This window comes from Nocardia sp. NPDC003269, from assembly GCF_042888005.1.
Lineage (GTDB): Bacteria > Actinomycetota > Actinomycetes > Mycobacteriales > Mycobacteriaceae > Nocardia.
Genome location: NZ_JBIAPA010000004.1, coordinates 278,248 through 390,649 on the forward strand (window position 1 = coordinate 278,248; position 112,402 = coordinate 390,649).

Genomic DNA, 112,402 nt, shown 5'->3' on the forward strand with positions numbered 1-112,402 from the left:
CGGATCGCCCTGATGTTCTCGCGCGCGATGATCTTCGAGCCGATCGCGGCCTGGATCGGCACCTCGAACTGCTGACGCGGGATGAGTTCGCGCAGCTTGGTGGTCATCTTGTTGCCGTAGGCCTGGGCGGCGTCCTTGTGCACGATGGCACTGAACGCGTCGACCGCCTCGCCCTGGAGCAGGATGTCGACCTTCACCAGCGCGGACGACTGCTCGCCCGCCTCTTCGTAATCGAGCGACGCGTACCCGCGGGTGCGCGACTTGAGCGAGTCGAAGAAGTCGAAGATGATCTCGGCCATCGGCAGCGTGTAGCGCATCTCCACGCGCGTCTCCGACAGGTAGTCCATGCCGAGCAGCTCGCCGCGGCGGCTCTGGCACAGCTCCATGATGGTGCCGACGAACTCGCTCGGCGCGATCACGGTGCACTTGGTCACCGGCTCGAAGGTCTGGCGCACCTTGCCCTCGGGCCAGTACGAGGGGTTGGTGACGATGTGCTCGGTGCCGTCTTCCATGACGACCCGGTAGATCACGTTGGGCGCGGTGGAGATCAGGTCGAGGCCGAACTCGCGCTGCAGCCGCTCGCGGGTGATCTCCATGTGCAGCAGACCGAGGAAGCCGCAGCGGAAGCCGAAGCCCAGCGCCACCGAGGTCTCCGGCACGTAGGTCAGCGCCGCGTCGTTGAGCTGCAGCTTGTCCAGCGCGTCACGCAGATCCGGGTAATCGGAGCCGTCGACCGGGTACAGGCCCGAGTAGACCATCGGGCGCGGTTCCTGGTAGCCCGCGAGCGCCGAGGTGGCGCCGTCGCGCGCGGAGGTGACGGTGTCACCGACCTTGGACTGGCGCACGTCCTTCACGCCGGTGATCAGGTATCCCACCTCACCGACGCCGAGGCCCTGGGTGGGCTTCGGTTCGGGCGAGACGATGCCGATCTCGAGCAGCTCGTGCTGCGCGCCGGTGGACATCATCTTGATCTTCTGGCGCGGGGTCAGCTTGCCGTCGACCACACGCACGTAGGTGACCACGCCGCGGTAGGTGTCGTAGACCGAGTCGAAGATCAGCGCGCGGGCCGGGGCGTCGGCGTCGCCGACCGGCGGCGGGACCTCGGCGATCACCTTGTTCAGCAGCGCGTCGACGCCGACACCGGTCTTGCCCGAGACGCGCAGCACCTCGTCGGGCTCACAGCCCACGATGTGCGCGATCTCGGCGGCGTAGCGGTCCGGGTCGGCGGCGGGCAGGTCGATCTTGTTGAGCACCGGGATGATCACCAGATCGCGTTCCATCGCCAGGTACAGGTTCGCCAGCGTCTGCGCCTCGATCCCCTGTGCCGCGTCGACCAACAGGATCGCGCCCTCACAGGCCTCGAGCGCGCGCGACACCTCGTAGGTGAAGTCGACGTGGCCCGGGGTGTCGATCATGTGCAGGACGTAGTCCTCGCCGTCGACATTCCACGGCAGCCGGACGTTCTGCGCCTTGATCGTGATGCCGCGCTCGCGCTCGATGTCCATCCGGTCCAGGTACTGAGCGCGCATGGCCCGCTCTTCGACCACACCGGTCAGCTGCAGCATCCGATCGGCCAGGGTCGACTTGCCGTGGTCGATGTGCGCGATGATGCAGAAGTTCCGGATCCGGGACGGATCGGTGAACGTCGTATCGGCAAAACTGGAAGCCACTCCACTCCTCGAGGGGTATCGGCGAACTGCGTCTATCGTCCCATGCGACGAATCGCCCCCTTGTCACCGGTGCGCTCCAAGCGCGAGCGACCGTTATATTTCAGGGATGGCCAGCAGTTGGAACACTCTCGGTAAGCAACTCGGCGTCATCGCCAAGGAGCAGGGACCGAAGATCGTGCGCAAGCAGGGTCCACGGCTGCTCGAGAAGCTGGTGGGGGCGCTGGCGGCCAAGCCGGAGCCCGCCGTCGCGGTGCGCCCGACCGCGTCGACGCCGGTGCCCACCGCGCACCGCGCCCGGCAGATCGTCTACTGCCCGCAGCTCGACGGGCGCGCCGACCCGGGCGAGATCGTGTGGACCTGGGTGCCCTACGAGGAGGACCCCACCAACGGCAAGGACCGGCCGGTGCTGGTCGTCGGGCGCGATCGCAAGACCCTGCTCGGGCTGATGCTGTCGTCCAAAGCCGAACGCGCGCACGACCGCAACTGGGTCGGCATCGGCTCCGGCCCGTGGGACCACGACGGGCGACCCAGCTGGGTGCGGCTGGACCGGGTGCTCGACGTGCCCGAGGACGGCATCCGGCGCGAGGGCGCGATCGTCGAGCGCAAGACCTTCGACCTGGTCGCGCACCGGCTCGTCGCCGAGTACAGCTGGAGCTGACCGACCTAGGTCAGCACGTCCCTGGACCGGCCGAAGATCAGGCCGTACACCAGCGCGCCCAGCGCGCCACCGGCCAGCGGGAACAGCACGAACACCCACACCTGCGCCATCGCACCGTCCTGATACGGCGCCACGCCCAGGCTGCGGGCCGGATTCACCGAGGTGTTGTCGATCGGCAGCGAGACCAGGTAGATCACCGTCAGCGTGACACCGATCGACAGCCCCGCCAGCGGCACATCGGAGATCTGGTCCGTCGAGGCCAGCACCACGAACACCAGCAGCGCGGTCAGCATCACCTCGATGATGATGGTCGCGGCCAGGCCGTACCCGTTCTGGACGACGACCTCACCCAGCGGTCCGCGGATCGCCGACGGACTGTGCGCGCCCCAGCCGTTGGCGCCGAGCCCGTCGACCGCGCGGTCGTAGGACGGCAGGTTCTTGGCCAGCGCGAACAGCACGAGCCCGGCCAGGAAGGCACCGACGAGCTGCGCGATCACATAGCCCGCCGCGCCGACCGCCGAGATCCGGCCGAGCAGCAGCTGGCCGAGGGTGACCGCCGGATTGACGTGGCAGCCCGAGATCGGCCCGATCGCGTAGACGAGGAACATCAGCGTCAGACCGAAGGCGAAGGCCACCCCGAGCGACCCGACCCGGTCACCCGCCAGCACCAGCGTGCCGACGCCACAGATCACCAGGATGAAAGTGCCGAGCCCTTCGGCGGCCCATTTCTTCGGCTCGGGTACGACCTCGGACTCGACGAGTTCCTGTGCAGTGGGCATCGGCCACCACCTCTCCGGGAGGATTCATCCCCGCGGCGAGCGGGGTCCGCACGAGCGAGGTGGACATTACGCCAGGCGGGTGACCTCCACAACGACCTCGAGGTCGGTCGAGCCGCCGCCGGAGAAAACACCTTTCAGCGGTGGCACATCCGCGTAGTCGCGGCCGACGCCGACCGAGACGTGCTGCTCGTTGACGGCCAGATTGTTGGTCGGGTCGTAGCCCCACCACTGCCCCGTCCAGGCCTCCACCCAGGCATGCGACTGGCCCGCCACGGTCTCACCGATCTCGGCGCTCGGCTTCGGATGCAGATACCCGGAGACGTACCGGCTGGGAATTCCCATGCTGCGCAACAACACCAGGGTCAGGTGGGCGTAGTCCTGGCACACCCCGCGCCGCTCGGCGAACGCCTGCAACGCCGAGGTGTGCACCGAGGTCGTGCCCGCGATGTAGTCCATCTCCTTGTGCACCCACTCGGCCGCGCGCACCACCGCCTTGGCCGGCTCCTCGCCCCGGGACAGCTGCCTGGCCACCGTCGCCAGCTTGCGATCGCGCGGCACATAGGCCGTGGGACTGAGCATTTCGTCGAACCGGTCGACGATCCGGCCGCCGCGCAGGTCGTCCCAGCTCAGCTCCTCGGTCGGCTCCGCGAACGGCTCGGTCTCCACCACCGAGGACCCGGTCACCTCGAGTTCGGTGTGCGGCGCGTGCAGATCGAAGGCGGTGACCGCGGTGCCCCAGTAGTCGGTGTAGCGATACGACCTGGTGGCGGGCACGGTCTCGACGCGATTGAGGATCACGTTCTGCCTGCTGTCGGCGCGCGGCGTCAGCCTGGCCTCGTTGAACGACCGCGTCACGGGCGCGTCGTAGACATATCCGGTGGTGTGCACCACCCTGATCCGCCAGCTCACAATTCTCCTTCCACCTGCACGCGGCCGTCGGAACTGCTGCGCACATCGGTCCACGCCACCCAGGGGGCGGCGTGGAAGTACTGACGTGACACGGCCTCACTGACCTCCCGGCACGACTTCTGCAGCGCGAGCAGCCTGCTCTGCAAGTCCTCCAGCAGCACACCGGGCGGCAGGAATTCGAGCTCGCTGCGCGCGCGGCCCAGCACCCGCTGGGCCTCGTGCCGCGCGCCGACGCGGCTGCCCGGCCGCTGGTCGAGCTCGGTCAGGCAGGCCTCGGCGACGCGCAGCGTGTGGAACACCGAGCGTGGGAACAGCCGGTCGATCAGGATGAACTCCGCGACCCTGGCCGCGTCGAGCGCGCCGCGGTGGGTGCGCAGGTAGGTGTCGTGGGCGCCCGCCGAGCGCAGCACCGTCACCCAGGCGGGCGAGGACGTGCGGTCGCCCGCGCGCGAGAGCAGCAGGCGCACCATCATGTCCACGCGTTCGATGGAGCGGCCGAGCAGCAGGAACCGGTAGCCGTCGTCGCGCGAGAGGGTCGAGTCGGTCAGCCCGGTGAACATCGCCGCGCGGTCCTTGATGTAGGAGAAGAACTCGTGCGGGCCGAGGCCGCGCGCCGCCTTCTCCGCCGTCGCCAGCCCGTTGTAGGTGGCGTTGAGGCACTCCCACATCTCGCTGGAGGTGACTTCGCGTGCGCCACGGGCGTTCTCGCGGGCCTTGCCGATGGAGTCGCTGATCGAGACGCCGTGGTCGTGGCTGAACGCGACGAGGTCGGTCACCGACCACACGTCCAGGTGCAGTCCCTCCGGCGGTTCGATCCCCAGCACCTTGAGCAGGACCCGGGAGGTGCGGTCGGCGTCGACGGTGGCGTCCTCGAGCAGCTGGTGCACGGCGACGTCGAGAATGCGCGCGGTGTCGTCGGCGCGCTCGACGTATCGGCCGATCCAGTAGAGGGATTCGGCGTTGCGAGCAAGCATGTGTGTCAGTCCCCGATCAGCCGCTGCGTCTGTTGTTGTTGCTGCTGTTGCTGATTGGCCTGCGGCGCGCTGAGCTCGCGGCCGATCTCGAACGAATCGGCCTGCGGCGGATCGCTCACCAGTTCCGGACCGGCCAGTTCCCGGTCGACCGGACCGGAGCGCCCGGCCAGCACCCAGGTGTCCTTGCTGCCGCCGCCCTGGCTGGAGTTCACCACCAGCGAGCCCTCCGGCAGCGCGACCCGGGTCAGCCCGCCGGGCAGCACCCAGATGTCCTCGCCGTCGTTGACCGCGAACGGGCGCAGGTCGACGTGCCGGGGCGCGAGATCGTTGCCGATCTTGGTCGGCACGGTCGACAGCTGCACCACCGGCTGGGCGATCCAGCCGCGCGGATCGGCCTTGACCTTGCGCCGGATCGCTTCCAGCTCGCGCGGTGTCGCGTCCGGCCCGATGACGATCCCGTAGCCGCCGGACCCCTCGACCGGCTTCACCACCAGTTCGCCCACCCGGTCGAGCACCTGCTCGCGTTCGTCGTCGAGCCAGCAGCGGAAGGTGTCGACATTGGGCAGGATCGGCTTCTCGCCGAGGTAGTACTCGATGATCGTCGGCACGTAGGTGTAGATGAGTTTGTCGTCGCCGACGCCGTTGCCGACCGCGCTGGAGATCACCACATTGCCCGCGCGGGCCGCGTTGAGGACGCCGGCGACGCCCAGCACGGAGTCCGGGCGGAAGTGCATGGGGTCGAGGAAGGTGTCGTCGATGCGCCGGTAGATGACGTCGACCTGGCGCTCGCCCGCCGTGGTGCGCATGTAGACGACATTGTCGCGGCAGAACAGGTCACGCCCCTCGACCAGCTCGACGCCCATCTGCCTGGCCAGCAGCGAATGCTCGAAGTAGGCGGAGTTGTGCACCCCCGGGGTGAGCACAACCACGGTCGGGTCGGCCTCGTTGGGCGCCGCGGAGGCCCGCAGCGCCCGGAGTAGGTGGGCGGGATAGTCGCCGACCGCCCGCACCCGGTGCGAGGAGAACAGGTCGGGGAAGACCCGGGCCATGGTGCGCCGGTTCTCCATCACATAGGAGACGCCCGACGGCGAGCGCAGGTTGTCCTCGAGCACCCGGAAGTCGCCGCGTTCGTCGCGCACCAGATCGATGCCGGAGACGTGGATGCGCACCCCGTTGGGCGGCACCAGCCCGGCGGCCTCGCGGTGGAAGTGCTCGCACGAGGTGACCAGGCGCTTGGGGATCACCTGATCGCGCAGGATGTTCTGCTCGCCGTAGACGTCGGCCAGGAACAGCTCCAGCGCGGTGACCCGCTGCTTGATGCCGCGTTCGAGCTTGGCCCATTCCGCGGCCGCGATCACCCGCGGCACCAGATCCAGCGGGAACGGGCGTTCCTGGCCCGACAGCGAGAAGGTGATGCCCTGGTCGATGAACGCCCGGTCCAGCGCGTCGGAGCGTTTGGCCAGGTCGTCGACGTCGTTGGCGGCCATCGCGGCGTGGATACCCTTGTACGGCGCCCGGACTCGTCCCGCCGCGTCGAACATCTCGTCGAAGGCGTCGGCGAAGCGGCCGGGGCCGTACCCCTCGAACAAACCGGCGTGCGTGTTCACCGGATGCCCGTTCGTTCTCACCAACGCCGGTGATGCAGATCGAGCCGTACTCGGCGCTGTGGTGGAGGTCATGAGAAAAACTGTGCATCACCCGGCAGCGGGGTCGTGTGAGACACAGGTAAATTTCTTGCATCACCTGAAACGGGTGAAAATCGGCGGGGCCCGTGGCGGGCGTTCGGAGCCCGATTTCGCCGGGCGGTGCCGAGCTGGTAACCTCGATCTTCGGCGCGGTGTTACCCGTAGTTCAGCACCATCTGCTGCATCGTGGGCGCGCGCCCGACGAGCTTTCGAGACATACCACCCAGCGACAGGAAACCAGAGGATACAGGCGTGGCCAACATCAAGTCCCAGATGAAGCGGATCCGTACCAACGAGGCGGCGCGCAAGCGCAACCAGTCGGTCAAGTCCGCGCTGCGCACCGCGATCCGCAACTTCCGCGAAGCTGCCGCGACCGGTGACAAGGAAAAGGCTGCCGAGCAGCTGCAGTTCGCGAGCCGCAAGCTCGACAAGGCCGCGTCCAAGGGCGTCATCCACGCCAACCAGGCGGCCAACAAGAAGTCCGCGCTCGCGCTGGCTCTGAACAAGATCTGATCGGAGCGGGGGCTCCCCGCTCAGCAATACTTCGCAAGACGCAGCCGCCGTGGCCTCGATGACCACGGCGGCTTTTGTCGTCGGCTACCATTCCGCGCATGCTGACGGTGTACGCGAATCAGACGGTGGTACGAGGCGACGACCTGGCCGAGGTGATCCGCGCCGCGGAGATCCTTGGGCTCGGTCTCAAGATCGAGAATGTGATGGTCCCGGACGAGGACGGCGGCTTCGCGGCCGCGTGGATCGTCACCAGGGAGGACGAGGTCCCGCTGTACGAGGAGTGGGACGGTCGCTACGAGGATCTCGAGGACGACGAGGAACTCGCCGTCGTCGGCGACTGATCAGTTCACACAGGGGATCTGCCCCGAGGTGATGTCGCTGCGGACCGGTGTTCCCGCGTCGGGGGTCTCCGACACCGAGGTGGTCGTGCTGGTCCGCCAGGCGCCCGTCGTCGTCTCGTACGGCCACGCGGCGGGTGGTTCGGTCCGCGCCGTGGTGCGCCGGGTGGTCGTGGTGGCGGGGACCGGCATCCCGAACGCGGCCGCGATCTCGCGGCGGATCGCCGAGCGGTCCACGATGTTCACGTCCTGCCCGTTGATCACGTCATAGCGCAGGATCGGCAGGGTCCGGAATTCGACCTGCGGGTCCTTCGCGGAGCCGAGCGTGCGCACGAATTCGGTCATGTTCCAGCCGTCCGACAGGACGATATTGCGGTGCGCCACCTCCATCAGCGCCGACAGTTTGCCGGGGTCGGTCAGGGTGCCCGCGCTGCGCAGCTGCCTGGCCACCGAGGTGAGGAAGGCCTGCTGCCGGTGCGTGCGGTCCAGATCGCCGTTCTCCAGTCCGTGCCGCTGCCGCACGAAGGCCAGCGCCTGGGCCGGGTCGAGATGCTGGCGGCCCGCCGGGAAGTCCGCGCCGGAGAACTCGAGGTCCTGCACCGGATGGTTCAGGCACACCTCCACCCCGCCCAGCGTGGCCGCGAGATCGTAGAAGCCGGCGAGGGTGATCTCGGCGAACCGGTCGATCGGCACCCCGGTCAGATCGCGGACCGCCCGGACGATCGAGGCGCGCCCCGCCTCCCGGCCCGCCTGCTCGAGCTTGCGCTGATCGGTGACCCCGCGCGCGATCAGCTGATCCTGCACCGCGGCCTTCTTCAGCCCGTACGCCTCCTTGATCTTGGCGTGGGTGTAGCCGGGAATACCACTGACCGGCACGTAGTCGTCGCGCGGAATAGAGACCGCGACGATCTTGTCCATCGCGGCCGGAATATGCACCAGGATCAGCGTATTGGCGTTGTAGCCGCCCTCGTCGCCGTCCCCCGCGTGCAACTGGTCCAGGATTTCCGGCGGCAGCTCGTTCCCGTTCTGATCGCGGCGCGTGTCGAGCCCGATCAGCAGGATGTTCAGATCCCCGCCGAGCGAATGCGGCGCATCGTCCTCGATGGCGTGCGAGCGCAGGAACCCGGCGTCGAAACTGCCCGCCGTCGACCACCCGTACGCGGTGACGGCGACCACCAGGGCCGACATCCCGGCGGCGAACCCCTTCCCGAATGCCCTGGCCAACCGGCCCGCCGAGGCACGAGCGCGGCCCCTGCTCCCGCGCTCCCCGGTCCGGCTGACGGTCGGGTCGTCCATGTCATGATCAACTGTGCCAGCCGCACGACCGCACCGACATCGCGATTCGGTCCCGATTCCAGCGTGTCCCGGCGTGTCCGCTCAGCGAGTGGACCGGGGCGGTGTGGCCCTCAGCCCGCGGCGCGGAGATCGAGGATGCGGGAGAGGGCGTGTTCCACGGCGTAGGTGGCGTCGGCGGCGCCACCCTTCACGTCGGCGTTGAGGGCGGCGACCACGTGGAGCGCGGTGCCGATGGTGGCCGGGGTCCAGCCACGGGCCTGGGCCTGGGCCTTCTTGACCTTCCAGGGCGGCATGCCGAGCTGCTGGGCGAGTTTGAACGGGTCACCCCGGCCCGCGGAGCCGACGCGGGCGATGGTGTGCACGGAGTCGGCGAGGGCGTCGGCCAGCAGGACGTGCGGGACGCCCCGGTCGGTGGCCCAGCGCAGAGCTTCCATCGCGGCCGGGCGGTCGCCCGCGACGGCGAGATCGGCCACGTCGAAGCCGCTGACCTCGGCCCGGCCCGAGTAGTAGCGGCGGACCGCGTTCACGTCGACCTTGCCGCCGGTGTCGGCGACCAGCTGCGAACACGCGGCGGCCAGCTCCCGCAGTTCCGAGCCGACGGACTCGATCAGCACTCCGACCACGTCGGGCGCCACCCGGACGCCGAGGGTCCGGAACTCCGCCCGCACGAACTCCGCCCGCTCGGTGGCCTTGGTGAGCTTGGCGCACTCGTGCACCACCGCGCCCTGCTTCTGCAGGGCGGGAGCCAGCGCCTTGGCCCGGCCACCGCCCGAATGCAGCACCATCAGCACGACACCCGCCGGCGGGTCGGCGGCCGCGTCGGTGATCACCGCCACCGCGTCCTTGCCCGCCTCCGCGGCCGATTCGAGCACGATCACCCGGTCCTCGGCGAACAGCGACGGGCTCAGCAGCTCGGCCAGTTCGGCGGTACTCGCGTCACCGGCGCGCAGCCGGTCGACGGGCACCGAGTCCGGGTCCGGCGCGCAGGCCCGCACCTGGCCGGTCACCTGCGCCACCGCGCGTTCGACCAGCAGCTCCTCGTCACCGAGAACCAGATGTACCGCGGCAGGGCGTTCGCTCACCAGGCGATCCTACGTTCGGGCACCGACAGCGAACTGGCCGCGGTCCTTCGTCGGTGCGCCGCTCCCCACGGGCCGGCGGTGGGCGAGCCCGACCCGGCCTGCCGGCACCGAAGCACCGGTGTGCGCGGTGTCGTCGACCGGCGCCCGAGGCCAGGTCACCGCGCAGGCATCGTGGACCGTGGCGGTCGGTGCGGGCGCGAGCCCGTCGGCGGGACGTGGCGATTCTCGGGTCCGCGGCGGTACCCGACACAATCACGTCGCCGTGACGGTCGGTGCGGGCGACGGTCACGGCGAGCGTGTCCAGCGCGGCGATAATCGTGGCGTGCGGGTGGCCGAAGGAGTTGTCCGTCCCGGCACTGATCAAGGCCAGGCGCGGGTGGACCGCGCGCAGGAATTCCGTTGTGGTGGTGCGGGATCCGTGATGGGGAACCTTGAGGATGTCGGCCCTGATGTCGTGGTCGCGCGACACCCGGGACTGCGCGGTGGCTTCGATATCGCCGGTGAACAGGATCGTGCCGACAGCGGTGCGCGCCCTCAGCACCAGAGAACGATCGTTGGCGTCGTCCAGATCCAGTGACGAAGGTGCTTCCTGATCCGGTGCCAACACCGTCAATTCGACTGTCCCGAACGTGAGTACATGACCCCGATGCAGCTCCATCACCGGGATCCGTGCGGACTCCGCGAGTTCGACGACTCGCTCGACGCCACCGGATTCGGTGCTGTGAGCAGTCAAAGGTCGCTGCGCCACAATGCCCTGTTCAGCGGTGAGAGGTGATGTAGTCGAGTGTTCGCCGTTCGGGTGGCGGCCGTCGGTGACGGGGCTCCCGTCGTTGGTGGAGGAGCCACGGGTGGACGGCTCGTCGCTGGTGGACGGCCCGTCACCACCGGAGCGCCCGCCACCGGCGGAAGATCCACTGGCAGAGGAGCCATCACTGGTGCGGTGCCCGTGGCTGGTCGGGTGGAGTTCGCCTGGTGCGGTGGCTATCGCGGCGATGGTGCGGCCGCGGAGCACGCCGGCCAGACCGTCGATGTGGTCGGCGTGGGGATGGGTGAGGATCAGGAGTGGGACATGGGTGATGTGCAGGCGGTCCAGGCAGCGGCGGATCGGGCGGGGGTCCGGTCCGGTATCGATCACGATCGCGGCGCCGGGCGCGACGGAGAGGGCGAGTCCGTCGCCTTGGCCTACATCGCACATCGCCAGCACCCAGCCCGCGGGTGGCCACCCTGGCTGCCAGAGGCGCACTGGGACAAGCACTACCGCGATGCCCAGGGTGCCGACGGCGAGCAGTCGGCGGGCCTTCGACCACCGCAGGGCGGCCACCAGGACGACAACGATCGCCGCCGTGACCAGTCCCCCGCTCATGCCGGAGGGCACCGAGACCGTGGCACCGGGGACCGCGGCGACCCGGTCGGCCACCGTGAGCAGCCACCACATCGGCGGGCGCGCGCACCACAGCACCCACACCGCGGCATCACCCCACAGGCAGGCGAGGCCCGCGCCGACCGCACCGATCACGGTGATCGCCCCGACCACCGGCGCGACCAACGCGTTCGCGACGATCGCGACCACACTCACCCGCCCCGACAGCGCCACCATGAGTGGAAGGGTGACGACGAACGCACCCGCCGACACCGCGACGATCTCCGCGGGTGCGCGCCACCACCCCCGCGCCCGCAACCAGTCCGCCCACGACGGCGCGAGCAGGATCAGACCGGCGGTGGCGAGCACCGACAGCGCGAACCCCGCGCTCACCGCCAACTGCGGTGCCACACCGAGCAATCCGATCACCGCGGCACCCAGCGCGGGCAACGCCTGCTTGCGCCGCCCGGTGAGCAACGCGAGCACCGTCACCGAACCCATGGCAGCCGCCCGCAGCACGCTCGGATCAGGCCGCGCGAGGACGACGAACATCACCACCGTCACTGCAGCGGCCACGGCACTCGTCTGCGGACCCGCGGTCAGCAATCTCGTCAACGCGAGCAGAGCGGTGAGCAGGATCGTGAAGTTCGCACCGCTGACCACACAAAGGTGTTGCAGACCTGCGATCTCGAAGGCATCCCTGACCTCCTCGGACAGCCCGGCGGTATCGCCGACGACGAGCGCCGGTAGCAGTCCCGCCGCAGCAGGTGGCATCGCCCGCGCCGAAGCCGCCGCCAGATCCGCCCGCACGCCCGCTGCCATCCGCTGCCACCACGGAGGTATCCCGACCCGCTCCACCACGCCGACGGGGTGCAACGCCGCCACCGTCAGGTTGGACCGATTCGGCTCGGCGACCTTCGCCCGAAACCGAATGACCTGCCCGGGCGACAGTTCAGCCCACTCCTCCCCCGGCGCGAGGATCACCAGCGCCCCACCGCCCCGGGTGAGTGTCGACCCGACCAACCCGCCGAGCCGGTTTGTCATCGCGCTCGCCGTCGGCCCGCCCACCGGCAGCCCACCCGCTGACGGCACATCTGCCGTCGGCACCTCCATCGGCAGCACGCCCACCGACGACACACTCACCGGCGTCACCTCCACCGACGGCACACTCGCCAGCGACCTGCTGATCGTCGGCACACCCGCCGACGACACCCTTGCCAGCGGCACCTCCACCGGCAGCACGTCCACCATCGGCACACCGGCCGACGGCACGCCCGCCGACAGCACATCCACCGACGGCACGCCGGCCGACGGCACATTCACCGGCGTCACCTCCACCGACGGCACACTCGCCAGCGGCCTGCTGATCGTCGGCGGCGCGTCGACAGGCGGCACACTCGCCGGCGTAATGCCGATCGCCGGCTCGTTCAACGGTGGCATGTTCACCGGCGGCACACTCGCCGACGGCACACTCGCCGACGGCACGCTCATCGCCGATGTGCTCGTGCCTCTGCTGAACTCGCGTAGTTCCGCGTGGACGATCCACCGCCGCTGTCCGCCGAATCCGCCTGCCCGCATCGGTTTCGGGTCGTCGGTGACCACAGCCAGCACTGTCACCGTGCGCCCGAACGACTCCCGCAGCGGGTGTGTCTGCACGTGGTGCGCGCGCCAGGCTCCCGCTGCCCCGAACCCGGCGGTCGCCAGCATCGTCGCCAATCCGGCGACTGCAACGACCCGCCATCGCTCACGCTTGTGCGCGATCGCCCACAGCAGCACTACCCATGCGCCGATCGCCACCACCACTGCACCGACCGCCAGTACCAGCCCCGCGAACCATCCGAGGGACACCGCCACGATCGTCGCGGCCCAGCAGCCCAGTGCCGCCGGGACCAGGCGCATGTCCAGGACCTGGCGTTCGGTCTCCTCCGCTATCTCCTCCTGAGCCGCGGCACTCATTCCGAGTCCGGGTTCGACATCGGCGCGTCATGGCAGACCGCACTCCGCCCGAGCACCGACGACACCCCGAAGCACCCGAATTCCATACTGCTGTAGGAGTGTTCGACGCAATCCGCGAAGCAGGTAGAGAACCCGCTCGCCGGTAGCGGGTCCGCTTCCGGCGTCGATACGTCCGCGCTGTCGCCGTCTGGGTCGATCGACTCGGTCACGTCGTCACCAGGTCGCGGAGGCGGGCCAGGCGGGCGGGGCCGATGCCGTCGACTTCGCCGAGCTGGGCGACGTCGGTGAATCGGCCGTTGGTGGTGCGCCACGCGAGAATGGCTTTGGCGGTGACCGGGCCGACTCCGGGGAGGGCGTCGAGTTCGGCTTCCGTCGCTGTGTTCAGGTTGACGCGCGTCTTCGAGTTCGGGGTATCGGTGTTCGGGGGCGGTCCGCTCGTGGCGTGTTGCCCCGTGGCGGGTGCGCGGTCGGCAGCGCCGATCATGACGCTGCCGAGACGTGGCGGTCCCGTTTGGGGGCCGGTCGTGCCGACGACGACCTGGTCGCCGTCGGTGAGGCGCTGGGCCAGGTTCAGTCCCGCGAGGTCGGCGCCGTCGGTGGCACCGCCCGCTCGCTCGATGGCGTCGGCGACGCGCGCGCCTCCCGGCAGATGATGCAGCCCCGGCCGTTCGACCAGACCCACCACGCTGACAACGACTTCCGCGGTCGGGCTCGGCATGGCGCCGGCCACCGCGGCCAGGCCCGCGCTCGGTTCCGAGTGGGTGCCCGAGGTCTCCGCGCGGACGACGGGCACCGGCGGCAACGACTGCGGCGTCGGCTGATCGCGGAGAACCAGCACACCGGTGCAGACGACGGCCGCCACCCCCACCAGGCCGAGAACCAGCGCACCGCGGCGGCCGGGGTCGACTCGCGCCTGGCGGAACCGGTCCGGAACGAGTCGGCGCAGTCTCCCGGAGTCGGCACCCTCGTCGAGCCAGCCCGGCGACCGCACCTCCCCGGTCGGGGGGAGTTCCTCCTCGTCCCACCGACCTTCGGTGCTGCGGCGTGGACGGGCCGTGCCCGGCTCCCCGCGCAGCGAGCCGGACCCGGGTTTGTCGCGCAACGCCAACCCACCCAGCCGTTGCCGTACCCGCTCGTGTTCGTCGTGTCGTGACATGCCGGCGACGCTACGAGGCGGCGACCGCGGGAACCCGGCGCCGACCTGGGCTTCGAGCGAACCTGTGGACAACCGTGAGCCTGTGGACAACTCCCGGTCACGCGGTCGTCGGGACCGGTCTCCGCGCTGCCCGAGCGAATACGGTGCGCCCATGGCCGAGACCACGTACGGATGGACCCATGGACCTCGCACAACGATTCCGCGACTTCGCCCACCGCGAGGCGAACGGCAATTCCCCGCTGTACCACCGGCGCGCGCTCGAGATCGCCGAGGACCCGGCGGTGCTGGCGCTGATCGCCGCGCTGCCGACCGGCAAACAGCAGCCCAACCTGGTGCTGGCGGCCGCGCGGGTACACGGCGCGATCGCGGTGCCCTATCGCGATTTCCGCGAGCAGCTGATCGCGCACTGGCCGTCGATCGCGGCGACCGCGCTCGCCCGGCGCACCCAGACCAACGAGGCGGGCCGCGCGGCCACCCTGCTGCCGGTCCTCGCCCGCCTGCCCGGACCGCTGGCGCTGATCGAGGTCGGCGCGTCGGCGGGGCTCTGTCTCTACCCGGACCGCTACAGCTATCGCTACGGCGCGCTCGCCCTGGATCCGGCGGACGGTTCGTCCTCGGTGGTGTTGCGGTGCACGACAACCGGCGCCGTGCCGATTCCGCAGCGGCTACCCGAGGTCGTCCATCGCGCCGGAGTCGACCTGAACCCGCTCGACGCGGCGGACATTCGCGACCGGGAGTGGCTGGAAGCACTCGTCTGGCCGGGACAGGACGACCGACTGTCCAGGCTGCGCAACGCGTGTGCGATCGCCGCCGCGAACCCACCGGCACTGGTGACGGGCGACCTGAACGAGCGAGTCGCCGAACTGGTCGACGCGGCACCCGGCGACAGCACCGTGGTCGTGTTCCACAGCGCGGTGCTCACCTATCTGCCGGCCGCGGCACGCGAGGGATTCATCGCCACGGTCCGCGCGCTGCCCTGCCACTGGGTGTCCCAGGAGGGCACCGGGGTGATCGCCGAGTTCACCGACCGTGTGCCCGTGCGGAATTCGGGACGGGCTCGGATGGTGCTCGCGATCGACGGCGAGCCGGTCGCGTACGCCGGGCCGCACGGTCAGTCACTCGACTGGTTCGGCCCGGCATAGCGGGAACACCCTCAGACGCGGCGCATCACCGAGACCACGCGGCCCAGGATCACGGCTTCGTCGCCATCGATGACCGAGTAGGCGGGGTTGCGGGGTTCGAGCAGGACGTGACCGTTGCGCCGGCGATAGACCTTGACGGTGGCCTCCTCGCCGATCATGGCGGCAACGATGTCACCGTTGGTCGCCTCGCGCTGGCTGCGCACCACGACCAGATCGCCGTCGCAGATGGCGGCGTCGATCATCGAGTCGCCGCGCACTCGCAGCCCGAAAACCTCACCGCGACCGACCAGTTCACGCGGCAGCGTCAGCAGGTCGTCGGCGTGCTGCTCGGCCAGGATCGGCGTGCCCGCGGCGATGTCGCCGACCACCGGCACGGTCACCGAGTCACTGGAACCGGCGGCGGGGGTGTCGCGCAGGAACAGACGCACATCGATCTGGCGGGCCATCCCGGTGCCGCGCCGCAGGAAACCGTCCTCCTCCAACGCTTTCAGATGCTGGGAGACCGTGGAGGTGGACCGCAGGCCGACCGCGTCGGCGATCTCCCGCGCACTCGGCGCGTAGCCGTGCGCGAGCACCGAATCCCGGATCACGGCGAGGATGTGTTGCCTGCGGGGCGGCAGGTGCGCGGTGTCGGGGAAGTCGAAGTCGTCGTATCCGGTCACCGGGGCATCGTAGAGGCCCAGCGGTCCGGACCGTCGGCGCAGGCTCCCGGTGTGCCACTCAGCGCCGGAAATCGGCGCCGGTCAGGAACACCCACCGGGCACGACCAGCACACCCAGCGCGCCGACACCGAGATGGACACCCAGGGTGGGACCGAACTCGCCGACGTACAGCTCCTCGACCTCCGGCACCTGTTCCCGCAGCTGGGCCGCGATGCTCTCCGCGGCATCGGCGGCGCCCAGGTGCTGGACCGCCAGGGCCGCACCGTCGCGCCCGGCCGCCTCCACCGCGGCCGCGACCAGCTTGGCGTAGGCACGCGACCGCGTACGCACCTTCTCGCGCAGTTCCAGCTTGCCCTCGACCAGCTGCAGCAGCGGCTTCGTCACCAGCTCGCTGCCGAAGAACGCGGCGGCACTGCTCAGCCTGCCGCCCTTGCGCAGCTGCTCGGTGCGGTTGACCAGGATGAACGTGCGGGCACGGGCGGCGGCCGTCACCGCGCGTTCGTAGACCGCGTCCAGCGCCTCACCCGCCCGCGCGCGGCGGGCGGCCGCGAGCACCGGCAGGCCGGTCGCCAAGCCGGCCCCCAGCGAATCCACCAGGCGCACCTTGTCTTCGGCGCCCATGTCACGGACGGCCTGCCTGCCCGACTCCCAGGTCGCCGACAGCGTGCGCGACAGGTGCACGGCGACGACACCGTCGCCGTCACTGCGGCTCAGCGCCCGCTCGTAGACTTCGCGCAGCTCGCCCGGCGACGCGGCCGAGGTGGTGACCGAGTCCGTCGAGTAATCGATCTCGACGGGGTCGACACCCTCCCGGATCTCCCGGTCGCCGACGAGCACATGCAACGGGACCACTTCGATACCGAGCTCGCCGACGACGTCGGGCGACAGCCCGGCCGCCGAATCGGTGACCACCACAACGGTCACGGACTACCGGACCTCCTGCAGCGCCTTGGTCATCGCCGTCGCCACCGCCGCGTGCCCGGCCCAGCCCCAGTGGATGCCGTCCGGGTTCGCCGCGCCCGACTCGATGTCGTCGCGCACGGCCTCGCCGAGGTCGACCAGCGGCACCGCGGTACGGCCGGACCACGCCTGCAGCGCCTTGACCGCGCGCGCCCGGCCTCGGTGCACCCGCCCGTAGGCATCGCACTTGTGCACCGACGGCAGCACCGCGACCACGGGCAGCTCGGGACGCAGATGATTGAGCGCCTCGCGCGACTGCTCGAGGTAGTCGACACTCACCTTCGGCGGAAGCGCCACGGGCCGACCGAGTTTCGACAGCTTCGGCTGCAGCCAGTTGTAGGAGGCGCGCACGCCGCGACGCAGCTTGGGCGGACGGATGTAGCGGATCAGCTCGCGCAGCGCGGTCGGCAGCGGCGAGGGCAGCGTGTCCATGCCGCCCACGGCGAACACGACGGCACCCGCCCGCGGCACGGCGGCCCACACCCGGGGGTCACCGATCAGCGCCCAGTAGGCGTCGCGGCAGGTCCACCCGATCCGGGCGATCAGCTCGACATCCCAATCCAGTTCGGCGGCCACCATATTCGGCCAGATCCGGGGATCGTCAGCGGGCAGGCCGCCTTTGGGTCCGTAGTAGGCGAGCGAGTCGGCGATCACCAGCAGCACGGGCCGCGGCGAGGCGGACTCCACCGGCCGGGGCGCGGTGGACTCCTCGACGAGGACGACCTCCGCGGCCGCCGCACCGAGCGATTCACCCTGTGCGACAGCGGTCTCCGCGACCGGAGCCGCCACCTCGGTGACCGCAGCGGCCACCGTGACGGAATCGACGGATGCCGCGACGGCTTCGTCCGTCTCCGTCGCGACCACGTCCGGCACCTCGTCCGCCGCGGTGTCCGCGTCAGCGGAACCATCGGCCGCACTTGCCGACTGGAGATCCAGCGCCGCAGCGGGTTCGGCCGCCGATTCGGCGGGTGCCGCATCGACGGGAGTCACGACGGGAGTCGCACCATCGACTACCTCGGTGTCGGCGGTCTCGGTGTTATCCGGCTGCGCGACAGTCGATTCAGCGTCCGGCTGCGCGGCGGAATCCGCTTCGACGGCTTCGGCGACAGCGGCGCCCGCTGTGGCGGGCTCGCCGTCGACATCGCCGTCCGCGTCGTCCGACGAACCGGCCACCGCCGATTCACCGGCAGCGGCCTCGGCCTGCTCGGGCTCGGCGTCTACCGGCGCGGGCGGCGGACCGAACAGCGCGTCGGGTAGCGAGCGCTCACTGCGCGCGGTGACCTGCTTGAAGAGTTCGTCCGGTACCGAACGGATGGGCTCCTCACGCTCGGGGCGTGCGGGCTTAGCGGGTGGCGGGCCGAACAGCGCGTCCGGCAATTGCCGTCCGGCCTTGGCCGTCACCTGCTGGAACAGTTCGTCCGGTACCGATCGGACGGGCTCTTCAGAGGACATCGGGAGCTACCTTCGCCGCTGCGTTCCAAACATCGAGGCGCCAGCCGGGTCGGTCGATGTCGGGCCCGTGGCTGGACAGCTGCACCCAGCTCGTGTTGGCCAGCCCGCCGAGGGCGGGCCAGTTCTCCGGAGGCAGTTCCAGCAACGCGGCCGTGAGGGCAGCGATCAGCCCGCCGTGCGCAACCAGGATGATAGTCCGGCCGGGCCAATCCTGTCGCTCGTTGTACAGTTCGCGCACCACCGGAAGCGCACGCGCGCCCACCTCGAGTTTGCTCTCGCCGCCGGGCGGTGTGTAGGTGGCGTCGAGCCGCCACTGCACGCGCGCGCCGGGATAGTCGGCGTCGACCTCGAGATGGGTCAGCCCCTCCCAGTCACCCAGGTGGGTCTCCCGCAGTCGCTGATCGGTGACGACCGGCAGATTGCTGATGTCGCCGAGCGCCTGCGCGGTTTCCTTGGCACGGCGCAGATCGGAGGCGTGGACCGCGATCGCGTTGCGGGACACCAGTTCCCGCGCCGCCTCTTTGGCCTGCTGCCTGCCGAGGTCGGTGAGATCGGTATCGATCTGGCCCTGCATCCGGTCGGCGGCGTTCCACTCGGTCTGCCCGTGCCGCAGCAGGATCAGCGTGCGCACATGGGCGTACTTGCTCACTCGGTGTCGCCCTCTACCTGTGCGTCGTCGGCGGCGGGTGTCGCCGGGGTGGCGATGCCCTCGACGGCCACGGTCGGGCAGTCACGCCACAACCGCTCCAGCGCATAGAAATTGCGCTCGTCGTTGTGCTGGATGTGCACGACGATGTCGACGTAGTCGAGCAGCGCCCAGCGACCCTCGCGGGTGCCCTCGCGGCGGACCGGCTTGTGCCCGGCTTCGCGCAGCTTCTCCTCGACATTGTCGACGATCGCGTTGACCTGACGCTCGTTGGGCGCCGAGGCGATCACGAAGCAGTCGGTGATCACCAGCTGCTCGGAGACGTCGAGGACGACGACGTCGGTGGCGAGCTTGTCGTCGGCCGCGAGTGCGGCGACCTTGGCCATTTCGACCGCTTCGGCAGTGGCAGTCACGACTGCACCTCGCTCGTGTGGCTCAACGTCAGCTACCTTCCGTTCCTGCGGGCACATACAGGTGCCGCTTCGATATGTACTGCACCACGCCGTCGGGGACGAGGTACCAGACCGGCCGACCCTCCGCCGCGCGGCGGCGGCACTCGCTCGACGAGATGGCCAGCGCGGGGATCTCGATCATCGTGACGGCATCGGCGGGCAGGTCCCGCAGATGCTCCTCGAGATGGTCGGTGTTCAGCTCGTACCCCGGACGGCTCACCCCGACGAACTTCGCCAGTTCGAACAGTTCGGTCCAATCCTGCCATGTCAGGATGTTGGCCAACGCGTCCGCACCGGTGATGAAGTACAGCTCCGCGTCGGGATGGGCATTCTGCATCTCGCGCAGGGTGTCGACCGTGTAGGTGACCTTGTTGCGTTCGATATCGGCCCGGCTGACCGAGAACCTCGGGTTGGACGCGGTGGCGATGACGGTCATCAGGTAGCGGTCCTCGGCGGGGCTGACCTGCTTGTTCACCTTCTGCCACGGCTGTCCGGTCGGAACGAAGATGACCTCGTCGAGCTCGAACCGGTTCGCGACCTCGCTGGCCGCGACCAGGTGACCGTGGTGAACGGGGTCGAACGTCCCGCCCATGACGCCGAGCTTGCGGCGCGGCCGAGCTGTCTCGTGCATGAGGTCCGAGCTTAACGGGGTTGCCACCACTCGACCGGACCGGACCGCCCCCGAGCGGCCGGGCGGTCGTTCGGGCCCGACGCCTGCGCGCACATCTGGGCGAACTGGGCGCGGGTGCGGTCGAGCTCGTCGGCGATGTGCGCGGCGGGCTCGGCGGCGAGCCGCTGATTCAGCTCGGCCATCAAGACGTCGATCGTGACCCACCACGGACCGCGGATCCGGCCCTGGGGTCCGCGCAGCTGTAACCACGCCGCCGCGCGCAGGCAGCGGGCCCGCGGCACGATCTTGTCCAGCTCACCCCACAGTCCCGCGGCGCGCAGATAGCCGCCCAGCGCCGCGGACTCCTGGCCGCAGCACTCGCGGGCGACGGCGGCCGACCACACCAGGTCCGCGTGCCTGCGCCGCTGAGCGGGCGAGCTCGCGAGCAGCCGGGCCGCCTCGGTGAACTGCCAGGCCGCCTGCCGGTAGCGGCCGAGCCGCAGCAGCGACTCGGCGAACTCGGCGCGGACCAGCGCGAGCTCACCGGGCGGATAGGCGACGGCGCCGGTGAGCAGTGGCCGGTCGAAGGCGGTGACCGCCTCGGCGTGCCTGCCCGCCCGCGCCCAGGCCCGGCCGGCGACCACCCACAGGTGGGCCGCGTCGGCAGGCGAGATCGGGTGCCAGCACGCCGCGGCGGCGGCCGCCGCCCTGGCCAGGTCGCGATCCCGGCGCGGTTGGGCGGCGATCGCGGTGACCAGGCGGGTGCGCAACTCGGCGAGTTCGCGTCCGTCGAGTTCGCCGCAGCCGACGACCAGGGCCCGGCGCAACTGTTCCTCCGCGGCGGCGGGCGCGTCGGCCAGCCGGGTCGCCGCGACATCGGCCAGCCGCCGCGCGGCCCGCGCGCCCGCGCCGGGACGCAGGTGCTCGGGGCGCACGATCTCGCCGGACGGCACCGTGCTGTGGGGTGCGCACGGCGACGGGACGGCCCCGGCGCCGTCGTTCGCGAGCGGATCGGTCACCGGGTCGACCGCGCCCGCCGTGCCACCACTCGTACCACCGTGTCGGACGACGCCCGTCGACCGAACCGCTCGTCGTCGCGCGACGCCCCTGCCAGCATGGCGGTGATCTTGGTGGAGGGCGCCTGTAAGCGGCTTAACGTCCGCTGAAACGATCAGCCGGTGGGGCGCTTGGACTTCGGCAGTTTGGCCACGACCGCGTCGTAGGAGGCGTCGATCAGCTCGCGCAGTTCGTCGGGTGGGACGGCGCCGCCGACGGTGACGCTGTTCCAGCCGTAGCGGCCGATGTAGGCCGAGGCGGTGACGTCGCCGGGATAGACGTGCACCAGTTCGTCGGCCTCGGCACGGTCCCGGCCGCATTTGAGACCGATCGCGCCGCCGTCACCGAGGAAGGCGAAGATCTTGTCGCCGACCTTGGCGACGATGTCGCCCTCCCACGGTTCGTCCTGCCAGGCACCGGGTTTGGCCAGGCAGTAGGTCAGCAGATCCTCGCTCATCACCAGCTCCTTCAGACGGGCAACAACCGGGAGACCACATCGGTCAGCTGCCGGGCCGACCGGCATTCGTGCATCTCGATCACCTCGCCGTAGTCGCGCGCCGCCGAATCGCCGGTGCCCCACAGGTTCCGCGGCTCCGGGTTCAGCCAGTGCGCGTGCCGGGCGGTGTCGACGAGCTGACGCAGGATGTCCAGCTTCGGATTGCGGTAGTTGGTGCGACCGTCGCCGAGGACCAGCAGCGAGCTGCGGCTGGTGACGGCGTCACCGAAGTTGTCGGCGAAGGTGGTCAGGGCCTGGCCGTAGTCGGAGTGCCCGTCGGCGTCGATGATCCGTGACTCGGTGAAGATCCTGGTGAGTACGTTGTCGAGGCCGACATACGGGTCGAAGAAGCCGGTGACCTCGTCGGTGCGGTCGACGAAGGCGAAGATCCTGACCCGGGAGAACTGCTCACGCAACGCGCTCACGAGCAGCATGGTGAAGTTGCTGAAGCCGGCCACCGAACCCGAGATGTCGCACAGCAGCACCAGTTCCGGGCGGCCGGGCCGCGGCTTGCGATTCACCAGATCGATCGGGACGCCACCGGTCGACATCGACGCCCGCAGGGTCTTGCGCAGGTCGATCTCGCCGCGACGGGCCTTCTTGCGCCGCACCGCCAGGCGGGACGCCAGGATGCGGGCCAGCCGCTGGCTGCCGCGACGCAGTTCGACGAGTTCGCGTTCGGAGGCGCGCAGGAAGTCGGCGTCCTCGGCCTGGCGGGCGACGCCGTAGGTGGCGACACGGTCGCGCCCGATCTGTTCGGCCACGCGACGGTTGGTCTCGGCTTCCACACTCGCCCGGAATCCGGCGATCCGTTCCCTGGCGATGCGCCGGGCCACCTCGGTGTCGCGGTCGCTCGCGTCCGGCGCCAGCGCGAGTCCCGCCAGCACCCGGGACAGCAGGGTCTGCGGCGCGAGGTCTTTCATCGCCTGATAGGCGGAGAACGACGGCCCGCGCGCGGACTGGTACTGGCCGAGCTGTTCGACGACCTGCCCGGCCAGCAGCTGCAACTGCTGACCACCGTCCTCGGCCGCGAGCAGTTCGGCGAGCTGCTCGCGCAGGGCGGGCAGGTCGATCTGGCCATCGGGTGTGCGCGGCAGCTCGCGCGTCTCGGCGGAGCGCTCCCCCACCGCGACCGGGAACCACAGGTCGAACAGCCCGTCGAAGGTGGCGCGGTGGGTGGGGCGGCGCAGCAGCGCGCACGCCAGCCCCTCCCGCACGGACTCGCGATCGAGCAGATCGAGCACGGTCAGCACCCGGCCCGCGTCGACGGTCTCCGACGGCCCGACCGACACACCACGGGCCCGCAGGGCCGCGACGAACCCCGCGACATGCCCGCCGAGGCCGTGCGGGGCAGGCGCTGTCATCTCAGGCCAGCTTCAGCTCGGCCAGCGCGCGCTGGTGGTCGCTGCGGTGCTTGAGCACCACGCCGAGGGTCGCGCGCACGGTGGCGTCGTCGAGGTCGCCTGCGCCGAGGGCGAGCAGCGTCTGGCCCCAGTCGATCGACTCGGCCACCGACGGCAGCTTCTTGAGCTGCATCCCGCGCAGCACGTGCACGATCCGCACCAGCTGCTCGGCGACCGACTCCGACAGCTCGGGTACCCGGCTGGCCAGGATGCGACGCTCCAGGTCTTCGTCCGGGAAGTCCAGGTGCAGGTAGAGGCAGCGGCGCTTGAGCGCTTCCGACAGCTCCCTGGTGGCGTTCGAGGTGAGTACCACGAACGGCTTGCGAGTGGCGGTGATGGTGCCCAGCTCCGGCACGGTGACCGCGAAATCGCTGAGCACCTCCAGCAGCAGGCCCTCGATCTCGACGTCGGCCTTGTCGGTCTCGTCGATCAGCAGCACCGTCGGCTCGCTGCGCCGGATCGCGGTGAGCAGCGGGCGCGAGAGCAGGAATTCCTCGGTGAAGACGTCGGCTTTGGTCTCGGCCCAGTCGTTCTCGCTCGACGCCTGGATCCGCAGGATCTGCTTGGCGTGATTCCACTCGTAGAGCGCGCGGGCCTCGTCGACACCCTCGTAGCACTGCAGCCGGACCAGTTCGGCGTCGGCGACCTGGGCCACCGCACGCGACAGCTCGGTCTTGCCGACACCGGCCGGACCCTCGATGAGCAGTGGCTTGCCCAGCCGGTCGGCCAGGAAGACCGAGGTGGCGGTGGCCTTGTCGGCCAGGTAGCCGGTCTCGGCCAGGCGGGTGATGACGTCGTCGACCGAGGTGAAGATCGGTTCCTGTACCAGTGTCACGATCACACCGGCCGAGTCTGGCCGTCGCCCCACACGATCCACTTCGTGGAGGTGAGTTCGGGCAGTGCCATCGGGCCGCGGGCGTGCAGCTTCTGGGTGGAGATGCCGATCTCGGCGCCGAATCCGAACTGCTCGCCGTCGGTGAACGCGGTGGACGCGTTCACCATCACCGCGGCGGCGTCGACGCGGGTGGTGAACTCGCGCGCGGCGGCCAGGTCGGCGGTGACGATGGCCTCGGTGTGACCGGTGCCCCAGGTGTTGATGTGCTCGACCGCGGCGTCGAGGTCGTCGACGACCTTCAGCGCGATATCGAGGGTGAGGTACTCCTCGCCCCAGTCGGTGTCGGTGGCCGGCACCTGGCCGGGCAGATCACCGTGGATGGTGACGCCTGCGCCTTCGAGTGCCTTGCTCAGCCGCGGCAGCGCCGACTCGGCCACCGCCGCGTCGATGAGCACCGTCTCGGCCGCGTTGCAGACGCTCGGGCGACGGGTCTTGGCGTTGAGCAGGATGGCCTCGGCCATGTCCAGGTCGGCGGCGGAGTGCACGTAGACGTGGCAGTTGCCGGTACCGGTCTCGATGGTCGGCACCTGCGCGTCGCGCACGACCGCGTTGATCAGGCCGGCGCCGCCGCGCGGGATCACCACGTCGACCAGGCCGCGGGCCTGGATCAGGTGGGTGACGCTGGAGCGGTCGTGGCTGGGCAGCAGCTGGACCGCGTCGGCCGGGACGCCCTGGGCGACAAGGGCTTCGCGCAGCACCTCGACGAGGGCGGCGTTGGAGTTCGCGGCCGAGGACGAGCCGCGCAGCAGGGCCGCGTTACCCGACTTGAGCGCGAGACCGAACGCGTCGACGGTGACGTTGGGGCGCGCCTCGTAGACCATGCCGACCACGCCGAGGGGCACCCTGGTCTGGCGGATCTCGAGGCCGTTCGGCAGCGTGGAACCGCGCACGACGACGCCCACCGGATCGGGCAGACCGGCCACCTGGCGCAGGCCGGAGGCGATGCCGTCGATGCGGGCCTTGGTCAGCCGCAGGCGGTCGAGCAGGTTCTCCTCGGTGCCCGCGGCCTGCGCGGCCGTGATGTCGGCGGCGTTGGCCGCCAGCACGCGGTCGGCGGCGGCGAGCAGGGCATCGGCCGCCGCGTGCAGGGCATCGTTCTTCTGCGCCGTGGTGAGCTGAGCCAGCACGCGGGACGCGACGCGAGCCCTGCGGGCGGCGTCGTGCACCGCTGCGCGGATGTCGAGCTCGGGGGTCACTTCTACCGTCATGGGTATCAGCGTACGCAGGCCGCCGGTCCGCCTCGACGCCGCCTGGACCCCGGAATACGGCTCCGACCGGCGGCGGGACCGAGTTGTCCACAGGTTTCGGGGCACCGCGGGACTTGTCCACAGGTCATCGGGTGATCCGGCCGGGAACCCGCGCCCGCGGTGGGGTCACCGCTAGATTTGCCGCATGGACCGCAGCGCCGCACCCACCGTCGTCGTGCTCGGCAGCGTCAACATGGATCTGGTCACCACCACGGCGCGGCGGCCCGCACCGGGCGAGACGGTGCTCGGGTCCGGCTTCGCGACCGTGCCGGGCGGCAAGGGCGCGAACCAGGCCGTCGCGGCGGCGCGGTCGGGCGCGCGGGTGCGCTTCCTCGGCGCGACCGGCGACGACGCGTTCGGGACTACGCTGCGCGCGACGCTGTCCGGCGCCGGTGTCGACATCTCCCTGCTGCGGACCGTCGACGGATCGAGCGGGGTGGCCACGATCGTCGTGGACGAGTCCGGGGAGAACAGCATCATCGTCGTCGCGGGCGCGAACGGGCGGGTGACCGACCTGACCGCCGACGAGCTCGCGGCGATCGCCGCCGCCGACATCCTGCTGTGCCAGCTGGAGATTCCGCTCGCCACCGTGGCCGCGGCGGCCCGGCACGCGCGCGCCGCGCACACGATCGTCGCGCTCAATCCCTCACCGGTGCGGCCGCTGCCCGCCGCGCTGTGGGCCGATGTCGACCTCGCCATCGTGAATGCGCTGGAGTCCGAACACTATTCGTCCGACCTCGACCGGATTCCGCACGTCGTGCGCACGCTCGGCGGCGACGGCGCCCGGTATCGATCAGCCGAGGGCACCGAGTTCGCCGTCCCCGGACGCACGGTCGACGTCGTCGACACCACCGGCGCGGGCGACGCCTTCACCGGCGCCCTGGTCGCCACCTGGCCCACCGGCCCACACCCGGCGCTGACCTGGGCCAACGCCGCAGGCGCCCTGGCCACCACCCGACTAGGCGCCAGCTCCTCGATCCCGGATCGCACCCGGATCGAACACGCGCTCACGGCGGACTGAGCGCCGTGCTCCGCCGATCGGTCCGGCTCGCGCCCGGCGATATTCGGATGCGCTGCCGTGGCCTCGGTCCTACCGTTGGTAGTACACCGAGGAAAGGACCGAACCATGTTTCCCGTCGAGCTGCGCGGTACCAGGGCGCAGACGCTCATGTGGGCAGACGAGCACGAGATCGAGCAGTCCGCGCTGCGCCAGCTCCGCAATATCGCCGAGCTGGAGTGGGTGTACGGACTGCGCGTGATGCCGGATGTACACCTGGGCAAAGGCGCGACGGTGGGGTCGGTCATCGCGATGCGCGACGCGGTCGCGCCGGCCGCGGTCGGAGTCGATATCGGCTGCGGGATGGAGAGCGTCAAGACCGGGCTGACCGCCGCGGACCTGCCCGACGACCTTCGTTCCCTGCGGTCGCGGATCGAGCGCGCGGTACCGGTCGGGTTCAACGCGCACAAGGAGGCGGTGAATGTCACCGCGCTGCATGCCGGTTCGCACGGCCAGTCGGCGCGGACGAAGGGCTGGGACCGGTTCTGGCGTGGGTTCGGCGAGCTGCACCCCGGGGTGTCATCGCTGGAGTCCAAGGCGCACAAGCAGATCGGCTCGCTCGGATCCGGGAATCACTTCATCGAAGTCTGCCTCGACCAGGACGACGCGGTGTGGATTCTGTTGCATTCCGGGTCGCGCAATATCGGGAAGGAGCTGGCCGAGCGGCATATGGCGGTGGCGCGGGCGTTGCCGCACAATCAGGCGCTGCCGGATCGGGATCTGGCGGTCTTTCTCGGGGGGACGCCCGAGATGGCGGCGTATCGGCGGGATCTGACCTGGGCGCAGGAGTACGCGGCGCGCAATCGGGCGGTGATGCTGTCGCTGGTGTGCCGGGCGGTGCGGGACGAGTTCGGCGAGCGGGACGTGCGTTTCGACGAGCCGATCTCGTGTCACCACAACTATGTGGCGGAGGAGATCATCGACTATGTGGCGGAGGAGATCATCGACGGGATGCCGATGCTGGTGACCCGCAAGGGCGCGGTGCGGGCGGGGGCCGGTGATCTCGCGCTGATTCCCGGGTCGATGGGGACGCGGTCGTATGTGGTGCGGGGCAAGGGGAATCCGGCCTCATTCCAGTCGGCCTCGCACGGCGCGGGACGGCGGTTGAGCCGGACCGCGGCCAAGAAGCAGTACACCGTCGCCGATCTGGTCGCGCAGACCGAGGGCGTGGAATCGCGGAAGGACGCGGGCGTGGTCGACGAGATCCCGGCCGCGTACAAGGACATCGACGAGGTGATCGCGGCGCAGGCCGACCTGGTCGACGTGGTGGCGACGCTGCGTCAGGTCCTCTGCGTGAAGGGCTGAGTCATCGTCGGCGCAGGGTGCCCGCCACACCCGCGCCGACGAGCAGCAGTCCGAGGACGAAGGTGAAGCCGCTGGTGATCCACGCGTTGAGCGCGATGTGCAGCTCGTCGGTCATCAGCGGCAGATCCCCCACCATCCGCCAGGTGCTCTCCGGCGAGACGAAGTAGACCAGCCCCGGCAGCACACCCCACACCAGTCCAGCCAGGATGGTCGCGATCGGCGTGAACCCGGCCAGCGCGCTGACCAGCAACAACAGCACCGCGCCCACGATGATCTGCAGGGTCGAGCCGAGGCGGTCGGCGGCGTCGCCGAGAATCACCCACCGGCTGGTGTCGAGCGCACCGTGCGCCGCCAGCGCCATCCCGAGCGGCGTCACGATCAGCGCGAGAAACGCACCGGCCACCGTCCGCGAAACCCCCGAATTCGTCCGGAACTGCGCCCCGGGCGGCGTCCATCCAGCAGGCGGGTCGAATCGGTTCGCCATGGAGCCCCTCCGGCAAGTCCGGTAACCCGCCCTATTGTCCTCCCCCATCCCACATTTCGCCGAGGGAACGGGGTACCCGACCCCGACCCCCTATAGACAGATCTCGCACGAACATGGGTAACTCGCCGGGTACGGGCTCACCTGGCCACCCACTCTCCGTCGGCCGCCGGACCGAAGCCCCCCGCACCTGACTCCGGCCAAAAATCCCGGAGAGGCGGAACTGTACCGGGGGTCGTCTCTGTCGGTGGGGTCGGGCAGCATGGTCGGCATGACCTCAGCGACCGGCCACGACGTGCTCGATCTGACGGCTCCCGACCTGCGCGAACGCGCCGAGGAGTTGTTGCGCGAGCTCGCCGGGCCGCAGGCGCGGTTGCGCGAGGACCAGTGGGTCGCGATCGAGGCGCTGGTGGTGCAGCGGCGCCGGGCCCTGGTGGTGCAGCGGACCGGCTGGGGCAAGTCGGCGGTCTACTTCATCGCGGCGAAGCTGCTGCGGCGGGCGGGGCGGGGGCCGACGGTGATCGTGTCGCCGTTGCTGGCGTTGATGCGCAATCAGGTGGCCGCCGCCGAACGGGCCGGGGTGGTGGCCGACACGATCAACTCGGGCAATGTCACCGAGTGGGACGAGATCCACGAGCGGGTGGCCGCCGGCGCGGTCGATGTGCTGCTGGTGAGCCCGGAACGGTTGAACAATCCGGACTTTCGCGATCAGGTGCTGCCCCGGCTGGCCGCCGACGCGGGGCTGGTCGTGATCGACGAGGCGCACTGTGTCTCGGACTGGGGGCACGATTTCCGGCCCGACTACCGCCGCATCCGGACGCTGATCGCCGATCTCGGGTCGGATGTGCCGGTGCTGGCGACCACGGCGACGGCCAATGATCGGGTGGTCACCGATGTGGCCGGGCAGATCGGCACCGACACGCTGGTGTTGCGCGGCACGCTCGATCGCGAGTCGCTGCATCTGTCGGTGGTGCGCTTCGACGACGCGGTCCAGCGGACGGCGTGGCTGGGTGCCCAGCTGGACCGGCTGCCCGGGTCGGGCATCATCTACTGCCTCACGGTGGCCGCCGCGCACGATCTGGCCGACGTGCTGACCTCGCACGGGCACACGGTCGCCGCCTACACCGGCCAGACCGATCCGGCCGAACGCGAAGTGCTCGAGGGCGCGCTGCTGAACAACGAGGTGAAGGCGCTGATCGCGACCTCGGCGCTGGGCATGGGCTTCGACAAGCCGGATCTCGGCTTCGTGGTGCACGTGGGCGCGCCGTCGTCCCCCATCGCCTACTACCAGCAGGTCGGGCGCGCGGGGCGCGGCACCGATCGCGCCGAGGTGGTGTTGCTGCCCGGCGCGGAGGACGCGCGGATCTGGAGTTACTTCGCCTCGGTGGCGTTCCCGCGCGAGCACATCGTGCGCGCGGTGCTGGCGGCGCTGGACACCGATCGGCCGATGTCGACGGTGGCGCTGGAACCGCTGGTCGAGCTGAACCGGTCGCGGCTGGAGATGGTGCTGAAGGTGCTCGACGTGGACGGCGCGGTGCGCCGGGTGCGCGGCGGCTGGCTGTCGACCGGTGAGCCGTGGACCTACGACACCGAGCGCTACGAACGCCTGGCCGCCGCCCGCGACACCGAGCAGCAGGCGATGATCGACTACCAGGCGACCACCGCCTGCCGGATGACCTTCCTGCGCCGTCAGCTCGACGATCCCGGCCTGGGCGCCCTCGACGCCGCGACCCCCGATTGCGGACGCTGCGACAACTGCACCGGCGCCCGTCCCGACACCACCGTCGACGCGGCCGCCGTCGCCGCCACCCGGGCCAGGCTGGACCGGCCCGGCCTCGATCTGGCACCGCGCAAGCAGTGGCCGACCGGCATGGCGAAACTCGGAATCCCGTTGTCGGGCAAGATCACCGGCGCGGCCGACACCGGCCGGGTGCTGGGCAGGCTCACCGATCTCGGCTGGGGTCAGCGGCTGCGCGCGCTGCTCGACGGCCCCGACGCGCCGGTGCCCGACGCGGTGTTCGACGCGTGTGTCGCCGTGCTGCGGGACTGGACCTGGGCCGCCCGCCCGACCTCGGTGCTGGCGCTGGAATCACCGCGCTATCCGCAGCTCACCGCGAGTCTGGCCGCGCGGCTGGCGCAGGTCGGGCAGCTCGACAACCTGGGCACCCTGCACACCAGGCCGGACCGGCCGCCGGTGTCGGCGGCGAACTCCGCGCACCGGGTCGCCGGGCTGTTCGACTCGTGGGAGGTGCCGGATCTGAGCGGCGTCGACGGCCCGATCCTGCTGGTCGACACGCTCACCGACACCGGCTGGACGATGACCGTCGCCGCCCACGCCCTGCGCACCAGCGGCGCGGACGCGGTCCTGCCGTTCGCCTTGGCGACGCCGACCTGATCGGATCCCGCGACGACGCACCGGCCGCCTCGCCGCCGAGCAGCCGCACGGCTTGCCGCCCGCGAACCCTCCCCGACAGGCCGCGATTCCCGTAAGCTCGGTCCGTACGTGCAGGTCAACCGGCCGACGATGGAGTCGACGATGACGTCCACAGCACCGAAGAAGCTCCCTCCACTGCCTGTGCTCCGCGCGATCGAACGGGTGCGCGACGCACTCGGCACCCTGCACCGGAAACTGGTTCCCGGCCATATCGCGCTGCTGGAGCTCCAGATCGCCGGATTCCTGTCCCAGGCCATCAGTGCCGCCGCCGAACTCGGCATCGCCGACGAGCTGGCCGAGGGCCCGCGGACGCCGGCGAAGCTGGCGGGGGCGCTCGGGATCGACGAGGGCGGGCTGCGCAGGCTGATGCGGCTGCTGGTGAGTTTCGGGGTGTTCGCCCAGCGGCGCGACGGCTCCTACGAACTCACCCGGCTCGGCGACGCGCTGCGCAGCGACGCCGAGGTGACGCTGCGCGATCTGTCGCGGTTCTTCGGCTCGCCATACCATCGCAACCACTGGACCCATCTGACCGACGCGGTGCGCACCGGCGAAGCCGTCGGCCAGGCCCTGGACGGGGCGAGTTTCTTCGAGTACGCGGCGGTGAACCGCGAGGTCGGCGAGTTGTTCGACAACGCGATGACCAGCGTGAGCACCCTGGCGATCGAGCCGCTGCTCGCCGCCTACGATTTCGGCCGCTTCGGCACCCTCATCGACGTGGGCGGCGGGCGCGGCAGCCTGCTCACCGAGATCCTCGGCCGGTATCCGGCGGCCCAGGGCATCGTGTTCGACCTGCCGAACGTGGTCGACGATCTGACCGCCGACCTGGAGGCGGCGGGTCTGGGACAGCGGTGCACGGTCGAGAGCGGCTCGTTCTTCGAGGAGGTCCCCCAGGGCGGTGACGTCTACCTGCTCAAACACATCGTGCACGACTGGTCCGACGCGCAGGCCGAGCAGATCCTGCGCACCGTGCGCGCCGCGATGCGCCCCACCTCGACGCTGCTGCTGCTCGAACTGGTGCTGCCCGATCATCAGCGCCCGCATCCGGGGAAATTCATCGATCTGGAGATGCTGGTGAACACCGAGGGCGGCCACGAACGCACCGAGGCCGAGTTCCGCGCGCTGCTGGCGCGCAGCGGCTTCACGCTGGTGCGGACGGTCGAGACGGCCGCGCCGGACTGCGTGCTCGAGGCCGTTCCGCGCTGACTGGCGGGTCGACACGCCGCCGCCGATTGTGTGTGCGACCCGCCACCAGTGTTTCAATGCGGCTATGACCAGGACCTCATTTGCTCGATCCCTGATGGCCGTCGCCGCGGGCTGTGCGGCCGGATTCACCCTCTTGACCGTTCCCGCCCAGGCGTCGAACGAGAACCCCCTCGACTGCGCGGGCGTGCCGGGCGCGCAGGCCGCGGCCGACCGCGAGAGCGCGCAGCGCGGCATTGCGATCACCCCGCTGTGCTTCAGCGGTGGCCTCTACAGCGGCATCCACGCCGGTATCCCGCTGGCCGTGCTGAACCCGCTGACCATGCCGGGCACCGCGAGCGTGTGCGTCGACGAGCGCGGAACCGTCGAGGCGGCAGCCAAATTCGAATGGACCGACCGGGTCCACGTGATGCCGATGTGCATCCAGAACCGGGCGTTCGGCGTGTACGAGCTTTAGTTCCGCGCCGCCGATCCGCGGTCCGCACGGAGTCGATCCGTGCGGACTTTTTTTGACTCTTGCCCTATACGTATACATCTACTTATAGTGAGTCGGACGGGACGCACAGTCGCCGCACAACCGCATACCGACCAGTGACGACGAGCCGGAACAGGGCTCGCCGCTCGAATACCCATGCCTATATGCGCATTCCGATATCGAAAAGGACCTCTCACCATGTTCGCCAGACTGGGGCGCGTCGTCGTCCACCATCCGTGGAAAGTGATCGGGCTGTGGGTGATCGCGATCGTCGCCGTGCTGTCCACGGCGCCCGCGCTCACCGCGACGACCGATCAATCCGCCTTCCTGCCTTCGCATTACGAATCCATCCAGGCGATGAAGCTGCAGGAGCAGGCCTTCCCGCAGCATGCCGCGCCCGCCGCGCTGATCGTCGCGGTCCGCGCCGACGGTGGCCCGCTGACCGAGACCGACTCCGCCACCGTGACCGCCGTGGCGGGCGGGCTCACAGCGCAGAACATCAAGGGTGTCACCGGCATCCAGGTGACTCCGCCTTCGGAGAATCGCCTGGTCCAGGTCATCGCGGTGCAGATGGCCAAGCTCACCGACGCCTCGGACAAGACCCAGGGCGAGGCGGTGCGGAGTCTGCGCGAGCACCTGAAGGATCAGGTCGGCGACACCGGACTGAAAGCCGGCATCACCGGCACGGCGGCGCAGACGCTGGACCAGACCGAGCAGGGTGAGAAGGGCATGGCGATCATCGGCATCGCCACGATCGTGCTGATCCTGGTGTTGCTGCTGATCATCTTCCGCAGCCCGGTCATCGCGCTGCTGCCGGTGATCACCATCGGCGCCATCTCGGGCACCGTCGGCGGTCTGATCGCCATGGCGGCCGAGGCCTTCGACCTCGAGATCGACACCTCGGTGAACTCGATCCTGCTGGTAGTGCTGTTCGGGGTCGGCACCGACTACATCCTGTTCCTGATGTTCCGGTACCGGGAGCGGCTGCGGGCCGGTGACGATCCCAAGACCGCCATGGTCAATGCCGTCGCCCGGGTCGGCGAGGCCATCACGTCGGCCGCGGCCGCGGTGATCATCGCGTTCATGGCGCTGACCCTGTCGAGCCTCGGGATGTTCCGGGCGCTGGGCCCGGCACTGGCGATCGCGGTCGCGGTGGCGCTGCTGGCCGGGCTCACACTGGTGCCCGCCATCGTCTCGCTGCTGGGTACCAAGGTGTTCTGGCCGTCGAAGGCCTGGCAGGTCGAGCCCAAGGGCGCCCGGTTCGGCGCGATCGGCGCGGCGATGGGCAGGCGGCCCGGCGTGTTCGCCGTCGCCTCCGGTGGCGTGCTGGTGGCACTGGGCGTGTTCGCCTTCGGCTTCAATCCGACCTTCGACCTGAACTCCGGCTCGACCACCGATGCCTCGGAGTCGGTGGCGTTCACCACCGAACTGCTGAAGGGCATGCCCGCCGGTGCCACCCAGCCCTCGGACGTGCTGCTGCGGTCGAGCACTCCGCTCGCCGAGGACCAGCTCGCGACCTATCGCACGGCACTGACCGGGGTCGACGGTGTCGGGCAGGTCGGGGCGCCGCAGCTGTCGGCGGACGGGACGACCGCGAACTTCCAGGTGACGCTGGCGAACGCGCCGGAATCCGACGCCGCCCTCGACACGGTGGCCGGGCCGCTGCGCGAGGTCGCCCACCAGGCGGCACCGGCGGGCGCCACGGCGGCGGTCGGCGGTATGACGGCGGTGTTCGTCGACTTCGAGGACGCGATGAACCACGACTACCGGATCGTGTTCCCGGTGGCCGCGATCCTGATCATGCTGGTGCTGGCGTTGCTGCTGCGCAGCCTCGTCGCACCGTGGTACCTGATGGCCTCGGTGTTCCTCGGCTTCGCCGCGACGCTGGGCGCGACGGTGCTGGTGTTCCAGCAGATCCAGGGCGAGCACGGGCTGATCTTCACGCTGCCGGTGATCATGTACCTATTCGTCGTCGCCCTCGGCACCGACTACAACATCCTGATGGTCGCCCGGTTGCGGGAGGAATCCCGGGAGGGGCACACGCCCCGCGAGGCGGCGGCGCTGGCGGTGCGCCACACCGGGCCGACGGTGGCCGCGGCCGGTCTCATCCTGGCGGGCACCTTCGCCTCGATGATGCTGGCGGGCAACAGCTCGCTGTCGCAGATGGGCTTCGCCATCTCGGTGGGCATCGCGATCGCGGCCTTCGTGATGGCGCTGTTCTTCACCCCGGCGGTCACCGCGCTGCTGGGCAAGCGGGCCTGGTGGCCGGGCCACGGTGGCGACAGCGACGAGGAGCGCTCACCCCGCTGGGCCGAGTACTCCTACGCCGAGAGCTACTACACGCCACCGGTGCGACAGCGCCGCTGACACGGAAGGCACCGCAGGTCCGCTCCCCCTCGGGAGCGGGCCTGCTCGTCTATCGTTGCCCGTGTGGCCAAGTCTGCGACACCAGCGGTGGAGCTACCGGTGGGTGAGCACACGGTGCGGGTCAGCAATCCGGACCGGGTGTACTTCCCCGAGCTCGGCGCGACCAAGCTCGACCTGGTGCGGTACTACCTGAGCGTGGGCGACGGCATCGTCAACGCACTGCGCGACCGGCCCTGCATGCTGCACCGGTTCCCCAAGGGCCTGCCCGGCGGGAAGGTGCATCAGAAGCGATTGCCCGGTGGCGCGCCGGACTGGATCTCGACGGTGCGGGTGTACTTCCCGCGCTACGGCAGGCACGCCGACGAACTCTGCGTGCACGAGCTCGCCGACGTGATCTGGGCGGTGCAGATGTCGACCGTGGAGTTCCATCCCTGGAATTCGCGGGCGAGTGATACCGAGTCACCCGACGAGTGGCGCATCGACCTCGATCCCATGCCGGACTGCCCGTGGTCGCGGGTGCGGCGGGTCGCCGGGGTGGTGCACGAGGTGCTCGACGAGCTGGGCGCGGTCGGCTGGCCCAAGACCTCCGGTGGCTCGGGACTGCACGTCTACGTGCGGATCGCGCCCGAACACGGCTTCAAGGAGGTCCGGCGGGCCGCGCTGGCCTTCGCCCAGGAAGTGGAGCGGCGCGCGCCCGCCGACGTGACGACCGCGTGGTGGCGCAAGGATCGCGAACCGGACCGGCTGTTCGTCGACTACAACCAGAACGCCCGCGATCACACCATCGCCGCCGCCTACTCGGTGCGCGGGGTGCCCGCGGCGACGGTGTCGACGCCGGTGCGCTGGACCGAGATCGACGACATCCACCCGCGCGACTTCACCATCGAGACCGTCCCGGCCCGCTACGCCGAACTCGGCGATATCCAGGCCGGCATGGACGACGCGGTCTTCGACATCACGCCCCTGCTCGACCTGGCCGACCGGCACGGCGTCGACGAACCCGTCGACCTCGACGAACCGTGAACCCGCCCGGCCGACCCCGCGAAGCCGGGGTGGGGCGGCACGGTCGCGCGCGAGAGGGAAGAATCGGATTCCGACACAGCTCGGCCGCACGGTGCGGCGTGGGCGGCCGAGCATCCAGGAGGTCTCCGTGCAGGAATCCGCGACCACGATCGCGCTCGGTCCGGACCCGCAGGCATCCCGTCTGCTGGAGAAGGCGGTCGTCGGGGCGGGTGCCCAGGTCGGCGAGCTCGCCGACGCGGAGGCGCTGATCTGGACCGGCACCCCGGGTGCCTTCCCGGCGACGCTGCCGTCGTCGGTGCGCTGGGTGCAGCTGCCCGCGGCGGGGATCGAGGACTACTTCGACGCCGACGTCTTCGCCGCGCACCCCGACGTGCTGTTCACCTCCGCGGCGGGCGCGTTCTCGCACAGTGTCGCCGAGCACGCGCTGATGCTGCTGCTGGCCGGGGTCCGGTATCTGCCCGAGCACCTGCGGGCGACCTCGTGGCAGCAGCGCGAGTTCTTCCCGCATGTCGGCTCGTTGCGCGGCAAGACGGTGACCATCGTCGGCGCGGGCGGGATCGGGCGGGCCCTGATCCCGATGCTGGCGCCGCTGGGCGCGCACGTGATCGCGGTGAACCGGTCGGGCACGCCGGTGACCGGCGACGGCATTCCCGAGGGCATGGAGACGCTGCCCGCCGATCAGCTGAGCCGGGTGTGGTCGCACACCGACCATGTGGTGATCGCGGCGCCGGCGACCGCGCAGACCCGGCATCTGGTCGGCGCCGACGAACTGGCCCGGCTCAAGCCCTCGTCCTGGGTGATCAATGTGGCCCGCGGCAGCCTGGTCGACACCGACGCGCTGGTCGACGCGCTGACCCGGGGCGTGATCGGCGGCGCCGGTCTCGATGTCACCGAGCCAGAGCCGCTGCCGGACGGGCATCCGCTGTGGACGCTGCCGAACGCGATCATCACCCCGCACGACTCGAATCCGCCCCAGCTGCGGCTGGCCGCGTTCGCCGATCACGTCGCCGCGAATGTGACCCGGTTCGTGGCGGGCGCGCCGCTGCTGGCAATCGTGGAACCGCGCCGCGGCTACTGAGCGATCCGGCCGCGCCCCACCCAGGCCGCGATCTGGCTGCGCTTGGCGAAGCCGAGCTTGGTGAGAATGTGCTGGACATGGTTCTGCGCGGTGCGTTCGGACAGCACCAGCGCGGCGGCGATCTCCCGATTGGTGAGGCCGCGGGCCACCAGGTCGGCGACCTCGCGTTCGCGCGGAGTCAGGGTGGCGCAGTCGTTCCGGTTGGCGGTGAGCACGCGTAGCCGCTCGGCCCAGGGCGGCATGCCGAGCGACTCGGCCACCGGCAGGGCGGCCGCGGCCAGGGCGAGCGCGTCGGCGGTGGCGCCGCGGGCGAGGTGGAGTTCGGCGAGTTCGCATTCGGCTTCGACGGCGAACCCGGGCGCGCCGATCGCCCGCGCGATCCGCGCCGCCGACCGCAGCTCGACGCACGCCGCGTCCGGATCATCCAGCGCGGCGGCGAATTTCCCGAGCCACAGGGTGGTCGGACCGAGGTAGTGGGCAGTGCCGCCACCGCCGGTGATGTGTCCGTCGCGGTAGCGCGACAGTCGCTCGCGGAAGTAGGCGACATCGTCGCGCAGACCCAGCGCGACGGCCACCGCGCCGCCGACGGCGAGCACATTGAGCAGGAAATACGGTGGCACCGGCCACTTCTCGGGCCGGCCGAGGCCGCGATAGAGCGGCTCGGCCTCGGCGATCCTGCCGCTGTCGACCAGGGGGAAGGCGGTACCGAGGGCGGCGAACAACAGCGTGCGGACCTCGCCGCGGATCGGTGCGTGCGACGGGGCCATGGCGTGCGGATCGTGGCCGGTGTGATGGCCGACGACGGCCCGCAGCGCGCGGAAGGCACCCTCCCCCGCGGGATGGCCCAGGGTGGTCGCGAGCGCGTGGGCCCGGCCCGCCCGGTCCAGCGCGTGCGCGAATTCGCCACGGGCCTGCGCCAGCGCCGCTTCGGCGACCAGCAGATGCCACCGCGCCATCGGGCCACCGGTGTGCTCGGCACACCAGGTCAGGCAGGACAGTTCGCCCGTGACCGCACCCAGATCGCCCCGCTCCCACAGGGCGTCGATGCGCCACAGCCTGCCCCACATCTCCACGGCCGGATCGCGGGCCCGTTCGCCCGCCGCGATCATCCGCGCGGCCAGGACGCCGTGTTCGGCCCGGTGGTCGGGTCCGCTGCAGGCGAGCTGACGGGCTCGCAGCGCCGCCGCGAGCACATCCGGATCGTCACCGCGATCGGCCGAGACCAGGGCGGCCCTGCTGGATTCGTCGACACCGTCGAGCCTGCCGAGATAGACGGCGGTCTCGGTGGCGCGGGCCAGCAGCCGGGCGCGCAGGGGTTCGGGCAGGTCGTCGGTGGTGAGCGCGTCGGCGCAGGCGTCGGCGATATCGCGATCCCAGCCACGGTCCCCGATCGGTTCGAGGACCAGCGCGGCCTCGGCCCGCAGCCCCGGTTCCCCGGCCGTGCGGGCCAGTGCCCGCGCGGCGGCGCAATCGGCGCGGGCGGCGGTCAGGTCGCCGGCCCGGACCGCGGCGACGGCGCGCTGGAGCAGCAGTCCGCCCCGGTCGACCGGCGCGAGCGCGGCGGCGTGGGTCAGCGCCAGACCGTACAGCCGCACCGCCTCCTCGAAGGCCAGCTCGCGCAGCGCCACCTCCGCCGCGCGCCGCGCCCAGCGGACGGCGGGCTCGTGCGCGCCGGTGACCGCGGCATTGGCCCAGTGCCAGGCCAGCGCGGCCGCATTCGCCTCGACCGCATCGGGATACAGCGCCTCGATGGCCAGCGCCGCGCGCTGATGCAGGATCACCCGCTGCCGCAGGGACAGGCCGTCGAGCAGGGCCGCCCGCACGAGCGCGTGCGCGAACCGGACGGTGCCCGGTTCGTCGGCGGTCGTCAGCAGCCCGGCCTCGATCGCCTCGTCGACGGCCGCCAGACAGTCCACCGCCGGGCGGGCGACCAGCCGGGCGGCGACCGCGATCGAGAACCGCTCGCCCAGGATCGACGCCGCCCGCAGCAGTTCCTGCGCCTGGCTCGACCGCGGCGCCATCCTGGCGCGCACCACCTCACGCAGGCTCGTCGGCAGGCGCAGGGCGCCGTCCGTGGAGCCGCGCATCGAGCGACCGAGTTCGCGCAGGTAGAAGGGGTTGCCGCCGGTCATGTCGAAGGCGTCGCCCGCCAGTTCGTCGGGCAGCTCGCGGCCCGCCTCCAGGCACAGGCAGCGCGCCGAGTCGGCCGGGGAGAGCCCGCGCAGCAGCAGGGACGCGGTGACCGGTTCGCGCAGGAGCTCCGGTTTGATCGCGGCCCAGCCGCCGTCGGTCGCACCGGCGCGTTCGATGGCGCACACCATGATCCGGCGCTCGCGCAGCGCGCGCACGACGTAGAGCAGCGCCTGCAACGAGGGCTCGTCGGCCCAGTGGATGTCGTCGACCACCAGCAGCACGCCGGTGTCGGCGCCGTCGAGGCCGGCCGCGAACCCCTCGAACAGCGCGATCCGGTCGGCACCTGGCGCGGGCGTGCCGGTGCCGAGCGCTTGGCGCCACAACCAGAAGGGCGGGGTGTCGGGGAGTTCGAGCGCGCGGGCCCACAGGGTGCGCACCCCGCGGTCACGGGCGCGCCCGGCCAGTTCGGCGACGAGCCGGGTCTTGCCGACGCCCGCCTCACCCGAGCAGATCACCAGGTGGGGCGCACCGTGCACCGCGTCGTCGAGCCGGGCCAGCAGATCGGCCAGTTCCCCCTCGCGTCCGATGAGCTCGGTGATCACGCCGCACCTCCGAGTACCAGAGCATACTCGCAGGTGAGGGCCCTACAGAAGGGTCAGGAGGCGGTCCGCTCGACGAACCCGCCGACCGTTACCACGTACTCCTTCGCTGTGTCGTCGTAGCCGATCGAATACGTGGTCGGATACCGGGTGCTGTGCTGATAGGCCTGCGGTTGCGGAATATCGCCGGTGAACGAGGGCTTGGTGAGCAACCAGTCCCTGGTGAACATGGGCTCGGTGAAGATGTACTGGCCGTCCCAGGCGCCGTTGATCAGGGTCTGGGTGAACTCGCCCGGCACGACCGGATTGCTCATGTCGACCCAGTGCACACCCATCGCGGGCACGGCCTGCACCTCGATCGGCTCGGGCAACGTCGAGCTGTTCGCGGGCATGTACTTCGAATCCGGGTTGTGCGCCGCCTTGGTCAGGAACTCCGGGTCCTGCGGGCTGATCGCCGCCACCGTCGCGTCGTCGACGAAATAGAAGTGGGCGTCGAAGTGCGGCTTGTCGAACATGCCGATCGGCGGGTGACCGTGCGGCACCCAGTCGAAGGTGAGGTGGTCGACCACCGTGCCCGCCGCTTCCTTCGGCAGCGCCAGCGGGGGGCTGGCGGGCGGCGGACCCTCCGGCATCGTGGCCGGCATCGGCAGGCCCTCCAGCGCCGCCTCCTGGACGCGCAGGCCGACCTCGGTCGGGGTGCCGCCATCGTCAGTGGTCACGAAAGTGCGGATCTGGCCGTTGCCCAGGGCGCGTTCGTCGCCGTAGTAGGTCTTGTCGGCATCGTCGCCGCAGGCCGCGGCGGTGGCCAGGACGAGCAGGGCCGCCAGTGCGGTGGTGATGCTTCGCGTGCGCATGGCGCTCACCCGTGCGTGGGTCATGGCTCCTCCGATCGACGGATCTGTCCCGAAGGTAGGAGCCACGACGGCGGTCGTCGTCCGCCGAAATACTCATCTCGCTACTCAGAGCGCCCGAAGTTTCCATCCGGACGGAAGAACGATGCGCCGGAATCGGACACGACCGTTAGGCTGTCCTCGTCCTGGTTCGGTAAGGATGGGATCGGCAATGGGATGGACCTTCAACGCTGACGAATTCGCGCACGTGTGGCGGGAATCCGGTCAGGACAGAATGCCCTTCCCGATCCGGGTGCTCGAATCACCGCGCACCGAGGACGAAGCCGCCCGATTGCGCGCCGACCTCGATCATCGACTACCCGGCGGCGGCGACCCCGACCTCGCCGCCTGCCTGCGGATCGTCGCCGCACCCCACGCCAGGATCGCGCTCGTCGGCGGCGCGCACACCCCCGGTAGCGAGATCCGGTTGCTCGCCTGCTCGGTCTTCGATCACGCGGTCCTCATCGTCCAGGAGCCCGGCACCCGGCCCGACTACGGTGGCCGCGTGCGGGTTTCGATCGGGCACACCGCCGGGATCGGGGCCAGGGTCGCCGCCTGTCTGCCCGACACCCCGCCCGGCCGGGAACCGGCGCGCGAGGCCGCCGCCGACGCCGTCCGCGACGAGGAGACCGTGGTCGCGGCCCATCCCGCGGTCCCCCGGATCCAGCGCCTGCTGCGCCGCCCGCACACCGCGGAGGGCCACATCCGCATCGAGACCGGGCTGGACCGCGCCACGCCGGTGCCGCCGGTGCATTACAGCTGGATCGATGTGGCCGGCGACGGCCGCTATCTGCTGCGCGCGGGGGAAACGGTGCACGTCGTGCCCGCCGCGGCCGGTCAGCTGGCCGCACAGCTGCAGCGCAGGCTCGCTCCTGTGCACAGTTCCAACACCAGAAGGTCCGGCTAGCCTGGACGCCGACGCACGATCTGGAGGGGAGACGCGATGACGATCGAGAGCAGCAGAGCCGAGATCTCCCGGTTCCGCAGCGCCGCCGCGGCGGGGACCGTGAAGTTCGATCCTGATGCCGCGCGCCGCTGCGCCGACCTCTACGAACAGCAGGCCGACCGGCTCGGACAGCTCCGTCAGCGCCTCGAATCCGCCGGTGAGGCAGGTGGATTCGGCGGTTTCATCTCCGCGCAGCAGCTGCAGGCCGGGTTCGCGCACAAGGCCCGCGACGCCGCCGATCTGCTCGACCACTACATCGAGGCCGCCTACCGGATGAAGGAGGCGTTCCTGCTCAGCGCCGGTCTGCTCGACGAGGCCGACGCCGCCGCGGCCGCCGCCCTGCGCGCGGTCGACCCGAGGCGGCGCTGATGGGCGGCACCGACCCCACCTACATCAGTGCGATGGAGCATTTCGAGTCCATGCCGCACGAGCAGATCCATGCCCGCACCCAGCAGATCGACGCCGCCGAGGTGCTCGACGCCTCGCTCGCCTGGCTGGAGAGCGCCGCCGCGCTGACCACGACCATGCCGCTGACCAGGTCCAATGCCGACCGCGTCATCGACGAGACCGGGTGGGAGGGTGCCGCGGCCGACGCCGCCTTCGCCAGCACCCGCAGCTTCGCCGACTCGATCGGCGAGCTGGCGACGGTCTTCGGCGAGGTCGGCGCCCGCCTCGGCGGCGTCGCCGCGGCCGCGGAAGCGGTGAAGCTCGCGGTGGTGGCGCCCGGCGGGTCCGGGCCGATCGGCACCATCGCGCGGTTGCTCGAGGCCGCCCATGTCATCGATGCGCAGATGGCGGCGGAGGCGTTGCGCCAGGAAGCCGTGCTGGCGATGAACATGATCTACAAGCCCGCGTACTCGCTGGCCGGGACGGGTGTACCCGCCTTGCCCGCGCCGCCGGGGTCCCCGGGGTCGCCGGGGTCGACGGAACAGGGACGCAACGGGTCGTCGCCGGGGTCACCGCAACCCGCTGCACCGCAGGGTGATTCGACGCAGGGCGGTTCGACGCCGGATACCGGAGGCACGACCGCGCCGGGCGGGAACGGCGAAAGCTCTGCACCGAGCCAGAATCCGGCCCCGAATACCGAAACCCCGAAGCCGGACATCACTCCCGCACCGTCGAGCGAGACACCCGCTCCCCCGTCTCCGGGCACCCCCGCCCCGACGACGGAACAATCCGCTCCGACCAGTGAACGACCGGCACCGTCCACAACCGATCAACCGGCACCTCCCGCTCCGACGTCGGAACCTCCTGCGCCACAACCGGAACCCACCACCCAGGCACCCCAGTCCCCTGCGCCCACGTCCGAACAGCCCGCCCCCCAACCGGAACTCGCACCGCCTACCCCCGAACCGGCGCCCCAGGTCCCCGCGCCGACATCCGAACAACCGGCGCCGGAGCCTCCGGCGCCGACGACGGACCAGCCCGCACCCCCGCCTTCCGCGCCCACCTCGGAACAGCCCGCGCCCCCACCCACCTCGGAACAGCCTGCACCGCAGCCGGAGCCCGCGCGCCCGACCCCCGAACCGGCGCCACAATCCCCTGCGCCGTCTTCGGAACAGCCTGCGCCGCGCACAGAATCATCAGCGCCACCCGCGCCGCAGACCGCTGCACCGGAAGCACCCGCACCGCAACCGGTTCCGCGAGCACCGGAACCACACGCGGGCATCGTGGTGCCGCCGGTCCCCGGTGGACCGGTCGATCCCGGCGGACAGCCGGGCGTCACCGGCCCGATCCCGGAAACGAACGAACCACGGCCGCAACCTGCGACACCCCCGCCCGCACCACCCCTGGACCTGGATCAGCCAGGCGTCATTCCACCCCGGCGGTAGGCCGCCGCGATCGCGGGGCCGGTCGACGTTCAGGCTGTCCCTCCCCTCGGCGGTCGGAGGTCGGGCGGTTCCCGTCGCCTAAGCGGCCAGAGGTCAGGCTGATCTCCTGGCGCCTAGCGGTGGGCCACATGTTTCGGCGCTGAACGGGCTCGACCGGTTCGCCCTGTGCGGGTGAACCGCAGAGTTCTGGAAGGGCACGACGCCGAGTCGCGGAAGCGAGTCCACTCCGGCGCGGCCTCGATCTCGGTCGCGAAAGGTCTACCCGTGGGCGATGTTTCCGGTGTCGGAGGTCCGGATCAGACCTTGACCAGGTCGTCGGCGTGGATGACCGGGCGCTGCATGGTGTCGGGGAGTTCGGTGGTGGAGCGGCCGAGCATGGTGGTCAGTTCGGTGCTGTCGTATTCGACGACGCCGCGGGCGACCACGCGGTTGTCGGGGCTGACCAGGTCGACGACATCGCCGCCGAAGAAGCGGCCGCGGACGCCGGTGATGCCCGCGGCGAGCAGGGAGCGGCGTTTGGCGACGGCCTCGACGGCGCCCGCGTCGATCAGGACCGCGCCGCGGGTGTCGGCGGCGTGGCGGACCCAGAACTTGCGGCCGGACAGGCGGACCGGGCGGGCGGCGAAGGCGGTGCCGACGGTGCCGTCGGCCAGCGCCGTCGCGGCGTCGGCGGCCGAGGCCAGCAGCACGGGGATGCCCGCGTCGGCGGCCAGGCGGGCGGCGGACAGCTTCGAGGCCATGCCGCCGGTGCCGAGCGCGCCACCGCTGCCCGCGATGACGCCGTCGAGGTCGGCGCTGCTGCGCACCTCGGGAATGAAGTTCGCGGCGCCCTTGCGCGGGTCGCCGTCGTAGAGGCCGGAGACGTCCGAGAGCAGGATCAGGGCGTCGGCGCCGACCAGGTGCGCCACCAAGGCGGCGAGGCGGTCGTTGTCGCCGAAGCGGATCTCCTCGGTGGCGACGGTGTCGTTCTCGTTGACCACGGCGATCGCGCCGAGCGACCGTAGTCGGTCGAGGGTGCGCTGGGCGTTGCGGTGGTGCTCGCGGCGGGCGAAATCGTCGGCGGAGAGCAGCACCTGGCCGACCGTGCGGTCGTAGCGGGCGAACGAGGTGCCCCAGGCGTGCGCGAGGGCCAGCTGGCCGACACTCGCCGCGGCCTGCTTGGTGGCCAGGTCCTTGGGCCTGCGCGACAGGCCGAGCGGGGCGATGCCGGCGCCGATCGCGCCGGAGGACACCACGACCACGTCCGAGCCGGCCCGCATCCGCGCCTCCACGGCGTCGGCCAGCCGGTCGAGCCGGTCGGTGTCCAGACCGCCCTCGAGGCTGGTCAGCGCCGACGAACCGATCTTCACCACGACCGCGCGCGCCGACACGATAGCCTGGCGCGCCGCACTCAGCTCCGAACTCACCCGCATAGCCTTACTCCCTGCACCGCGATCACCATCGTCGACGGTCCCGGCGCGAGCCGGTGACCCACCGCAGTATGCCGATCGAACGGCCGCGCGCGACACCGGTTTTCGGTGCCGCGCGGCGGCCGGACCCCTTACTTCTCGTTCTCGTCGAGCAGCCCGCGACGCGCCCGCGACGCGTGCTTGCGCTCGGCCGCGCCGACCCGGCTGTTGTTCTCCAGTCGCACATCGGTGCCACGCCCGGTCGGCACGATGTCGACACCCGCGGACACCTGCGGCTCCCACTCGAACGACACGTCGCCGATGGTCACCGAGCACCCCGGCTCGGCACCCTGCTTGACCAGCTCCGCCTCGACACCGAGGCGGGCCAGCCGGTCGGCGAGGTAGCCGACGGCTTCGTCGTTGTCGAACTGGGTCTGGCGCACCCAGCGCTCCGGCCGGGTACCGCGCACGATGAAGCCACCCGGCTCCTGCGGATCGGCGATGACGCTGAACCCGGACTCGTCGGTCGCGATCGGGCGGATGATCTGGCGCTTGGGCGCGGCCTTGGGGTGATCCTCGCGATACTGGCGGACCATGTCGGCCAGCGCGAAGGTCAGCGGACGCAGTCCGGCGCGGCTCACCGCGGAGATCTCGAACACCGGCCAGCCGCGTTCGGTGAACTCGGCGGTCACCATCTCGGCCAGTTCGGCGGCGTCGGGGACATCGGTCTTGTTCAGGATGACCACGCGGGGCCGGTCGGCCAGATCGCCGAGGCTCGCGTCACCGGCCAGCGCCGGCTTGTACGCGGCCAGTTCGGCCTCGAGCGCGTCGACATCGGAGACCGGGTCACGGCCCGGTTCGAGGGTCGCGCAGTCGACCACGTGCGCGAGCACCGCGCAGCGCTCCAGGTGGCGCAGGAAGTCCAGGCCGAGGCCACGGCCGTCGCTGGCGCCGGGAATCAGACCCGGCACGTCGGCGACGGTGAAGGTGGTGTCGCCGCTGGCGACCACACCCAGGTTCGGGACCAGGGTGGTGAACGGGTAGTCGGCGATCTTGGGCTTGGCGGCCGAGAGCACCGACACCAGCGAGGACTTGCCCGCAGACGGGAACCCGACCAGGCCGACGTCGGCGACCGACTTCAGCTCCAGCACCAGGTCGAGCTCTTCGCCCTCTTCACCGAGCAGCGCGAAACCGGGCGCCTTGCGTGCCTTGGACGCCAGCGAGGCGTTGCCGAGACCGCCGCGACCGCCCTTGGCGACCACGAACTTGTTGCCCGCGCCGACCAGGTCGACGACGACCGCGCCGGCGGAATCGACCACCACGGTGCCGTCGGGCACCTTCAGCACCAGATCGGTGCCCATCTTGCCGTCGCGATTGCCGCCCTCGCCGGGCTTGCCGTTGCCTGCCTTGGCGTGCGGGTGGAAATGGAAGTCGAGCAGGGTGTGGACGTTGGCGTCGACCTCGAGGATCACGTCCCCGCCGTTGCCGCCGTTGCCGCCGTCGGGACCACCGAGCGGCTTGAACTTCTCACGATGCACCGAGGCGCAACCGTGTCCACCTCTACCGGCACGAACATGCAGCACGACGCGGTCGATGAATTTGGACATGGGTTGATCCTCCTCCTTCTGACTGGTCGATTGCGGTAAGGGTGGGCGAACACGACGGAGCGGGTCAGGGAAACAACCCTGACCCGCTCCGGTGTCCGTGGGGAGCTGACGCTCCAGGCGGTCAGGCCTGGGCCGGCTCCGGGACGACGATGTTGACGGTCTTGCGGCCACGCTTGGTGCCGAACTCGACCGCGCCCGCCGCGAGGGCGAACAGGGTGTCGTCGCCGCCACGACCGACGTTCACGCCGGGGTGGAAGTGGGTTCCGCGCTGACGGACGAGGATCTCGCCCGCGCTGACCTTCTGGCCACCGAAGCGCTTCACGCCGAGGCGCTGGGCGTTCGAATCACGACCGTTCCGGGAGCTGGATGCACCCTTCTTATGTGCCATTGCTTCGTCTCCTCGGGATGTCTTACTTGATGCCGGTGACCTTGATGACCGTCAGCGGCTGACGGTGACCCTGGCGCTTGTGGTAGCCGGTCTTGTTCTTGAACTTGTGGATCCGGATCTTCGGGCCCTTGGTCTGGTCGACGACCTCGGCGGCCACGGAGATCTTGGCCAGCTTGTCGGCGTCGGTGGTCAGATCGGCGCCGTCGACGACGAGAACCGGGGTCAGGGCCACGGCGGTGCCGGGCTCGCCCTCGATCTTCTCGACCTTCACCAGGTCACCGACCGCGACCTTGTACTGCTTTCCGCCGGTCTTGACGATTGCGTACGCTGCCATCGGTCGGCTTCCTCCACTCACGTTGGTCGTGCTCGTTTCACGTCACAGCTGCGCGACGCGTGTTCTTGACTGGGGCTCATTCCCGCGAACGGGGAGAGCAACGGTCACTTGCCTGCGGTATCACCCTGCCGTTCGGCTAGGTGCCCAATCGCGGGGCAGCGACCGACCTAGGTTACCAGACCGGTATCCACTCCCCCAATTCGGCCGGTCAGGGCCGGATCGGGGGCCTGCGCGCGAGGAGGGCTCCCCGCGCGCAGGTGGCCTCCTAGTTCGATTCGGCCGCGGGCGCGCCCGCCGGCCTGCCCACCGCGCGGCGGCGCGGCTTGCGGGCGGGGACGACGACCGGCTCGGCGGCGAAGTCCACCACCGCCGTGGCGGGCGGCTGCTCGCTCGTCGACAGGACGAACACCGCGCCCGCGCTGTCGGGGGCGGGTGCCGCCGTCGAGCGGGCCACCCGGCGCCTGCGCGGTGCGCGGGCAGCGGGCTCCTCGACGACCGGCTCCGGTTCGGGCTCGGCCTGCTCGGGCTCCGGCTCGGCGACCGCCTCGGCCGCGACGGGCTCCGGCTCGGCGTCCGCCGGGACCGGCTCCGGCTCGACCGGCGTCGGCTCGGCGACGGGCTCGGCCGCCGGGGTCTCGGCGGCGACGGCCGGGGCCGTCTCCTCGGCCGGGATGACCCCGGTCAGCGCGGGACTGTCGACCGCCGACTCGGCCTGGGCGGCCGCGCCCCGGCTCGACCGGCGCGACCGGGACCGCGAGCGCGAACGGGTCGGCTCGGCGGGCGTCTCCTCGGTGGCCACGGCCTCGGCCACGACCTCCTCGGCGGGCTCGCCGTCCTCACCGTGGTGGGCGGCCATCGCGAGCGCGACCGGGTGGGCCCGCTTGACCGCGATGTCCTCCTCACCGTGCTCGGCGGGAGCGGTGCCGTTGGTCGCCGGAGCGGCCGTGGCGGCGGGCTTGTCCTGGCTCTTGTCCTTGCCGCGACGACGCCGCGACGAGCCTTCCTTGGCCCGGCTGCCCGAGTCCTCGGCACCGGACCCGGCGTCGACCGGGTAGGAGTGCACGAGGATGCCGCGCCCGTGGCAGTGCTCACAGGTGGTGGAGAACGCCTCGACCAGACCGGTGCCCAGCTTCTTGCGGGTCATCTGGACCAGGCCGAGGGAGGTCACCTCCGACACCTGGTGACGGGTGCGGTCGCGGCCCAGTGCCTCGGTGAGGCGGCGCAGCACCAGGTCACGGTTGGATTCGAGCACCATGTCGATGAAGTCGACGACGATCATGCCGCCGATGTCGCGCAGCCGCATCTGGCGCACGATCTCCTCGGCCGCCTCCAGGTTGTTCCTGGTGACGGTCTCCTCCAGGTTGCTCGACCCGGAACCGGTGAACTTGCCTGTGTTGACGTCGACGACGGTCATCGCCTCAGTGCGGTCGATCACCAGGGTGCCGCCGGAGGGCAGCCACACCTTGCGGTCGAGCGCCTTGGCCAGCTGCTCGTCGATGCGGAAGGTCTCGAACACGTCGACACCGTTGTTCTCGTGCTGGTTCACCCGCGGCAGCAGGTCCGGCGCGACGGTGCGGACGTAGTTCTCGACGGTGCTCCAGGCCCGGTCACCTTCGATGACCAGCCTGGCGAAATCCTCGTTGAACAGGTCGCGGATCACCTTGACCAGCAGGTCCGGCTCCTCGTAGAGGGCCTTGGGCGCGTTGGACTCCTTGGCCGCGGCCTCCTCGATGGTGCGCCAGGTGGCCTGCAGCCGCTCGACGTCGCGGGCCAGTTCGGGCTCGCTGACGCCCTCGGACGCGGTGCGGATGATCACGCCCGCGTCGGCGGGCACGATCTCGCGCAGGATCTCCTTGAGCCGCTTGCGCTCGGTGTCGGGCAGCTTGCGGCTGATCCCGGTGGAGGTGCCGCCCGGCACGTACACCAGGAAGCGACCCGCGAGCGAGATCTGGGTGGTCAGGCGGGCGCCCTTGTGACCGACCGGGTCCTTGGACACCTGCACCAGCACCTGATCGCCGGGCTTGAGCGCCTGCTCGATCTTGCGCTCCTTGCCGCCCAGACCGGCGGCGTCCCAGTTCACCTCACCGGCGTAGAGCACGCCGTTGCGGCCACGGCCGATGTCGATGAACGCGGCCTCCATGCTGGGCAGCACGTTCTGCACCTTGCCGAGGTAGACATTGCCCACCATCGACGCCTGGCCGGAACTGGTCACGAAGTGCTCGACCAGGATGTTGTCCTCGAGCACCGCCACCTGGGTGGTGATCTGGTGCCCCGGCGCGTGCTCGGCGGCGTCGAACGACTTCTCCCGCACGACCATCACCCGGTCGACCGCCTCGCGGCGGGCCAGGAACTCCGACTCGGTCAGGATCGGCGGACGACGGCGACCGGCCTCCCGGCCGTCCCGGCGACGCTGCCGCTTGGCCTCGAGCCGGGTGGAACCGGAGATGCCCTGCACCTCGTCGGACCCGGCCCGGCCGCGGCTCTTGTTGCGCGGCTCGCGCTCGTGCACGACGGTGTTCGGCGGATCGTCGTCGGCGGCGTCGGCATCGCCACCCTCCCCGCCGACCTTGCGGCGGCGGCGACGGCGACGGCGACGGCTCGCGCCCTCGGGCTGGTTGTCGTCCTCGTCGTCGGACTCGGCGTCGGTGTCCTCGGCCTGCTCGGCCTCGTCGGTGGCGGCCTCCGACGACGCGGCAGACTCGTCGTCGGCGTCGTGCTCGGCGCCCTCGGTCTCGGTGTCGTCGCCGTCGGCGGACTGCTCGCCCCGGCCACGGCCGCGGCCACGGCGGCCACGGCGACGGCGGCGCGGCTGGCCGTCGGCGTCGTCGTTGTCACCGGCGGCGTCGGACTCGTCCTCGGCGTCGGTGGTCTCGGTCTCGGGCTCGACGTCGGCGACCGGCTCCTCGGTCCGCTTGGCCGTGCGCTCGGCCCGGCGGCGCTTGCGCGTCTCCTCGGCGGCGGTGGCATCCGGCGGCAGGAACAGCGGCGCGGTGAACGCGGGCGCGTCGAAGGCCGCGGCCTCGGCGGGCGCCGGGGTCTCGGTGGACCGATGGGTGAACAGATCGGTGTGCGCGTCGCTCGCGGCGAACACGCCCTCGGTGCTCGCGACGTCGGGCGCCGAGAACATCGGCGCGGGTGCCGTGGTGGAGTCGGCCGGCTGCTCGGCGACGGGGGTGGCGGGCGACGGTGCCGCCGCGGGGGTGGATGCTGGGGATTCGCCGGTCTCGGCGTCGGCGGCGGCGATCGCGTCGCGCACGGTCTCGGCGACCGCGCGATCCACATTCGATTGGACGCTGCGCGCCTCGGTCCCCAGTTCGGCCAGTTTGGCCAGGATGCGTTTGCTGGTCACTCCCAACCGCTTGGCCAGTGCATGAACTCGAATTCGCTCCGGCAATTGATCGGCATCCTGTTGTGTTGTGTCCAGCGGCTCTGTATCGGCCACGAAGTCTCCTCGGGCCCCCGGGCGCGTCCCTCCCCGGTACGGGAGTGACGCGGCCGACGCGGGGGCATCGTCCGTGCACCTCGTACCGATGGTACGAGGGTCATCTGGTCTCGCCCCGCGTGTCCGGTCTCACCTCGATCGATCTTCTGGCGGGCCAACCGGTCACGCGGCGCCTGGCTGTACGGCGTGACGCCGCGCTCCGAGCGCTCATCCAGCGTGCCTGCGCGGGCAACCCCAGCAACAGGGTCGTCCGTGGCAGCGATGATCGGCATCCAACCGCGGTGTCATCCGGTCATGTTCGTCACCGTCGTCGCGTACCTGCGCGACAGGCTGTCACCAACCGCCCTGTTCGAGCATCGGTGACGAACACATCCGTAGTCAGTATCCCATACGGTTCGCGCGGGGATCGCCATCGGCGCAACTCACGCGAACCTCGGCCGCTCGAGCCCGTCGCGTCCGCACCGGACGCGACGAGCGAGTACAGCGCGTTCAGGCAGGGAACTCGGGGAACCAGAGCGCGATCTCGCGCTTGGCGGACTCGGGCGAGTCGGAACCGTGAACGAGGTTGAACTGGGTCTCCAGACCGAAGTCACCGCGGATGGTGCCGGGGGTGGCCTTCTCGACCGGATCGGTGCCGCCGGCCAGCTGACGGAAAGCGGCGATCGCGCGCGGGCCCGACAGCACGGCCGCGACGACGGGGCCCGAGGTGATGAACTCGATCAGCGAACCGAAGAACGGGCGCTCGGCGTGCTCGGCGTAGTGCTCCTCGGCCAGCTCGGTCGACACGTTCTTCAGCTCCAGCGCCTCGAGGGTCAGGCCCTTGCGCTCGATACGGGCGAGCACCTCGCCGACGAGGCCACGGGAGACGCCGTCCGGCTTGATGAGTACCAAAGTCTGCTCAGTCACGGCGTCACTCTAACCGGCGTCGCCGCCCGGAGCCGAACTCGTGTCAGTTCGGCCACCCATTCGTTGACTGGGCAGTAGCCCCGCGTCCATCCGGCGCTGCACGTCCGAGCGCAGCACCAGGATGAACGCCCACACCGCGACGAACACCAGGCCGATGATCCCGATCGACAGGTGGATGAACGTGCCTGCCAGCAGCAGCACCTGCAGACCGATGTTGAACGGGATCGCCCACGGCTTGCGCTGCACACCGGCGCCAAGGATCATCAGCACCGCGAGCACCACCAGGTAGGTGCCGGACAACCAGGTGACCCCGCCGCCGACATCGGCGACCACCGGCAGCGCCAGCAGCACCACGATGGCCTCGAGGACCAGGGTGCCCGCCATGACCCCGCGCAGACCCTTCCACGGGTCGGTGGTGGGCGGTGGAACCTCACTCATGCCGGAGCCTTTCCGAAGAGGGCGCGCGCGGCGCCCGCGGTCACCACCGAGCCGGTGACCACGACGCCGGCGCCCGAGATCACGTCACCGTCGTCGCCCGCCTGCTCGGCCAGGGCGATCGCCGATTCCAGCGCGTCGGGCAGGGTCTCGGCGGTGATCACCCGCTCGTCGCCGAAGCGCTGCACGGCCAGGTCGGCGAGCGCGTCGACGTCCATCGCCCGCGGTGACCCGTTGCTGGTGACCACGATCTCGTCGAAGACCGGTTCCAGCGCGTCGAGGATGCCCGCCGCGTCCTTGTCCGCGAGCACGGCGACGACGCCGACCAGCTTGCGGAAGTCGAACTCGGTGGTCAGGGTGTTCGCCAGCGCCGTCGCGCCAGCGGGATTGTGCGCCGCGTCGACGAAGATGGTGGGCGCGTTGCGCATCCGCTCCATCCGGCCCGGACTGGCCGCGCTCGCGAAACCCGCGCGCACGGCCTCGATGTCGAGCTGACGATCGGCGCCGGCGCCGAAGAACGCCTCCACCGCGGCCAGCGCGAGCGAGGCGTTGCGGGCCTGGTGCTCGCCGTGCAGCGGCAGGAAGATCTCGTCGTAGACGCCGCCGAGCCCCTGCAGGGTCAGCAGCTGACCGCCGACCGCGACGGCCCGCTCCAGCACCCGGAACTCCGCGCCCTCGCGGGCGACCGCGGCGTCGGCCTCGACGGCGCGGCGCAGCAGCACGTCCATCACCTCGGGCTCCTGCTCGGCGATCACCGCGACGGTGTCGACCGGGATCAGCGCCTCGGGGGCGCGCTTGATGATCCCGGCCTTCTCCTTGGCGATCGAGGGGAGATCGGGGCCGAGGTACTCGGTGTGGTCGAGGCCGATCGGGGTGATCACCGCGACCTGCCCGTCGATGACATTGGTCGCGTCCCAGGTGCCGCCCATGCCGGTCTCGACCACGGCCACGTCGACCGGCGCCTCGGCGAAGGCGGCGTAGGCCATGCCGGTGAGCACCTCGAACTTGCTCATGGCCGGGCCGCCGGCCGCCTCGGACTGCTGGTCGATCATCCCGATGTAGGGCTCGAGCTCGCGGAAGGTCTCCACGTAGCGGGCCGGGCTGATCGGCGCGTTGTCGATGCTGATCCGCTCGGTCGCCAGCTGCAGGTGCGGGCTGGTGATCCGGCCGGTGCGCCGGTGCAGCGCGGTGAGCAGGGCGTCGATCATCCTGGTCACCGACGTCTTGCCGTTGGTGCCCGCGACGTGGATCCCCGGATAGTTGCGCTGCGGGTTGCCCAGCAGGTCCATCAGCGTGCTGATCCTGGTCAGCGACGGCTCGATCTTGGTCTCGGGCCAGCGCTTGTCCAGCTCGGCCTCGACCAGCGCCATCTCGGCCAGGTCGACCGGCGACGGTCCGGCGCCGAGCGGAGCCGGGTGGTGGTCGTCGGCTTCGTACTGCGGCTCCGGCTCGTCGTTCACTTGCCGCTCAGCTCCGCCAGCCGGGCACCGATGCGCGCGACTTCGGCCGCGGCCACATCCCGGCGGCCGGTGATCTTGTCGACGACCTGCTGCGGCGCCTTGGCCAGGAACGCCTCGTTGCCCAGCTTGGCCGTCGTGGTGTCGAGGTCCTTCTGCGCGACCGCGAGATCCTTCTCCAGCCTGCGGCGTTCGGCGTCGAGGTCGATCGCGCCGGAGGTGTCGAGCCGCACGGTGACCGTCGCGCCGGACAGGCGCACCTGCACCTCGGCGGTGGTGGCGAAGTCGTCGCCGGGTTCGGTCAGCCGGGCCAGGTTGGCCACCGAGCCGGCGAACCCGCCGAGTCCGGCCTCGTCCAGGCCGACCAGCGTGGCCTTCACCTTCTGCTTGTCGGCCAGGCCCTGGTCGCTGCGGAAGCGGCGGATCTCGGTGATCAGGCGCTGCGCGTCGGCGACCCGCTGCGCGGCCACGCTGTCGGTGGCCACGCCGCTCGCCGTCGGCCACGGGGCGACGACCACCGAGTCGCCGCCGGTCAGCGCCTTCCACAGGGTCTCGGTGACGAACGGGATCACCGGGTGCAGCAGACGCAGCACCGCGTCGAGCACCGTGCCGAGCACCACCGCGGTGCTCTCGGCGCGGGCGTCGGACTCGGCGAACTGGACCTTGGACAGCTCCAGGTACCAGTCGCACAGCTCGTCCCAGGCGAAGTGGTAGAGCGCCTCGCAGGCCTTGCCGAACTCGTAGGCGTCGAAGGCGGCGTCGACCTCTGCGCGCACCTCGTCGAGCCGGTCCACGATCCAGCGGTCGGTGTCGGTGAGGGTCTCGCGCGGCGGCAGCTCACCCGAGCGGGCGCCGTTCATCAGCGCGAACTTGGTGGCGTTGAACAGCTTGGTGACGAAGCTGCGCGAGGCCAGCGCGTGCGGTTCGCCGACCGAGAGGTCGCCGCCCGGCTGGGCGCCGCGGGCCAGGGTGAAGCGCAGCGCGTCGGCGCCGTAGGAGTTGATCCAGTCCAGCGGGTCGATGCCGTTGCCGCGCGACTTCGACATCTTCTTGCCGAACTGGTCGCGGATCAGGCCGTGCAGGAAGACGTCCTCGAACGGCACCTGCTTCTGGCCGCCCTTGCCGACGGTGAGCACCGGGTCGTCGCTGACGAACATGCCGAACATCATCATCCGGGCCACCCAGAAGAACAGGATGTCGTAGCCGGTGACGAGCACGCTGGTCGGATAGAACTTGGCCAGCTCCGGGGTGGCGTCGGGCCAGCCCATCGTGGAGAACGGCCACAGGCCCGAGGAGAACCAGGTGTCGAGGACGTCCGGGTCCTGCACCCAGCCCTCGGGGGCTTCCTCGTCGGGGCCGAGGCAGACGATCTCGCCCTCGGGGCCGTACCAGATCGGGATGCGGTGACCCCACCACAGCTGGCGCGAGATGCACCAGTCGTGCATGTTGTCGACCCAGTCGAACCAGCGCGGCTCCTGGCTGGCCGGATGGATCTTCACGTCGCCCTCGCGCACGGCGTCGCCGGCGGCCTTGGCCAGCGACTCGACCTTGACCCACCACTGCATCGACAGGCGCGGCTCGATCGGCTCGCCGGAGCGCTCGGAGTGGCCGACGCTGTGCGCGTAGGGCCGCTTCTCGGCGACCACGCGGCCCTCGGACTGGAGGCGCTCGCGCACCTTCACCCGTGCCTCGAAACGGTCCATACCGTCGAATTCGGTTCCGGTGCCGGTGATCCGGCCGCCCTCGTCCATGATCGTCGGCATCGGCAGGTTGTGCCGCAAGCCCATCTCGAAGTCGTTGGGGTCGTGCGCGGGGGTGATCTTCACCGCGCCGGTACCGAACTCCGGGTCGACGTAGTCGTCGGCGATGATCGGGATCTGGGTGCCGGTGATCGGGTGGTAGACGGTGGTGCCGATCATCGCGGCGTAGCGCGGATCGTCGGGGTGCACGGCCACGGCGGTGTCACCGAGCATCGTCTCCACCCGGGTGGTCGCGACGACGACGTACGGCTCGTTGTCGTCGAGCGAGCCGTAGCGCAGCGAGACGAGCTCGCCGTCGACGTCCTTGTAGTCCACCTCGAGGTCGGAGATGCCGGTCTTGAGCACCGGCGACCAGTTCACCAGCCGCTCGGCCCGGTAGATCAGGCCCGCGTCGTACATCTTCTTGAAGATGGTGCGGACGGCGCGCGAGAGGCCCTCGTCCATGGTGAAGCGGTCGCGGCTCCAGTCGACGCCGTCACCGAGGCGGCGCATCTGCGCCTGGATCGCGCCACCGGATTCGCGCTTCCAGTCCCAGACCTTGTCGATGAACAGCTCGCGGCCGAAGTCCTCTTTGGTCTTGCCGTCGACGGCCAGCTGCTTCTCCACCACGGTCTGGGTGGCGATGCCGGCGTGGTCCATGCCGGGCAGCCACAGCACCTCGTAGCCCTGCATCCGCTTGCGGCGGGTGAGGGTGTCCATGAGGGTGTGATCGAGGGCGTGGCCCATGTGCAGGGTGCCGGTGACGTTCGGCGGCGGCAGCACGATCGAGTAGGCGGGCTTGCCGCTGGTCGCGTCGGCGCCGAAGTATCCGGCGGCTACCCAGCCCTCGTACAGGTCGGCCTCTACCTCGCTGGGGTTCCAGCTCTTGGGCAGGGCATCGGCACGATTACGCGAGTTGTCTGGGGCTGCGCTGGTCACGCCCCAATCCTAAGGGGCGCCGCCTCGGCGGCTTACCACCACCTCCGGCGGTCGGCCCCGGAGAAAAACAGAGACGGAATCTTCGGTGGATGAGGGACACCGAAGACTCCGTCTACCCCTGTGATACTACCGGCGATTCGCGGTGGCCAGGGGAATCCATAGGCAATTCTCAGCTTCAGGTTGCCGCGCGAGTAACTTTTGTTTCCCGGCCACAACGTCACGCGGAAGTTGTTGTGAGCCAACCGGCTCCGACGAAGATCCGGGTAATCCCCGATTGCCGAATTGTCCGTTTTCGCGGATTCTGGAGAGGGTGACGCCCCCGCTCGATTCCGCCGCCTCTCCCCCGCCCCGCGCCGCGCGCACCCGGACCGTCCGGCCCGCCGCGCTGCTCGACCTGCGCGCGGGCGAGGTCGACGAGCTCCACTACCCCGCCGCCAGCGTGCTGGTCTTCGCCGGTGTGCCCGGCGCGGGCAAATCCACTGCGCTACACCGCTTCTTCGCCGCCGGACCGGAGGCCGAGCAGCCGGTGCGCACGGCCTCGGGCGCGCTGGTGCTCGATTCCAACCACACCCGCAACCGGCTCCGGCACCGGCTCGGCCTGCTGCCGTACCCGCTGTGGCGACCCCTGGTGCACCTCGCGCACTACCGCGCCATCCGCGCCGCGCTGCACACCGCCGAGGGACCGGTGGCCATCCACGACTGCGCCACCTTCGGCTGGAGCCGCGCGCTGATCGCGCGCTGGGCCCGCGAGGGTCGCCGGGAACTGCACATGGTGCTGATCGATGTGCCCGCGACGCAGGCCAGGGACGGGCAGATCACCCGGGGCAGGCGGGTCAACGGGGTGGCATTCACCGCGCACTGCCGCCGGTGGGAGCACATGATGCGCGACCTCGGCGCGCGCGATGCGGGGCCGCTTCCGGCGGACCCGGCGCAGCTGGAGTCGGCATCGGTGGTGATCGTCGACCGCCCGACTCTGAGCGCGGTCGCCCGCATCACCTTCGACGCCGCCTGAGCCGCCACGCGCCGCTCCCACCGAGCTGCCGGGGCCCCCGGCGTTACCCGGCGCGAGTCGAGCGCCGGGGGTACGACCAACCCCACCACGCGGACCCCGGCACGCTCGACGACGACCGCGGGTCCGCGGCAAGCACCAGCGCAGACCACGCGGTCAACACCCGTCCGAGGCACCGGCCCAGGCCGCGCCGCCTGGACCCGCCTAGGGCACCAGTACCGTCAGCGCGCCCGGCATCGCCTGCACGGTGACCGGCAGCATCCCCGCCGGCTCGCCGTCCGCGGTGGCGTAACCGCCGTCGGCGCTGACGGTGATCCGCCGGGCGCGGTAGCGCTTGGTGGACGGATGGTCGATCCGCTTGCCCGCCGACAGCGCGGGCAACAGCCGTGCCATCTCCAGCCGGGAGACCGCGCCGACCACGGTGATGTCGAGGTAGCCGTCGTCGGCGACCGCCTCCGGGCAGACCAGCATGCCGCCACCGTAGGTGCGGGTGTTGCCGATCGGGGCCATCACGGCGTCGGTGTGCACGACCGTGTGCTCGCCCTCGGGGTTGTCGAGGGCGCCGGGCGCCAGGCCCGACAGCTCGATCGTGAACGGCAGCGTGTAGCCGCGCATCAGCTCGGCCACCGCGGCCACGGTGTAGCGCAGCGGGCCGCGCGGGTAGCGCATCTTGTTGGCGCGCAGGGTGACCCGCGCGTCGAACCCGGTGCCGACGACGGTGGCGAACCAGGTGGGCGTCGCGTACGTCGACTCGATCCGGCCGAGGTCGATGTGACGGACCCGCCCGCGCAGCACGATGTCGGTGGCCGCCTCCGGATTACCGGTCGGGATGCCGAGTTCCCTGGCCAGGTCGTTGCCGGTGCCCGCGGGGACGAGGCCGAGCGGCACCGTGCTGTGCGCGACCGCGGCCAGCAGCACGTTCATCAGCCCGTCGCCGCCGACGCAGAGCACCGCGTCGGGCCTGCGGAGCTCGCTGGTCACGGCCGCCCTGACCTGCTCGACGGATTCGGCCGCGCTGGGCGCGCGGACCTCGGCCACCTCGACGCCCTGCGCCAGCAACCGCTCCAGCACGGCCTCGGCGACACCGTCGCCCCGGCCCGCGCCCGAATGCGGATTGGTGACGACGAGCACGCGTCGCACCGCGAGTTCACTCACGACTCCACCTCACCGGGACTCGGCGCCGTCGTGCGCGACCGCGCGCGACGGTTCTGGATCACTCGCCGAGACTCCCTCACGGCACCAGCTTTCCAGGATTCAGCACGCCGGCGGGGTCGAGTTCCCGCTTCACCGCGCGCAGTACGCGAACACCCAGGTCACCGATCTCCGACTGCATCCACGGACGGTGGTCGGCGCCGACGGCGTGGTGATGGGTGATGGTGCCGCCCGCGGCGATGATCGCGTCGCCGACCGCCGACTTGGCGATCCGCCACTGCGCGATCGGATCGTCGAGCTGCTTGGCGACGATGGTGAAGTACAGCGAGGCGCCGGTCGGGTAGGTGTGCGAGATGTGGCACATCACCAGGGCGGGCGTGCCCTGCGCGCCGAGCGAATCCATCAGCGCCCCGGTCACCTTGGTCTTCAGGTTCGACAGGTTCGCCCAGGTGGTCGCGGTCTCCAGGGTCTCGCACAGCACGCCGACGTCGAGCAGCGCGTCCCGCAGGTACGGCGCGGCGAAGCGGCCGTGCTCCCACTGCTGGGCCGGCGCCTCACCCAGCGCGGTGCCACCGGCGGCGGTGAGCAGCCCGCTCGCCTCCAGCGCGCGGGCGGCGACGTGCGCCTCGGTGCCCTCGTAGGTGGTGATGGCCAGGCAGCCGGTGACCGGCGCGCCGCCGATGTCCCCGGAGCGGGCCAGGTTCAGCCCGGTCTCGGCCTCGTCGGACAGGCGAAGCACGGTCGGCGCGGCGCCGGTCTGCACCAGGGTGCGCAGCGCGGCGGCGCCGGTGGCGAAGTCGGGGAACGACCAGGCCTGGTAAGCCGTGGTCGCCGGGACCGGGTGCACACGCAGCGTGACCGAGGTGATGATGCCCAGGGTGCCCTCGGAGCCGACGAACAGCTCCCGCAGGTCCGGCCCGGCGGCCGAGGCGGGCGCGCGCCCGAGTTCCACGGTGCCCTGCGGGGTGGCGACGACCAGGCGCTCGACCATGTCGTCGAAGCGGCCGTAGCCCGCCGAGGCCTGACCGGACGACCTGGTCGCGGCGAACCCACCGATGGTGGCGAACTCGAAGCTCTGCGGGAAGTGCCCCAGCGACAGCCCGTGCGCGCCGAGCAGCTTCTCGGCCTGCGGACCGGTGACGCCGGCGCCGAGGGTGGCGAGCCCGCTCACCGGGTCGACGCCGGTGAGGGTGTCGAGCCTGCGCAGATCCAGCGCGATGACGGTGTCGAACTGCCCGCGCACCGGGTCGACGCCGCCGACCACGCTGGTGCCGCCGCCGAACGGGACGACCGCGACGGCGTGCTCGGAGCAGTAGGCCAGCAGCGCGAGGACCTGTGCGTGATCGGCCGGGAAGACGATGGCGTCCGGCGCGTCCTGCGGGCCGGTGGCCCGGCGCCGGAGAAGATCGGGAGTGCTCTTGCCGCCCGCGTGACGCAGCCGGGCGACATTCTCGGTACTGAGATTTTCGTCACCGACGATAGCGGCGATCCCGGCGCGGTCGGTGTCGGTGAGGGTGGCGGGGCGCAGCGGCACGTCGCCCTCGTCGCGACGCGCCACCGGCTCGCCCGAGATGCCGAACACCTGCGCGAGCAGGCCACGGATCTGCGCCGACAGGGGCTGGTGTCCAGCGGGGACACCCCAGGCGTCCCACACCATACTCGGCGGCAGGGTGGCGGCACCGGAATTTTCGGGTTGCGTCTCGACCATGCGTTACATTCTGACATATAGTGTCAAGCAGTAACCAGTACGATATGTCCTCGAGTCGACATCCGATCGCTGTCGGATGTCACTGCCCCGCATTCACGACACCGACCCCGCTGGCCCGCTCGATACCCTTGAGCGTTCCAGCTCGACCACGGCGCCCCTTCCGGCGCCGCCGAACACACCGGGGTGAAGCACGATGATCGACATCGCAACCAACGCGGACGAGCAACTCTCGCCCACCGACGTGGCGATCCTCGATGCCACGCGCGCCTGTGTCGTCGATTTCGGTGTCCGTCGCACCACGCTCACCGAGGTGGCGCGCCGCGCCGGGGTCAGCAGGCCGACGGTGTACCGGCGCTGGCCCGACACCGGGTCGCTGATCGCCGAGCTCCTGGTCCGTGAGTTACGCACGATCGTCGGCGAGACCATGCCCGAGATCGGCCTCGGCCGGGACCGGCTGGTGCGCGGCATCGTCGCCGGTGCGGCCGCGATCCGGGCGAACGCGGTGTTCGCCAAGATCTTCCGGACCGACACCGACCTCATGCTCACCTATGTGTTCGGCAGGCTGGGGCGCAACCAGCGCACGCTGATCGAGCTGTTCGCGACCGCGATCCGGCTCGGCCACGACGACGGTTCGATCCGGGCGGGCGACGCCGAGCAGATGGCGACCATGCTGCTGCTCATCACCCAGTCCGCGGTGCAATCCGCGGGCACGGTGGAGCCGCTGCTGGCCGGTGCGCAGTTCGACGCGGAGCTGTCGAGGGCGATCGAGGGTTACCTGCTCCCTCCTCGCGACAAGGACTGTGATGACTCCTGATTCGAAGGCCGCCCTGCACGCGACCCGCCGCACCGCCGACCTGGCCGCGCTGGGCGATCGCCCCGAGGTCGACGTGCTGGTGATCGGCGGCGGCGTGACCGGCGCCGGCGTCGCGCTCGACGCCGCCTCCCGCGGACTGCGCACGCTGCTCATCGAGCGCACCGACTTCGCGTTCGGCACCAGCCGCTGGAGTTCGAAGCTGGTGCACGGCGGTCTGCGCTACCTGGCCAGCGGGCGGGTCGGCATCGCGCACGAGAGCGCGGTCGAGCGCGGCGTCATGCTGCGCACCACCGCGCCGCACCTGGTGCGCCCGCTGCCCCAGCTGGTGCCGCTGCTGCCCGGCATCAAGGCGTCCCAGAGTGCGCTCATCCGCGCGGGTTTCGCCGCCGGTGACGCGCTGCGCGTCGCCGCCCGCACCTCCGCCGACACCCTGCCCCGCTCCCGCCGGGTCGCCGCCGCCGAGGCGCTGCGCCTGGCCCCGACCGTGCGCCGCGATGGCCTGCGCGGCGGCCTGCAGGCCTGGGACGGCCAGCTCGTCGACGACGCGCGCCTGGTCGTCGCCCTGGCCCGCACCGCGGCCGCGCACGGCGCGACCGTGCTCACCAGGGCGGAAGCCGTGACGGCGAGCGGTGATTCGGTCCAGCTGCGCGACACGATCACCGGCGAGACGCTGACCGTGCGGGCCCGCGCCGTGATCAACGCGACCGGTGTGTGGGCGGGCGAGGTCGACCACAGCATCAAGCTGCGGCCCAGCCGCGGCACCCACCTGGTGTTCGACGCCGCCGCGTTCGGCGGCCTGAGCGCCGCGCTGACGGTGCCGGTCCCCGGCAGCATCAGCCGCTTCGTGTTCGCGCTGCCCGCCGCGCACGGCCGCGTCTACCTCGGTCTCACCGACGAGGAGGCGCCGGGCCCGATCCCCGACGAGCCGCAGCCCACCGAATCCGAGATCGACTTCCTGCTCGACACCATCAACACCGCGCTGCGGGAACCGTTGACCCGCGCCGATATCCGTGGCCGCTTCGCCGGTCTGCGCCCGCTGCTCGAGACCGCCGACGACAGCACCGCCGACATCTCCCGCGAGCACGCGGTCCTCACCTCCCCCGACGGCCTGATCACCGTCGTCGGCGGCAAGCTCACCACCTACCGCCAGATGGCGCAGGACGCCGTCGACGCCGCCGTCGCCCACGCCGGGCTGCCCGCGTCGGCCTGCCGGACGACCAGGCTCCCCCTGGTCGGCGCCGTCGCCGGCGCGGCCCGCGACCGCATCGACGCGCCCCCGGTCCTGATCGAGCGCTACGGCAGCGAAGCGGGCCGGATCGTCTCGGCCTGGCTGGCCGACCCGTCGCTGCGCGAGCCGGTCGCCCCCGGAATCGATGTCACCGCCGCCGAATTCGACTTCGCCATCAGCCATGAGGGCGCCCTCACGGTCGACGACCTGCTCGACCGCCGCACCCGCATCGGCCTGGTCCCCGAGGACCGCGCCGCCGCCACCCCCGCCGCCGAGGCCGCTTTCGCCAGGGCTGTCGTCGGCAGCTGACCGCGCCGCCCTGCACGACTTCGCGCACTGGCGCGACCGACCGCCACCCCGGCGCGGCTGCGCGCACTGGCCCGACCGACCGCCACCCCGGCACGGCTTCACGCACTGGCGCGACCGACCGCCACCCCGGCACGGCTTCGCGCACTGGCGCGACCGACTGCCACCCGGGCGCGGCTGCGCACAGCGGTCCGACCGACTGCCACCCCGGTGCGGCGCGGTGGTCCGGCGGACCGAGCCACCCTGCGCCGATCGCCCGGCCGCTCGCATCGGCGGCCGGGCGACCGTCAGCCGTAGATCCAGGTGTCCAGGTCGGCGCGCATGCAGGCGCGGGGCCATTCGTCGAGGCCGTGGGCGATTTCGGCGGCGCGGATGGCGCGCAGCTCCGGTGTCTCGTCGGCGACCGGGATGTAGGTGAACCCGAGCCGCTCGTAGTACGGGCCGTTCCACGGGACCTCGGTGAACGTGGTGAGGGTGATCTCGCGCAGCCCACGCTCTTTCGCCCAGCGGACGGCGTGGTCGATCAGGCGTTTGCCGATGCGCAGCCCGGCGTGGGCCGGGTCCACCGAGACCTGGTCCACGTGCGGCTCGCCGTCGACCATGCCGAGCACCAGGTAGCCGATGGCGCGACCGGTCTCGTCGGGCCAGACCCAGGCGCGCCCCGCGGTGATGTAGTCGCGCAGGGTGTCGGCGGGCGGCGGGTCGTCGTCGGCGACCGCGGTCATCCCAACCGCGGCGAACGGGGCGCCCGCACGCTGCTCGATCTCCTGCAGCACCGGGATCTCGGCCTCGGTCGCGGGCCGGAGGGGACCGCCGCTCGCCCGCGGTCGCTCGGCGATCCCCGACTCGTCGACGCCGGTCATCGCGCGTCCACCGGGGTGGCGAGGATGCCGTTGAGCATGGCGCGCAGCGCCCACCGGCCGCGCGCGTCGCCGTCGCCCGCGAGCATCTGCTCGCGCAGCGCGACGATCGTCGGGTAGCGCTCGGCGGGCAGTTCGGCGAAGCGCCCGCCGATCTCGGCGAGGTAGTCCGACTCGGTGCCGCCCTGGGTGTTGTAGGCCGCCTGCTCGGCCGCCTCGGCGGTGATGTGCAGATGGATCAGGTCGACGGCCCAGGAGGCGGTCGCCGGATCGAGGCCGCCCTCGCGCAGCAGCGCCAGCAGCTGTTCGATCAGGCCGAGCGCGTGTTCGGTGGTCGGGATCCGGCCGAACGCGACCAGGGCCAGCCCCTCGTGCCTGCCCAGCACCTCGATGGCGCGCTCGACGACGGCGGTCAGGCGCGCCCGCCAGTCGCCGTCGGCGGGCGTGGTGACGGTGGACAGGACATGATCGAGCATGCCGGTCATCAGGTCGTCGCGGTTGGCGACGTAGACGTAGAGCGACGCGGCGCCGGTGTCGAGCTCCTGGGCGACCCGGCGCATGGTGAGCGCGGCCAGGCCGTCGCTGTCGAGGATGCGCAGACCGGTCTCGATGACGACCTCGCGGCTCAACGGCGCCTTCGCCGGTCGGGCCCGGCGGCTGACGGGTGCGGCGTTCATGCGCCGATCATACGTGGGCCACGAACGACGTTTGACACGAACAATGTTCGTACGGCTCGATGGACGACTCCCGCGGGCCTCGCTGCGCCCACCCGCCGCGCGCACGGGTTGCCCGGCCCGCCGAAAACCGCTGCGCCAGTACCGCATCGATCCCGACTCCCCTCCGCGAAACCGCAGGTGGACCCCTGTTCGCCCAAGGTTCGCGACCACATCCCGCAACCGCACGCGACGACTCGATCTATGCTGGCAAAGGCCAGTCCGACAAGGAGGCATTGATGCGCGCGCATTCGTCTACCGTGGCCATCGTGCCCGGTACCGGGATCGTCGCCCGATTCGGCGACGTCGTCATGTATCTCGCGGGTGAGACCCCGTCCACCGACCGACTACTCGGTGCGGTCGAAACCGTCGCGATGAGCACCGCGGCCTCCGCGCCCGGTGCCGCGCTGGCCCAGCGACTGGCCGGCGTCGTCTTCGGCGGCGCGTCCGCCCCGCCGCCGTTCGGCGTCCTCGCCCCGACCGCCGACGGGATGCTGATCCTGTTGCGCGGCGCGGTGATCGCCGAGATCTCCGGCGCCGAGGGCAACCGCCGTCTGGCCGGCGACCGCGCCTTCACCTGGGTCGACGAGATCATCCGCGAGCCCGTCCGCCGGATCGCGGTCGGCGCCGAGATGGCCGACCCGACCAGCGCCAATCCACGCACCGACCTGCGGGCCGGCATCGTCACCGGCAACGGATTCGTGCTCAACCTCGGACGGCGCCGCAATCCCGCGCCGCGCCGGGTCGAGGCGATCGACGAGCCGCCGCCCACCGAGGCCACCGGCTTCCGCGCCCTGCGCACACCGGCGGGTCACACCGAGAACGGGGAGGCCAGACCGGCGACCGCGGGTTTCGCCGTCCCCAGCGCCGAGGCCGGATCCGCCGGTCCGGCAACCGGTTTCGTGGCCGCCCCCGAGGTGGGTGATCCCGACGGCGAGACGGTGAGCACGGGCTCGCGCCCGGCGACCGTCGACGGTGAGACCGTCAGCACCGGTCCGCGCAATTCCCCCGCCACCAACGCGCCGCTGGCCTGGTCCCAGGCCCTGGACGCGGCGAAACGGGCCGAGCCCGTCGCCCTGGGGAAGTCCGGACCGCATCCCACCAGCTCGCGCGGCGCCCTCGTCACCGAGGACGGGCTGAGCTATCCGCTGGATCGGCCCTATGTCCTGGGCCGTAACCCCTCCGGCGACGAATCGGTGCGGGCCGCCGCCGCCACCCCCATCCTGATCGAACGCGACCGGCTCGTGTCCCGGGTCCACGCCTTCGTCGCCCCCGACCGGGGCAAGGTGTTCGTCCGGGAGGCCCCCGCCACCTCCGGTACGTTCTTCGCCGCCCCCGACTCCGAACGCTGGTCGCGCGTCGGCACCCTGCCCATCGAACTGCAACCGGGCTGGCGCCTGCGCATCAACGATTTCCTGCTGACCTACTGCGTCTGAGCCAGCTCATCGGGCCGAACTGTCCCGACGCCCGTGGTGTGCACGCTGTGCGTCCACGGGCGTCGGACCGCGATTCGGCTCAGGCCTCGAGGGCGTCCAGCAGTGCCGCGCGCTGGCGAGCACCGAGGCCGCCGATGCGGCGATCCTCGGGGATCTCGGCCTGATCCATCAGCTTGGCCGCCTTCACCGGGCCGACACCCGGCAGCGCCTTGATCACGGCGGCGACCTTGGTCTTCTTGACCAGGTCGTCGCTGTCGGCCTTCTTGAGCAGATCGGCGACGGTGACCTTGCCCTCCTTCACCTTGCCGATCAGTTCCGAGCGCGCCTTGCGCACGGCAGCCGCTTTGGCCAACGCCTCGGTGCGCTGTTCGGCGGTCATCGTAGGCAGTGCCATGTCTCCTCCGCTTCCACTCGTCACTCGAACATCTGATTGACGGACCGAGTAAACAGCAACCGAACGGCAGCACCAGTCCGACACACCGCGAGGATACGCCGATGAGTTTTGCGTGCTGGGCCCGTCGTAATGGGTGAACGACCTGCAAGACGGACGAAACGGACGAAAGGATCGGCGCCATGGAGCTCTCCCTGACCCAGTTCCGCACCATCGACGGCGTCCACCAGGCGCCGGGCGGGCCGCAGGAGGACACCGTCGACGGCTTCACCCACGGCGGCTGGCCGGCCCCCACCGGCGTGCTCATCGCGAGCCACCGCGCCGACGGGGCACCGGAGTACGGCGACTTCTCCGCGGGGTGATCCACGTAACACCACGCCCAGCTGCGACGAAACACCAGCAGAAGCACAAAACGGGACCAAGGTTCAACGGCGAACCACGGAGGATCAACGAAGCTCCTCGACCCCGGGCGCGACCGGTCACCGGTCGTCACCGTCTCCCCGTGACTGTGCGATGACAGCTACACAGTTGTGCGCCAGACGTTTCCGGCAGCGGCGGGTCGGCGAGAAATCCGGCCCGCGGTTGTGCTCTCCGCGGCTCCATGCGCAAGAATGACGCGACCCGGCGAACCCCTTTGCTACTTGGAGTTGCGATGCGCGAGGAACACCCGCTCGATGACGAGGTCGTTGCGTTGCCTGTCCGGGTCGAACGGGCCAGGCGGCGCATCGCCTACCAGTCCGATCCGGCCCTGACCGACGCACTGTCGGAAGACGAACTGCGCGCCGAGCGCGAACTCGCCGAGAAGATCCGCACCTACGAGCGCGACCAGCGCTGGAAGCAGATCAAGGCCGCGTCCATGCACGCCGATCGGCTGCGCGAGACCACCGCCGAGATGGAGCGGGCGGAGATGGCGGACGTGATGCTGGCCCGCAAGGCCATCGCCGCCCAGCGCCGCGAATCCAACCCGCGCGCCCGGCTGGCCTCGCTCTACCAGCACCGCACCTGGTCGCTGCGCGCCCTGGCCGGCGTCGTCATCGCGGGCATGCTGTGGTCGGCGGTGAACGTCCAGCACAACATCGCCCCCGGCGGCCCGAGCGACCCGCTCTACTGGGCCAGCTTCGGCCTGGAAGCCATGATCAGCGTCTGCCTGGTCATCATCATGATCGGCACCACCCGGGTGGCCGAGTGGGGCGTGATGGGCAACCGCACCCAGGTGCTGGTCGCGGAACTGTTCCTGCTCTCGCTCACCATCGCCCTCAACACCTATCCCCACCTGAGCGCGGGACACTGGTACGACGCCGCCGTCCACGCGGTGGCCCCGGTGATGATCGGCGTGGCCCTGATGATCCACAACGCCGCCAGCGCCCGCTACAGCACCGCCATCGCCCGCGCCTCCGCCGAGATCCCCTCCGACGACGCCGAGGACCTCCTCTCCGCCGCGCCCGCCTTCCGCGAGAGCTAGCGACAACCACACACGAAAAGAGGGCCCCTGCTCCAGCTGGAGCAGGGGCCCTCTTTCGATGGCGCTGTGTGGGCTCTACGCCGACTTCTCGCGGCGCTCGGTGCGCTGGGTCTTGCGCGGGACGATCGTCGGGAGGACGTTCTCGGTGACGGTGTCGGCGTTCACGACCACCTTGGCGACGTCGTCGCGGCCGGGGATGTCGTACATCACCGGGAGCAGGACTTCCTCCATGATGGCGCGCAGGCCACGGGCACCGGTGCCGCGCAGGATCGCCTGGTCGGCGACGGCTTCGAGGGCGTCGGTGGTGAACTCGAGGTCGACGCCGTCCATCTCGAACAACCGCACGTACTGCTTGACCAGCGCGTTCTTCGGCTCCGAGAGGATCTTGACCAGCGATTCCTTGTCCAGGTTGGTCACCGAGGCGACGACCGGCAGGCGGCCGATGAACTCGGGGATCAGGCCGAACTTGATCAGGTCCTCGGGCATCACGTCGGCGAAGTGGTCGTCGGTGTCGACCTCGGCCTTGGAGCGGACCTCGGCGCCGAAGCCGATGCCGCGGTGCCCGGTGCGGTCGGAGATGATCTTCTCCAGGCCCGCGAACGCGCCGGCCACGATGAACAGCACGTTGGTGGTGTCGATCTGGATGAACTCCTGGTGCGGGTGCTTGCGACCGCCCTGCGGCGGCACACTCGCCTGGGTGCCCTCCAGGATCTTCAGCAGCGCCTGCTGCACGCCCTCACCGGAGACATCGCGGGTGATCGACGGGTTCTCGCTCTTGCGGGCGATCTTGTCGACCTCGTCGATGTAGATGATGCCGGTCTCGGCGCGCTTGACGTCGTAGTCGGCGGCCTGGATGAGCTTCAGCAGGATGTTCTCGACGTCTTCACCGACGTAGCCCGCCTCGGTGAGCGCGGTGGCGTCGGCGATGGCGAACGGCACGTTCAGCATCTTCGCCAGCGTCTGCGCGAGGTAGGTCTTACCGCAGCCGGTGGGGCCGAGCATCAGGATGTTCGACTTGGCCAGCTCGACGGTCTCACCGCGGCTGTCGCGGCCCTTGTCGCCGGCCTGGATGCGCTTGTAGTGGTTGTAGACCGCGACCGCGAGGGTGCGCTTGGCCGTGTCCTGCCCGATGACGTAGTTCTCCAGGAAGTCCCGGATCTCCGACGGCTTGGGCAGCTCGTCGAGCTTGACCTCGCTCGACTCGGCCAGCTCTTCCTCGATGATCTCGTTGCAGAGGTCGATGCACTCGTCGCAGATATAGACCCCGGGGCCCGCAATGAGCTTCTTGACCTGCTTCTGGCTCTTTCCGCAGAACGAGCACTTGAGCAGATCGCCGCCGTCTCCGATGCGCGCCATCTCGTAGGTCCCTACTTCCTTGTCCGAGTGCGACCGTCGTCCCCCGATTGGGCCGGAAATACGTTTCGGTGCCGTCAATCAGAGCAGTGGTCCCTGAGTCGACCGTACCTGGTGTGCGCGAGAGAGGTCGACAACTCGCGCATGTTTCTGTGAAGCGTTGTGCGGGTTCTCACCATTGTGAGGCCCACGGTCGAAAAAAGATGGGCCCGCCGCCCAGATCGGGCGACGGGCCCGGGCGTGTCACTTCTGTCCGCTGAGCTTCCGGTAATCGAAGACCTGGTCGACGATGCCGTATTCCTTGGCCTCCTCGGCCGTCAGGATCTTGTCGCGGTCGGTGTCCTTGCGGACCTGCTCCTCGGACTTGCCGGTGTGGCGCGAGATGGTGACCTCCATCAGGCGGCGCATCCGCTCGATCTCGGCCGCGGCGATCTCGAGGTCGGACACCTGGCCCTGCACGCCGCCCGAGGACGGCTGGTGGATCAGGATGCGCGCGTTGGGCAGCGCGGCACGCTTACCGGGCGCACCGGCGGCCAGCAGCACCGCGGCGGCCGAGGCGGCCTGACCCAGGCACACCGTCACCACGTCGGGGCGGACGTACTGCATGGTGTCGTAGATCGCCATCAGCGCGGTGAACGAGCCACCGGGCGAGTTGATGTACATGGTGATGTCGCGGTCGGGGTCCTGGGACTCCAGCACCAGCAGCTGCGCCATGATGTCGTTCGCCGAGACGTCGTCGACCTGGTTGCCCAGGAAGATGATGCGCTCCTCGAAGAGCTTGTTGTACGGGTCCGACGTCTTGACACCGAACGAGGTCTGCTCGGTGAACTGCGGCAGGATGTAGCGCGCCTGCGGGAGGCCCGCAGCGGAGCCGCCATGTCCGGCGCGCGGGTCGAAGAGGTTGGCCATCTTTATCTCCAAGCTTGTCTCGAGTGAGGGGGGACGGCGGCGTTACTTCGCCTGGTTCGCGTGGGTGACCACGTGGTCGATGAAGCCGTATTCGAGGGCTTCCTTCGCCGTGAACCAGCGGTCGCGGTCCGCGTCCTCGGTCACCTGCTCCACCGACTTGCCGGTGTGCAGCGACTGCAGCTCGTTGAGCTCGCGCTTGGTGTGGGCGAACTGCTCGGCCATGATCGCGATGTCGGCCGCGGAACCACCGATGCCCGCCGACGGCTGGTGCATCATGATCCGGGTGTGCGGCAGCGCGAAACGCTTGCCCTTGGTGCCCGCGGTCAGCAGGAACTGCCCCATCGACGCGGCCAGGCCCATCGCGACGGTCTTGATGTCGCACTCGGCGAACTGCATCGTGTCGTAGATGGCCATACCCGCGGTGACCGAGCCACCCGGGGAGTTGATGTAGAGCGAGATGTCCTTGGTCGGATCCTCGGCCGAGAGCAGCAGGATCTGCGCGCACAGCTTGTTCGCGATGTCATCGTCGACCTGCGTGCCGAGGAAGATGATGCGCTCGCGCAGCAGCCGCTCGTACACCGAATCACTGAGGTTGAGACCAGCAGTAGCGGCTGTCATGACCCCTGCCTGGTTGATTGTCACGGATACCTGCCTTCTCTTCTCACCGATTGCTACGGCCATACGGTTCGTCGTCACAAACAGTAACGAAGCAGGGCGGCACCGAACTCCCGGTACCGCCCTTCTTCGCTCACAGCGCAATCCAAGCACCCCGTGTGGGGTACCGGTCACACCGGCATCACAAAACCTATTCGGCGGCGGCCTCGACCTGCTCGGTCTCGGCGGAATCCGCGGGGTCACCGAACATTTCGGTGGTGTCCACCACGTTGCCCTCGGAGTCGGTGACCTTCACCTGGCCGACGACACCGGCCAGCGCCTTGCCACGACGGACGTCGGCGAACACCGCGCCCAGCTGACCGGCCTGCTGCACCTGCTGGATGAACTGCTCCGGCGACATGCCGTAGCGCTGGGCCTGGAACAGGATTCGCTCGGTCAGCTCCTGCTGGCCGACCTGGGTGTTCTCGGCCTCGGCGATGGCGTCGAGCAGCAGCTGGGTCTTCACCGACTTCTCGGCGGCTTCCTGGGTGTCCTTGTCGAACTCCTCGCGGGAGGAGCCCTGCGCCTCGAGCGCCTCGGCCAGCTTGGCCTCGTCGTGGTCGAAGCCGTGGACGGCGTCGTGCAGCACCGCGTCGACCTCGGCCTTGACGACGGCCTCGGGCAGCGGGACCTCGACGGTCTCGAGCAGGGTGTCGAGCACCTTGTCGCGGATCTGACCGGCCTGCTCGACCTTCTTGACGCGCTCGACGCGGCCCTTCAGGTCTTCCTTGAGCTCGTCGATGGTGTCGAATTCGCTGGCCAGCTGGGCGAACTCGTCGTCGGCCTCGGGCAGCTCGCGCTCCTTCACCGACTGCACGGTGACGGTGATGACGGCTTCCTTGCCGGCGTGCTCGCCGGCGACCAGGGTGGAGGTGAACTCCTTCGACTCGCCGGCCGACAGACCGGTGATCGCCTCGTCGAGGCCCTCGATCAGCTGACCCGAACCGACCTCGTGCGACAGGCCGGTGGTGGCCGCCTCCGGCACGTCCTCGCCGTCGACGGTGGCCGACAGGTCGATCGAGACGAAGTCGCCGTCCTGCACGGCGCGCTCGACACCGGTCAGGGTGCCGAAACGCTGACGCAGCGAGGTGAGCTGCTGCTCGATGTCGGCGTCCTCGATGGTGAACGCGTCGACGGTGACCTCGAGGCCCGAGTAGTCCGGCAGCGCGATCTCGGGGCGCACGTCGACCTCGGCGGTGAACGCCAGCTCTTCGCCGTCCTCGATCTTGGTGATCTCGATCTCGGGCTGGCCGATGACCTTCACCTCGGCGGACTGCACGGCCTCGGCGTAGCGACCCGGCAGCGCGTCGTTGACGACCTGCTCCAGCACGGCGCCACGGCCGACACGGGTCTCGATCAGCTTGGCCGGAGCCTTGCCCGGACGGAAGCCGGGGATGCGGACCTGCTGGGCCAGCGCCTTGTACGCCTTGTCGAAGTCGGGCTTCAGCTCCTCGAAGGGCACCTCGACGTTGATCCGGACCCGGGTCGGGCTCAGCTGCTCGACGGTGCTCTTCACGGACATGCTCCTTGGTTCGTAGTTCAGTGGTGTCCCCGCATGGGACGTCGCGCCATGAGTCGGTGCGACGAACGCATCCCGACCAGGGTAGTTGACCGCCTTCGCGGTCGTGCAATCGGCGGCTGTTTGCGCGGCGGCTAGCGGCCGACCTGCACCGCGTCGGTGACGAAGACCAGCGTCTCGTTCGGCGCGACGCCGTTGCCGCCCGCACCGTAGCCGAGGTTCGGCGGCACGATCAGCAGCCGGCGCGCGCCCTGCTGCACGCCGAGCAGACCCTGGTCCCAGCCCTCGATGACCTGGCCGGCGCCGAGGGTCAGCTGGAACGGCTTGCCACGCTTGAACGAGCTGTCCAGGGTCTCCTTGTCCGACCAGGTGACCAGCGCGTAGTTCATGGTCAGCGGCTGACCGGCGACCGCGCCGGGGCCGTTGCCCGCGACCAGGTCCTTGACGATCAGGGTCTTGGGCGGATCACAGGAGTCGGGAATCGTGATCTCCGGTGCGTCGCCGTAGCCACCGCTGACCTTGATGTCGTCGGCGGTGCATTCGCGGCCCTTGCTGGCCGTGGACTGGCCCGCGGCGGCGGTGCTGCTGCTCGGCGAACTCGCCGAATCCGAGTCCGAGCCGCACGCCGCTGTCGCGATCGCGGCGGCCGCGACGAGTCCGATGCCGATGATCCTGCCGAGAGAATGCATGGCCCGCACAGTAATAGACCGCGGGCGCGGCGCCGGGAACGGGCACGGCGGTAGGCTCGGCGGTGCGTTTCTCCACCGGTGTCGCCGAGTGCCGAATCGGCGCCCCGTGCAGGTCCCGGCGGCGCGGACGGCGCCGCAGCTCACCGAGTACGAGGAGAGTCCGCGATGACCCGGACCAGCGATCTCGACGCCGACACCGCCGCCGACAACGTGGGCGGCGGCGACGGCGAGACCATCGCCCCGCAGCCCTACGTCCTCGCCGACGCCCCCGGCCCGCTGTCCCGCGACGAGTTGGTCGCGGTGGACACCTGGTGGCGGGCCGCGAACTATCTGGCGGTCGGCCAGATCTATCTGATGCGCAATCCGCTGCTGCGCGAGCCGCTGCGCGCCGAGGACATCAAGCCGCGCCTGCTCGGCCACTTCGGCACCGTGCCCGGCCTGAATCTGGTGTGGGCGCACGCGAATCGGGTGATCCGGAATCGCGGACTCGACGCGGTGTACGTGGCGGGCCCCGGCCACGGCGGCCCCGGCCCGAACGCCTGTGCCTGGCTGGAGGGCGCCTACGCCGAGCTCTACCCCGACATCGCGCGCGACAGCCACGGCATGCGCAGGCTGTTCCACCAGTTCTCCTTCCCCGGCGGCGTGCCGAGCCACTGCGCGCCGGAGACGCCCGGCTCGTTCCACGAGGGCGGCGAACTCGGCTACAGCCTGCTGCACGCCTACGGCGCCGCACTCGACCATCCCGATCTGACGGTGTTCTGCGTGATCGGCGACGGCGAGGCCGAAACCGGCCCGCTGGCGGCCAGCTGGCACGCGAACAAATTCCTCAACGCGGCGCGCGACGGCGCGGTGGTGCCGATCCTGGCGCTCAACGAGTACAAGATCGCCAACCCGACGATCCTCGCCCGCATCCCGACCGACGAACTGGTCGCGCTGCTGAGCGGCTACGGCTACGAGCCGCTGATCGTCTCCGGCGACGACCCGGCCCCGGTGCACCAGGCGCTGGCCACGGCGATGGACACCTGCCTGGACCGCATCGCCGGATTCCAGCGCGCGGCCCGCGTCGACGGCGACACCACCCGGCCGCGCTGGCCGATGATCGTGCTGCACACGCCGAAGGGCTGGACCTGTCCCCCGGTCGTCGACGGCGAACAGGTCGAGGGCACCTTCCGCGCCCACCAGGTCCCCCTGCCCGCGGCCCGCACCAACCCGCAGCACCGGCGCGTACTGGAGCAGTGGCTGCGCTCGTATCGCCCAGAGGAACTGTTCGACGAGCACGGCGCCCCGGTCGCCGCCGTGCTCAGCCAGATCCCGGACCGGCCGATGAGCCTGAACCCGGTCGCCAACGGCGGGCTGCTCGTACGTGATCTGGACCTGCCGGACTGGCGCGACTACGGCGTCGCCGTCGAGCGGCCGGGGTCGGGACCGCACGAGGCGACCCGGGTGCTGGGCAGCTGGCTGCGCGATGTCACGGTGCGCAATCCGCACAACTTCCTCACCCTCGCCCCGGACGAACTGGTCAGCAACCGGCTCCAGGACATCCTCGAGGTGACCGGACGGGACTGGCAGGCCGAGGTCGGCCGCTGGGATGTCGACCTGTCGCCGACCGGCCGCGCCGTGGAGGTGCTCTCCGAGCACCTGTGCCAGGGCCTGCTGGAGGGCTACCTGCTCACCGGCAGGCACGGGGTGTTCACCTGCTACGAGGCGTTCATCCACATCGTCGACGCCATGTTCAACCAGCACGCCAAGTGGCTCGACGCCAGCCTGGCGGTGCCGTGGCGGCGCAAGATCCCCAGCCTGAACTATCTGCTCACCTCGCACGTGTGGCGCCAGGACCACAACGGATTCACCCACCAGGACCCGGGGTTCCTCGATGTCGTGGCGAACAAGAGTCCCGAGATCGTGCGGGTGTACCTGCCGCCGGACGCGAACACCCTGCTGTCCACCTACGACCACTGCCTGCGCTCGCTGCACTACGCCAATGTGGTCGTCGCGGGCAAACAGCCGGGGCCGGACTGGCTTTCGGTGTCCGAGGCCGCGCTGCACTGCGCCCGCGGGGTCGGGATCTGGGAGTGGGCCTGCCACAACGACGACCCCGGCACCACCCCCGACGTGGTGCTCGGCTGCGCGGGCGACATCCCCACCCTGGAAACCCTCGCCGCCGCCGCGATCCTGCGCGATCGGCTGCCCGACCTGCGGGTCCGGGTGGTCAATGTCGTGGACCTGATGCGGATGCTGCCCGCAGGCGAACACCCGCACGGCCTGCCCGACGCCGAGTTCGACGCGCTGTTCACCACCGACCGCCCGGTGATCTTCGCCTTCCACGGCTACCCCTGGCTGGTCCACCGGCTCACCTATCGCCGCACCAACCACGCCGAACTGCACGTGCGCGGATACAAGGAGAAGGGCACGACCACCACCCCCTTCGACATGGTGATGCTCAACGACCTCGACCGCTTCCACCTGGTGCTCGACGTGATCGATCGGGTGCCCGGCTTGCGCGGTCGGGCGGCGGGTCTGCGCCAGGAGATGGTCGACGCCCGGCTGATCGCCCGGCGCTGGACCAGGGAGCACGGCGAGGACATCCCGGTCGTCGCGAACTGGGTCTGGCCCGAGGCCGCGATCCCCACTGTGACGTAACGCGGTTGCGGCGTGGGCCCGCGCTGCACGACGATGGAGTCGATGACCGAGCCCCGCCGCCCCGACACCCTCCCCCGCGATCGTCGCGACCTCACCGGCCCCTTCGACGTGATCGGCGACGTCCACGGCTGCCGCGGCGAGCTGGAAACCCTGCTGGGCGAACTCGGCTACATCCTCGAGCGCGACGAGCGCGGCCGGGCGGTCGGCGCCGCGCATCCGGACGCGCGCACGGTGGTCTTCGTCGGCGATCTCGTCGACCGCGGCCCCGACACCCCCGGTGTGCTGCGCCTGGCGATGGGCATGGTCGCCGCGCGCACCGCGCTGTGCGTCACCGGGAACCACGAGTACAAACTGGTGCGCGCGCTGGACGGCCGCAATGTCCGCGTCGCCCACGGTCTCGAGCTCTCCCTGGCCCAGCTGGCCGAAGAAGACGCCGAATTCCGCTCCGCCGCACACACTTTCCTGCGCGAGCTACCGAGCCACTATCTGCTCGATCGCGGCAAGCTGGTCGTCGCCCACGCCGGCCTCCCGGAAAGCCTGCACGGCAGCACCTCCGGCCGCGCCCGCTCCTTCGCCCTCTACGGCTCCCCCACCGGCGACTTCGACGAACACGGCCTGCCCATCCGCTACGACTGGGCCCAGGACTACCGCGGCGCCGCCACCGTCCTCTACGGCCACACCCCCGTCACCAAACTGACCTGGGTCAACAACACCCTCTGCCTCGACACCGGCGCCGTCTTCGGCGGCACCCTCTCCGCCCTGCGCTACCCCGAACTGACCACGATCTCCGTCCCCGCCGAACAGATCTGGAGCGAACGCGCGGGCATCACTCCCGGCAGCTAGTCGCCGCGGGCCTGTTTGATCTTGCGCCAGCCGCCGGCGCGGTTGTCGGCGATGATCTGTTTCAGCATCTTGCTCAGGGCGCGGTCGTTGAGGGTCTGGCCCTCGTAGACGGCGACGGTGCGCGCGGTTTTGTTGTCGTGGCCGGCGGTGATGATGTTGTCCGGGTCGGGGACGATGGCGCCGTCGTAGAGGAAGATGTTGACGTGCGTCTTGGCGGCGAGCAGCGCGCAGATGTTGCCGTCGAGGACGAAGTAGGGCTGCACGCGCCGCTTCACGGTCTCGGTGACCTCGGGGTCGGCGGCGTGGACGAGGTCGCGGACCTGGCGGCAGACGGCCTGCTGCCAGGTGGGGAGCGCGTCGATGTAGGCGTCCACGCGCGGATCGGCGACGTAGGTCACCGATCGATGGTGACATATCAACGGGCCGGTGTCCGGGCAGCGCGCCCGGTGGGATCGTCGCCGAATCGTCAACTCGACATCCCGGGCGAGCGGGCCGCGACCTGGCGAAACGGGCTTACCATCGCAGCGGACGACCCGACTCATCGCCGAGGAGAGGTTCATGCGCCGAACGATGCTCGCCCTGTCCGTGCTCTGTCCGCTGGTCGGCGCCGGGCTGGCCGCCGCCGATCCGGCGCCGCCGGGGACCGGCACCGCCGGGACGCTGAGCGTCCTGGCCTTCACCGGCCGGGACCCGATCCCGGTCAACCGCGCCGAGATCACGGTGACCCGCTGCGGTGAGACCCAGGTTGTCACGACCCTGACCAGCGGCCCCGACGGCCGCGCCACCGCCGCCCTGCCCGACGGCTGCTACGAGGCGAGGGTGATCACCGTGCCCGGCGGGTGCGCGCTGGCCGACACCGCACCGGTGCGCCTGCAGGTCGCCGCGGGCACCCAGGTGAGTACCGAGTTCCGGTTCCGCTGCGCCTGAGTCGTCAGCCGCAGACGGGAAGGAACCGGTCCAGGTCGATCGCCTCGGCCATCGCCCGGTAGCCCGCCGCGTTGGGGTGCAGGTTGTCCGCGCCCGCGTAGCGGGGATCGAGGACGTCCGGGTTGGCCGGATCCCGCAGCGCCGCATCGAAATCCACCACGCTGTCGGACAGCCGCTGGGTCCGGATCCAGGCGTTGATCCGCTGCCGCACCGGATTCGCGTACGGCAGCGTGGCCATGCCGTCCAGCAGGGCGTTGCTCGTCGGCAGCAGGGTGCCCAGGTGGACGCGCAGCCCGGCGGCGTGCAGGCGGTCGATCAGGCCGGTGTACCCGGCGACCACCTCGTCGTAGCCCGCGCCGATCGGAATCCCCAGATCGTTGATGCCCTCGAGCACGATCACCTCGCTGACCCCGGCCTTGTCGATGACGTCGGCCTGCAGCCGGGCGCCCGCGTGCGGCCCGAACTGCGGGATGAAGCCGTCGCGGGTGACCCGGTTGCCCGAGATCCCCGCGTTGAGCACGCTGAACGGCTTGCCCGCGGCGTCGAGCCTGCGCTGCAGGAAGTCGGGATAGCGCACGTTCCGGTCGATCACGCTCGGGTCCTGCGGGGTGCCGAGGTAGGTGGCCGACACATAGCCGTCGGTGATCGAGTCGCCGAAGGCCACGATGGTCGAGACCGCCGCCGGCGCCCGCACATCGAGACCCGAGACGAACGGCACCGCGGTCGTACTCAACGGCAGCGGCGCGCCCGACGGATCGGTGGTGCGATCACCGGCGAACGGGAGGCTGTAGTAACTGGTGGCGTTGCCGTTGAAATGCTCGGTCGGCAGCACCGCGAGTCCGGGCGCGTGCACGCTCACCGCCAGCGGCGCGAACGCCTCGAACCCGAGCCGGACCGGGTCGCTCACCACATCGCTCCACGGCGCGATGGTCACGGCCCGCTCGCCGCCGAAGGTCACCTCGCGCACGGAGTCGGGGCGCACCGCCGCGCCCGCGCTCTGGGCCCCCACCGTCACGTGTCCCACGGTCATCGCGATCGGCCGGGTGCGATTGGTCAGGTGGACCCGCAGCTCCGAGCCACCCCGGTGCGGCGTGATCACCACGCGATAGGTCTGATCCGAGAGCGACAGCTGGGGAATCAGCGACGGGTCGGCGGCACTGAGCGAATCGGACGGCGCCGCCATCCAGCTGCCCACCCAGGCGGTGTCACCGCAGGTGCTCGGCGCTGCCCCGGCGATCCCGGTCGACATCGATCCGGCCAGTACCATCGCGGCCCCGAGAACCGCCCACTTCCCCACGCCGCACAGCCTCCAGAGTCACCACCCGACCGTTATCGGGGGTAACAGTAAAAGCGGTGCCGTACCGGCGGGTACGAATCGCGAAAATTCTTCGCGCCCACCGGCTTCGCGTCAGTTGGTGGGGCCACCGGCGACGTAGAGGACCTGACCGGACACGAAGCCCGCGCCCTCGCTCACGAAGTACGATGCCGCGTTGGCGATGTCGGCGGGCGTGCCGACCCGGTTGACCGGGATCTGCGCGGCGGCGGCCTGCTTGAACGCCTCGAAGTCGACGCCGACCCGCGCGGCGGTCGCGGCGGTCATGTCGGTTTCGATGAAGCCGGGCGCGATCGCGTTCGCGGTGACGCCGAACTTGCCCAGCTCGAAGGCCAGGGTCTTGGTGAAGCCCTGCATGCCCGCCTTGGCCGCGGAGTAGTTGGCCTGGCCGCGGTTGCCGAGCGCCGAGGTGCTCGACAGGTTCACGATGCGGCCGAACTTCGCGTCCACCATGTACTTCTGCACCGCCCTGGTCATCAGGAAGGCGCCGCGCAGGTGCACGTTCAGGACGGTGTCCCAGTCGTCCACCGACATCTTGAACAGCAGGTTGTCGCGCAGCACGCCCGCGTTGTTGATCAGCACGGTCGGCGCGCCGAGCTCGGTGGCGATCCGCTCGACCGCGGCGGCGACCGCGGCCTCGTCGGCCACATCGGCGCCGACGGCGAGAGCGCTGCCCCCGGCGGCCTCGATGGCGGCGACGGTGTTCGCGCAGGCGGCGGCGTCGAGATCGAGCACGGCGACGGCGAATCCGTCGGCGGCGAGCTTTCCGGCGACCGCGGCGCCGATGCCACGCGCGGCACCGGTGACGATCGCGACCCTGCGTTCCGTGGACATGTGCACTCCTCCGCGCTGACACAACCGTGAGCTGGGCGAATGGTGATGGTCGGGGTGACAGGATTTGAACCTGCGACCCTCCGCTCCCAAAGCGGATGCGCTACCAAGCTGCGCTACACCCCGAGGCCTCGGGGCTGCGACGCCGTCGAGGGAATTCATTGTTTGAGCGGGTGACGGGAATCGAACCCGCACCATCAGCTTGGAAGGCTGAGGTTCTACCATTGAACTACACCCGCAGGCATACGACATCGATGGGATCGCCACGATGTCGTGTGCGCCACGACTGTACCGAATCCCGCGCGCTAAATGCCAATCCGCCCCCGGCGAGCACGGCGGCGCGCCCCCGCCCCGCGGTGACGACCCCCGCCGGCGCCGGTGCCCGATTAGGGCCTAATGACCCTATCCACGCGAACCCCCGCCCGGCCACGATGGTTGATGCGCGCCAATGGGGACCGGCGCCTGCTCCACCGGGGGAATAAATAGGAGAATTTTCCTTAAAAACCTGGCATGTGGGCGGCGAGTAGGCCACCATGAAATGGCGCGTGACGGGCTCCTTGTCGGGGGGAGTCGTGGTCACTCGGCCACCTCGTCACGACTCGCCCCTGGGCCAGGAGGAACCGCATGGCAATGCAACGCCCACCCCCTCGAGATGGGCTCTACGCTGCATGTTTCGGTCTTCCCAAAGTTTTTTCGGGAAGTGTGTAACGCCGGGACACCTGTAGCGATGTCATAGCCGATCGCCATTCGCGAGAGACTGCAACGCGTTCTACAACGCGGCTTTTCGGTCTCGGGTGGCTTGCTAGGATCCTTTTTGCCGGACGGGGGTATCTGGAAAGGGGGCGGTGAGCGTGTGCCGAACTCGGTGGACTCAACCGCGTAGCAGTGCGAACGATCGAGGTGGCGAGCTTGTCGCCACCGACCGCCGGTGATGTCGATGACTGTCCACATCGAGCCACCGGTCGCCGCGATGGCCCGCGCCTGGGCCCGCGCGGTGTGCGCCGAACCGGGATCGTCCACGGCGCCGCACCAGCTGGAGCCGGTGCTCGTCGAGATCGTCGAGCGGCTGCTGCATCTGGCGCGGACCGAACCGTTCCCGGTGCCACAGGCGCGGATGCTCGGCGCCCGGCTGGCCGAGGCGCCCTTCGAACGAACCAGGATGCTGGCGCACGCCACCCGCTGGCTGCTCGGCTTCCCCTCCGGCGTGCCCGGCTCGCTGGTGGCCACCCGCTGGCCGCTGGTCGCCAGTCAGGCCATCGACAGTTACGCGCAGGCGTTGCAGGAACGGGCGCTCGCGCAACAGGAACAGAACATCTCGGCGAAAGTGTCGCTGCGCGTACAGGAGATCGCCGCGCTGCAGCACCGCTTGCGCCACGAAGCAACCCACGACGCGCTGACCGATCTGGCCAACCGCACGTTGCTGCAGGAACGGGTACGGGCCTTCGCGGCCGACCCGACCCGCGGCGTCGGTGTACTGGTGGTCGACCTGGACCGGTTCAAGCAGATCAACGACGGCTACGGGCACGCGATCGGCGACGAGGTCTTGGTCGAACTGGCCAACCGGCTGCGCGAGGTGTGCCCGCCCGAGACGGTGATCTGCCGGTACGGCGGTGACGAGTTCGTCGTCGCCGCCAACCCGCGGCGCGACACCCTCGGCGAGCTGGCGCACCACGTGGTGGCGGCGCTGCGCGACCCGGTGTGGTCGAGCGCGGGGCCGGTACCGGTCTCGGCGAGCGTGGGCACGGCGTTCTGCGCGCCGGGAAAGACGTGCGATTTCACCGATCTGCTGCGTCGCGCCGACCGCGCGATGTATTCGGCGAAATCCGCGGGCGGGCGGCGTTTCGCGCTCGCCGAATCGGGCGACCCGGAACTGGGAACCGCGGTCGCGGGCTGAGTCGGATCGCGAAGCCTGCACTTCGCGTTCCGGCTCAACCCCTTTCGATGTAGTCAGGCAGTGTGCTCGGATCCGGCTCGGCGTCTCGCGTCGAGCCGGATCAGCGGCAGCGCCGCGACCGCGAGCACCGCGCCGATCAGGCCGACCGAGGTGAGCCCGCCGCCGTGGGTGAGGGTGACGGCCGCGAGCACCGGAGTGCCGCTGATCCCCAGCTGGAAGGCCGACACCGTGGTGGCACCCGCGAGCGTCGGCGCCGCGGCCGCGATGGTGAAGACCCGGCCGTAGAGCGCGGGATTGAGGACGAACGCCGCGACCCCGAGCGCGAAGACCGCGGGCACTACCACCCCTACCCACGCCATCGCCGTCGCGAGCAGCACCGACAGCAGACCGATGGCGATCGTCCCGGCCGTCAACGCGGCGTGCGGCCGCCGGTCGGCGATCCGGCCACCGATCGACAGGCCGACGAAGGCACCCACGCCGAACAGCGCGAGGACGGCCGGAATCCACACGGCCGCAACACCGGTGACCTCGCCGAGCAGCGCTGCCAGGTAGTTGAACGTGATCATGTAAGCGGCCGTGCTCAGGATGGTGATCGCGTAGATGCCCCACAGCGCGGGTTCGCGCATCACCGCGAGCTCGCGGCGCACCTGCGGCCTCGCCTCGGATTCCGCTGCGGTGGTGGGGACTCCGAGCAGGCAGCCGACAAGTCCCGCGAGCGTCAGCAGCACGACCGCGACGAATCCCCCACGCCAGCCGAGGAAATGACTCAGCAGCGTCCCCATCGGACCACCGATCACCATCGCCACGCTGAGCCCGCTCACCACCACCGCGGATGCCCGCCCGACCCGATCCGGGGTCACCAGGCGAACCGCCGTGACCGACGCGACGGCGAAGAACCCCGCGTAGGCGACACCGGCGACAACCCGCGAGATCAGCAGCACCCGATAGTCGCCGACCAGCCCGATCGCGATACTCGCCGCGAAGACCGCCTGGGTCACCAGCAGCGCCGAGCGCCGCGGCAGGCGCAGGCCGAGCACCGCGCACGGCGGCCCGCCGACGACCACACCGAGCGCGAACGCGGTGATGAGCATGCCCGCGGACGAGAGCGGCACCCCCAGATCGAGCGCCACATCGGGCAGCACTCCCGCGAGCAGGAACTCCGCGCTGCCCATCGCGAACAGACTGAACCCCAGCAGATATACCCCGGCGGGCAGCCGGTCGCCGATACGCGACGCCGGGGCGGTCGTGTCCATTTCCCTTGTCGAATCCATCTCGGATCACCTCCGCGACGAGCATCCCGACGCCTTTGCGGTATCGGCAAAGAACCTTGCCGTTTCCGGGACGGATCGATTCCACTGGGCACATGGAGGACCAACCGACCGTCGGCGCGGTGATCGAGCAGATCGGGCCGCGGTTGCGCCGGGCGCGGGAGAAGCGGAACGTCAGCCTGGCCGCGGTCGCGCGGGCCACCGGCGTCTCGACGAGCACGCTGTCGCGGCTGGAATCGGGGCAGCGCAAGCCCGGTCTCGAACTGCTGCTGCCGATTACGGCGGCGCTGGGCATCGGGCTGGACGAGATCGTCGCGGCGCCACGCGTCGTCGATCCCCGGGTGCCGCCGGAGTCCACCGGCGACGGCGGCCGGCTGCTGATCCCGCTGTCCCGTCACCCCGGGGAGCCTCGCGCCTACAAGATGATCATTCCCGCCCGCGACGAGGACCCGTTCCCGCGCGCCCACGACGGCCACGAGTGGCTGTACGTGCTGCGCGGGCGGCTGCGGGTCCGGCTCGGTGACCACGATTTCGTCATGGGCGCCGGTGAGGCGGCCGAATTCGACTGCCGGATCCCGCACTGGTTCGGCGCGGCGCGCCGGGGCGATGTCGAGCTCCTCAGCCTCTTCGGCGCGCACGGTGAGCGCATCCACGTCAGGGCGAGTTCGCCCGGCGGCCTCAGCGCGGCTGACAGGTCGGGCACCAGAAGAGGTTTCGCCCCTCCATGACGCCGTGCGCGATCGGGGTCGCGCACACCCGGCAGGGTTCGCCCTGGCGGCGGTAGACGTAGGTGCGCGGCCGGTCCTTGGCGTAGGACGGTGCGCCGGTGTCGTGTTCGGGCCGGACGACGTGCATCCGGCCGGTGGCCACGCCGACCGGCATCAGTTCGACGAGGTCGGCCCACAGGGCGTCCCACTCCTCGGCGCTGACCGAGGTGCCCGGCCGGAACGGCGAGATGCCGTGCCGGAACAGCACTTCCGCGCGGTAGACATTGCCGACGCCGGCGATCAGCGCCTGATCCATCAGCAGCGCGCCGATCGCCCGGCGGGAGCGCCGGATGCGCGCGCCCGCCCGCTCGTGATCGGCGTCGGGGCGCAGCGGGTCGGCGCCGAGGCGGGCGAGGAGCGCGTCGACCTCCGGCGGCAGCAGCACCTCGCAGGCGGTCGGCCCGCGCAGATCGCTGCCGAAATCCGTCGCGGCGCCGAGCATCCGCATCCGCACCTGGCCGACCGGCGCCGCCAACGGCAGCTCGCCCTCGCTGAAGGTGCCGTACAGGCCCAGATGCACGTGCACCGTCAGCCCGGACGCGTAGTGGTGCAGCAGATGCTTCCCGACGGCCTCGGCCGACTCCAGCACCCGCCCGTCCACCATCGCCGCGCCCTCGGCGAACCGCCCCTGCGGACTCGAAACCCGCACGGCTCCACCGGCGAACCGCTCGTGATGCAGGCGGGCGATGCGATGAAGGGTGTGCCCCTCAGGCAAGAAACACACCTTCCTCGAGCTGAGTGCGGAACTGTCAGTACGCGGGGACCGCGGGGGCCTCGCCGGACTTCTCGTAGTCGGCGAGGATGTCGATACGGCGCTGGTGGCGCGGCTCTTCCGACCACGCCTGGGCGAGGAACGCGTCGACGATGGCGAGCGCCTCCTCGGTGGTGTGCATGCGGCCGCCGATGCCGATCAGCTGGGCGTTGTTGTGTTCGCGGGCCAGCTTGGCGGTTTCGACGCTCCAGGCCAGGGCGCAGCGCGCGCCGGGGACCTTGTTGGCGGCGATCTGCTCGCCGTTGCCGCTGCCACCGAAGACCAGGCCGAGCGAGCCCGGGTCGGCGACGGTGCGGCGGGCCGCCTCGATGCAGAACGCGGGGTAGTCGTCGAGGGCGTCGTACTCGAGAGCACCACAGTCGACGACGTCGTGTCCGGCCTCCTGCAGATGGGCCTTGACGTGATTCTTCAGTTCGAAACCGGCATGGTCGGCACCCAGGTAAACGCGCATGGCTGCGATTGTGTCAGGCCCGCTTAGAGTCGTTTCATGCACCCGCACGAACCGCATCAGCCGCCTTCGGCAGGTCCCCCGCCGGGGCATTCCGGCCCACCCGCCGAGTCGGTACCGTCGCTGGACAAGGGCACCGGCGACGCCCCCGTTCCACCGCAGTACCCCGGGCCCGCCGCGTCGCCCTGGGCCCAGCAGGCCCCGCCGACCGGTGGATTCCCGGCCCAGCCGTACGCGCCCGCACCGCAGTACCCCAGCCCGTATCCGCCGGTGCCACAGGCCGGTTACTACCCGCCCGGCGGGCCGCCGATCCCCCCGCAGCAGCAGCCGCGCGGGCTGTCGCCGTTCGGAATGCCGGCCCGGCATTCGTGGGAGATCCCGCTGCTGGTGGTCGTGATCATGTTCACGACGGTGGCGTATCTGCTGGTCGCGCTGATCCTGCTGGTCGAGCTGTTCGCCGAGCCGGTGCTCGACGACAAGGGCCAGCCGGTCGACACCGGGTCGATCCTGACCAGTCCGTATGTGCTGCTGCTGGTGTTCGCGCCGGTGCTGCTGTGGCTCGGCCGTGGCCTCAACTACGCGACCCAGCGGATCAACGGCGTGAAGATGTCACCGACACAGTTCCCCGAGGGCTACCGGATGGTGCAGGAGGCGGCGGCGCGCTTCGGGATGAGCAAGGTGCCCGACGCCTACGTCGTGCTGGGCAACGGCCAGATCAACGCGTTCGCGTCCGGGCACGGGTTCCGCCGGTTCGTGGTGGTCTACAGCGACCTGTTCGAAATCGGCGGCACCGCCCGCGATCCCGACGCGCTGGCGTTCATCATCGGCCACGAGGTGGGGCATATCGCCGCGGGGCACGTGTCGTACTGGCGCCAGCTCGGCATGTTCGTCGCGCCGTGGCTGCCGATCCTGGGGTCCTCGCTGATCCGCGCGCAGGAGTACACCGCGGACAATCACGGCTTCTGCAATCGGTACCAGGGCGCGCCCGGCGCGATGGGGACGCTGGCCGCGGGCAAGTACCTCAACGCCCAGGTCGGTTTCGACGAGATGGCCGACCGGGCCGCGATCGAGAAGGGCGGATTCGTCTGGCTGGTCAACGCCATGTCCAGCCATCCGGTCCTCACCTGGCGGATGTGGGCGCTGCGCGACCGCAGCAAGCACGGCCCGATGTTCCTGCGCCCGAGCGCACCCCACCCCGGGGCCATCCCACCGCCGGGCGGCTATCCGCCGATCACCGCGCCGCGCGCGCTGCCGCCGAAACCGGTGTGATCAGGTCGGGGTGCCGGACGGTGGGTCCGGCACCCCGTCCGGCACTCAGTCGAAGACCGGGTCCTCGGTGCGCGTGCGCTTGAGCTCGAAGAAGTGCGGGTACGAGGCCAGCGCGACCACGCCGTCCCACACCCGGCCCGCGTCCTCGCCGCGCGGGATGCGCGAGAGCACGGGACCGAAGAACGCGACGCCGTTGACGTGGATGGTCGGCGTGCCCACATCGGGGCCGACCTTGTCCATGCCCGCGTGGTGGCTGGTGCGCAGCGCCTCGTCGAACTCGGTGCTGGTCGCGGCGTCGGCCAGCTCGGCGGGCAGCTCCAGTTCGGCCAGCGCGTCGGCGACGACCGCGGACAGCGTCTCGGCGACGGTGTCGCGCTGGTACTCGTCCCTGCGCTCGTGGATGCGGGTGCCCAGCGCGGTGTAGAGCGGCAGCAGGATCTCGTCACCGGACTTCTCGGCGGCGGCGATGGCGACCCGGACCGGGCCCCAGCCCGCCGCCATCAGGTCGACATAGACCTCGGGCAGATCGTCCTTGCCCTCGTTGAGCACCGACAGACTCATCACATGGAAGCGCGCCTCGATGTCGCGCACCTGCTCCACTTCGAGGATCCAGCGGGACGTGATCCAGCACCAGGGGCACAGCGGATCGAACCAGAAATCGACGACGTCCTTCGTGGCCTGATCGCTCACGATTTTCCTCTCGGGTCAGCACGGCGGGGCGATACGCCCACCGGATGGTGCAACCCCGCGACGACCGGAATCGTTCCCGTGCGGCAGCTCGCGCACTAGGCTCGAGGCGAGGGAGTCCGGTCGTCCGCGAGAAGGAGTCCGTTCATGAGCTCGAATCAGCATTTCGTCGTCATCGGCGGCGGACTCGGTGCAGCCAAGCTGGCCGAGGCTCTGCGCGCCAACGACTTCGACGGCCGGGTGACGGTGCTGGCCGCCGAGGAGGAGCTGCCCTACGAGCGGCCGCCGCTGTCCAAACAGCATCTGGCCGGCACCCAGCAGCTGCCCGATTTCACCGTCGACCAGGGGTCCTGGTACCGCGATCACCACATCGACCTGCGGCTGGGCACCACCGCGACGGCCTTCGATCCGGCCGCGCACACCGTCACGCTGCCCGACGGTTCCACCCTGAGCTACGACAAACTGGCCCTGGCCACCGGTTCGCGCCCGCGCACCCTGCCGATTCCGGGGGCCGCCGCGCCGAACGTGTACACGCTGCGCACGATCGGGGATTCGGATGTGATCGCCGAGATCCTGCGCTCGCACCGCAAGCTGGTGATCATCGGCGCGGGCTGGATCGGGCTCGAGGTCGCCGCGCAGGCGCGGGCCAGGCAGGTCGACGTCACCGTGCTCGAGGCGGCCGAGCTGCCGCTGCTCGGCGCGCTCGGTCCGGAGATGGGCGCGTTCTACGCCGAGCTGCATCGCTCGCACGGGGTCGACCTGCGGACCGGCACGAATGTCGAGATGATCCTGACCGAGGACGGCATCGCGACCGGCGTGCAGCTCGGCGACGGCACGGTGGTGCCCGCGCAGGCGGTGCTGGTCGCGGTGGGCGCGGCGCCCAATATCGAAGGCGCCCTGGCCGCCGGGCTCACGACGAACGGCGGCGTGGTGGTCGACGCGGCCCTGCGCACCAGCGATCCGGACGTGGTCGCGGTCGGCGACATCGCCGAGCAGCAGCATCCGGTGCTGAACCGGCCGGTGCGGGTCGAGCACTGGGCCACCGCGCTGAACCAGCCCGCCGTGGCGGCGCTGACCATGCTGGGCAAACCCGCCTCCTACGACCGCCTCCCGTACTTCTTCAGCGATCAGTACGACGTCGGCATGGAGTACACCGGCTATGTCGGCCGCGACGACGACGTGCGCGTGGTGGTGCGCGGGGATCAGGACGAACGCGAGTTCGTGGCGTTCTGGCTGGACCCGGACAACCGGGTCGTGGCGGGGATGAACGTCAATGTCTGGGACGTGACCGAGCGGATCAAGCAGCTGATCCTCTCGGGTGCCCCGGTCGATCCGGAACGGCTGGCCGACCCCGACATTCAGCTGTGACCCAGTTCACACCGACTGGCGGGGCGGATGTGTCGAACGGCGCGCGCCCGCTCCGACCATGTCTCGAGCGCGCCCGCGGGGCGCCCCCGACACCAGGAGCGATGCGATGAAGTTCATGCTGGTCAAGACCTACGCCGAGGCCGCCTACTGCAACACCCCGATTCCCGAGTGGGCGCCCGAGGACATCGCCGCCCACATCGATTTCCAGCGGGTACTGGGCGAACAGCTCGCCGCCGCGGGCGAACTGGTCGACGCCCAGGGCCTGGCCGGCCCGGATCAGGCGCTGATCGTGCTCTCCGACGGCCGCTCGGCGCCGGTGGTCACCGACGGCCCGTTCCCGGAGACCAAGGAGTTCCTGGCCGGCTACTGGATCGTCGACGTCGACTCGCGCGAGCGTGCCATCGAGATCGCCGCGCAGGCCTCGGCCGCGCCCGGCCCCGGCGGCACGCCGATCGGCGAGTACATCGAGGTGCGCCAGGTCATGAGCGCCCCCGCGGAGTGAGTACCGCCCCACGCATCGAGGACCTGCTGCGCGAGCTCGCCCCGCAGGTCCTCGGTGTCCTGGTCCGCCGGTTCGGCGATTTCGACCTGGCCGAGGACGCCGTGCAGGACGCGCTGCTGGCCGCCGCGACCCAGTGGCGGAGCGAGGGCCTGCCGGAGCATCCGCGCGGCTGGCTGATCCAGGTCGCCCAGCGCCGGATGGCCGACGCGGTGCGCGCCGAGGTCGCCCGGCGGCGCAGGGAGACCACGGTGTTCGTGCGCGAGGTGCCCGCCGAGGCGAGCACCCGGGACGACACCCTCGACATGTACTTCCTGTGCTGCCACCCCGACCTGCCGCCCGCGGGCGCGATCGCGTTGACGCTGCGCGCGGTCGGCGGCCTGAGCACCGCCGAGATCGCCGCCGCCTTCCTGGTCCCCGAAGCGACCATGGCGCAACGTATCTCCCGCGCGAAGAAGCGGCTGGCCGAGTCGGAGCGCCCGTTCGCCGACGGCGCGCAGGACGGCGCGCGGCTGAGCGCGGTGCTCCAGGTGCTGTACGTGATCTTCACCGAGGGCCACACCAGCAGTGCCGGGTCGGGGCTGCGCCGCGCCGACCTGTCCGCCGAGGCGATCCGGCTGACCCGCGCGCTGCGCGCCCTGCTGCCCGACAACACCGAGGTCACCGGCCTGCTCGCGCTGATGTTGCTCACCGATGCCCGCCGGGCCACCCGCTCGGGTCTGCACGGCGAGCTGGTCCCGCTGCACGAACAGGACCGCACCCGCTGGGATCGCGCCCAGATCACCGAGGGCCTGCGCCTGCTCACCGCGACCATGCCCGCCGGCCTGACCGGGAGCTACCAGCTCCAGGCCGCGATCGCGGGCCTGCACGCCCAGGCCGCGCACGTGGCGGACACCGACTGGGCCCGGATCCTGGTGCTCTACACCATGATCGAGCGGTCGAACCCGAATCCGATGGTCACCTTGAACCGGGCCGTGGCGACCGCCATGGTGCACGGCCCGGCCGCCGGACTCGCCGTCGCCGACACGGTGGCCGAGCCGCTGGCCCGCTCCCACCGCCTGGCCGCGGTGCGCGGGCACCTGCACGAGATGGCGGGTGACGACGCGGCCGCCGTCGCGCAGTACCAGCTGGCCGCCACACAGACGGCGAGCGTGCCGGAGCGCGACTACCTGCTGTTGCGCGCCGCCCGCGTGCGTTCGGCCGCGGTGGACCGTCCCGGCGTCGCCGATGCCGTCGACCCGGGTCCGGCCACACCCGTCCCTTGAGCGCCGCCACGATCAAGGAGCGGACCTCAGCCCGCCCGCTCCAGATTCGCGATCATGCGCGCGAGAGTGCCTGTGAGCGCGGTGAATTCGTCGTCGGTGACACCCTCGGCCAGCTGTCGACGGATCGCCCCCACCGATCGCGCGGAGAACTCGTGCGCCGCCCCGCCCGCGTCGGTGACGGTCCACCGGCCGTCCGCCTCGCGGGTGATCCACCCACGCGTGGCCAAGGCAGCGGTGACGTCCGCGATCGACTCGCCGTCGGAGTCCCAGAACGGGCGCAGCGCGTCGACCAGATCGGCGCCGGGTTCCCGGGCGATCGTGTTCAGCGTCTGCCATTCGCGCCGCGACATCCCCACGCTCTCGACCGCCCGATCGAAGCTCGCCTCGATGAGCTGGTCCAGGCGCTTGACCTGGTAGCCGATCAACCTGCGCTCGGTCATCGCACACCCTTTCATGCCTATCAGCAACTACATGTTCTATTGCATGTACATGTTCGACGGTAGCATGAGCCCGTGAACGAGGTCGAGCGGATCGAACGGGCGATGATCGCCATCCGGCGGCGCCAGACCCGGCGCACCCTGGCGGCGGACGCGCCGAGCGGACAGGCCTTCGACGTGCTCGATGTCGTCGAGGACGCCACCGAGCCGACCGTGTCCACGGTGGCCGCCGCGCTGGCGGTCGACCAGCCCCGGGCCAGCAAGCTCGTCGCCGCCGCCGTGACGGCGGGCTACCTGCGCCGCGTCGCCGACCAATCCGACGGCCGGCGCTCGCTGCTGGTGCTCACCGAGCCCGGCCGGGACCTGCTCGAGCGCGCGCACGAGCGCCGCCGCGGCGCCTTCGACCGCGCGATGACCGGATGGCCGGACGCCGACCGCGCCGAGTTCGCCCGCCTGCTCGGCCGCTTCGTCGACGGCCTCGACTGACCGCGTTCCTGGCAGACTCTCCGTCGTGACGGATGTATTCAGCGCGGGCGTCCTGGTCTACCGCCGCGGCGAGGACGGGATCGAGGTCTTGCTCGGGCACCTGGGTGGCCCGCTGTGGGCGAAGAAGGACGCCTCGGCGTGGTCGATTCCCAAGGGCGAGTACGTGCCCGAGGAGGAATCGGCGCGCGCGGCCGCGGCCAGGGAGTTCACCGAAGAACTCGGCCTGCCGGTACCCGAGGGCGAGTGGACCGGACTCGGCGACGTGACCTACGGCAGCGGCAACCGGCGCAAGACCGTCACCGTGTGGGCGGTCGAGGGCGATCTGGACCCGGCCGAGGTGGTCCCGGGGACCTTCGAGATGGAGTGGCCGCCCCGCTCCGGCCGGCTGCGCGAGTTCCCCGAGATCGACCGGGCGGACTGGTTCGATCCGGCCACCGCGCTGGACAAACTCGGAAAAGGCCAGCGGCCCTTCCTCGCCCGCCTCACCGAGCTGCTCGGCTGATCGCGGGCACCCCGCCCGTTCACGGAAGCGGAGTAGATTGCGGACATGCCCAGCGACTTGCAGCTGAAGATCATGAACGCCGGTCACCGCGCCCTGCTCACGCTCACCGGCGGCCGCATCGGCAAGAGCATCTTCGGGATGCCGTCCCTCGAACTCACCACGATCGGCCGCAAATCCGGCACCCCGCGCAAGGTGATGCTGACCGCGCCGGTCATCGACGGTGACACCATCGTCGTCGTCGCCTCGCGCGGCGGCGATCCGACCCATCCGGCCTGGTATCTCAACCTGCGCGACAACCCGGACGTCGAGGTGTCGCTGCAGACCGGCCCGACCCGCCCGATGACGGCCCACATCGCCACGCCCGAGGAGCGGGCGAAGCTGTGGCCCCGGGTCGTGGCGGGCTACAAGGGTTACGGCGACTACCAGACCAAGACCGACCGGGAGATCCCGCTGGTCCTACTGACCCCGCGCGCCTGATCAGACGAGCGCGGCCCGGAACTCCGTCGGGCTGCTGCCGCGCGAGCGCTTGAACGCGGCGCTGAAACCGAAGGCGTCGGAGTAGCCGACGCTGGTCGCGACCTGGGCGACGCTGCGCGCGGGATCGGCGAGCAGTTCCTCGGCCTCGGCCATCCGCCATTCGGTCAGGTAGGTCAGCGGCGGTTCGCCGATCACCTCGGTGAACCGCTTCGCGAACAGCGCCCTGGACACGGCGGCCTCGGCGGCCAGGCTCGCCACCGTCCAGCGGTGGAACGGCCTGGCGTGGATGGCCTCCAGGGCCGGGCCGACCACCGGGTCGGCCATGCCGCGATACCAGGCGGGCGCGCAGTGCTGCTGCTCGGCGAGCCAGGTGCGCAGGTTACAGACCAGCGCCCAGTCCAGCAGGCGGTCCATCATGGCCTGCGACCCCGCGCTGTGCCGGACCGCCTCGGCGGCCGACTCCTCCAGCCAGGTGCACACATCGCTGTCGGCGGCGACCACCATCACCGGCGGCAACGCGCGCAGCAGCCGTTCGTGCCGCCTGCCCGAGGCGCGATAGGCCCCGACGATCATCGAGGTCTCCTCCGGCGCACCGGTTTCGGTGACCGCCTCGATCAACTCCGGTGTGGCACAGCTCAGATCGGCCGGGCCGAAGCCGTTCGGCACGAAGCACGACAGTTCGTACTCGACCGGCGGGCGATCGGCCGCGGTGTCGATGTCGGTGAGCCGGAACGGTTCTCCGGCCTGGATCACCGCGGTGTCGCCCGCGACGAGCCGGGTGCGCGAACCGTCGGCGAGCACCAGGGTGCCGCCGCCGCGCAGGACGCACACCATGATCAGCGGGGCACGGTCGGCGAAGTGGATCGTCCACGGCGCGCGCAGGACGGCGTGGGCGAGGACCGAGCCGTCGGCACGGATGCCACTCAGCAGTGAACTCAACGGATCCATGACACCAGCGTAGACGAACTCCTATCAACCCGAGATGATCACCCATAGATCGTCCATGCGATTCACGGTGTACTCGAAGGCACGGGGCGCACGCCCCACCGCCACGATCGAAACAGGGAGTCCACCGTGTCGCAGTCCCCCGCCACCGCCACCGACCCGCAGCCGACCGAATCCGGCACTCGCCGTGCGCTTGTCGTGCTCTCCCACCATCGCCGCGACTCGCTGACCGCGCACATCGCCGACCTGTCCGTCGCCCGGCTCGTCGCCGGCGGCTACGAGGTCGACCTGCTCGACCTGCACGCCGAGGGTTTCGACCCGCGGATGACCGTCGCCGATCAGCCCGATTGGGGTCATCGGGACAAGGAGTACTCCGCCGAGACCGAGGCCCACATGCGGCGGCTGCTCGCCGCCGACGTGGTCGTGGTGGTGTTCCCGGTCTACTGGCAGAGCCCGCCCGCGATCCTCAAGGGCTGGATCGATCGGGTCTGGAACTACGGCTTCGCCTACGGCCGCAGCAAGCCCCGGCTCGCCGGCAAGCGCGTGCTGTGGGTCGGTCTGGCCGGTGCCACCGCCGACGACGCGATCGTCCCCGGCATGCAGGCGGTGCTCGAGGGCCTGCTCAGCGACGGTCTGGCCTACTACAGCGGCTTCGCCGACTCGCGGGTGCGCCTGCTGCCCGATGCCGAGGAGCAGCCGCAGTCGCTCGACGCCGAGGGCAATCTGCTGATCGGCGAGGCGATCAGCGGCGACGCGCGCACCGCGCACTACGCCGCGTTCGACGCGACGGCCGCCGGCTTCGTCGACGAGTTCCTGGCCGCCCAGCTGGTCGACGCCTGAGCCCCCGGCGACCGGGTGGTGACGGCGAGGTCACCACCCGGTCGGCCGGTCCCGGCTCGCGATCGAGCGAGCCGCCTCGTCGTCACAGCCCGGTGAGCGTCCGCCGCAGCACACCGAAGAGCTCGGTGGGGTTGCCGGACTCGACCGCCGCCTTGTCGATCAGATCGATGGCGGCGGCGGTGAATTCGTCGCTCTGCTCCTGCACGAAGTCGGCCGGGGTGTCGATGCCCACCGCGTGCTGGGTGAGCAGGGTCGCCATGGCCTGGAGGAACGGGGCCATCAGCCCGGCCAGCCGCTCGGCGGTGCCGCCGGTGCTGCGGACCATCGCGCCGCCCTGCTGGAACGCGGCGAACATCGCGTACATGCCGCCCAGGATCGAGACGTCGTACATGGCCGCCGCGCCCAGGTCGGCGCCGACGAACTCGGCCGAGCCGAACAGCTCGAGCACCGGGCGGTACCGCTCGAACGCCGCGCTCGCGCCGCTGTACAGCACGAACGCGCCCGGTCCGCCGATCATCGACGGCACCGCCATGATGCCGCCGTCGATCAGCTCGACCCCGTCGGCCGCGGCCCAGCGGCCCAGCGCCCGCGCCTGTTCCGGCGTGGTCGTGGTCAGGTTCACCACGGTGCGCCCGCGCAGCGACGCCGCCGCGGGCTCGAGGTGTTCGCGCGCCGCCGCGTCGTCGAGCACGCACAGGATCACCAGATCGGCCGCCGCCAGCGCCTCGGCGGAGGTCGCCGCGAGCACCGCGCCCTCGGCCACGAGCGGCTGCGCCCGCGCCGGGGTGCGGTTCCACACCGTCACCTGGTGACCGCCCGCCAGCAGCGCCCGCGCCAGCACGGTGCCCATCGCGCCGAGCCCGATCACCGAAACCCGCTGTGCCGTCGCCGAGTTGGTCATTGTTCCCCTTGGTTCGCAGCTCCCGTTGCCGGTCGGCAACGCCCTCCCAGATTCGCCGGTAGCGGTACACTGCACAAGTACCGACTATCAAGTCCAATACTCACCAAAAAGTAAGTAAGGCGACCATGAAGCAGCGAGAGCGTCCGTATTCGTGCGGGATCGATGCCGCGCTCGACGTCGTCGGCGGCAAGTGGAAGGCGCTGATCCTGTGGGCGCTGTCCACCGGCACCCAGCGCTTCGGCGACCTCAAACGGCTGGTCCCCGGCGTCACCGAGAAGATGCTGATCCAGCAGCTGCGCGAGCTCGAGCACGACGGGATCGTGCACCGGGAGATCTACGCGCAGGTGCCCCCGAAGGTCGAGTACTCACTCACCGACCTGGGGGTCTCCCTGAACGCGGCACTTGTCACGCTCGGCGCGTGGGGCACCGCGAACATGGACCACATCTGCGAGGTCAAAGGCGTTGCCGCGCCGGCGCACTGACCGAGCGCGAGTACATGGGTAACTCCATGTACTCGCAAGGGTCTAGCGTGCGATGAACGGCGTTGTCAAGGTTGGCGGTGTTGGGTGTCGTTGGTTCGGTAGGTTGTAGGTTTCCCTGATCAGCGGATGCACCGCGAGTTCGGCAGCTGTGGCTGTGATATCGGCTACTTGCGTTGGGGTGCGTGAGTGGCGTTGGTTGACGTCGGCCGTTATGTAGCGGGTTTGATTACAAGCTGCGACGGTTGGCCAGCAGTATCGCAGGAGGGTACGTCTACACCGCCGCGACAAAGGACGGTGACGTTCCTGTGAGGCAGCGCGACGGCGTGCTGATGCTGGGGGCTGGCGCGCTCGCCGAAGCCGAGCTGACCGCGAGCGGCGACGAAGAGGTTCTCGCACAAGACGGTACCGACGATCACATCTGCGCCTACTGGGAGAAGCAGATGTCCGACGCATTCCGGTACCGCGAGCATCGACGCCCGGCCGACTAGTCTGCACTGGTGCGAGTCGGTTGCCGGGTTCGGTGCCTTCGAAGCTGGCAATCACGGGCGCTGGCCCCGGTGTCGTGACCGGTAGCGTGGGCTGCGATCCGAGGCTGCATTAGTAGGGCTGCTGGATCTGGCCAGTAGTCGCTACGGACTATGTGCGTGGAACGAGCGCCGATGGTCGGCACGACTCAAAGACTTTCCTTAGCTGTCTATTTCGATGAGGTGCGGCAGATCCAAGGACTTCGGGCCGAATACGAGGGCTGTGTCAACGCCAGCGTTTTTGAGCGCGCGTGCAACGAACTTCAGTGTTCCGGTACTGCGGTATCCGTCACTAGCTCTTCGGAAGACTGCTTCGGCAAAGTCTTTCGCGGGTTGTTCCAGCGGTTCGGGCCACGGCACAAGCAGGTCGGCGAGAAGTTCGTCATATCGGCCTCGATACAACGTCGCGAACATCTCGATAAGGATCCACTGTTCCTCGCGCATCCAGATCCTCACCATGAGTTCAACTCCGACTTTCTCGCGTCGACGGAGAGGCAGAGGCTCGACGAATGCCCATAACACTCTCCAGTCGGGCCGTGAGAGCGTCTCCTGGTTTTGCCGCCCGCGCTGCTGCTGAACAGTCACTATTGGCGTGACCTCGTCGATCAGGGCGAGGATGGCCTCGGCTGACATCGAACGGAGGGCGAAGTTCACCAGGGCCGTTGTTGACTCGCGGGTGGGATCTTGCAGGAACTCCTGCACGAACATCTGGATGACATCAGAGTAGTCCCGCTCGAAAAGTGTCGCCGTGGCGGTTTCCGCACCGCCGAGCGTCCGAACAGCCTCGTCATGGATGGCGAGGGCCTCATCTACCGGGCGCATGGCCAGCGCGACGCGCAACATTCGGGCACCACGCACGAATCTCGGCTCGGGACGAACCCTGGGCAGGGTGCGCTCCGGATGAAGAAATCGATCACCCAAAGGCCGCTGGAACCGCGAGGGCCGCGAGGGCTGGGGTGCGGACATCAGTGCGGAGGCGATCTGCACGACGTGCGCGGTCTGCTTCTGCAAAGCGAGTGCGTCCCACATCCGTGCTGAACCTTCGATCCAGCCGAATCGCCACATGGTATCTGCGAGGAGGATGACCTCGCGCGCCGGACGAGTGTGTGCGGTTGTCGTGATTCTGCTGTCGTTGGCGTCGTGAGCTTGGATCAGCTGCCGGGCAGTGGCTTCGGCCCAGGCAAGCACATCGGCGGGAACGTCGTTGATCATCTCCCACCACAGCCGCGGCGATCTCGTGCTCGGATCGGAGTTGCCGGGCGGTTGGATCGAGCTACTGCTGGAGTTGATCGTGGCGAGGATGGACATCGCCTCGTTCAATTGGTTGGTGATCGTGATGGTCGTCGAGACCGCGTGGTCGTGGACGTCGTCGATGCTGTCGAGCATGAACTCGGGATCGACAAGCTGATTCATGGTGTTGACCGTGCTTGCCGTGTTGTCGGAATCGACATCGGCGGCGGCTGCCTGCTGAAGTTGTTGCATATCTCGATGCAGCTGTCGAGCTAGTGTCACCGAACTCGCCAAGACCTGCACCGCGAGGCCACGCTGGGTCTCGGCGGCGGCAAGATCCCGTTCGGTGTCATCGTGACGAGTACGGGTCTGGGCGAGTTCTGTGTCGAGTGATCCCATCCGAACTGTGTCGACGGGGTAAGCGGCAGCGAGCGCGTTTCGCTCGCGCGTTAGGTGGTCGATCTCGTTGAGCAGGATCAGCACCCACGGTGACAATGCCGCAGCCAGCGCGCTCGATGAACGCAACGCGAGCTCGGCGTGCGCGCGGGCCGTCCGCGCAGCAGTGAGTTGGGTTTGCTTGGCGTGGAGTCTTTCATGCAGGTCCACAGCAGTGCGCTGAAGATCGATGACCGCGCTGGTGAGCGACCCCTGGGAGGTCTTGGCGTCGACCACGACCGGTGGTGTGTGAGAGTTCTGTGCGATCTCCCATTTCGTTCTGGCCTGCCGGAGATACTGCGGGCGTTTACGCCTGAGCTCGGCGAGGTCGGTGCAAGCCAGAACCACGTCCTCCACGAACTCCCACGTCAACCCAACACCGGCCAGCCGGTTTCCGATCGTGGCCTCTGCAAGCTGAGTCCTGAGACCAACCTGTAGGTCCTTGCTTGTCAGTCCCGCCTCGACCATTAGATCTCGAAGCAATCGCGCAGTCGCATTCATCTCCGCGGTCTCCCCGCGCATCCGTCCACGTTTGCGTCCAGGGCGAGAAGACTGACTGCCCGTCATCTACCTGCACCTTCGCTCGGATCTCCATGGAAAATCTATGGTTCTCCATCGCCGACTTGCAGCGACGAAAACGACTGCGGTGGAGAACAATCTGCGACTCCAATCTAGCCGGGCAAACCGCACCACGAGCGAAAGGTAGTGCTGTGGCCCAGCAAGAAGACCACGAGAACTCGCCAACGTCCCGGCTTCGACGATGGCTCGAAGCAACTCCCACCGAGCGCATCGCCACAGCGTTCGAGCTAGCGGAACTGACTCTGCGTGTTCTGGGGTTCGGGGATCTCGCCGATGTCCTCCAGGCCGTGGCGATCATTCTGAGGTTGGTGGGCAAGCCTGCCGTCCGCGCAGTCGTCGTGGCGACGTGGCGACTCGCGTTGGTGGCATACCAGCGATTGCGTGACGGCATGCGGTGGGTCGGCAGCTGGGCGGTTAGGTGGCCGCGCAAACGCTGACGAAGTAGTAACTGGTTACTGCCCAGTGCCGGGCTTCCGTCATGATCCGGGGCCTGACGCACGCCAGGTGGGGCTGAGCAAGTTGCTCAGCCTCACCTGGCGCTTACTCGTTTCACACGTGAAGTCGATCTGAAGCGGCTGCTGCCGGGGATGACCGAGAAGATGCTGATCCTGATCCAGCAGCTCCGCGAGCTCGAGCACGACGGGATCGTGCACCGGGAGATCTACGCGCAGGTGCCCCCGAAGGTCGAGTACTCACTCACCGACCTGGGGGTCTCCCTGAACGCGGCGCTGGTCACGCTCGGCGCGTGGGGCACCGCGAACATGGACCACATCTGCGAGGTCAAAGGCGTTGCCGCGCCGGTGCATTGACCGAGCGCGGCCAGCCGCTCAGCTCCAGGTCCGGCCGGTGATGCGCTCGTAGGCCTCTTCGTACTTGCGCCGGGTCGCCTCGACCACGTCGGTGGGGATCTCCGGGCCCGGGTACTCCTTGTTCCAGCCGGTGGAGGTCGACCAGTCGCGCACGAACTGCTTGTCGAAGGAGCGCTGGGCACGGCCCGGCTCCCATTCGTCGGCGGGCCAGAAGCGCGAGGAATCGGAGGTCAGCACCTCGTCGCCGAGGGTGAGCACGTCACCGTCCCAGCCGAATTCGACCTTGGTGTCGGCGACGATCACGCCGGCCTTCGCCGCGTGCTCGGCACCGCGCGAGTAGATCTCGAGGGTCAGGTCGCGCAGCCGCTCGGCGACCTCGCGGCCCTCCTGGTTCACCACGTCGGCGAAGCTGATCGCCTCGTCGTGCCCTTCGGCGGCCTTGGTGGAGGGGGTGAAGATCGGCTCGGGCAGCTTGTCGCCGTCGCGCAGCCCCGGCGGCAGGGCGATGCCCGACACGGTGCCCGACTGCAGGTACTCCTTGAGCCCCGAGCCGGTCAGGTAGCCGCGCGCGATGCACTCGACCTGCACCATCTTCAGCGGCTTGACCCGGATACCGCGCCCGGCGAACTCGGCGGGCACGTCGGTGGCCGAGACCACGTGGTTGGGGATGCCGGTGAAGTATTCGAACCACCAGTTCGACAGCTGCGTCAGCAGCGCGCCCTTGTCCGGGATCGGGGTCGGCAGCACGACGTCGTAGACCGAGACGCGGTCCGAGGCGACGAGCAGCAGGGTGTCGCCGTCCTCGTAGAGGTCACGAACTTTCCCGGCGTGCACATGCTTCAACGTCGAGCCTCCGAATCCTGGGTGCGGTTTGCCCGGAACTCTACCGGCAGCCCCGCACCCCGATCGGGCCTGGTCACCGCGACGCGAGGCCGGTCACATTCCGTCGCGGCGCGCTCTCGTCACCGGTGGTCCGGTCACGCGCTCGCGCGGTCGCCGTCGTTGCGGCGGAAGGTCCGGCGGTAGGCCAGCGGGGCGACGCCGATCGCGGTCTGGAAGTGCTGGCGCAGCGAGGTTCCGGTGGCGAAGCCGACCCGGCCCGCGATCTGCTCGACCGACAGCTCGCTGGCCTCGAGCAGGTCGCGGGCGCGCACCACGCGCTGCTGGGTGAGCCAGCGGCCGGGGCTCAGGCCCACTTCGTCACCGAAGCGGCGGGCGAAGGTGCGGCTGCTCATGCCCGCGTGCCGGGCGAGGTCGGCCATGGTCAGCGGTAGCGCCAGGTTCTCCAGGGCCCAGTGCCTGGTCGCGGCGGTGCTGGCCATCGCCGGATCGGGGACGGGCAGGTCGATGTACTGCGCCTGCCCACCCTCGCGCCACGGCGGCACCACGCAGCGGCGCGCCACCTCGTTGGCCACCGCGCTGCCGTGATCGGCGCGCACGATGTGCAGGCACAGGTCGACCCCGGAGGCCGCGCCCGCCGAGGTCAGGACATCGCCGTCGTCGACGAACAGGACGTCCGGGTCGAGCCGCACCAGGGGAAAGTGCCTGCGGAACAACGCGGCCATGCGCCAGTGCGTGGTCGCGGGCCTGCCGTCGAGCAGGCCAGCCGCGGCCAGGACGAACGCGCCGGTGCAGATCGACACGATGCGCGTGCCGGGCCGGATCCGTGCGAGCGCGCCCCTGGTCACCGCGCCGAGCCCGGCGAGCGCCTCGGTGATGTCGGACGCGGGGATCACCACCGTGTCGGCGGTCGCCAGCAGTTCGGGCCCGTGCTCGACGGCGATCCGGAAGTCGGCGCAGGTCCGCACCGGCCGCCCGTCGACGGAACAGGTGAGCACCTCGTAGCGGTCGTCGATGGTGCCGAAGACGCGCTGCGGGGTGCCGAGTTCGAACGGGTAGACGCCGTCGAGCGCCAGGACCACCACACGATGCATGGCACGATTCTATCGGATGATGACTTTCATGCCATTTCCCCGGCGGCCGCCACCCGGCACCGTTGACCCCATGACCGACACCATGCGCGCCATCAGTCAGGACACCCTCGGCGGACCCGAGGTGCTGCGCGAGATCGAATTGCCCCGTCCCACACCCGGTCCGAGCGAAGTCCTGGTTCGGGTGCACGCGGCGGGCCTCAACCCCACCGACTGGAAACACCGGGCGCGGTCCGGGTTGTTCCTGCCCCCGCCGCCGTTCGTCCTCGGGTGGGATGTCTCGGGCACCGTGGCGGCCGTCGGGGTGGGCGTCACCCTGTTCGCGCCGGGTGACGAGGTGTTCGGCATGCTGCCCTACCCGCACGGCCACGGCTCGCTCGCGGAGTACGTCACCGGTCCGGCCAGGGCCTTCGCGCGCAAGCCGAGCCAGGTCGACCACACCGTGGCCGGGGCGACACCACTGGCCGCGCTCACCGCGTGGCAGGCCCTGGTCGACACCGCGCGGGTCGCGGCGGGACAGCGGGTGCTGATCCACGCGGCGGGCGGCGGCGTGGGACATCTGGCGGTGCAGATCGCGAAGGCCCGCGGCGCGTACGTGATCGGGACCGCGAGCACCGCCAAACACGAGCACCTGCGCGAACTCGGCGCCGACGAGCTGATCGACTACCGGACCGTGGATTTCGCCACGGCCGTCACCGACGTGGACGTCGTGCTGGACACCCTCGGCGCGGCGAACGCCCGCCGCTCCCTTCCGACGCTGCGGCCCGGTGGCGTGCTGGTCACCATCCTGCCGACCGGCGACGCCGACCTGCGCGCCGACGCGGACCGCCGTGGGGTGCGCTACGCCGAACTGCTGGTGGAGGCCGACCACGCCGGGATGAGCGCGATCGCCGAGCTGCTCGCCGCGGGCACGCTGCGCCCGACCATCGCCGGGGTGTTCCCACTGGCCGAGGCGGCGAAGGCGCACGCGCTCGGGGAGACGGATCGGACGCTCGGGAAACTCGTCGTCACGGTGCGCTGACCGATCGGCGCCGCCACCAGCGGGTGGCGGCGCAGACGGCGCGCGGGTGGCGGGAAACTCGTGAGCGGTGCTCGACGGCAAGTGGCATTGTGGACGCTGATGTGCGCTCCGGTGCCGACCGGAACGCCGAGCCGTGCCGTGTTCGTCGACGACGAAGGAGATCTATGTCCGCCCCGAATCTCACCCGCGACCAGGCGGTCGAACGCGCCGCGACGGTGGCCGTGCAGAACTACCGGATCGAACTCGACCTCACCGACCAGCCGCGAAGCGCGGGCTCGGAAGTGTCGGACACCTTCGGTTCGAAGACCACGGTCACCTTCACCGCCACCCCCGGCGCGAGCACGTTCATCGACCTGGTGGCGCCGCGGGTGCGCTCGGCCGTGCTGAACGGGACCCCGCTGGACATCAGCGACTACGACGAGTCGACCGGGATCACGCTGCCCGAGCTGGCCGCGACCAACGAGCTCGTCGTCGAGGCGGACTGCGAGTACTCGCACACCGGTGAGGGTCTGCACCGCTTCGTCGACCCGGCCGACGACAACGTCTACCTGTACTCGCAGTTCGAGACCGCCGACGCCAAGCGGATGTTCGCCTGCTTCGACCAGCCCGACCTCAAGGCCACCTTCGACATCGTCGCCACCGCGCCCGGTGACTGGCGGGTCGTCTCCAACGGCGCGACCGCCGAGGAGCACAAGGTCGGCGCGGTGGTGCGGCACACCTTCGCGACCACTCCGAAGATGAGCACCTACCTGGTCGCCATGATCGCCGGCCCGTACGCCACCTGGACCGACGCCTACACCGACGGCCACGGCGAGATCCCGCTCGGCCTGTTCTGCCGCGCCTCGCTGGCCGAGCACATGGACGCCGAGCGCCTGTTCACCGAGACCAAGCAGGGTTTCGCCTTCTACCACGACAACTTCGGCGTGCCGTACGCCTTCGGCAAGTACGACCAGCTGTTCGTGCCGGAGTTCAACGCGGGCGCGATGGAGAACGCGGGCGCGGTCACCTTCCTCGAGGACTACGTGTTCCGCTCCAAGGTGACCCGCGCGTCCTACGAGCGCCGGGCCGAGACCGTGCTGCACGAGATGGCGCACATGTGGTTCGGCGACCTGGTCACCATGAAGTGGTGGGACGACCTGTGGCTCAACGAGTCGTTCGCGACCTTCGCCTCGGTGCTGTGCCAGGCCGAGGCCACCGAATACACCAGCGCCTGGACCACGTTCGCGAATGTGGAGAAGTCCTGGGCCTACCGCCAGGACCAGCTGCCCTCGACCCACCCGATCGCCGCCGACATCCCCGACCTGCACGCGGTCGAGGTCAACTTCGACGGCATCACCTACGCCAAGGGCGCCAGCGTACTCAAGCAGCTCGTCGCCTACGTCGGGTTGCAGCCGTTCCTGGCCGGGCTGCGTGCCTACTTCGCCGAACACGCCTACGGCAACGCCACCTTCGACGATCTGCTCGCCGCGCTGGAGCAGGCGTCGGGACGTGACCTGTCGGATTGGGGCGCGCAGTGGCTCAAGACCACCGGCCTGAACATCCTGCGCCCGGACTTCCTCGTCGCCGCCGACGGCACGTTCGCGAGTTTCGCCGTGGTGCAGGAGGGCGCCGAGCCCGGTGCCGGTGAGCACCGCGTGCACCGCATCGCGATCGGTGTCTACGACGACGTCGACGGCAAGCTGGTGCGCACCCACCGCGTCGAGCTCGATCTCGACGCGACCGGGCGCACCGAGGTGCCGGAGCTGGCCGGGGTGCCGCGCGGTCAGCTGGTGCTGGTCAACGACGACGACCTCACCTACTGCTCGCTGCGCCTGGACCCCGACTCGCTCGACGTGGTGGTGCAGCGCGTCGGTGACATCGCCGATTCGCTGCCGCGCACGCTGGCCTGGTCGGCGGCCTGGGAGATGACCCGTCAGGCCGAGATGAAGGCCCGTGATTTCGTCGCGCTGGTGCAGCGCGGGATCGGCGCGGAGTCCGAGATCGGCGTGGTGCAGCGGCTGCTCATGCAGGCCGCCACCGCCATCTCCAGCTACGCCGAGCCGGGGTGGGCCGAGCAGGAGGGCTGGCCCGGCTTCGCCGACCGGCTGCTCGAGCTGGCCCGCGCGGCCGAGGCGGGGTCGGACCATCAGCTCGCCTTCGTCAACGCCCTCACCGGCGCGAAGCTGGAGCCGCGCCACACCGGCGTGCTGACGCAGCTGCTCGACGGCGATGCCGCGGCGGCCGGGCTGGCCGGGCTCACCATCGACACCGACCTGCGCTGGCGCGTCGTCACCGCGCTGGCGGCGTCGGGGCGGATCGACGCCGACGGGGTCGACGCGCCGACCATCGACGCCGAGCTGGCGGGCGACCCGACCGCGGCGGGCAAGCGTCAGGCCGCCGCGGCGGCCACCGCGCGGCCGATCGCCGAGGTGAAGGCGCAGGCCTGGAACACGGTGATGGGCGACGATTCGGTGCCCAACATCACCGCCCGCGCCATCGTCGGCGGCTTCGCGCCCGCCGGGCAGGGCGCGTTGCTCGCGCCGTACGTGGACAAGTACTTCGCCGACATCCCGGCGGTGTGGGAGCGCAGGTCCAGCGAGGTCGCCCAGACCGTCGTCATCGGCCTGTACCCGCACTGGGCCATCAGCGAGGACGCGGTCGCCAAGGCCGACGAGTTCCTGGCGGGCGATCACCCGCCCGCCCTGTACCGCCTGGTCTCCGAGGGCCGCGCCGGGATCGAACGGTCGCTGCGCGCACGCGAATTCGACGCCAAGTAGGTGACACCAGGACAGGCCCCGATCCCCCGCGGATCGGGGCCTGTCGTGTTCTCGCTGTGGCTCAACACATTTCGCCACGTCGGCGGATCCGGCGGGTAGGCTCCGACCCGGGGGATCACCTCCATGTCGGTCTTCGAAGGAGAAGCGGGATGGAAACCATCGCTGTCGAACGGGTGATCGCGGCGCCGATCGATCAGGTCTTCGACTGGTGCGCGACCACGACGAACTACGAGCGCTCGTTCTGGGTGCTGCGCAACCGGCTGGCCCACCCCGGTCAGGGCGCGCCGTACGGGGTCGGCGCGATCCGGCGGCACACCTGGCTGATCGGCCACCTCGAGGAACGGATCACGCGCTACGACCCGCCGTTCTCGTTCGACTACCTGGTCACCCGCAGCGTTCCGCCGTCACGGCACGAGGGCGGCACCATGACCTTCACGACCGTGCCGGGCGGCACGCGGGTCGTCTGGACGACCACCATGGAGGCGAAGGTGCCGCTGCTCGCCGGACCGGTCACGCGCAGGCTGGCGGCGCCGGTGGTCGCCAGGATCTTCGGGCAGATCCTCGACATCTGCGCGAAGGAGCTGACCGTGGCCGAGCCGACCGCGGGCTGATCCAACGCCACCCCGGCGGGCCGCCTCTGCTGCTGTGAGCGGATCTGCCGGGAGCAGCAACGGCGGCGAAACCCGGTGCGCGCGAGGCACCGTGGACGCATGGCACACGACGACAAGACCCCGATGTTCAGCTGGCGAGCCCGCGAACAACTGTTCGGCCGCCGCATCCTCGTGCTCGACGGCGCGCTCGACGACGACAACGGCACCCTGCTGATCACCCAGCTGCTCACGCTGGCCGCGCAGAGCCCCGAGGCCCCGATCTCGCTGTGGATCCACTCCCCCGGCGGCTCGGTGCCCTCGATGCTCGCCATCCGCGACGTGATGCGGCTGGTCCCGTGCGAGGTCTCCACCCTCGCCCTCGGATTGGCGTGCAGCGCTGGGCAATTCCTGCTCTCCTCCGGCACGCCGGGCCGCCGGTTCGCGCTGCCGCACGCCCGCATCCTCATGCACCAGGGCTCGGCCGGCATCGGCGGCAGCGCCGTGGAGGTCGAGGTGCAGGCCGACGATCTGCGCTACACCGTCGACACCGTGCTCGGCCTGATCGCCGCCGACACCGGCCAGCCGTTCGACCGGATCTACGAGGACTCCCTGCATGACCGCTGGTTCACCGCCACCCAGGCCAAGGACTACGGCTTCATCGACCACATCGTCGAATCCTTCGACCAGGTCGTCCCCAACCGCCACCGCATCGGCATCACGGCCTGAGCCACGGTTCTCGCAGAGGAGATTTCTCATGACCAGCTACACCATCCCCAATGTCGTGTCCCAGCATCGCGGCGGTGAACGGATCACCGACATCTACTCGCATCTGCTCAGCGAGCGGATCGTCTACCTGGGCACACCCATCGATTCCGGGGTCGCCAACGCGCTGATCGCCCAGCTGCTGCACCTGGAATCCGACAGCCCCGGCCAGCCGATCAGCCTCTACATCAACTGCGAGGGCGGCGACCTGTCCGCCATGCTCGCCGTCTACGACACCATGAGTTTCATCAAGGCGCCCGTGCACACCACCTGCGTCGGCCAGGCCATCGCGGTCGGCGCCGTGCTGCTGGCCGGTGGCGCGGCCGGGCATCGCGCGATGCTGCCGCACACCCGGATCGTGTTGCACCAGCCCGCGACTCGCGGCCAGGGCACCATCCCGGACCTGATCCTGCAGGCCGACGAGATCGTCCGGATGCGGGCGGCCATCGAGGCCATCCTGTCCAAGCACACCGGGCAGACGCCGGAGACCCTGCGCCGCGACACCGACCGGGACCGCGTGTTCACCGCCGAGACGGCGCTGGAATACGGCCTGGTCGACCGCGTATTGCACGAGCGGGAGTGATCGCCGGGCTCACTGCTTTTCGATGCGGTCCAGGTAGGCCCGGCGCACCGTGTCGTCGACCCGGGTGATCGCGGCGTCGTCGTGGGCGGCCTTGCGGAAGACCCGCATCACCGGCTCGGGCACCAGCCCGGCGGCATCGGCCATCAGCCCGACATACGACGGCACCGCGATCTCCGCGGCCCTGGACTTCACGCTGCGGACCACGGCGGCGGCGATGTCCTCGGGATCGACGGCGGGCAGGATGCCGTAGTCGATGCCGGAACTGAGTTCGGTGCGCACCGCCGAGGGCAGCACCGCGCTCACGCTCACGCCGGTGGCGTCCATCTCCAGCCGGGTCGCCGCGGTCAGCCCGACCACCGCGAACTTGCTGGCGTTGTAGACCGCCAGGCCCTTGATCGGGAACTTGCCCGCGAGCGAGGCGACATTCACCACGTGGCCGTAGCCGCGCTCGACCATGCCCGGCAGGGCCAGCCGCATCCCGTGGATGACGCCGTAGACGTTGACGTCCATGGTGAGCTGGTCGATCCGGTCGGCCTGCTCGAGGAAGGCGCCGTTGGGCATCACGCCCGCGTTGTTCACCAGCACGTCCAGCGGTGCGCCGCGCCAGGTCTCGGCGGCCGCGAGGAACGCCGCGTAGGAGCCCTTGTCGGTGACGTCGAGGACATGGCCCATCGCCCGGTCGCCGAGTCCGTCGGCGGCCTGCACCGCCAGCGTCTCGTCGAGATCGCCGAGCGCGACATAGGCGCCCTTGGCGGCGAAGGCCGCGGCGGTGGCGAGACCGATGCCGCGCGCGGCGCCGGTGATCGCGACCAGCGCGCCGTCCAGATCAATCCGTGGGTAGCTCATGCCGGTACCGCCATCTCGTCGTCGTGGGTGATGCTGAAGTCGTCGGGGTCGAAGGCGCTGACCCGGCGGGTCAGTTCGCCGGTGGACCAGGGCCAGCTGAAACTGTTGCGGCCGTTGGCATCCAGGTAGTAGCTCTGGCAGCCGCCCGCGTTGTAGACGGTGCCGGTGAGCGCGGCCTGCACCTGGTCGACGTAGCGGGCCTGGACCTCGGGGCGCACGTCCAGGATCGCCCAGCCGCGGCGCCGGGCACTCGCGATCGCCGAAACCAGGAAGTCGACCTGCGCCTCCAGGATGGCGAAGGCCGAGGAGTGGCCGGTGCCGAGGCTGGGACCGAGCACGGTGAACGCGTTCGGGAAACCGGTGGTGACGGTGCCGAGGTAGGCCTCGGGCGAGCCCTGCCAGTGCTCGGCCATGGTGCGGCCGTCGGCGCCGCGCACGATGTCGGCCAGCGGGGTGTCGAGGATGTGGAAGCCGGTGCCCAGGATGACGGCGTCGACCTCGGCGGTGCTGCCGTCGGCGCCGAGCACGGTGCTGCCGCGGAACTCGGCGACGGCGGTGGCGTGCACGTCGACGTTGTCCTGGGTGAGCGACTGGAGGTAGCTGTTGGAGAACAGGATTCGCTTGCAGCCGAGCAGGTAGTCGGGGGTGAGCTTGGCGCGCAGCTGCGGATCGCGCACCACCGCGCGCAGATACGCCGAGCCGACCTTCTGCACGGTCTGCATCAGCGGCCGCGGATTGCGGAACGCCACACCGAGGGCTTCCATCAGCCCGTACTCGACCGAGCGCAACGCCTTGTGCGCGAACGGCAGCCTGCGCATCACCCGCTTCTCGACGGCGGGCACCGGATGGTCGAGCTTGGGCAGTACCCACTGCGCGGTGCGCTGGAACAGGTGCAGCTCGGCGACCTCGGGCTGGATGGCGGGCACGAACTGCACCGCCGAGGCGCCGGTCCCCACCACGGCGACGCGCTTACCGCGCAGGTCGTAGTCGTGGTTCCAGCGCGCGGAGTGGAAGACCTCGCCGGGGAACTCGGCCAGGCCGGGGATGTCGGGGAAGCGCGGTTCGTTCCACGGGCCCGCGGCCGAGACGACGAACCGGGCGGTCAGCTCCCCGGTACTGGTGTCGAGGCGCCACCGGCGGTCGGTGTCGTCCCAGCTCGCGCCGAGCACTTCCACGCCGAAGCGGGTGCGCGCGGCCAGACCGTTGTCGCGGGCGACCCGGTCGACGTAGGCGAGGATCTCGGGCTGGGTCGCGAACAACCGCGACCATTCGCTGTTGGGCGCGAAGGAGAACGAGTACAGGCCCGAGGGGACGTCGCAGGCGCAGCCCGGATAGGTGTTGGCGCGCCAGGTGCCACCGAAGGTCTCGGCCTTCTCGAGGATCACGACGTCCTCGACGCCCGCCTCGGCGAGCTTGATGGCGGCGCAGATGCCCGAGATACCCGCACCGATCACGACCACGTCGTGGTGACTCATACGTTTTCTCCTTCGACAGCGGATGTCCGGATCGCGTCGGCGACCCGGGCGGGGACGGCCCGGTGGGCGGCGGCCAGGGTGGCCGGACGCCGGGCGGAGTCCATGAAGTTGGCGCCCATGGCCGCGAGTTCGGCGGGGCCGGGCTCGACCCGGATCACCCGGGTGCCCCGCGCGCGCAGCAGCGCCACCTCGCGATCGAGGCCGCGCGTCATCTGGGCGCGCAGCAGTCGTTCGACCCGGCTCAGTCCGGTCGCGGGCGCGCCGCCCTCGGTGGTCATCGGCGCGACGACCACCACCTCGTCGAGGTCCAGCGGGGCCAGCAGGTCGGCCGACACCGAGGACACCGCGCCACCGTCGACAAACGGGCGGCCACGCACCGGCACCGGCGGGAACCAGCCGGGGATGGCCCAGGAGGCGGCGATGGCGGTCCCGAGGTCGACCGTCGGCGCGCTCGGTGACCCGAAGGCGACCCGCTCGCCGGTGCGCGGGTCGGCGGCGACCAGCCAGGTCGCCGGATGGTCGACCCACCCGCCGCGCGGGGTCAGCGCCCGGCCGAAGACGCGCAGCCAGTCGGCGTCACCGCGGCCCTTGGGCAGCAGTCCGGCCAGCGCGGTGTAGACCGATCCGCCGCGCACACCGGCGCCGATCAGCCCGAGACCCGGCAGTCCGAGGGCGGGTACCGGCGGCGTCATCCCTGGGTCGACGGCCACATGCCGGGCCAGGACCGGATCGGCACCGGGCGCGCCGTCGAGCGCGGCGAGCAAGTCGGCCGGGGTTCGGCCCGCGCCGAGCGCGGCGACGATCTCGGCGCCCGCGGAGGTGCCGATCAGTACGTCGGCGGTGCGGACATCCCAGCCGAGTGCCTGTTCGACGGCGTCGAGGGCGACCGCGGTCCAAGCGAAGCCGAGGATGCCGCCGCACCCGATGGCGAGGCCACGTCGTGTAGTCATAACTCGGATACTAACGGTATTTGAATTCCAGCGGTACCCCGACTTGCTACACTTTTGCCGTGGCCGCCCGGATGACACGTAAGGAATCGCACGCTCAGACCCGCGAACGACTGGTCGAGACCGCCAAGCGACTTTTCCTCGCGGACGGCTACAACGTGACCTCCCTCGAGAAGGTGGCCGCCGAAGCGGGCTTCTCCAAGGGCGCCGTCTACTCGAACTTCGCCACCAAGCACGAACTGGGCCTGGCCGTGATCGATGTCGTGCACGTGGAACGCGCGCACTCGCTCAGCGAGGCGGTCATGAGCCACGACACGATGACCGAGCGGATCGAGGGGTTCGCGCGCTGGGCCGACGAGAACATCGGTGATGTCGGCTGGACGGCGCTCGAGGTCGAATTCGCCACCAGCACCCGGCACATGCCGGAGGTGCGCACCGAACTGGCGGCGCGCAGGCGGTCGATGACCGCGGTACTCGGCTCGCTGATCCAGGTCCAGGCCGACGAGATGGGCTTCGAGCTGCCGATCTCGGCCGACGACGCCGCCGTGCAGCTGCTCTCGCTCGGTATCGGTCTCGGCGTGCAGCGCGCGATCGACCCCGAGATGCCGGTCAGCGCGCTGGTCGACCTGCTGCGCAGCCTGCTCGAATCGGTCCGGACGGCGTAACCGCCCGGCTCAGGCCACCATGAGCACGGCGTTCGGCGCGAACGAGTTCTGCACGGGCGCGGGCTGCGCGTGCGTACCGATACCGCGGTCACCGCCGAGGACGACGGCCCTGGCCGGGACCCGGCCGCGCAGCGACTCGGCTACCTGGGCGACCAGATCGCTCAGCGAGGTGTCGAGCGCGCCGGCCAGCGCCGCGATCATCTCGCTGGACGGCTCCTTGCGGCCGCGCTCGACCTCGGACAGGTACTGCGGGGAGATACCGGCGCGACCGGCGGTGTCGACGAGCGTGGAGCGTTGCTCGAGCCGCAGGGTGCGCAGCCGCTCACCGAGGGCTTCGCGCCACAACGGTTCGGGGCGCGGCCGCCGTTCGCCGCGTCCGCCCGGAATCACCCGCAACCCGCTGTGTTCGCCCATACGTCGAGCGTAGGGACACCGGTCCCGACACACCCGGTTCTTCTGCTGTGGGCGTAACTCAGCGGGTGATGCCGAAGCGGGTGTCCACCCAGCCGAGCGCGTCGGTGAAGGACGCCGCCACGATGCCGCTGTGGTCGACGTCGTCGTACTTGCGGTAGTCGACGGACTGGCCGTTGAGCTGCTGCTCGGCCACCATCGCGTCGGTCGACTTCAGCGGCACGGTCATGTCGGAGCGGCCCTGCAGGACCAGCACCGGCGCCGCGAACCGCAAGGCGCTGGGATCGTTGTCGTCGAGGACCCGCAGCAGGCCGGACAGATCACCGTCCTTCGTGAACACGTCCTTCGCCGAGAGCCCGCCCCACTTGCTCCGATCCCGCAGTCCCGCGGTGCATTCGGAGTCGGCGAGCGGCAGCATCGAGACCGCGCGCCCGGTGAGGAACCGGCCGGGATCGACATCGGTGACGGTCTGCGCGCCGCGCACCAGCAGCGGCACGTACAGCGAGACGTCCCCGGTGCCGAGCTTGCCGAGCGGATTCGACACCGCCCACTTCGCCATCCTGATCTGTTCACCCAGGTGCGAGGCGGGTGCCAGCGCGACCGCGCCCAGCAGTTCCGCGCCGGGCGCCCACCCGCCCGCCGCGCTCGCGGCGAACAGGGCGGCGTGCCCACCCTGCGAATGCCCCATCGCCACCCAGCGGGTGCCGACGGTCCGGTCGACTTCGCGTGCGGCCGTGGCGATATCGCTCATCGCCCGCTGTTCGGTCTCGCCGATCAGATAGCCGTGGTTGCCCGGCGTGCCGAGGCCGAGATAGTCGGTTCTGGCCACGGCGTAGCCCTTGGCGACCCAGCGGGCCTGGTCGTCCCGGCCCGGCGACGACCCCTCGGTACGCGAGGGCGCGCACGCGTCGGCGACGCCGTTGGTGCCCGGCGCCCACGACAGCAGCGGCCAGCCGCCCGCCGGTGGCGTCCCCTCCGGCACGGCGAGCGTGCCCGACACCGCGACGGGTCGGCCCTGTGCGTCGACCGATCGGTAGAGGACCAGGAAGTTGCGGGCGCCCGGCACCGCCTGCGATCCGGTGACCGGTTGTGTCCGGATCACCGACCCGTGCGGGCCCGGAATCGATTCCGCGGGTGGCGAATAGAAGTCCGACCGTGGCGCTCCCACGACCTCGGCCGCGCTCGCCGTGTCCGGCGCGCAGGCCGCGGTGGACCAGGCCAGACAGGCCACCGCGGCGGCCGTGATCACCCGGGCGATTCCCGTCTGCATGTTCCCCCCACTGCCACCGAACGGCCGCCACGCGCGACCGGTAAACCACCGATCAGGTTACTCGATGCCGCGTGGACGGCCGGGCGCCGCACGTCGCCCGGCCGTCCGTCGGGCTCAGCGCAAAGTCCGGCCGAGGAAGTCGCGGATCAGCGCGGCGATCTCCGGTCCGTGCGTCTCCAGGGCGAAATGGCCCGCGTCGAACAGGTGCAGTTCCGCGTCGGGCAGGTCGTTCAGGTAGGCGCGGGCACCGTCGGCCCCGAAGATCTCGTCGTGCTCACCCCAGGCGATCAGGGTCGGCGGGCGATGCTCGGCGAAGTACTTCTGGAACGCGGGATAACCGTCGAGGTTGTTCTTGTAGTCGAAGAACAGCTGGAGCTGGATCTCCTTGTTGCCCGGGCGATCCAGGTAGGCCTGGTCGAGAGTCCACGTGTCCGGGCTGACCAGCGACAGCCGGTCGGCCGGAACACCGTGTGTGTACTGCCATTTCGTGGCGTCGAGCTCGAGCAGCTTGCGCACCTCGGGTTCATGGGTGACGCGGTCGGTCGCGTGCGCGAACAGCACCTCCCAGAACGGCGTGAAGCCCTCCAGGTAGGCGTTGCCGCTCTGGGTGATGATCGCGGTGACCCGGTCCGGGTCGCGCGAGGCGATGCGCAGGCCGATGGGGGCGCCGTAGTCCTGGATGTAGATCGCGAAGCGATCGATGCCGAGGGTGTCGAGCAGGCCGAGGGTGATGTCGGTGAGCGCGTCGAAGGTGTAGTCGAACTCGTCGACACCCGGCGCGGCCGACTGGCCGAAGCCCAGGTGGTCGGGCGCGATGACGTGGTAGTCCTCGGCGAGGACCGGGATCAGGTTGCGGAACATGGCCGAGCTCGTCGGGAAGCCGTGCAGCAGAAGCACAGTGGGACGGTCCGGGTCGCCCGCTTCGCGGTAGAAGACGGTGTGCCCCTGGATCTGGACGGTGTTGTGCCGGATCTGGCTCATGATGGATCTCTCTTTCTCGGTTTTTCAAACGGTGACCGGTTCGCGGCGGCGAACCGGAGTGATCAGGGCCGCGGCGGCGACGGTGAAGACCAGGCCGAGCGCGAAATAGCCGCGGTAGCTGTCGGTGACTGCGTGCACCGCGGTGGCCACGGCGAGGCCGGTGGCGGCGGCGAGCTGGTGGATCACCCAGGCCGGGGCGAGCGTGCGGCCCATCCGGGCCGGGTCGAGGCCGCGCGAGAGGATCGCCATGGTCAGCGGGATGACCGGGAACGAGGCGATGCCGAACAGCACGGCCACCACGACCAGCACCTGCGGGCCGGGGACGAATACGGCGGGCAGCAGGGCGGCCAGGCGCACCGAATACAGCACCCGCAGCAGGGATTCCGGCGGATAGCGCCGCAGCAGGCGCACCATGGCGGCCGAGGTGAGCCCGGCCGCGAGGGCAGCCAGGGCGACGAGCCTGCCCGCGCCAGCCACCGACCAGCCCTGCTCCACCGCGTGCTTGGGCAGCATCAGCACGACCACGTACAGGGTCGCCGCGTGTAACCCGAAGGACACCAGCACTTTCCACCGATCGGCCAGCGACTCCCCGGCACCGGCGACGGTCGCCGCCCGCTGATCCGTCGGTAGCAACCGCCACAGCACGGCGGT

At 70.4% G+C, this 112,402-nt stretch carries 107 protein-coding genes and 2 tRNA genes (2 of these 109 running past the window's edge); 43 read left to right on the plus strand and 66 right to left on the minus strand.

What is annotated here, in order from left to right; genetic code table 11:
• Positions 1–1,670, minus strand: the 5' portion of a protein-coding gene (gene lepA / locus ACFYWJ_RS29540) for a translation elongation factor 4 (protein WP_355278623.1). It extends 178 nt beyond the left edge of the window; only the first 1,670 of its 1,848 coding nucleotides appear in the window; the start codon lies at positions 1,668–1,670; its stop codon lies beyond the left edge, outside the window.
• Positions 1,671–1,776: 106 nt separating this feature from the next.
• Here lepA and ACFYWJ_RS29545 point away from each other — a divergent pair, with 106 nt between their 5' ends.
• Positions 1,777–2,328, plus strand: a complete 552-nt coding sequence (locus tag ACFYWJ_RS29545) for a type II toxin-antitoxin system PemK/MazF family toxin (RefSeq protein WP_355278621.1) — start codon at positions 1,777–1,779, stop codon at positions 2,326–2,328.
• A 5-nt stretch (positions 2,329–2,333) separates the two neighbouring features.
• On the opposite strand, the gene ACFYWJ_RS29550 is transcribed toward ACFYWJ_RS29545, so the two are convergent.
• The 4 genes from ACFYWJ_RS29550 to ACFYWJ_RS29565 all read right to left on the minus strand — a co-directional run bounded on the left by ACFYWJ_RS29550 (position 2,334) and on the right by ACFYWJ_RS29565 (position 6,531).
• Positions 2,334–3,107, minus strand: coding sequence for an aquaporin (locus tag ACFYWJ_RS29550; RefSeq protein WP_355278618.1), 774 nt, complete (start codon positions 3,105–3,107; stop codon positions 2,334–2,336).
• A gap of 66 nt (positions 3,108–3,173) precedes the next feature.
• The gene (locus ACFYWJ_RS29555; RefSeq protein WP_355278616.1) at positions 3,174–4,016 is read right to left on the minus strand and encodes a transglutaminase family protein; all 843 of its coding nucleotides are present in this window, start codon (positions 4,014–4,016) and stop codon (positions 3,174–3,176) included.
• Positions 4,013–4,990, minus strand: a complete 978-nt coding sequence (locus ACFYWJ_RS29560) for an alpha-E domain-containing protein (RefSeq protein ID WP_355278613.1) — start codon at positions 4,988–4,990, stop codon at positions 4,013–4,015. The genes ACFYWJ_RS29555 and ACFYWJ_RS29560 overlap by 4 nt, the downstream gene beginning before the upstream one ends.
• 5 nt (positions 4,991–4,995) lie before the next feature.
• Entirely contained in the window at positions 4,996–6,531 is a 1,536-nt protein-coding gene (locus ACFYWJ_RS29565; protein WP_355279251.1) for a circularly permuted type 2 ATP-grasp protein, read from the minus strand.
• Positions 6,532–6,927: 396 nt separating this feature from the next.
• Between ACFYWJ_RS29565 and rpsT the strand changes: the two genes are divergently transcribed.
• Positions 6,928–7,188, plus strand: a complete 261-nt coding sequence (gene rpsT / locus ACFYWJ_RS29570) for a 30S ribosomal protein S20 (protein ID WP_355278610.1) — start codon at positions 6,928–6,930, stop codon at positions 7,186–7,188.
• Positions 7,189–7,286: 98 nt separating this feature from the next.
• Positions 7,287–7,529, plus strand: a complete 243-nt coding sequence (locus ACFYWJ_RS29575) for a hypothetical protein (protein WP_355278607.1) — start codon at positions 7,287–7,289, stop codon at positions 7,527–7,529.
• On the opposite strand, the gene ACFYWJ_RS29580 is transcribed toward ACFYWJ_RS29575, so the two are convergent.
• From ACFYWJ_RS29580 to ACFYWJ_RS29590, 3 genes are all read right to left on the minus strand, one after another.
• Entirely contained in the window at positions 7,530–8,822 is a 1,293-nt protein-coding gene (locus ACFYWJ_RS29580) for an LCP family protein (protein WP_355278605.1), read from the minus strand.
• A gap of 110 nt (positions 8,823–8,932) precedes the next feature.
• Positions 8,933–9,904 carry a DNA polymerase III subunit delta gene (gene holA, locus ACFYWJ_RS29585; RefSeq protein ID WP_355278602.1) on the minus strand — a complete coding sequence of 324 codons (972 nt, stop codon included), beginning with the start codon at positions 9,902–9,904 and terminating at the stop codon, positions 8,933–8,935.
• The gene (locus tag ACFYWJ_RS29590) at positions 9,864–12,308 is read right to left on the minus strand and encodes a ComEC/Rec2 family competence protein (protein WP_355278600.1); all 2,445 of its coding nucleotides are present in this window, start codon (positions 12,306–12,308) and stop codon (positions 9,864–9,866) included. Before ACFYWJ_RS29590 ends, holA begins: the two co-directional genes overlap by 41 nt.
• On the opposite strand from ACFYWJ_RS29590, the gene ACFYWJ_RS29595 reads away from it, so the two are divergent.
• Positions 12,268–13,206 (plus strand): hypothetical protein, encoded by a 939-nt coding sequence (locus ACFYWJ_RS29595; protein WP_355278597.1) that lies wholly within the window; start codon positions 12,268–12,270, stop codon positions 13,204–13,206. The genes ACFYWJ_RS29590 and ACFYWJ_RS29595 overlap by 41 nt on opposite strands.
• A gap of 10 nt (positions 13,207–13,216) precedes the next feature.
• On the opposite strand, the gene ACFYWJ_RS29600 is transcribed toward ACFYWJ_RS29595, so the two are convergent.
• Both ACFYWJ_RS29600 and ACFYWJ_RS29605 read right to left on the minus strand, forming a co-directional pair.
• Positions 13,217–13,429 carry a hypothetical protein gene (locus ACFYWJ_RS29600; RefSeq protein ID WP_355278595.1) on the minus strand — a complete coding sequence of 71 codons (213 nt, stop codon included), beginning with the start codon at positions 13,427–13,429 and terminating at the stop codon, positions 13,217–13,219.
• Positions 13,426–14,376: a ComEA family DNA-binding protein gene (locus ACFYWJ_RS29605; RefSeq protein WP_355278593.1), complete on the minus strand. Its 951-nt coding sequence runs from the start codon at positions 14,374–14,376 to the stop codon at positions 13,426–13,428. The genes ACFYWJ_RS29600 and ACFYWJ_RS29605 overlap by 4 nt, the downstream gene beginning before the upstream one ends.
• Before the next feature lie 179 nt (positions 14,377–14,555).
• Here ACFYWJ_RS29605 and ACFYWJ_RS29610 point away from each other — a divergent pair, with 179 nt between their 5' ends.
• Positions 14,556–15,518 (plus strand): DUF2332 domain-containing protein, encoded by a 963-nt coding sequence (locus ACFYWJ_RS29610; protein ID WP_355278591.1) that lies wholly within the window; start codon positions 14,556–14,558, stop codon positions 15,516–15,518.
• 11 nt (positions 15,519–15,529) lie between these two features.
• Here ACFYWJ_RS29610 and lexA read toward each other — a convergent pair whose 3' ends face one another.
• The 11 genes from lexA to ACFYWJ_RS29665 form a co-directional block, all read right to left on the minus strand.
• A complete protein-coding gene (gene lexA, locus ACFYWJ_RS29615; protein WP_355278589.1) occupies positions 15,530–16,180 on the minus strand; it encodes a transcriptional repressor LexA in 651 nt (216 codons plus the stop codon).
• A gap of 81 nt (positions 16,181–16,261) precedes the next feature.
• Complete coding sequence (locus ACFYWJ_RS29620; RefSeq protein WP_355278588.1) at positions 16,262–17,104, minus strand: DegV family protein; 843 nt, start codon at positions 17,102–17,104, stop codon at positions 16,262–16,264.
• A gap of 3 nt (positions 17,105–17,107) precedes the next feature.
• Positions 17,108–18,592, minus strand: coding sequence for a diglucosylglycerate octanoyltransferase (gene octT / locus ACFYWJ_RS29625; RefSeq protein WP_355278586.1), 1,485 nt, complete (start codon positions 18,590–18,592; stop codon positions 17,108–17,110).
• On the minus strand, positions 18,582–19,241 hold the full coding sequence (locus tag ACFYWJ_RS29630; protein WP_218721444.1) for a histidine phosphatase family protein: 660 nt from the start codon (positions 19,239–19,241) through the stop codon (positions 18,582–18,584). Before ACFYWJ_RS29630 ends, octT begins: the two co-directional genes overlap by 11 nt.
• On the minus strand, positions 19,238–19,651 hold the full coding sequence (gene rsfS / locus ACFYWJ_RS29635; RefSeq protein WP_316573883.1) for a ribosome silencing factor: 414 nt from the start codon (positions 19,649–19,651) through the stop codon (positions 19,238–19,240). The genes ACFYWJ_RS29630 and rsfS overlap by 4 nt, the downstream gene beginning before the upstream one ends.
• Positions 19,652–19,679: 28 nt before the next feature.
• On the minus strand, positions 19,680–20,321 hold the full coding sequence (nadD, locus tag ACFYWJ_RS29640) for a nicotinate-nucleotide adenylyltransferase (protein ID WP_355278584.1): 642 nt from the start codon (positions 20,319–20,321) through the stop codon (positions 19,680–19,682).
• A gap of 11 nt (positions 20,322–20,332) precedes the next feature.
• Positions 20,333–21,319 carry a hypothetical protein gene (locus ACFYWJ_RS29645; RefSeq protein WP_387162961.1) on the minus strand — a complete coding sequence of 329 codons (987 nt, stop codon included), beginning with the start codon at positions 21,317–21,319 and terminating at the stop codon, positions 20,333–20,335.
• 152 nt (positions 21,320–21,471) lie between these two features.
• Positions 21,472–21,813 (minus strand): MmcQ/YjbR family DNA-binding protein, encoded by a 342-nt coding sequence (locus tag ACFYWJ_RS29650; protein WP_355277166.1) that lies wholly within the window; start codon positions 21,811–21,813, stop codon positions 21,472–21,474.
• An 11-nt stretch (positions 21,814–21,824) separates the two neighbouring features.
• Positions 21,825–23,216 (minus strand): VWA domain-containing protein, encoded by a 1,392-nt coding sequence (locus tag ACFYWJ_RS29655; protein ID WP_355277163.1) that lies wholly within the window; start codon positions 23,214–23,216, stop codon positions 21,825–21,827.
• A gap of 1 nt (position 23,217) precedes the next feature.
• Positions 23,218–24,096 (minus strand): MoxR family ATPase, encoded by an 879-nt coding sequence (locus ACFYWJ_RS29660; RefSeq protein ID WP_355277160.1) that lies wholly within the window; start codon positions 24,094–24,096, stop codon positions 23,218–23,220.
• A complete protein-coding gene (locus ACFYWJ_RS29665; RefSeq protein WP_355277158.1) occupies positions 24,093–25,358 on the minus strand; it encodes a glutamate-5-semialdehyde dehydrogenase in 1,266 nt (421 codons plus the stop codon). Before ACFYWJ_RS29665 ends, ACFYWJ_RS29660 begins: the two co-directional genes overlap by 4 nt.
• A gap of 184 nt (positions 25,359–25,542) precedes the next feature.
• Here ACFYWJ_RS29665 and ACFYWJ_RS29670 point away from each other — a divergent pair, with 184 nt between their 5' ends.
• The gene (locus ACFYWJ_RS29670) at positions 25,543–26,418 is read left to right on the plus strand and encodes a ribokinase (RefSeq protein ID WP_355277156.1); all 876 of its coding nucleotides are present in this window, start codon (positions 25,543–25,545) and stop codon (positions 26,416–26,418) included.
• A gap of 105 nt (positions 26,419–26,523) precedes the next feature.
• Positions 26,524–27,759, plus strand: a complete 1,236-nt coding sequence (locus ACFYWJ_RS29675) for an RtcB family protein (protein WP_355277154.1) — start codon at positions 26,524–26,526, stop codon at positions 27,757–27,759.
• 1 nt (position 27,760) lies between these two features.
• Here the strand turns inward: ACFYWJ_RS29675 and ACFYWJ_RS29680 are convergent, their stop codons facing one another.
• Complete coding sequence (locus ACFYWJ_RS29680) at positions 27,761–28,243, minus strand: hypothetical protein (protein WP_355277153.1); 483 nt, start codon at positions 28,241–28,243, stop codon at positions 27,761–27,763.
• 268 nt (positions 28,244–28,511) lie between these two features.
• On the opposite strand from ACFYWJ_RS29680, the gene ACFYWJ_RS29685 reads away from it, so the two are divergent.
• The 6 genes from ACFYWJ_RS29685 (at position 28,512) to ACFYWJ_RS29710 (ending at position 36,817) form a co-directional block, all read left to right on the plus strand.
• On the plus strand, positions 28,512–30,635 hold the full coding sequence (locus ACFYWJ_RS29685; protein ID WP_355277151.1) for a RecQ family ATP-dependent DNA helicase: 2,124 nt from the start codon (positions 28,512–28,514) through the stop codon (positions 30,633–30,635).
• Positions 30,636–30,776: 141 nt separating this feature from the next.
• Positions 30,777–31,877: a methyltransferase gene (locus ACFYWJ_RS29690; RefSeq protein ID WP_355277150.1), complete on the plus strand. Its 1,101-nt coding sequence runs from the start codon at positions 30,777–30,779 to the stop codon at positions 31,875–31,877.
• A gap of 94 nt (positions 31,878–31,971) precedes the next feature.
• Positions 31,972–32,331 (plus strand): hypothetical protein, encoded by a 360-nt coding sequence (locus tag ACFYWJ_RS29695; protein WP_355277147.1) that lies wholly within the window; start codon positions 31,972–31,974, stop codon positions 32,329–32,331.
• 216 nt (positions 32,332–32,547) lie between these two features.
• Entirely contained in the window at positions 32,548–34,716 is a 2,169-nt protein-coding gene (locus ACFYWJ_RS29700; protein ID WP_355277144.1) for an MMPL family transporter, read from the plus strand.
• Between the two features lie 63 nt (positions 34,717–34,779).
• The gene (ligD, locus tag ACFYWJ_RS29705) at positions 34,780–35,739 is read left to right on the plus strand and encodes a non-homologous end-joining DNA ligase (protein WP_355277142.1); all 960 of its coding nucleotides are present in this window, start codon (positions 34,780–34,782) and stop codon (positions 35,737–35,739) included.
• Between the two features lie 127 nt (positions 35,740–35,866).
• The gene (locus ACFYWJ_RS29710) at positions 35,867–36,817 is read left to right on the plus strand and encodes a D-isomer specific 2-hydroxyacid dehydrogenase family protein (RefSeq protein WP_355277139.1); all 951 of its coding nucleotides are present in this window, start codon (positions 35,867–35,869) and stop codon (positions 36,815–36,817) included.
• On the opposite strand, the gene ACFYWJ_RS29715 is transcribed toward ACFYWJ_RS29710, so the two are convergent.
• Together ACFYWJ_RS29715 and ACFYWJ_RS29720 are read right to left on the minus strand one after the other, a co-directional pair.
• Entirely contained in the window at positions 36,811–39,552 is a 2,742-nt protein-coding gene (locus tag ACFYWJ_RS29715; RefSeq protein ID WP_355277137.1) for an AAA family ATPase, read from the minus strand. The two genes, ACFYWJ_RS29710 and ACFYWJ_RS29715, sit on opposite strands and share 7 nt — an antisense overlap.
• Positions 39,553–39,605: 53 nt before the next feature.
• Complete coding sequence (locus tag ACFYWJ_RS29720; protein WP_355277136.1) at positions 39,606–40,427, minus strand: DUF5602 domain-containing protein; 822 nt, start codon at positions 40,425–40,427, stop codon at positions 39,606–39,608.
• A 184-nt stretch (positions 40,428–40,611) separates the two neighbouring features.
• Here ACFYWJ_RS29720 and ACFYWJ_RS29725 point away from each other — a divergent pair, with 184 nt between their 5' ends.
• Together ACFYWJ_RS29725 and ACFYWJ_RS29730 are read left to right on the plus strand one after the other, a co-directional pair.
• A complete protein-coding gene (locus ACFYWJ_RS29725; RefSeq protein WP_355277134.1) occupies positions 40,612–41,346 on the plus strand; it encodes an ESX secretion-associated protein EspG in 735 nt (244 codons plus the stop codon).
• Positions 41,347–41,382: 36 nt separating this feature from the next.
• On the plus strand, positions 41,383–41,754 hold the full coding sequence (locus ACFYWJ_RS29730; protein ID WP_355277132.1) for a hypothetical protein: 372 nt from the start codon (positions 41,383–41,385) through the stop codon (positions 41,752–41,754).
• A gap of 19 nt (positions 41,755–41,773) precedes the next feature.
• Here the strand turns inward: ACFYWJ_RS29730 and ACFYWJ_RS29735 are convergent, their stop codons facing one another.
• The 10 genes from ACFYWJ_RS29735 to ACFYWJ_RS29780 form a co-directional block, all read right to left on the minus strand.
• Complete coding sequence (locus ACFYWJ_RS29735) at positions 41,774–42,223, minus strand: hypothetical protein (RefSeq protein ID WP_355277129.1); 450 nt, start codon at positions 42,221–42,223, stop codon at positions 41,774–41,776.
• A gap of 1,290 nt (positions 42,224–43,513) precedes the next feature.
• Entirely contained in the window at positions 43,514–44,611 is a 1,098-nt protein-coding gene (gene proB, locus ACFYWJ_RS29740) for a glutamate 5-kinase (RefSeq protein WP_355277201.1), read from the minus strand.
• Between the two features lie 146 nt (positions 44,612–44,757).
• Positions 44,758–46,212, minus strand: a complete 1,455-nt coding sequence (gene obgE, locus ACFYWJ_RS29745; protein WP_355277126.1) for a GTPase ObgE — start codon at positions 46,210–46,212, stop codon at positions 44,758–44,760.
• A 121-nt stretch (positions 46,213–46,333) separates the two neighbouring features.
• Positions 46,334–46,600, minus strand: coding sequence for a 50S ribosomal protein L27 (gene rpmA / locus ACFYWJ_RS29750; protein WP_022567181.1), 267 nt, complete (start codon positions 46,598–46,600; stop codon positions 46,334–46,336).
• A 22-nt stretch (positions 46,601–46,622) separates the two neighbouring features.
• Positions 46,623–46,934, minus strand: a complete 312-nt coding sequence (rplU, locus tag ACFYWJ_RS29755) for a 50S ribosomal protein L21 (RefSeq protein WP_110039506.1) — start codon at positions 46,932–46,934, stop codon at positions 46,623–46,625.
• A gap of 265 nt (positions 46,935–47,199) precedes the next feature.
• Entirely contained in the window at positions 47,200–50,376 is a 3,177-nt protein-coding gene (locus ACFYWJ_RS29760) for a translation initiation factor IF-2 N-terminal domain-containing protein (protein ID WP_355277123.1), read from the minus strand.
• Between the two features lie 489 nt (positions 50,377–50,865).
• A complete protein-coding gene (gene ndk / locus ACFYWJ_RS29765) occupies positions 50,866–51,282 on the minus strand; it encodes a nucleoside-diphosphate kinase (protein WP_218721467.1) in 417 nt (138 codons plus the stop codon).
• A 9-nt stretch (positions 51,283–51,291) separates the two neighbouring features.
• Positions 51,292–51,720 carry a DUF4233 domain-containing protein gene (locus ACFYWJ_RS29770; RefSeq protein WP_355277120.1) on the minus strand — a complete coding sequence of 143 codons (429 nt, stop codon included), beginning with the start codon at positions 51,718–51,720 and terminating at the stop codon, positions 51,292–51,294.
• The gene (locus tag ACFYWJ_RS29775) at positions 51,717–53,087 is read right to left on the minus strand and encodes a folylpolyglutamate synthase/dihydrofolate synthase family protein (RefSeq protein ID WP_355277198.1); all 1,371 of its coding nucleotides are present in this window, start codon (positions 53,085–53,087) and stop codon (positions 51,717–51,719) included. The genes ACFYWJ_RS29770 and ACFYWJ_RS29775 overlap by 4 nt, the downstream gene beginning before the upstream one ends.
• An 86-nt stretch (positions 53,088–53,173) precedes the next feature.
• Positions 53,174–55,852: a valine--tRNA ligase gene (locus tag ACFYWJ_RS29780; protein ID WP_355277117.1), complete on the minus strand. Its 2,679-nt coding sequence runs from the start codon at positions 55,850–55,852 to the stop codon at positions 53,174–53,176.
• Between the two features lie 310 nt (positions 55,853–56,162).
• Here ACFYWJ_RS29780 and ACFYWJ_RS29785 point away from each other — a divergent pair, with 310 nt between their 5' ends.
• Positions 56,163–56,864, plus strand: coding sequence for an AAA family ATPase (locus ACFYWJ_RS29785; protein WP_355277115.1), 702 nt, complete (start codon positions 56,163–56,165; stop codon positions 56,862–56,864).
• Between the two features lie 201 nt (positions 56,865–57,065).
• On the opposite strand, the gene ACFYWJ_RS29790 is transcribed toward ACFYWJ_RS29785, so the two are convergent.
• Positions 57,066–58,016, minus strand: coding sequence for a YegS/Rv2252/BmrU family lipid kinase (locus ACFYWJ_RS29790; protein ID WP_355277112.1), 951 nt, complete (start codon positions 58,014–58,016; stop codon positions 57,066–57,068).
• Positions 58,017–58,092: 76 nt separating this feature from the next.
• Positions 58,093–59,721, minus strand: a complete 1,629-nt coding sequence (locus ACFYWJ_RS29795) for an FAD-binding oxidoreductase (protein WP_355277110.1) — start codon at positions 59,719–59,721, stop codon at positions 58,093–58,095.
• 193 nt (positions 59,722–59,914) lie between these two features.
• On the opposite strand from ACFYWJ_RS29795, the gene ACFYWJ_RS29800 reads away from it, so the two are divergent.
• Both ACFYWJ_RS29800 and ACFYWJ_RS29805 read left to right on the plus strand, forming a co-directional pair.
• Positions 59,915–60,535, plus strand: a complete 621-nt coding sequence (locus tag ACFYWJ_RS29800) for a helix-turn-helix domain-containing protein (RefSeq protein WP_316573868.1) — start codon at positions 59,915–59,917, stop codon at positions 60,533–60,535.
• On the plus strand, positions 60,525–62,072 hold the full coding sequence (locus ACFYWJ_RS29805; protein ID WP_355277108.1) for a glycerol-3-phosphate dehydrogenase/oxidase: 1,548 nt from the start codon (positions 60,525–60,527) through the stop codon (positions 62,070–62,072). Before ACFYWJ_RS29800 ends, ACFYWJ_RS29805 begins: the two co-directional genes overlap by 11 nt.
• Before the next feature lie 284 nt (positions 62,073–62,356).
• Here the strand turns inward: ACFYWJ_RS29805 and ACFYWJ_RS29810 are convergent, their stop codons facing one another.
• Positions 62,357–62,932 (minus strand): GNAT family N-acetyltransferase, encoded by a 576-nt coding sequence (locus ACFYWJ_RS29810; protein ID WP_355277105.1) that lies wholly within the window; start codon positions 62,930–62,932, stop codon positions 62,357–62,359.
• Positions 62,929–63,606, minus strand: coding sequence for a TetR/AcrR family transcriptional regulator (locus ACFYWJ_RS29815; RefSeq protein WP_355277103.1), 678 nt, complete (start codon positions 63,604–63,606; stop codon positions 62,929–62,931). Before ACFYWJ_RS29815 ends, ACFYWJ_RS29810 begins: the two co-directional genes overlap by 4 nt.
• 275 nt (positions 63,607–63,881) lie before the next feature.
• Here ACFYWJ_RS29815 and ACFYWJ_RS29820 point away from each other — a divergent pair, with 275 nt between their 5' ends.
• A complete protein-coding gene (locus ACFYWJ_RS29820; RefSeq protein ID WP_355277101.1) occupies positions 63,882–65,078 on the plus strand; it encodes an FHA domain-containing protein in 1,197 nt (398 codons plus the stop codon).
• A 79-nt stretch (positions 65,079–65,157) separates the two neighbouring features.
• Here the strand turns inward: ACFYWJ_RS29820 and mihF are convergent, their stop codons facing one another.
• The gene (gene mihF, locus ACFYWJ_RS29825) at positions 65,158–65,472 is read right to left on the minus strand and encodes an integration host factor, actinobacterial type (protein WP_019045768.1); all 315 of its coding nucleotides are present in this window, start codon (positions 65,470–65,472) and stop codon (positions 65,158–65,160) included.
• 179 nt (positions 65,473–65,651) lie between these two features.
• On the opposite strand from mihF, the gene ACFYWJ_RS29830 reads away from it, so the two are divergent.
• Positions 65,652–65,831, plus strand: coding sequence for a hypothetical protein (locus ACFYWJ_RS29830; protein ID WP_355277097.1), 180 nt, complete (start codon positions 65,652–65,654; stop codon positions 65,829–65,831).
• A gap of 290 nt (positions 65,832–66,121) precedes the next feature.
• Positions 66,122–66,931 (plus strand): hypothetical protein, encoded by an 810-nt coding sequence (locus ACFYWJ_RS29835; RefSeq protein WP_355277094.1) that lies wholly within the window; start codon positions 66,122–66,124, stop codon positions 66,929–66,931.
• Between the two features lie 75 nt (positions 66,932–67,006).
• Here the strand turns inward: ACFYWJ_RS29835 and clpX are convergent, their stop codons facing one another.
• The 5 genes from clpX to ACFYWJ_RS29860 all read right to left on the minus strand — a co-directional run bounded on the left by clpX (position 67,007) and on the right by ACFYWJ_RS29860 (position 72,055).
• Positions 67,007–68,287: an ATP-dependent Clp protease ATP-binding subunit ClpX gene (clpX, locus tag ACFYWJ_RS29840; protein ID WP_218721478.1), complete on the minus strand. Its 1,281-nt coding sequence runs from the start codon at positions 68,285–68,287 to the stop codon at positions 67,007–67,009.
• A gap of 240 nt (positions 68,288–68,527) precedes the next feature.
• On the minus strand, positions 68,528–69,193 hold the full coding sequence (locus ACFYWJ_RS29845; RefSeq protein WP_218721479.1) for an ATP-dependent Clp protease proteolytic subunit: 666 nt from the start codon (positions 69,191–69,193) through the stop codon (positions 68,528–68,530).
• Positions 69,194–69,235: 42 nt separating this feature from the next.
• On the minus strand, positions 69,236–69,811 hold the full coding sequence (locus tag ACFYWJ_RS29850) for an ATP-dependent Clp protease proteolytic subunit (protein ID WP_030202569.1): 576 nt from the start codon (positions 69,809–69,811) through the stop codon (positions 69,236–69,238).
• 187 nt (positions 69,812–69,998) lie between these two features.
• The gene (gene tig / locus ACFYWJ_RS29855; protein ID WP_218721480.1) at positions 69,999–71,363 is read right to left on the minus strand and encodes a trigger factor; all 1,365 of its coding nucleotides are present in this window, start codon (positions 71,361–71,363) and stop codon (positions 69,999–70,001) included.
• Positions 71,364–71,500: 137 nt separating this feature from the next.
• Positions 71,501–72,055 (minus strand): FKBP-type peptidyl-prolyl cis-trans isomerase, encoded by a 555-nt coding sequence (locus tag ACFYWJ_RS29860; protein WP_355277089.1) that lies wholly within the window; start codon positions 72,053–72,055, stop codon positions 71,501–71,503.
• Positions 72,056–72,220: 165 nt separating this feature from the next.
• Here ACFYWJ_RS29860 and ACFYWJ_RS29865 point away from each other — a divergent pair, with 165 nt between their 5' ends.
• Together ACFYWJ_RS29865 and ACFYWJ_RS29870 are read left to right on the plus strand one after the other, a co-directional pair.
• Complete coding sequence (locus ACFYWJ_RS29865; protein ID WP_355277086.1) at positions 72,221–74,695, plus strand: phosphoketolase family protein; 2,475 nt, start codon at positions 72,221–72,223, stop codon at positions 74,693–74,695.
• Positions 74,696–74,737: 42 nt separating this feature from the next.
• Positions 74,738–75,538: a metallophosphoesterase gene (locus tag ACFYWJ_RS29870; protein WP_355277083.1), complete on the plus strand. Its 801-nt coding sequence runs from the start codon at positions 74,738–74,740 to the stop codon at positions 75,536–75,538.
• On the opposite strand, the gene ACFYWJ_RS29875 is transcribed toward ACFYWJ_RS29870, so the two are convergent.
• A complete protein-coding gene (locus ACFYWJ_RS29875) occupies positions 75,535–75,936 on the minus strand; it encodes a DUF1801 domain-containing protein (RefSeq protein ID WP_355277080.1) in 402 nt (133 codons plus the stop codon). The two genes, ACFYWJ_RS29870 and ACFYWJ_RS29875, sit on opposite strands and share 4 nt — an antisense overlap.
• Positions 75,937–76,096: 160 nt before the next feature.
• Here ACFYWJ_RS29875 and ACFYWJ_RS29880 point away from each other — a divergent pair, with 160 nt between their 5' ends.
• Positions 76,097–76,465 carry a hypothetical protein gene (locus tag ACFYWJ_RS29880; protein ID WP_355277077.1) on the plus strand — a complete coding sequence of 123 codons (369 nt, stop codon included), beginning with the start codon at positions 76,097–76,099 and terminating at the stop codon, positions 76,463–76,465.
• Between the two features lie 4 nt (positions 76,466–76,469).
• Here the strand turns inward: ACFYWJ_RS29880 and ACFYWJ_RS29885 are convergent, their stop codons facing one another.
• From ACFYWJ_RS29885 to ACFYWJ_RS29900, 4 genes are all read right to left on the minus strand, one after another.
• Positions 76,470–77,762 (minus strand): GDSL-type esterase/lipase family protein, encoded by a 1,293-nt coding sequence (locus ACFYWJ_RS29885; RefSeq protein ID WP_355277074.1) that lies wholly within the window; start codon positions 77,760–77,762, stop codon positions 76,470–76,472.
• A gap of 111 nt (positions 77,763–77,873) precedes the next feature.
• Positions 77,874–78,632 carry a 3-oxoacyl-ACP reductase FabG gene (fabG, locus tag ACFYWJ_RS29890; protein WP_355277072.1) on the minus strand — a complete coding sequence of 253 codons (759 nt, stop codon included), beginning with the start codon at positions 78,630–78,632 and terminating at the stop codon, positions 77,874–77,876.
• A gap of 46 nt (positions 78,633–78,678) precedes the next feature.
• Positions 78,679–78,755 (minus strand) — tRNA-Pro (locus ACFYWJ_RS29895).
• A gap of 42 nt (positions 78,756–78,797) precedes the next feature.
• A tRNA-Gly gene (locus tag ACFYWJ_RS29900) sits at positions 78,798–78,868 on the minus strand.
• A 698-nt stretch (positions 78,869–79,566) separates the two neighbouring features.
• Between ACFYWJ_RS29900 and ACFYWJ_RS29905 the strand changes: the two genes are divergently transcribed.
• Positions 79,567–80,523 (plus strand): GGDEF domain-containing protein, encoded by a 957-nt coding sequence (locus ACFYWJ_RS29905; RefSeq protein ID WP_355277070.1) that lies wholly within the window; start codon positions 79,567–79,569, stop codon positions 80,521–80,523.
• A 53-nt stretch (positions 80,524–80,576) separates the two neighbouring features.
• Here ACFYWJ_RS29905 and ACFYWJ_RS29910 read toward each other — a convergent pair whose 3' ends face one another.
• Positions 80,577–81,794, minus strand: coding sequence for an MFS transporter (locus tag ACFYWJ_RS29910; protein ID WP_355277069.1), 1,218 nt, complete (start codon positions 81,792–81,794; stop codon positions 80,577–80,579).
• A 92-nt stretch (positions 81,795–81,886) separates the two neighbouring features.
• Between ACFYWJ_RS29910 and ACFYWJ_RS29915 the strand changes: the two genes are divergently transcribed.
• Positions 81,887–82,519, plus strand: coding sequence for an XRE family transcriptional regulator (locus ACFYWJ_RS29915; protein WP_355277067.1), 633 nt, complete (start codon positions 81,887–81,889; stop codon positions 82,517–82,519).
• Here ACFYWJ_RS29915 and ACFYWJ_RS29920 read toward each other — a convergent pair.
• Both ACFYWJ_RS29920 and ACFYWJ_RS29925 read right to left on the minus strand, forming a co-directional pair.
• The gene (locus ACFYWJ_RS29920) at positions 82,470–83,273 is read right to left on the minus strand and encodes a DNA-formamidopyrimidine glycosylase family protein (RefSeq protein WP_355277064.1); all 804 of its coding nucleotides are present in this window, start codon (positions 83,271–83,273) and stop codon (positions 82,470–82,472) included. The two genes, ACFYWJ_RS29915 and ACFYWJ_RS29920, sit on opposite strands and share 50 nt — an antisense overlap.
• A gap of 34 nt (positions 83,274–83,307) precedes the next feature.
• Positions 83,308–83,781: a ribose-5-phosphate isomerase gene (locus ACFYWJ_RS29925; RefSeq protein ID WP_355277062.1), complete on the minus strand. Its 474-nt coding sequence runs from the start codon at positions 83,779–83,781 to the stop codon at positions 83,308–83,310.
• 348 nt (positions 83,782–84,129) lie between these two features.
• Here ACFYWJ_RS29925 and ACFYWJ_RS29930 point away from each other — a divergent pair, with 348 nt between their 5' ends.
• A complete protein-coding gene (locus tag ACFYWJ_RS29930; RefSeq protein ID WP_355277195.1) occupies positions 84,130–85,047 on the plus strand; it encodes a M48 family metallopeptidase in 918 nt (305 codons plus the stop codon).
• Positions 85,048–85,092: 45 nt separating this feature from the next.
• Here ACFYWJ_RS29930 and ACFYWJ_RS29935 read toward each other — a convergent pair whose 3' ends face one another.
• On the minus strand, positions 85,093–85,737 hold the full coding sequence (locus tag ACFYWJ_RS29935; RefSeq protein ID WP_355277059.1) for a disulfide bond formation protein DsbA: 645 nt from the start codon (positions 85,735–85,737) through the stop codon (positions 85,093–85,095).
• Positions 85,738–85,881: 144 nt separating this feature from the next.
• Here ACFYWJ_RS29935 and ACFYWJ_RS29940 point away from each other — a divergent pair, with 144 nt between their 5' ends.
• The 3 genes from ACFYWJ_RS29940 (at position 85,882) to ACFYWJ_RS29950 (ending at position 88,866) form a co-directional block, all read left to right on the plus strand.
• Positions 85,882–87,102 carry an FAD-dependent oxidoreductase gene (locus ACFYWJ_RS29940; RefSeq protein WP_355277056.1) on the plus strand — a complete coding sequence of 407 codons (1,221 nt, stop codon included), beginning with the start codon at positions 85,882–85,884 and terminating at the stop codon, positions 87,100–87,102.
• Between the two features lie 106 nt (positions 87,103–87,208).
• Positions 87,209–87,604: a YciI family protein gene (locus tag ACFYWJ_RS29945; protein ID WP_355277055.1), complete on the plus strand. Its 396-nt coding sequence runs from the start codon at positions 87,209–87,211 to the stop codon at positions 87,602–87,604.
• Positions 87,601–88,866, plus strand: coding sequence for a sigma-70 family RNA polymerase sigma factor (locus ACFYWJ_RS29950; RefSeq protein WP_355277052.1), 1,266 nt, complete (start codon positions 87,601–87,603; stop codon positions 88,864–88,866). The genes ACFYWJ_RS29945 and ACFYWJ_RS29950 overlap by 4 nt, the downstream gene beginning before the upstream one ends.
• 26 nt (positions 88,867–88,892) lie before the next feature.
• On the opposite strand, the gene ACFYWJ_RS29955 is transcribed toward ACFYWJ_RS29950, so the two are convergent.
• Entirely contained in the window at positions 88,893–89,306 is a 414-nt protein-coding gene (locus ACFYWJ_RS29955) for a winged helix DNA-binding protein (protein WP_355277050.1), read from the minus strand.
• Between the two features lie 72 nt (positions 89,307–89,378).
• Between ACFYWJ_RS29955 and ACFYWJ_RS29960 the strand changes: the two genes are divergently transcribed.
• Genes ACFYWJ_RS29960 through ACFYWJ_RS29970 form a run of 3 tightly spaced genes read left to right on the plus strand, consistent with a single transcriptional unit; the run spans position 89,379 to position 90,768 of the window.
• Positions 89,379–89,789, plus strand: coding sequence for a MarR family winged helix-turn-helix transcriptional regulator (locus ACFYWJ_RS29960; protein WP_355277048.1), 411 nt, complete (start codon positions 89,379–89,381; stop codon positions 89,787–89,789).
• A gap of 25 nt (positions 89,790–89,814) precedes the next feature.
• On the plus strand, positions 89,815–90,291 hold the full coding sequence (locus ACFYWJ_RS29965; RefSeq protein ID WP_355277046.1) for an NUDIX domain-containing protein: 477 nt from the start codon (positions 89,815–89,817) through the stop codon (positions 90,289–90,291).
• A gap of 45 nt (positions 90,292–90,336) precedes the next feature.
• Complete coding sequence (locus ACFYWJ_RS29970; protein WP_355277044.1) at positions 90,337–90,768, plus strand: nitroreductase family deazaflavin-dependent oxidoreductase; 432 nt, start codon at positions 90,337–90,339, stop codon at positions 90,766–90,768.
• Here the strand turns inward: ACFYWJ_RS29970 and ACFYWJ_RS29975 are convergent, their stop codons facing one another.
• The gene (locus tag ACFYWJ_RS29975; RefSeq protein ID WP_355277042.1) at positions 90,769–91,716 is read right to left on the minus strand and encodes an AraC family transcriptional regulator; all 948 of its coding nucleotides are present in this window, start codon (positions 91,714–91,716) and stop codon (positions 90,769–90,771) included.
• Positions 91,717–91,842: 126 nt separating this feature from the next.
• Between ACFYWJ_RS29975 and ACFYWJ_RS29980 the strand changes: the two genes are divergently transcribed.
• Complete coding sequence (locus ACFYWJ_RS29980; protein WP_355277039.1) at positions 91,843–92,553, plus strand: NAD(P)H oxidoreductase; 711 nt, start codon at positions 91,843–91,845, stop codon at positions 92,551–92,553.
• An 82-nt stretch (positions 92,554–92,635) separates the two neighbouring features.
• Here ACFYWJ_RS29980 and ACFYWJ_RS29985 read toward each other — a convergent pair whose 3' ends face one another.
• Positions 92,636–93,529, minus strand: coding sequence for an NAD(P)-binding domain-containing protein (locus tag ACFYWJ_RS29985; protein ID WP_355277037.1), 894 nt, complete (start codon positions 93,527–93,529; stop codon positions 92,636–92,638).
• A 50-nt stretch (positions 93,530–93,579) separates the two neighbouring features.
• On the opposite strand from ACFYWJ_RS29985, the gene ACFYWJ_RS29990 reads away from it, so the two are divergent.
• A complete protein-coding gene (locus ACFYWJ_RS29990) occupies positions 93,580–93,936 on the plus strand; it encodes a helix-turn-helix domain-containing protein (protein ID WP_355277034.1) in 357 nt (118 codons plus the stop codon).
• Positions 93,937–94,178: 242 nt separating this feature from the next.
• A complete protein-coding gene (locus tag ACFYWJ_RS29995; RefSeq protein WP_355277031.1) occupies positions 94,179–94,424 on the plus strand; it encodes a hypothetical protein in 246 nt (81 codons plus the stop codon).
• 198 nt (positions 94,425–94,622) lie between these two features.
• On the opposite strand, the gene ACFYWJ_RS30000 is transcribed toward ACFYWJ_RS29995, so the two are convergent.
• On the minus strand, positions 94,623–96,692 hold the full coding sequence (locus ACFYWJ_RS30000) for a hypothetical protein (RefSeq protein WP_355277029.1): 2,070 nt from the start codon (positions 96,690–96,692) through the stop codon (positions 94,623–94,625).
• Between the two features lie 545 nt (positions 96,693–97,237).
• On the opposite strand from ACFYWJ_RS30000, the gene ACFYWJ_RS30005 reads away from it, so the two are divergent.
• The gene (locus ACFYWJ_RS30005; RefSeq protein ID WP_387163110.1) at positions 97,238–97,513 is read left to right on the plus strand and encodes a winged helix-turn-helix transcriptional regulator; all 276 of its coding nucleotides are present in this window, start codon (positions 97,238–97,240) and stop codon (positions 97,511–97,513) included.
• Between the two features lie 18 nt (positions 97,514–97,531).
• On the opposite strand, the gene ACFYWJ_RS30010 is transcribed toward ACFYWJ_RS30005, so the two are convergent.
• Both ACFYWJ_RS30010 and ACFYWJ_RS30015 read right to left on the minus strand, forming a co-directional pair.
• A complete protein-coding gene (locus ACFYWJ_RS30010; protein ID WP_355277027.1) occupies positions 97,532–98,356 on the minus strand; it encodes a phosphoribosylaminoimidazolesuccinocarboxamide synthase in 825 nt (274 codons plus the stop codon).
• Between the two features lie 134 nt (positions 98,357–98,490).
• Positions 98,491–99,447 (minus strand): helix-turn-helix domain-containing protein, encoded by a 957-nt coding sequence (locus tag ACFYWJ_RS30015; protein ID WP_355277026.1) that lies wholly within the window; start codon positions 99,445–99,447, stop codon positions 98,491–98,493.
• Positions 99,448–99,517: 70 nt separating this feature from the next.
• Here ACFYWJ_RS30015 and ACFYWJ_RS30020 point away from each other — a divergent pair, with 70 nt between their 5' ends.
• The 5 genes from ACFYWJ_RS30020 to ACFYWJ_RS30040 all read left to right on the plus strand — a co-directional run bounded on the left by ACFYWJ_RS30020 (position 99,518) and on the right by ACFYWJ_RS30040 (position 105,156).
• Positions 99,518–100,465, plus strand: coding sequence for an NADP-dependent oxidoreductase (locus ACFYWJ_RS30020; protein ID WP_355277024.1), 948 nt, complete (start codon positions 99,518–99,520; stop codon positions 100,463–100,465).
• A 164-nt stretch (positions 100,466–100,629) separates the two neighbouring features.
• Positions 100,630–103,221 carry an aminopeptidase N gene (gene pepN / locus ACFYWJ_RS30025; RefSeq protein ID WP_355277022.1) on the plus strand — a complete coding sequence of 864 codons (2,592 nt, stop codon included), beginning with the start codon at positions 100,630–100,632 and terminating at the stop codon, positions 103,219–103,221.
• A gap of 149 nt (positions 103,222–103,370) precedes the next feature.
• Complete coding sequence (locus ACFYWJ_RS30030) at positions 103,371–103,832, plus strand: SRPBCC family protein (protein WP_355277020.1); 462 nt, start codon at positions 103,371–103,373, stop codon at positions 103,830–103,832.
• Positions 103,833–103,931: 99 nt separating this feature from the next.
• Positions 103,932–104,537 (plus strand): ATP-dependent Clp protease proteolytic subunit, encoded by a 606-nt coding sequence (locus ACFYWJ_RS30035; protein ID WP_355277019.1) that lies wholly within the window; start codon positions 103,932–103,934, stop codon positions 104,535–104,537.
• A 28-nt stretch (positions 104,538–104,565) separates the two neighbouring features.
• Entirely contained in the window at positions 104,566–105,156 is a 591-nt protein-coding gene (locus ACFYWJ_RS30040; protein ID WP_355277017.1) for an ATP-dependent Clp protease proteolytic subunit, read from the plus strand.
• Between the two features lie 9 nt (positions 105,157–105,165).
• On the opposite strand, the gene ACFYWJ_RS30045 is transcribed toward ACFYWJ_RS30040, so the two are convergent.
• From ACFYWJ_RS30045 to ACFYWJ_RS30055, 3 genes are read right to left on the minus strand one after another with little or no spacing between them, the layout of a single operon-like run.
• Positions 105,166–106,002: an SDR family oxidoreductase gene (locus tag ACFYWJ_RS30045; protein WP_355277015.1), complete on the minus strand. Its 837-nt coding sequence runs from the start codon at positions 106,000–106,002 to the stop codon at positions 105,166–105,168.
• Positions 105,999–107,477, minus strand: coding sequence for an NAD(P)/FAD-dependent oxidoreductase (locus ACFYWJ_RS30050; RefSeq protein WP_355277012.1), 1,479 nt, complete (start codon positions 107,475–107,477; stop codon positions 105,999–106,001). Before ACFYWJ_RS30050 ends, ACFYWJ_RS30045 begins: the two co-directional genes overlap by 4 nt.
• On the minus strand, positions 107,474–108,427 hold the full coding sequence (locus tag ACFYWJ_RS30055; protein WP_355277010.1) for a patatin-like phospholipase family protein: 954 nt from the start codon (positions 108,425–108,427) through the stop codon (positions 107,474–107,476). Before ACFYWJ_RS30055 ends, ACFYWJ_RS30050 begins: the two co-directional genes overlap by 4 nt.
• Before the next feature lie 59 nt (positions 108,428–108,486).
• Between ACFYWJ_RS30055 and ACFYWJ_RS30060 the strand changes: the two genes are divergently transcribed.
• The gene (locus ACFYWJ_RS30060; RefSeq protein WP_355277007.1) at positions 108,487–109,089 is read left to right on the plus strand and encodes a TetR/AcrR family transcriptional regulator; all 603 of its coding nucleotides are present in this window, start codon (positions 108,487–108,489) and stop codon (positions 109,087–109,089) included.
• A 9-nt stretch (positions 109,090–109,098) separates the two neighbouring features.
• Here the strand turns inward: ACFYWJ_RS30060 and ACFYWJ_RS30065 are convergent, their stop codons facing one another.
• From ACFYWJ_RS30065 to ACFYWJ_RS30080, 4 genes are all read right to left on the minus strand, one after another.
• The gene (locus ACFYWJ_RS30065) at positions 109,099–109,503 is read right to left on the minus strand and encodes a helix-turn-helix transcriptional regulator (protein WP_355277005.1); all 405 of its coding nucleotides are present in this window, start codon (positions 109,501–109,503) and stop codon (positions 109,099–109,101) included.
• A 58-nt stretch (positions 109,504–109,561) separates the two neighbouring features.
• Positions 109,562–110,770 (minus strand): lipase family protein, encoded by a 1,209-nt coding sequence (locus ACFYWJ_RS30070; RefSeq protein WP_355277002.1) that lies wholly within the window; start codon positions 110,768–110,770, stop codon positions 109,562–109,564.
• A gap of 114 nt (positions 110,771–110,884) precedes the next feature.
• Entirely contained in the window at positions 110,885–111,751 is an 867-nt protein-coding gene (locus tag ACFYWJ_RS30075) for an alpha/beta hydrolase (protein WP_355277000.1), read from the minus strand.
• Positions 111,752–111,775: 24 nt separating this feature from the next.
• Positions 111,776–112,402, minus strand: the 3' portion of a protein-coding gene (locus ACFYWJ_RS30080; protein WP_355276997.1) for an MFS transporter. 519 nt of this gene lie beyond the right edge of the window; the window shows 627 of its 1,146 coding nt (coding positions 520–1,146); its start codon lies off the right edge, out of view — the gene reads right to left on this strand; it ends in the stop codon at positions 111,776–111,778.

Bases quoted from the DNA above. Each gene is read 5' to 3' on its own strand.
- ACFYWJ_RS29545 (WP_355278621.1), top strand. From the start codon at position 1,777: ATGGCCAGCAGTTGGAACACTCTCGGTAAGCAACTCGGCGTCATCGCC.
- ACFYWJ_RS29550 (WP_355278618.1), bottom strand. From the start codon at position 3,107: ATGCCCACTGCACAGGAACTCGTCGAGTCCGAGGTCGTACCCGAGCCG.
- ACFYWJ_RS29560 (WP_355278613.1), bottom strand. From the start codon at position 4,990: ATGCTTGCTCGCAACGCCGAATCCCTCTACTGGATCGGCCGATACGTC.
- ACFYWJ_RS29565 (WP_355279251.1), bottom strand. From the start codon at position 6,531: ATGTTCGACGCGGCGGGACGAGTCCGGGCGCCGTACAAGGGTATCCAC.
- ACFYWJ_RS29575 (WP_355278607.1), top strand. From the start codon at position 7,287: ATGCTGACGGTGTACGCGAATCAGACGGTGGTACGAGGCGACGACCTG.
- ACFYWJ_RS29580 (WP_355278605.1), bottom strand. From the start codon at position 8,822: ATGGACGACCCGACCGTCAGCCGGACCGGGGAGCGCGGGAGCAGGGGC.
- ACFYWJ_RS29590 (WP_355278600.1), bottom strand. From the start codon at position 12,308: ATGACAAACCGGCTCGGCGGGTTGGTCGGGTCGACACTCACCCGGGGC.
- ACFYWJ_RS29605 (WP_355278593.1), bottom strand. From the start codon at position 14,376: ATGTCACGACACGACGAACACGAGCGGGTACGGCAACGGCTGGGTGGG.
- ACFYWJ_RS29610 (WP_355278591.1), top strand. From the start codon at position 14,556: ATGGACCTCGCACAACGATTCCGCGACTTCGCCCACCGCGAGGCGAAC.
- octT (WP_355278586.1), bottom strand. From the start codon at position 18,592: ATGTCCTCTGAAGAGCCCGTCCGATCGGTACCGGACGAACTGTTCCAG.
- nadD (WP_355278584.1), bottom strand. From the start codon at position 20,321: ATGCACGAGACAGCTCGGCCGCGCCGCAAGCTCGGCGTCATGGGCGGG.
- ACFYWJ_RS29650 (WP_355277166.1), bottom strand. From the start codon at position 21,813: ATGAGCGAGGATCTGCTGACCTACTGCCTGGCCAAACCCGGTGCCTGG.
- ACFYWJ_RS29655 (WP_355277163.1), bottom strand. From the start codon at position 23,216: ATGACAGCGCCTGCCCCGCACGGCCTCGGCGGGCATGTCGCGGGGTTC.
- ACFYWJ_RS29665 (WP_355277158.1), bottom strand. From the start codon at position 25,358: ATGACGGTAGAAGTGACCCCCGAGCTCGACATCCGCGCAGCGGTGCAC.
- ACFYWJ_RS29670 (WP_355277156.1), top strand. From the start codon at position 25,543: ATGGACCGCAGCGCCGCACCCACCGTCGTCGTGCTCGGCAGCGTCAAC.
- ACFYWJ_RS29675 (WP_355277154.1), top strand. From the start codon at position 26,524: ATGTTTCCCGTCGAGCTGCGCGGTACCAGGGCGCAGACGCTCATGTGG.
- ACFYWJ_RS29680 (WP_355277153.1), bottom strand. From the start codon at position 28,243: ATGGCGAACCGATTCGACCCGCCTGCTGGATGGACGCCGCCCGGGGCG.
- ACFYWJ_RS29685 (WP_355277151.1), top strand. From the start codon at position 28,512: ATGACCTCAGCGACCGGCCACGACGTGCTCGATCTGACGGCTCCCGAC.
- ACFYWJ_RS29690 (WP_355277150.1), top strand. From the start codon at position 30,777: ATGACGTCCACAGCACCGAAGAAGCTCCCTCCACTGCCTGTGCTCCGC.
- ACFYWJ_RS29695 (WP_355277147.1), top strand. From the start codon at position 31,972: ATGGCCGTCGCCGCGGGCTGTGCGGCCGGATTCACCCTCTTGACCGTT.
- ACFYWJ_RS29700 (WP_355277144.1), top strand. From the start codon at position 32,548: ATGTTCGCCAGACTGGGGCGCGTCGTCGTCCACCATCCGTGGAAAGTG.
- ACFYWJ_RS29720 (WP_355277136.1), bottom strand. From the start codon at position 40,427: ATGACCCACGCACGGGTGAGCGCCATGCGCACGCGAAGCATCACCACC.
- ACFYWJ_RS29725 (WP_355277134.1), top strand. From the start codon at position 40,612: ATGGGATGGACCTTCAACGCTGACGAATTCGCGCACGTGTGGCGGGAA.
- ACFYWJ_RS29730 (WP_355277132.1), top strand. From the start codon at position 41,383: ATGACGATCGAGAGCAGCAGAGCCGAGATCTCCCGGTTCCGCAGCGCC.
- ACFYWJ_RS29735 (WP_355277129.1), bottom strand. From the start codon at position 42,223: ATGTTCATCGCCAGCACGGCTTCCTGGCGCAACGCCTCCGCCGCCATC.
- obgE (WP_355277126.1), bottom strand. From the start codon at position 46,212: ATGTCCAAATTCATCGACCGCGTCGTGCTGCATGTTCGTGCCGGTAGA.
- rpmA (WP_022567181.1), bottom strand. From the start codon at position 46,600: ATGGCACATAAGAAGGGTGCATCCAGCTCCCGGAACGGTCGTGATTCG.
- rplU (WP_110039506.1), bottom strand. From the start codon at position 46,934: ATGGCAGCGTACGCAATCGTCAAGACCGGCGGAAAGCAGTACAAGGTC.
- ACFYWJ_RS29770 (WP_355277120.1), bottom strand. From the start codon at position 51,720: ATGAGTGAGGTTCCACCGCCCACCACCGACCCGTGGAAGGGTCTGCGC.
- ACFYWJ_RS29775 (WP_355277198.1), bottom strand. From the start codon at position 53,087: ATGGCGCTGGTCGAGGCCGAGCTGGACAAGCGCTGGCCCGAGACCAAG.
- ACFYWJ_RS29795 (WP_355277110.1), bottom strand. From the start codon at position 59,721: ATGGTCGAGACGCAACCCGAAAATTCCGGTGCCGCCACCCTGCCGCCG.
- ACFYWJ_RS29800 (WP_316573868.1), top strand. From the start codon at position 59,915: ATGATCGACATCGCAACCAACGCGGACGAGCAACTCTCGCCCACCGAC.
- ACFYWJ_RS29805 (WP_355277108.1), top strand. From the start codon at position 60,525: ATGACTCCTGATTCGAAGGCCGCCCTGCACGCGACCCGCCGCACCGCC.
- ACFYWJ_RS29810 (WP_355277105.1), bottom strand. From the start codon at position 62,932: ATGACCGGCGTCGACGAGTCGGGGATCGCCGAGCGACCGCGGGCGAGC.
- ACFYWJ_RS29815 (WP_355277103.1), bottom strand. From the start codon at position 63,606: ATGAACGCCGCACCCGTCAGCCGCCGGGCCCGACCGGCGAAGGCGCCG.
- ACFYWJ_RS29820 (WP_355277101.1), top strand. From the start codon at position 63,882: ATGCGCGCGCATTCGTCTACCGTGGCCATCGTGCCCGGTACCGGGATC.
- mihF (WP_019045768.1), bottom strand. From the start codon at position 65,472: ATGGCACTGCCTACGATGACCGCCGAACAGCGCACCGAGGCGTTGGCC.
- ACFYWJ_RS29830 (WP_355277097.1), top strand. From the start codon at position 65,652: ATGGAGCTCTCCCTGACCCAGTTCCGCACCATCGACGGCGTCCACCAG.
- ACFYWJ_RS29835 (WP_355277094.1), top strand. From the start codon at position 66,122: ATGCGCGAGGAACACCCGCTCGATGACGAGGTCGTTGCGTTGCCTGTC.
- clpX (WP_218721478.1), bottom strand. From the start codon at position 68,287: ATGGCGCGCATCGGAGACGGCGGCGATCTGCTCAAGTGCTCGTTCTGC.
- ACFYWJ_RS29845 (WP_218721479.1), bottom strand. From the start codon at position 69,193: ATGGCCAACCTCTTCGACCCGCGCGCCGGACATGGCGGCTCCGCTGCG.
- ACFYWJ_RS29850 (WP_030202569.1), bottom strand. From the start codon at position 69,811: ATGACAGCCGCTACTGCTGGTCTCAACCTCAGTGATTCGGTGTACGAG.
- ACFYWJ_RS29860 (WP_355277089.1), bottom strand. From the start codon at position 72,055: ATGCATTCTCTCGGCAGGATCATCGGCATCGGACTCGTCGCGGCCGCC.
- ACFYWJ_RS29865 (WP_355277086.1), top strand. From the start codon at position 72,221: ATGACCCGGACCAGCGATCTCGACGCCGACACCGCCGCCGACAACGTG.
- ACFYWJ_RS29870 (WP_355277083.1), top strand. From the start codon at position 74,738: ATGACCGAGCCCCGCCGCCCCGACACCCTCCCCCGCGATCGTCGCGAC.
- ACFYWJ_RS29880 (WP_355277077.1), top strand. From the start codon at position 76,097: ATGCGCCGAACGATGCTCGCCCTGTCCGTGCTCTGTCCGCTGGTCGGC.
- fabG (WP_355277072.1), bottom strand. From the start codon at position 78,632: ATGTCCACGGAACGCAGGGTCGCGATCGTCACCGGTGCCGCGCGTGGC.
- ACFYWJ_RS29905 (WP_355277070.1), top strand. From the start codon at position 79,567: ATGACTGTCCACATCGAGCCACCGGTCGCCGCGATGGCCCGCGCCTGG.
- ACFYWJ_RS29910 (WP_355277069.1), bottom strand. From the start codon at position 81,794: ATGGATTCGACAAGGGAAATGGACACGACCGCCCCGGCGTCGCGTATC.
- ACFYWJ_RS29915 (WP_355277067.1), top strand. From the start codon at position 81,887: ATGGAGGACCAACCGACCGTCGGCGCGGTGATCGAGCAGATCGGGCCG.
- ACFYWJ_RS29925 (WP_355277062.1), bottom strand. From the start codon at position 83,781: ATGCGCGTTTACCTGGGTGCCGACCATGCCGGTTTCGAACTGAAGAAT.
- ACFYWJ_RS29930 (WP_355277195.1), top strand. From the start codon at position 84,130: ATGCCGGCCCGGCATTCGTGGGAGATCCCGCTGCTGGTGGTCGTGATC.
- ACFYWJ_RS29940 (WP_355277056.1), top strand. From the start codon at position 85,882: ATGAGCTCGAATCAGCATTTCGTCGTCATCGGCGGCGGACTCGGTGCA.
- ACFYWJ_RS29945 (WP_355277055.1), top strand. From the start codon at position 87,209: ATGAAGTTCATGCTGGTCAAGACCTACGCCGAGGCCGCCTACTGCAAC.
- ACFYWJ_RS29955 (WP_355277050.1), bottom strand. From the start codon at position 89,306: ATGACCGAGCGCAGGTTGATCGGCTACCAGGTCAAGCGCCTGGACCAG.
- ACFYWJ_RS29970 (WP_355277044.1), top strand. From the start codon at position 90,337: ATGCCCAGCGACTTGCAGCTGAAGATCATGAACGCCGGTCACCGCGCC.
- ACFYWJ_RS29975 (WP_355277042.1), bottom strand. From the start codon at position 91,716: ATGGATCCGTTGAGTTCACTGCTGAGTGGCATCCGTGCCGACGGCTCG.
- ACFYWJ_RS29990 (WP_355277034.1), top strand. From the start codon at position 93,580: ATGAAGCAGCGAGAGCGTCCGTATTCGTGCGGGATCGATGCCGCGCTC.
- ACFYWJ_RS30000 (WP_355277029.1), bottom strand. From the start codon at position 96,692: ATGACGGGCAGTCAGTCTTCTCGCCCTGGACGCAAACGTGGACGGATG.
- ACFYWJ_RS30015 (WP_355277026.1), bottom strand. From the start codon at position 99,447: ATGCATCGTGTGGTGGTCCTGGCGCTCGACGGCGTCTACCCGTTCGAA.
- ACFYWJ_RS30020 (WP_355277024.1), top strand. From the start codon at position 99,518: ATGACCGACACCATGCGCGCCATCAGTCAGGACACCCTCGGCGGACCC.
- pepN (WP_355277022.1), top strand. From the start codon at position 100,630: ATGTCCGCCCCGAATCTCACCCGCGACCAGGCGGTCGAACGCGCCGCG.
- ACFYWJ_RS30030 (WP_355277020.1), top strand. From the start codon at position 103,371: ATGGAAACCATCGCTGTCGAACGGGTGATCGCGGCGCCGATCGATCAG.
- ACFYWJ_RS30035 (WP_355277019.1), top strand. From the start codon at position 103,932: ATGGCACACGACGACAAGACCCCGATGTTCAGCTGGCGAGCCCGCGAA.
- ACFYWJ_RS30040 (WP_355277017.1), top strand. From the start codon at position 104,566: ATGACCAGCTACACCATCCCCAATGTCGTGTCCCAGCATCGCGGCGGT.
- ACFYWJ_RS30045 (WP_355277015.1), bottom strand. From the start codon at position 106,002: ATGAGCTACCCACGGATTGATCTGGACGGCGCGCTGGTCGCGATCACC.
- ACFYWJ_RS30050 (WP_355277012.1), bottom strand. From the start codon at position 107,477: ATGAGTCACCACGACGTGGTCGTGATCGGTGCGGGTATCTCGGGCATC.
- ACFYWJ_RS30055 (WP_355277010.1), bottom strand. From the start codon at position 108,427: ATGACTACACGACGTGGCCTCGCCATCGGGTGCGGCGGCATCCTCGGC.
- ACFYWJ_RS30065 (WP_355277005.1), bottom strand. From the start codon at position 109,503: ATGGGCGAACACAGCGGGTTGCGGGTGATTCCGGGCGGACGCGGCGAA.
- ACFYWJ_RS30070 (WP_355277002.1), bottom strand. From the start codon at position 110,770: ATGCAGACGGGAATCGCCCGGGTGATCACGGCCGCCGCGGTGGCCTGT.
- ACFYWJ_RS30075 (WP_355277000.1), bottom strand. From the start codon at position 111,751: ATGAGCCAGATCCGGCACAACACCGTCCAGATCCAGGGGCACACCGTC.